Genomic DNA, 115343 nt, shown 5'->3' on the forward strand with positions numbered 1-115343 from the left:
GCGCCGCCGCCCAGGCGACCCTCGCCACCGTGCTGGTCACCCTCGCCCAACAAGCGATCGACCCGGTCGGCTGGCTCGCCAACGCCCGACGCACCGTCACCCCGCTAACGCTCGTGGGATGACGGGCGGTAAACAAGTACAGCGTGCGAAGCGCTGTCAAACCGCGTGCCAACTCCGCGAGCGCATTTGCAGCTGAGACGACTGAAGGGCGGCCCTGGCACCACGACCCTATCCTTCCATTCAGCCGAAGGTGCTTAAGCTTCCGCAACTTCGATAAATGTCTCAAGTCGTCGTAGCACGCTTCGCCCCCCTCAACCCACAGCTCTTCGAGCTTGCTGAGGTTTCCGATGGTGCTTAGCCCGTCCTCGGTTACCGCGGGACCGATGCTCAGCGTCCGCAGATCAGGAAACTCGAGTAAGCCATGACCCTCAACGCCCGACTCTCTCACGTCGAGGACGCGGATACCTCTGCGGCTTACGAAGGCGCGCAGCGCAGCATCGTCGAGCGGCTCCTCTTCTGGGAGCAACCGGCAACCAATGAGACCTAATTCGCGGATCTCTGACAGTCCTCCCAGGGTGTGCACCGCCTCCGGGGCGATACGAACGTCTAACAGCTGCAGTACTCGCAGCGACGGGAGCAACGGGGCGATACGCGCCGCGGTTCGATTGTCCAGCTCGCCACCCTCTATGTTGAGATAGGTTGGCGCTCGGCCCCTTGCCAAGACGCGTTCTAGCAACAAGGAACTGCTACGCGTCGGATCACGAAAAGCTACGACCCTATCGCCTCCTGGAACGATAAGATCCGTTCCATTGGCGCTTTGTAGCGCGGCGTCTGCCCTATGCCTTGGAAGCTGCTCGGCGAACGGCTCTAACGCTTGTGAAGCCGCCGTAGTGGCCAAGAGGATCGCTAGTGCCTGCTCGCCTACAACGCGGACCCGCAACAGCGTCCGCTTGACTTGTGGGACGATCATCTAAATCCCTCGCTCCCAAACACTTCCTGGATCGACGTAGTTCAGTAGATCAGGCTGTGACTGACTCTCTACGTACCGAACGCCGTGCCCGTGCCCGCCGGAAGGTCGTCAGGCAGAGCCTGACCTACCTCGCTGCCCCGGCGTATCCTAACCGCCCCCTAGTCCCACGGCTGCACCGCGCTCCCCCACACCTTGCCCGGTGTGCGGTGGTAGCGGATCGGGCGGGCCGCGGCGCGGCGCACGGCGGCGGGGATCGCTTGCGCGGGGCGGTACTGGCCGCCGTGGACCGACGCGATCGTCTGCAGGATCGCCAGGTGCTCGGCCGTCCGCGCGCCCATCCCCAGCGTGTGGATCTTGAAGGGCCACTGGCCCGGCGTGGTCAGCCGCTCGACGACCCACTTGCTGCGGATGTCGCCGTCGGTCAGCAGGTACACGACCTCCGGCTCGGTCTTCGCGGCCAGCTCCATCGCGTCGACGATCCGCCCGCCGAGGCACATCTCGACCGACTCCAGCCAACGCGACAGCCGGCGCTTGTTCTCGAGCGAAGCGGGGATCGGCGCCTCGACCCCCTGCGGGAAGAACATCGGGTACGCCTGGTCGCTGTAGAAGACCACGTAGAACTCTTGGCTGCTGGAGAGGCCCTGCACCGCGCGGTCGAGCTCGATGAGCGTCGTCTCGAGGCGGCCCCCCTTCATGCTGCCGGAGTTGTCGACGACGAACGCCACCCGCCGCGCGGCGGACTCGGCGCCGAAGAAGCTGACCTTGCCCGCCTTGTCGGCCGGCTCGGCCTCGCCGCCGCCGGCGCTGTCCCCCTCACCACTCCCCTGCCCCGCGGCGGCGGCCGGCACGGTGGCGGCCAGGGCCGAGGGGTCGAGCGCGAGCGAGTCGGCCAGCGCGTCGGTCGCGGCGAGCTCGACCGGCTCGAGCAGCGAGGCCACGTCGACCTCCGCCAAGAGCGGCGCGGCCTCCGTCAGCGGCGCGTCGAGCGCCGCGTCGAGCAGCTCGACCGGCGAAGGGGTCTCGCTGAACGGTTGGTCGTCGTGCGCAAGCGCGGTCAGCTCGAAGACCGGCTCGCCCAGCGCCGAGAACGAAAGCAGCCCGAGCACGGTGAGCAGCACCGCGTGCGCGCCGAGGCTCATCAGCCAAGGAGGCCGCGCGCGGAGCCAGCCGACCCATCCCGCGCGGCGGGCCGCGCGGCGGCGGCGCGCCCGCGTGCGTACGCGGTGCTTCAGGCCCACGCTGGCGGGTTGCTTCCTGGCAGGCTTGCGGGCGGCAGGCTTGCGGGCGGCAGGCTGTTTGCCTTGCTCTGGTTTGCCGCTGGGCTCTCGCTCGGGGTGCGGCTTCGGTTCGGCGTGCGGCTTGTTCACCTCGCCGGCACGAGCGGCGGCGCGGACGGCGGCGGCCGGCTCTCCAGCGGAGACGGATCGCGCTGCGGCGTCGCTGCGGCGCGACAGTCTCGCGCGGACCGGCGGCAGGTCGGCCTCGTCGACGCCCGCATCGCGGAGCAGCTTGGCGGCGGCCGCTTCTTCGCCGGCGGCCATCAAGCGGGCGAGTTCCGCGCGGCGTCGGCGCCACTGCGCCTGAGACAGCTTCTCCCGGCGGCGCGCCTCGTCGAGCGCGGCGGCGAAGGCGCCGATAGTCGGTTCTTCGGGCATGGGGGCGGCGGTCGCGCGGCGCGGAGTCGTACCGGACGCAGGCCGCTACCCTAGTCGGTTCGCGCGGGGCTCGCCAACCAAATCCGCGCCGATCAGCCCGCCCGCAACCGCTCCAGAGCCCGGTCGATACGCGCCAAACGCCGCTCGTGGCCGAGCAATTCGAGGGTTTCGAACATCCCGAAGCCGACCGCCTTGCCGGTGGTCGCGACACGCAGCGCGTGGATGATTTGACCTATCTTGATCCCCTCTTCTTCGCAGAACGCCTTGAGGTCGGCCTCGAGCCGCGCGGCGTCGGCCTCCGGCGTGGCGGCCAGCTTCTCTCGGTACTTCGCGAGCAACGGCGCGGCGTCGTCCGGCTGGGCGAGCCGCTTCTGCCAGGCCTTCTCGTCGTAGGTCAGGCGGTCGTCGGCGACGAAGAAGTCGTCGTAGTCGAGGATGTCGCCGTAAACCTTGATCCGGTCGCCGGCCGCCGCGACGATCCCCGTGACGAGCGGACCCGCATCGCACGGCGGCGGGTCGGGCACGAGGCCCGCTTGCTGTAGGAAGTCCAGGCACCGCGCCGCCTTGGTCTTCAGCGGGACCGCCTGCATCGCGCGGTCCTCGAAGGCGAGCAGCTTGGCCGGGTCGAAGCTGGCCGGCGCTTTGTTCACGCGCTCGAGCGAGAAGTGCTCGATCATCTCTTCGCGGGTGAACTCCTCGCGCGAGTCGTCGAGCGACCAGCCGAGCAGCAGCAGGTAGTTGAGCACCGCGTCGGGCAAGAAGCCGACCTGCTCGTAGAAGTCGACGATCACCGGGTTGAACGTATCGGCGGAAGTGGCGATCCCCAGCCGCTCGGCGACCGCCTGGCCCTTGGCGGCCAGCGCGGCGAAGTCGCGGTTCTTCAGGTACTTGTCGAGCTTCCGCTTGCTCAGCTTGTTCTTGCTCCCCGGCTCCGCCACAAACGGCAGGTGCGCGAACCGCGGCGGCTCGTACCCGAGCGACCGCGCGATGAACACCTGGCGCGGCGTGTTGGACAGGTGCTCCTCGGCGCGGATCACGTGCGTGATCCGCATCAGCTCGTCGTCGACGACGCTCGCCAAGTGGTACAGCGGCGAGCCGTCGGCCCGCGCGACCACGTGGTCCTGCTCGCGCGCCCAGTCGAACCGCACGCCGCCGCGGACCAGGTCGTCCAGCTCGAGCGTGCCCTCGCGCGGCATCGCCAACCGGACCACGGCCTGGCGGCCTTCGCCCTCGTAGCGCGTGCGCTGGGCGTCGGTGTCCGCGCGCCAGGTCCGCTCGTACACGAACGGCTTGCCCGCCTTCTCGGCCTCCTCGCGCAGCGCCTGCAGCTCCTCGGGCTTCGCGTAGTCGTGGTAGGCGGCGCCGGTCTGTAGGAGCCGCTCGACGGCGGCCGCGTAGAGCTCGCCGCGTTGCGACTGGAAGTAGGGGCCGTGGTCGCCCTTGGAGGCCTTCTCGGCGCCGGGGAGTGGGCCCTCGTCCCAGTCTAGGCCGAGCCACTCGAAGCCGTGCAAGATCGGCGCCAGGGCGGCCTCGACGTTGCGCTCTCGGTCCGTGTCGTCGACCCGCAGCACGAACTGGCCCCCGTGCCGCCGCGCGAACAGCCAGTTGAACAGCGCCGTGCGGACCCCGCCGATGTGCAGGTAGCCGGTGGGACTCGGGGCGAAGCGGGTTCGGACAGACATCGGCACAGCAGGCGGAGCGAGGGCGGGGGGCGGAGCACGCGGGGCGAAGCCGATAGGCTACCCCCTCCGCGCCGGCGAGTCGTCCCGCCCCCTGGGCCGCGGCGGCTCACGCCGCGCGGCGGGCCTTCTCCCGGCGGAGGCGCTTCCGCTCGGCCTTGCTCGGGCGGCGCCGCTCGGGGCCGTCCTCGTACTCTTCTTGGTAGCCGTCGGCGCCGTCGACCCACTGGGTCGCTTGGTCGCTTTCGGCGGCGGCGGCGCGTTGCTTCTTCTTGGTGTCGGCCTTGCGGCTCGGTCGGGTGGTGCGCTCGGCGAGTCGCGGCGCGGTGGGCTCGGCGTCGGCGTCGTGGTCGGCGTCGTGATCAGCGTCGTCGTCGTCGGTTTCTCGGGACGCGGCTGCGGCCCCGCCCGGCTCGGCTTTGGCGGCGGGACTCTCGGCCGCATCGCCCCGCTTGGCCTTCGGCTCGCGGCGCGGCTTCGCCGGCGGGGCGATCCGGCCGCTCGCCTCCATGAGGATCCGGCGCGAGTACGCCAGCAGCGACGCCAGCGCCAAAACCGGGACCAGCATCGACACCAACGGCCCCACCAGCCGCCCAGCGGCCGGCGTCGCGCCGACCAGCGGCAAGACCGACGCGGCCGCCAGCCCGGCCGCCACGGCGGCCACCCCCGCCGCGGCCGCCAGCGCCGCCGACACGCGGCTCTCCTTCACCTCGGCGAAGGACCGGACCGCCAGCAAGAGCGTCGTCAGCAGGGCCGGCGCCAACCACCACACGGCGGCGCCCCGGAGGGCCGAAGCGCCGGTCAGCTCGGCCAGTTGCTGGGCCGCGGCGGCGTGCGCGTGGGTCGCCGCGCTGAGGCTCATGCCCGCGGCGATGACCGCCACGACCAGCCACCAGCGGTACGCGCCGCCGACGTCGTCCGTGCGGTGGCGCCGCAGGCCGAACAGCAGCACGGCTTGCCCGGCCACCGCCAGCCACATCAGGCTCTCCCACCACGCCCCGATCGTGCCCGGCTCGCCGAGCCGCACGACCGACGCGAGCGACGCGCCGGCGTCGGCCGCGAAGAGCGAGTCGAGCCACCCGAGGGCGGCCGCCACCGCGGCGCCGCCGGCTAGCAACGCCGCCACTGAGGCCAGCGACCGCGGCATCACACCCCGCGCGACAGCAAAGCTGACGCTCTCGTCGCCCGGCGTGTAGCGGACCTTCTCGCCGCTCGGCTCGGCGGGGGCCGGCGGGGCGCCCGGTTGGGGGGCCGTCGAGCCTTCGTGGAGCAGTCGCCGGCGGCGTGTGCCGCGGGCGGAAGCGGTAGTCGTCATGCGGCGGTCCCTCGCCCGCGGTCGGCCGCTGGGGAAGCGGCGGTCCGCGTGTCCGGCCAAGAAAGAAGAAGGAGGCGGCGCCGGGGCGTCCCTACCCGGCCGTGGATGGTTATTCGGCGTGGCCGTCGGCGTGTCGTGAGTCGATCCGCCGTGTCGGGCGCAGCGCCGGATCACCGCGACTTTAGCGGTTGTGCGGGCTTTCCCGGATCAGGGGCGGCGGCGGCGCCGGCGGGAAGGGCCCGCGGGCCGCGGGCCGCCCGGGGAGTGACCTAGTCTTGCTACGCCGTCCCGATCCGCCAGCCGCCCGCCCGATGTCAGCGTACACCACCTCGGAACCGACCGCCGACGAAGCGGCCGAAGCCACGACGCCGACCGCCGCCTCGGAAGTGGCGAGGTTGCTGGCCGACGTGGACATCGCCGCCCGGTCGACCGGCCAGGCCAGCCCCGAGCGGTTGGCGGCCGACGCCGCCAAGCAGCAGCCGCTCATCGAGGGGCGCTTGGGGATGGCCTCGGCGCTGTTCGCCGCGTTGCGGCTGAAGCACGCGGCGACCGCGGACCACTGCCTGCGGGTGGCGTTGGGGTGCAGCCGCTGGGCCGCCGCGCTGGGCATGCCGGACAAGCTCCGCACGCAGCTCGAAGCCGCCGCGCTGCTGCACGACATCGGGAAGATCGGCGTGCCCGACGGCATCCTCCTGAAGCCGGGCCGCTTGAGCGAAGAAGAGCTGGCCGTCATCGACTCCAGCCGCGAGGCCTCGCGGCAGATCCTGCGGTCGGCCGGCGCGCCGGACGAGGTGGTCGACGGCGTCGCGGCGGCCTCCGCTTGGTACGACGGCACGCACCGCTCGGTGCCGCTGTGCGGCGACCAGACGCCGTTCCTCTCGAGGATGATCGCCATCGTCGACGCGTTCGACGCGATGACCACCGACCAGGTCTACCGCCGCGCCCGGTCGCGCGAGCGGGCGGTCGCCGACCTGTACGCGGCGGCCGGCACGCAGTTCGATCCGGAGCTCATCAACAGCTTCGGCGAGCTCTTCCAACAAGACCAGAGCAAGCTCGAGGACGACGTCGCGCGCCGGTGGCTGACCACGATGGCCAACGGCGGCCCCGCCGCGTGGGCGAACTCGCCCGCCGGCCCCGCCCCGGCCGCCGCGCGCGACCCGCTCGCCCCCTTCCCCAATCGCCTGGTCGAGCACACGCACGACGCGGTCGTGTACCTCGACCGGCGCTGCGTGGTCAGCGGCTGGAACACCGGCGCGGAGCGGATCACGGGGGTCGGCGCGTCGGCCGCGGTCGGCAAGGTGCTCACGCCGTCGCTGCTCGACATGGCGACCGCCGCTGGCGACCTGATCGAGGACTCCGACAGCCCCTTCGAACGCGCGTTGCAAGACGGCATGCAGGTGGTCGACCGGGTGAGCATCCTCGGCCGCAGCGGCCAACGGCTCGCCGTCGACATGCACGTGATCCCGGTCAACCCCGACGACTCGCCCGGCGCGCCGGTCGGCCTCGTGGTGCTGCTCCGCGACGTGTCCAGCGAGGCCACCCTGGAAGAGCGTTGCCAGACGCTCAAGGCGCAGATCACCAAGGACCCGATGACCCAGGTCGCCAACCGGGCCGAGTTCGACCGCATGCTGGGGGCGTTCGTCGAGGCGCACTTCCAGACCGGCATGCGCTGCAGCCTGATCATGGCCGACATCGACCACTTCAAGAGCGTCAACGACAATTACGGCCACCAGGCCGGCGACGAGGCGATCAGGGCGTTCGCCGCGGTGATGAAGAGCCTCTGCCGCTCGGGCGACCTGGTCGCGCGCTACGGCGGCGAGGAGTTCGCCGTGCTGTGCGCGGACTGCTCGAACGCCACCGCCGCCGGCCGCGCGGAGGTGATCCGCCGCAAGCTGGCCGAGACCACGCTGGAGTTCCTCGGCGGCAAGAACATCACCGCCAGCTTCGGCGTGACCGAGCTGCAGCCCGGCGACACCCCCCACACGCTGCTCCGCCGCGCCGACAGGGCGCTGCTCCAGGCCAAGGACCAGGGCCGCAACCAAGTCGTGCAACTGGGAGACGGCATGCAACCGACCGACACGCCGAAGGCCGTTCTGGGGGGGCTGGGACGCTGGGTGCTGGGCCCGATCGCCGGCGGCGGCAAGCTCATCGAGACGCGCCTTGTGACGAACGTGCCGGTCGCCCTGGCGGTCGACAAGCTCCGCGGCTTCATCGCCGACCGCGACGCGAAGATCCTCAAGACCGACGAGAACTTCCTCCGCCTGACCACGACCGAATGCGAGACCACCGCCGGCCGCAAGGCGGGCGAGGACCCGATCGAGTTCGTCGTCGAGATCAAGCTGTCCGAAGAGCGCGTCGAGAGGCGCAACGCGGCCGGCCTCGCCGCCGGCCAGTACGCGCACACGTTCGTCGACGTGGAGATCCAGCCCCGCCGCGACCGCGACCGCCGCAAGTCCAAGGCCATCGACCGCGCCCGCCAGCTGCTGTGCAGCCTGCAGTCGTACCTGATGGCGCGGCAGGTCGTCGACGAGCCGCAGGGCTGACCCGCCGCCGCCCCGCGGGGCGGCGACACGGCATTGGCCCGCCGCGGCGCGAGCCGATAGACTCCGCCGCATGAAGCCCAACCCAACGCCACGGCCCGCCGACCCGAAGCTCGGCCCGGGCCCCGCCCCGTGGCAACGCGCGTGGTACGTGGTCATCTTCGAGGCCGACACGCGCGCCGGGCGCGCGTTCGACGTGGTGCTGCTGGCGACGATCCTGCTGAGCATCGCCGCGGTGATGCTCGAGAGCGTCACCTCGATCCGCTTGGCGTGGGGCCGCGCGCTGACGGTTGTCGAGTGGGGCATCACCGTGCTGTTCACGCTCGAGCTGGCCGCGCGGCTCGCGTGCGTGGACCGGCCGCTGCGCTACGTGCTCAGCTTCTACGGCATCGTCGACATCGTGTCGATCTTGCCCAGCTACCTGGCGCTCTTCGTCACCGGGGCGCACACGCTCGCCACCGTGCGCACGCTGCGGCTGCTCCGCGTGTTCCGCGTGCTGAAGATGACGCGCCACTTGTCCGAGGCCAACACGCTGCTCGTCGCGCTGCGGCAGACCTGGCCCAAGATCACGGTGTTCCTCACGGTCATCTTCTGTTCGATCATCATCCTCGGCACGGTGATGCACCTGATCGAACGCGACCAGGGCAGCGGCTTCGACGACATCCCGACGAGCGTCTACTGGGCGATCGTCACGATGACGACCGTCGGCTACGGCGACATCGCGCCGGTAACCCCCTTGGGCAAGTTCGTCGCCGCGCTGACCATGCTCTTCGGCTACGCGATCATCATCGTGCCGACCGGCATCTTCTCGGCCGAGGTGATCACCAAGTCCCGCGCCGGCGGCGTGGTCTGTGGGCGGTGCGGCCGCCGCGCGCCCGACCCCGACGCGAACTACTGCTCCGGCTGCGGCTCGCCGCTGCGCGAATAGGGTCGAAGCGGTACGCGTACGGAAAAAATCGCCATGGCCAGGGACAAACCGGAGCCGAGGGCATCAGCCCTCGGAGCGCCGACGCGTCCCGGCCGTTCCCTCCGAGGGCTAATGCCCTCGACTCCGGTCGAAAGCGAAGCGGCCAGCGATTCGTCGCTTCGACACGCTACGCCCGGGCCCACTCTCGGAGCGTGAAGCGATCGTGCTCCTCGCACAGGGCCTCGCGCCACCGCGAGCGGTCCCATTCGGGGAAGTACACATCCCCCTCGTAGCGGCCCTTGATGGTGCTCAGCCGCATGCGGCTGGCGAGCGGGATCGCTTGCTCGTAGAGGCTCGCGCCGCCCGCGACCCAGACCTCCCCGGGGTCGAGCTCCGCCATCGCCAGCGCGGTCTCGAGGCTGTCGGCCGCGACGGCCCCTTCGACCTCTGGCTGGCTGGTGACCACGATCAGGCGCGAGTCGCTCAGGTCCTCGCCGAAGATCTCGTACGACCTGCGGCCGAAGATCACGGTCGCGCCGCGCACCGTGTCGCGGTACTGCTGGTACTCCTCGGGCACGTCCCAGGGCAGGCCGTCGCCGGCGCCGATGACGCCGTTCTCGCTCACCGCGGCGATGATCTTCATGTCCGGACCTCTCTGGGCGACTTCGTCCTTTGGCGCCGGCAGCGGTCGGAGCAGTACCGCACCGCGGCCCAACACCGCTGCCACTTCTTCCGCCATGCAAACGGCCTGCCACACGTGGGGCAGGTCTTTGTCGGCAGGTCGGCCTTGGAGGGCATCGGGCGAGGTTCGCGAGGGGCGGCGGCCCACGGTCGGCGGCCCGCCGACTCTAGCGCGCCCTGGCCGGTCCGGGAACCGCCACGGCGGCGCCCCGCCGCGCGTGGCAAACTGTGACGCGCCGCGCGGTTTTGCCGTTCCGCTTGCGCCGATCCTGCCGATGGCGGGGGGCATGCGCCCCCGATTTCCGATCCGCCGGACCCGCCTGGCCGCCGCGCTGATGCTGCTAGCGGCTGCGCCGGCGGCGGGCCAGCCGTCCGACGCGGAGCTGATCCGCCTGCCGCCGCCCGGCGACGAGGCGATCCAGATCGACACGCCGATCGGCCTCACCCTGGCCGCCGCAGAGAGCCGCGCGCTGGCCGTCAGCCCGTCGGTCTCTGCCCTGGCGGCCGAGGCCCGCGCGGCCCGCTGGCAAGCCGTGCAAGCAGGGCTCAATCCCAACCCGACTGTCGGCTACACGGCCAATGAGATCGGCGCCGACGGCGCCGCGGGGCAGCAGGGCGCGTACGTCAGCCAACGCTTCGTCCGCGGCGGCAAGCTCGGCTACGCGTCGGCGGTCGAATCCCGCGAAGCCCGCCGGCTCGAGCAAGAGATCGCCGCCGAGCGACGCCGTGTGTTGACCGACACACGCACCGCGTTCTACGAGGCCTTCCTCTCCCAAGAGCAGGTCGACCTCGCCCGCCAGCTCACCCAGCTCAGCCAGAGCGCCGCTGAGACCTCCGGCCAACTCTTCGAAGCGGGCGAAGGGCCACGCACCAACTCGCTCCAGGGGCAGATCGAAGCGGGGCGCGCCGACGCCGCCCGACGGCGGGCGGAGCAGCGCCTGCTGGCCGACTGGCGGCGGCTCGCCGCGTTGACAGCGACCCCGTCCGACCCGGTCCAGCAGCTCGCCGCCAAGCGCGACGACCTGCTGCGGCTGGCCGACGACTGGGACACGCTCCTCGCTGAAACGCTCGCCGCCAGCCCCGAGGTCGCCGAACGGCTCGCCGCGATCAGCCGCGCCCGCTGCCAGATCGCCTACCAACGCTCGCTGGCCGTGCCCGACGTGACGGCGCAGCTGACCGTCCAGTACGACGACGCGAACCAAACCACGATCACCAGCGTGCAGATCGGCGCGCCGCTGTTGCTGTACGACCGCAATCAGGGGGGGATCGGCGCGGCCCAGGCCGAGCTCACGGCCGCCACCCGGCGGCTCGACGCGACCCAGCAGGCCCTCGAGCGTCGTTTGGCGGAGGCCCTCGGCCGCTACCAGACGGCCCGCACCACCGTCGAGGCGCTGCGAACCGAGGTGCTCCCCCGAGCGCAAGAGAACCTAGAGCTAGCGACCGAGGGGTACCAGGCGGGGGAAATCGGCTTCCTCGACCTACTGACCGCGCAGCGGACGTACTTCGAGGTCAGCCTCGAGCTGCTCGACGCGTTCCGCGAAGTAAACGCTTCGGGCCAGCTCATCCAGGGCCGCCTGCTGGCCGGCGCCGGCGGTGTGCAGCCCTGAAGCGGCCCGCGCCGGGGCCGACGGGGGCCGACGGGGGCCGACGGGGGACGGCCGGCCGCGTCGAACCGCCGCAGCGGCGCCCGCCGCAACCGAGCTAGCCCTCGCGGCGGCGCTGCTCAATACTGGGCCCAGGAGAACCCCCTATGCCCCGCCCGCTCTGGATTGGCCTGGTAGTGCTCGCGCTGGTAGCGGGCTTCCTCGTGCGCGGCTGGGTCCCGCTGGGCGGCGACCACCACGACGGGGTCGCCCACGAGGAGCACGACGATGATCACGACGACCACGACGACGAAGGGCCGCACGTGGCCCTCAGCGAAGAGGCCGTGGCGACGATCGGCCTCGAGCTGGGCCAGGCACAGGTGGCCGACTTCACACGGACCACCGCGATCCCCGCCGAGGTGGTCGAGTTCCCCGGCGTCAGCGCCCACAAGCTGGCCGCCCCGGTGCGCGGCGTGGTCAGCGCGGTGGCGGCCGAGCCCGGGGCGTCGGTCGACCCGGGCGACGCGCTGTTCACGATCCAGATCACCGACGAGCAAGTCGTCGAGGCCCAGCTCCGCCTGATCGAGGCCCTCACCCGCTTGGCCATCGTCGACGAGGAGCTCGAGCGGCTCCGCCCGCTCGCCGCCAGCGGGGCGGTCTCCGGCCGGCAACGGCGCGACCTGGAGTACGAGCGGCGCGAGCTGCAGACCACCATCCGCCTGCGGCGCGACGAGCTCATCGTGCGCGGGCTTCCGGAGTCGCGGGTCGAAGCGCTGGTGAACAGCGGGCGGCTGCTCGAGTCGATCTCCGTGCGCGTGCCGCTCCGCGAGCAAGAGATCGCCCGGTCCGCCGAACCCGGCGCGGGCGCCAACGTGCAGCCGGTCGCGTGGCGCGAGGCCGTGCCGACCGAGGACTTCAGCGTCGAGACCCTGCTGGTCGAGCCCGGCCAGACCGTCGACCGCGGTCAGGCGCTCTGCGACCTGGCCTCCCACGCGCAGCTCTACCTCCGCGTGCAAGCGTTCGAACGCGACGTGCCCCTGCTCGCCCGCCTGGCCGAGTCAGGAGAGACCATCTCGGCCGAGTTCGGGCACAGCCTCAAGACCCACGGGGCGACCTCCAGCATCGTCGACGGCCTGCAAGTGCGGTACGTGGCCAACCACGTCGACCCCGAGTCGCAGGCGTACGCGTGCTACATCCCGCTCGTGAACGAGGTGCTGACCGAGTCGACCGGCCCGGCCGGCCGCAGGTACCGCACGTGGCGCTTCTCGGTTGGCCAGCGGGCCCATTTGCTGCTGCCGACCACGCAGATCGAAGGGGGCATCCCGCTGCCGGCCGACGCGGTCGCGATCAGCGGTCCGACGGCCTGGGTGTTCCGTCCTCACGAACACGATGACCACGAGGAGGACCAAGACCACCACGAAGGCGAAGCACACGAGGAAGAGGCGGACCACCTCGACGACGACGACCACGACGACGACCACGACGACCACGAGGAGCCGTTCCTCGAGCTGGAGCCTGTCGAGGTCGTCGTCCTCCACCAAGACCCCCGGTCGGTCGTCGTCGCGGCCGACGGCAACCTCTCGCCGGGGGACACGATCGCGATGAACAACGCGTACCAACTGCGTATCGCGATCGACGCGGCGGCCTCCGGCGGCGGCGGGCACGATCACCACCACGACCACTGACCGCAGCCGGCTGAGCCCCGGCAGCCTGTGGGCGTCGGGCCGTGCGAGCCGTGGCCCGCCGCTGAGCCTCGGGCGTCAGCCCGGGGAGGGAATCACCAAACCAAGCCGCCAGCGCAGCGAATCGTCAGGCGCTCCCCGGGCTGATGCCCGGGGCTCCGGCGTCGAGCGTTTCGGTTGATTTCGGCACTTCGTACAGCACAGCCATGCTCAACGCGGTCATCCGTTTCTCGCTCGACAACCGGCCGGTGATCCTCGGTTTGTCACTGGCCGTGCTGGTGTTGGGGGCGATGGCCGCGGAGTCGCTGCCGATCGACGTGCTGCCCGACCTCACCCGGCCGCGTGTCACGGTGCTGGTCGAGTCGCCCGGCCTCGCTCCCGAGGAGGTCGAGCAGCTGGTCACGTTCCCGATCGAGACGGCCGTCAACGGCGCTTCGGGCGTGATCGCGGTCCGCAGCCAGAGCGACATCGGCCTGGCGGTGATCGACGTAGAGTTCGACTGGGGCGCCGACATCTACACGGCCCGCCAGATCGTCCAGGAGCGGCTCGACCTGGCCCGGGAGCGGCTGCCGCCGGAGGTCCAAGCGCAGCTCGGGCCGGTGACGTCGCTCTTGGGGCAGATCCAGGTGCTCGGCATGTGGAGCGAGACCGGCGAGACCTCGCCGATCGAGGTCCGCACGCTGGCCGACTGGGTCGTGCGCCGCCGGCTGCTGACGATCCCCGGGGTGTCGCAGGTGATCACGATGGGCGGGGGCCGCAAGCAGTACCAGGTGCTGGCCGACTACCACCGCCTGCACCAGTACGACGTGACGCTCGAGCAGCTCGAGTCCGCGCTGGAGGGGAGCAACCTCAACGTGACCGGCGGCTACGTGGACCGCGCGGGCAAGGAGCTGCTGGTGCGTGGCTTGGGCCGGCTGCACTCGACCGACGACATCGACCAGATCGTCGTCGACGCCGAGGGCGAGCGCCCTGTGCTGGTGCGCGACGTGGCGCGGGTCGTGGTCGGCGCGCAGGTGAAGCGCGGCGACTCGAGCGTGAACGGCCGCGAGGCGGTCGTGCTGACGATCCAGAAACAGCCCGGCGCCGACACCCGCTGGCTCACCGACCAGGTCGACCGGGCCGTCGAGGAGCTCCGCCCCTCGCTGCCGGCCGACGTGCGCCTCGACGCGACGCTCTACCGCCAACGCGAATTCATCGACTACGGCGTGGCCAACGTGCTGGAGGCCCTCCGCGACGGCTCCGCGTTGGTGGTGATCGTGCTGCTGCTGTTCCTGCTGAACTTCCGCACCACCTTCATCACGCTCACCGCGATCCCGCTGTCGATCCTCGTCACGGCGCTGGTGTTCCGCTGGATGGGGCTGTCGATCAACGTGATGACGCTCGGCGGCGTCGCCGTGGCGCTCGGCGAGCTGGTCGACGACGCCATCGTCGACGTCGAGAACATCTTCCGCCGCCTCAAAGAGAACCGCCGCCTCGAGAAGCCCCGGCCCGCGCTGGCCGTGATCTTCGACGCCAGCAGCGAGGTCCGCGGCGCGATCATCACCAGCACGGTGCTCGTGCTGCTGGTGTTCGCGCCGCTGTTCGCCCTGTCCGGCATGGAGGGGCGGCTGTTCACGCCGCTGGGGATCGCCTACGCGGTGTCGATCCTCGCGTCGACCGTGGTGTCGCTCACGGTCACGCCGGTGCTCTCCTACTACCTGCTGCCCGAGTCGAAGGCCATCGCCGCCGAGCGCGACGGCTGGCTCCTCCGCCGCGTGAAGGACGCCGCCACGCCGCTGCTGCGCTTCAGCCTGCACCCGGTGGGCCTCGCGACCGGATCGGTCGCCGCGGGCGTGGCCGTGCTGCTCGCGGTCGGGGCGCTGCTGTCGATGGGGCGAGACTTCTTGCCCGAGTTCAACGAGGGCGCAGCCCAGCTCAACCTGTTCGCGCCGCCGGGCACGTCGCTCGCCACGTCGCGCAAGATCAGCCAGATGGCCGACCGCCGCTTGGCCGAACTGCTCGCCACCCCCGAGCGGCCCGACGCGCCGCTGCTGAGCTACACCTGCCGCACCGGCCGCGCCGAGCAAGACCAGCACGTGATGGGCGTGAACGTCAGCGAGTACCTCATCGCGCTGAACCCCGCCTCGGGCCTCTCCCGCGCGGAGGTGATCGAAGAACTCACCCACGCGGTCGAGGACCTGCCCGGCGTGGCCCACGAGGTCGAGCAACCGATCGCCCACCTGATCAGCCACATGCTGTCGGGCGTCACGGCGCAGATCGCGATCAAGCTCTACGGCGAGGACCTGCCGACCCTCCGCTCCAAGGCGGCCGAGATCCGCGACGCGATCGCCGACATCGAGGGGATCGCCGAGCCGGTCGTCGAGCAACAGACCCAGGTGCCGCAGCTCCGCGTGGAGGTCCGCCGCGACCGGCTGGCCCTGTACGGCGCGTCGGCCGAGGGGGTCCACCGGTTCGTCGAAACCGCGATGAACGGCCGCGTGGTCAGCCAGCTGCTCGAGGGGGACAAGACCTTCGACCTCTTGCTCCGGCTGGACGACCCCTACCGCGAGGCGCTGGACGAGATCGACCGCTTGGTCGTCGAGCTGCCCGGCGGCGGCGAGGCGCCGCTGGGCGCGCTGGCGCGTGTCTACGAGTCGGCCGGCCCGAACGCGATCTCGCGCGAGAACGCGCAGCGCAGGATCGTCGTGCGGGTGAACACCGCGGGCCGCGACCTGGGGGGCGCCGTCGAAGAGATCCAGCGGCGGATCGGCGCCGAGGTCCAGCTGCCCGAGGGCTACTTCATCACGCTCGGGGGCCAGTTCGAAGCCCAACGCACCGCCACCCAGCGGATCGTGTGGCTGAGCCTCGTCGCGCTGGTGGCCGTGTTCTTCGTGCTCTACGCGGTCTACCCCTCGGCCAGCATCGTCGCCCAGATCCTCCTGGCGCTGCCCGCCGCCTTGGTGGGCGGGGTGGCCGCGCTGCTGCTGACCGGGCAGGACCTTTCGGTGGCCGGCATGGTCGGCTTCATCTCGCTGGGGGGGATCGCGGCGCGCAACGGCTTGCTGCTGGTCTCGACCTACCTCGACCGCGCTCGGGAGCAAGGCGGCCTCACACCCGAGGTGATCCTCCAGGGCAGCCTCGACCGCTTGGCGCCGGTCCTGATGACCGCGCTGACGACCGGCCTTGCGCTCGTGCCGCTTGTTGTGGGGGGCGACCAACCCGGCAAAGAGATCCTGATGCCGGTCGCCACGGTGATCGTCGGCGGCCTGGTCACCAGCACCATCGCCGAACTGCTGCTACGCCCCGGCCTCTTCTGGGCGCTGCGGGCCGACGCCCAGCGGCTCGTCGAAGCCACACAACTCGCCCGGCGCTAGGCAGACAAGCTAGGGAAGCGGGGTCGGCAGGATTACACTTAGGCAGGCAGCCGCCCGTCGCTGATCACCTCAACGCCGCTGACTTCGGAGGCCTCCCCGCCGACATGGACACCGACCCCTCCCCGATCGCTCCAGCTCTGAAGGCGCTGGTTGACGCCGGCAACGGCTTAGCGGAAATCGTCGACCAGGAAACAGGCCGAGTCTTCGTCATCGGCGAGAAAACCGATCCGACCGTGACCGACCAGTACGTGAGCGAGCGTCTGGCTGAGGCCCGCGCCGACCTGGACGAGGGGCGTTGCGTTGCCGACCTTCCGACCGAGTCCCTTCTGGCTGAGGCTCGGCGGCGTCGGCAGGAGCGGTTTTCGGGCGAGCAGCCGTGCTGAAGGTCGTTCGCTCGAACGCGTCGATCGAAGACCTCCTCCGGATTTGGGACTACCACGCCCGTGAGTCGGTCGCAGCCGCGGACCGGATTGTCACAGCGCTCAACCACAGGATCGCCGTGCTCGGGAGCTTCCCAGACATGGGAGAGCGGCAACCGCGGCATGGCCGGCACTGCCGTCGGATAATCGAAGGCCTCTACGTGGTCTACTACGACCGCCTGGACGATCGCGTTTTGGTGCTCCGCGTGCTCCACTCGGCGAGGCGGATCGAAAGTCTCTGGGTCCGATAAATCCCGGTCCTCGGCATGCCGCCCAGCCAGACCGGGCCAGCCAGTCCGGCGCCGCAGAGAAGAGCTTAATCCGGCGCAATAAAAAACCGCCGCAGGGTCTTTGCGACCCGGCGGCGGTTCGTCGTTTGTCTGCCGTTAGTCAGCGCGGGTCAGGCGAGTCGGACGTGCTCCGCCCGAGGGCCCTTCGGGCCGTCGCCGGCCTCGTAGGTGACCTGCTGACCCTCGCGGAGGTCGTCGTAAGCAACGCCCTCAACGCTCGAGTGATGGAAGAACATGTCCTTGCCAGTTCCGGTGTCGATGAACCCGAAACCTTTGTCCGTGAGTCGCTTAATCGTGCCTTCAGCCATGGAAACCGTCTCAAACCGAAAAACCGAAGCGACGCCTGCCGAGCCAACTGAGCCCGGCCATCGCCTCGTGAGAAGGCGAAATCGTACCCGCTAGGATGGGGAAAACCTCGCAAGAACTTGCGAAATTTTCGGAATTGCTCGAAAAACGCCGGCGCGCGATGTGCTGCGACGGCGGCGGACAGGCCGGGTTTACCAGTACTTCTCGTAGTGGATATTCCCCGGTGATTTGGGCTCGTCGGCCCGGAATCCGAGGCCCTCGAGCACCTCGACCGCGCCGCGGGGCGTGGGGTAGCGGCCGTCGGGGTGGTCGGGCTTGTTGGGGATGCCGATCATCGCCGGGTTGCCGCAGAGGAACACGTGCGTCGAGTCGGGGTTCAGCTCGAACCCCAGCCGCGCCGCGCAGTGCGTGCTAGCTAGCAGGTCCTGCACGTAGAGGGCGCCGACGTAGCCCGGGTCGGCCTTGTCGCGGTTCTCCCTCTCGCGGGTGGTGAGCGGCACGTAGCGGTAGTTCGGGAAATCGGCCATCAGCCGATCGTGCTCCCGCGTGTAGCCCAGGTCCGCCTTGTAACGCACGCAGCACACGTTCGCGATCCGCCCCCGGTGGCCCTCGGCGAGCAGCTTGGAAAGCATCGCGTTGTGCGGCGCTTCGCCGGTGCCGGTGCCGGCGAACAGGACGTCGTCGGTCGGCTGGATATCGCCCAGCGTGAAGTGCCCCTTCGGGCGCGGGCTCATCTCCAGGCGGTCGCCCACCTCGCAGAGGAACAGCCGCGGCGTGAGCGCCGGGGGGGCTTTTTCCGCCTCGGTCACCAGCGCGATATAGAACTCCGGCTCGTCCTCGGGACCCGCCGCCTGGACCTTGCCGCTCTCGTCGAGCAAGCGGCAACTGACCGAATAGGCCCGCTTCGCCACGCGGCGCACGGTCTTCTCGTCGAGCTGCTCGGGGTCGGCCTCCGGGTGGCGCGGCTCCCAGTAGCCCAGGCCGAGCGTCGTGTACTGCCCCGGCTCGTAGCCCAGCGCGACCCCCTCGGGCTGCACGCCGTCGTCCAGACGCACCCGCATCCGCATCAGCCGCGGGTTGGGCTTCTCCAGGTGCGTGATCGTCGCGTTGTATTTCTCGGCGCGGAGGGATTCGACCTCTTCGTCCGATAGCAAGTCGCTGTGCGTCCCCATCGTCGAGTCCTGGTCCGGGCGCCTCTCGAAATTCCGGGCGCAGGCGGCGGCGTGTCGTCGGGGCGGCGGCGCCCCGTCTGGCGCCACAGGATAGCGGAGCCGACCGGGCGGGGCCATGCGGCGGTCGCGCAGGGGACTGTCCGGCTTCCGCTTAGTTGCCGGGGCGCGCACCGGCCGGCTAAGGTGGGATCACACCGCCGCAGCTTCCCCATCCCGAGCCGCCGACGCCGATGAACCGCCCCGCCCCGCCGCTGCTTCGCACGGGCGTGCTCTGCACACGCCTGCTGTGCGCCGGCCTCTGCGCCGGCCTGCTGGCCGCCGCCCCGGCCGCTCTGGGCCAGTCGTCGGTCACTTGGACGATCGACCAGACGATCACCAGCGACCAGTCGTCGGCGTTCTGGACCTCGCCCACGGCGATCGACCTGAACCTCGACGCCTACTTCTACGACTACGAGATCACCACCATCGAGGCCGACGCACGCTTCCTCTTCACGACCATCACGGTCGACGTGACCGACCCTGTCGGCGACTCGTTCCCGCTGGCCGGCGGCGGCGAGGCGCCCTCGCTCCCGGCGGTGCTGCTCAACGAGCGGCTCGACGACCCGACCAGCGGCACGTCGGCCGACGTGCTGATCGAGGTCGATTCGTCGGGCTTCGGCCAAGCGTCGTTCACGAACATCATGCTGGGCCAGGTCGACACGGCCTTCGGCACGCTCGACATCGAGGCGATCCGCGTCGAGGCCGTGATCGTCCTGGAAGGGATCGCCTTCGACGCGGCCGACTACACCGCCGACGGCGCGGTGGACCAGCTAGACTACCAGCGGTGGGTGCAGGAGTACGGCGACTCGGGCCCCCAGGTCACGGCCGACGGCAACGGCGACTTGCTCGTCGACGCGGCCGACTACACCGTCTGGCGCGACCGCTCCGAATCGCCGCTCGCCGCCGCCGCCGCGCCCGAGCCGGCCGCCGCGGCTCTGGTGGCCGTCGCGCTGTTGGGGGCCGCTACTGGTCGACGCTGACCGACGCCTCCTTCGCGGGCACGAGGTCCGAGTCGAACACCCGCACGCCCGAGAAGAGCGACTTGGCCGTGGCGATGAACTTCAGGTGCCGCGGGTGCGTCTGGTACTTGTCGTGCGATTCGGGGCTGTCGAACACCATGTGCAGCGCGACGTGGAACGCCTGGTCGTTCACGTCCCGGTCCCGGCCGGCGGCGATCTCGCCGACCGAGAAATAGATCGTCCCCTCGTGCCCCGACAGGTGCTCGTGGCAAGCGGCCACCAGCATGTCGCGGTTCTCCTCGCTCGGATCGGCCAGCGTGAAGAACACCATATGCGCCTGCGGCGCCGCGGCGGCGACCGAAGCGAACAGGACAACGGCGAGCGTGCGAAGCAGAGTCATCGGCGGGTCTCCGGTGAGAGATCGATCGAGAGAGCGGCCCTGGGCCGACGCCACTTTCCCCTCCGGCGGCTCGTTTTTCAATCGAACGACCCGTGGAGAATGACCAATGGCCAAGCCCCACTGACCAATGAACGAGCGCGCCAGTCGCCCAATTGGTCAGTGGTCAGTGGTCAGTGGGCAGTGGGCAGTGGGTCTTCGCGCCCTCCCGCGGCTCTACCGCACGTGCACGGTCTCGATCGGGATGAACGAGGTCACCCGGTAGAGGTCGTTGCGCTTGTCTTGCAGCGGCCTGACGGTGCCGATGCTCCGCTGCACGGCGAGGTCGTTGAGGTCCAGCTCGGCGATGACGACCATCTCGTTGTTCGGCTCCGCCTCGGCCATGATGCCGTCCTTCGGGAACGCGAAGTCGCACGGCGTGCAGACCGCCGCCTGGCCGTAGTTGATCAAGAAGCTGTGCACCTGCGGCAGGTTGCCCACGCACCCGGCCATCACCACGTAGATCATGTTCTCCACGGCCCGCGCCTGAGCGCAGTACCGCACGCGGTGGTAGCCCTTGCGTTCGGTGGTCGCGAAGGGGACGAACAGCACCTCGACGCCGTGCTGGGTGAGCAGCCGGGCCAGCTCGGGGAACTCGATGTCGTAGCAGATCAAGATGCCGATCCGCCCGAACGGCGTGTCGAACACCCGCAGCGTGTCGCCGGGCTGCATGTCGTAGTAGTCGCGCTCGCACGGCGTGATGTGCAGCTTCGGCTGCGTGTACACGTTGCCCGCCGGCGTGAACAGGTGCGCGACGTTCAGCAGGTCGCCCGCCTCGTCGACGACCGGGTGCGACCCGCCCACCAGGTACAGGCCGTGCTTCTCGGCCATCCTCAGGCAGAGGTTCTTGTACCCCTCGTGCATGGCGGCCACCTCGCGCACGGCCTCCATCGACGAGAGGTCGGGCGAGATCAGGCTGAAGAGCTGCGCGGTGAACATCTCCGGGAAGAGCAGGAAGTGGCAGTGGTACTCGTTCGCCGTGTCGGCGAAGAACTCGACCTGCCGCTCGAACTGATCCCAGCTCTCCAGCGGCCGCACCTGGTACTGGGCCGCGCACACACGCACCTTGCGCACGGTCCGGCGGATCGGCGCGCCGGCGATCATCCGCCGCGCGGGGTCGAACGACTTGTTCGGCATCTCGAGCAGCGTCGCGTAGTTCATGCTGTCGGTGTCGCTCAGGTACCCGTAGTGCACGCCGAGCACCTCGTACCCCGCCGACAGGTGGGCCGAGAGGGCCGGGTCGTTCAGCGCGCCCTGACGCACCGCCTCGACGTACTGCATCGGCGACAGCCGCTTGGCGTGCTCCGCGTAGCCCGGCAGCCGCCCGCCGGCGACCATCCGCCGCAGGTTGAGCCGCTTCATCAGGGTCTTCCGCCGTCGGTACAGACGCGAGGCCACCCCCTGGCTCTGCCACTCGGGCGTGACGGCGATGTCCGACCCGTAGAGCGTGTCGCCGGCCGGGTCGTGCGTGCCGAACGTCCCCGAGGCGGTGATCTCGTCGTACGAGTGCCACGGCGACTCGTCGTCGAGGATGACGATCAGGCTCGTCGAGTAGCCGATCACCTCGCCGCCGGCCTCGGCCAAGAATTGCCCCTCGGGGAACGCGGCCAGCTGCATGCCGAGCTTCCGCTCGTCCTGCAGGCTCTCGTTCGGCAGGTTCGGATATGCGGCCCGCTGGCAAGCGACGATCGCCGGCAGGTCCGACTTCTTCCACCGGCGGATCGTGACCCCGTCGTCCCCGGCCGCGGCGCGCTTCTTAGCCATCGATTCCTCTTCGGCGAATGTTCCAGTCAACGCGCGTGACTATCCGCCCGCCCTTCCTGCTTCGCAAGATGGGTTCGTCTCGCGCAGAGTCGTAGAGGTAGAGACAGAAGAGAAACGCGCCAGCGATTCCTTTGCGCCTTCGCGCCTTTGCGTGACATCAATCCGATGAGAATTCTTGACGCGCGCAAAGTCGCGAAGGCGGAAAGGAGATCGGGCCCCGCGTCTGGGGGTCTCGGCGCGAGGGTCGATCCGTTGACGAAACCATAGAAATGCCGGTTACTGAGCGGACCGCCACAGCACGCGACCCGCACGGAGCGAGCACGGATGCCCGAGGGAGACACCCTGTACCGCGTCGCGGCGAACCTCCGGCCGGTGCTCGAAGGCCGGCGGGTCGTCGCCGCGACGAGCTCCGACCGCACGACCGTCGAGCCGATCGACGCGGCGTCGCTCGTCGGCCGCACGATCGTTCGTGTCGAGGCCCGCGGCAAGCACCTCGTCGTCTCGCTCGACGACCAGCGGGTCGTCCACTCCCACCTGGGGATGACCGGCAGCTGGCACGTGTACCCGCTCGGCGAGCCGTGGCGCAAGCGGCCCACCAGCGCCGCGCTCGCCGTGTCGACCGGCGTGCACGCGGTCGTCTGCTTCAGCCCCAAGCTGCTCGAGCTCGTCAGCGAGACCCGCCACCGCCGCAACGGCTACCTGGCGCGGCTCGGGCCCGACCTGATGCTCCACGACAGCGACCTCCGCGCGGCGCTCGCCCGGATGCGTGTGCACAACGCCGCGCCGATCGGCGAGGCCGTCATGAACCAGACGATCGCCGCCGGGATCGGCAACGTCTACAAGAGCGAGACCCTCTTCCTCGCGCGGATCAACCCGTGGACGCGGGTCGGCGACCTCGCCGACGAGCGGCTGCTGAACTACCTGGCCGAGACACGCCGGCTGATGCGCCTGAACCGCGGCGCCGGCCCCCGGGTGACGCGCTTCCGGGCCGACGGCCGGCGCCACTGGGTGTACGGCCGCCGCGGCGAGCCCTGCTTCGAGTGCGGCGCGGTGATCCTCCTCCGCCGCCAAGGGGACGCGGGCCGCACCACGTTCTGGTGCCCCGCGTGCCAGCCGGCCGCCGGCCGCCCGGCGCCGCTTGCCGACGCCGAGCGCCAGCGTCGCCAGCCGCCAATCAAGGGTTGCGGCTAGGCCGACGCGCCGGGCGAGCTGGCAGCGGATCGCCGGGCGATCGACTCGATCCGCTTTGGACCACGGCCGCGGGGGCTATCGACTCGCGCGCGTCCAGCTACGCGGTCCTCCTACCCCTTTCCGGGGAGGCGGCGCCGTTTGGTCCGGCATTCGCCTAGGTGGTAGGCGTCCCGATCGCCGCCCAGCGGCGCCACCCATACCAAGGAACCTACGATGAAGTACTCCACTTTTTTCGGCGTCGCGCTCGCGCTGGGCCTCACGCCCGCGGCCCTCTGGGCCCAGGCGCCCGGCCAAGCCACGCCGGCTTACGAAGCTCAGAAGCCGGTCGCTGAGCAGAATCAACGCGACCGCCTCAGCGATCAGCGGCAGAACCAGCGGCAGTACGACCGGAGCCAGAGCGACAGCAGCAACCAGAAGCTGCCGCAGGGCCTCGTCCGCGCGAGCCAGATGATGGACAAGGCCGTTTACAACGGCCAAGACGAGCAGATCGGCTCGATCGACGACGTCGTGCTCGACGCGCAGTCCGGCGAGATCAAGTACGTCGCGCTCTCCACCGGCGGCTTCCTCGGCCTCGGCGACGCGCTGCACGCGGTCCCCTTCAGCGCGTTCAAGCACCAGCAGAAAGACGGCGAGCAACGCTGCATCCTCAATGTGTCGAAGGAGCAGCTCGAGAACGCCAAGGGCTTCAACCAGGACAATTGGCCGCAGCAAGCGGACAAGAACTGGGAGCAGCAAAACAACCGCCAGCAATACGACTCGCAGCAGTCGTCGACCCGTCAGCCGGGCCAGCAAAACGCCCGCTGACGCTCGCGGACGACCAACCCTCACGGGCCAGCGGCCCGATTCAAATAGAGCGGCCCCCTCTTCCGTTCGCGGAGGAGGGGGCTGCTTGCGTTTCGCAGCCGTCACTATGCAGCCCGTGCCGAGCCGGGCTATCAGCGATCGGTGGCTATTTCAATCGCCCGCCCACCGCGGCGCCGCGAAAATGCTGCGACCCAGGCTCGGACCAGGCGGCCGAAAGGGGCGGAATCCGGCGGCGAGGTGTAACGCTTCCCTAAGTCCTTGCGCGGGAACGCCTAAAGGCCCGTTTTGGCCGCGAATAACGACACACGCAAAAAAACGCGCGCCGCGTTTGTCACGTCTGTCGCGTTCCGATCAAAGACCGATGCGGGGTGCGTAAAGCTAAGCACAGAGCCCTTGCCGCTAGGCGACTTCCGAAGGGGCGAATTCCGAAGGCCCGCTCAGAGGTCGGGCTGCTGCCCCGCGGCGATCTTCTTGCCGTACCGCCGCTTCAGCACGGTGCGGGTCACCAGCCGGTTGACCCAATCGCGCGCCGGCGGCATCGGCCGGAACAGGTCGACGATCAGCACCACGCGGACCTGGTCGGAGTGGTTCTCGACCTCGTGTTCCCAGTAGTCGCAGAAGAGGAGCCCCTGGCCTTCCTTCCACGTGTGCCAGTAGTCCTTGACCCGCATGCGGGGCGGGTTGTCGGTCGGTACGATGAGCGGCAGGTGGTACCGCAGGTAGCCCGCGTAGGGGCTCTCGTGGGGCGGGACCGACTTGTGGGGCTCGAGGATGCTGAAGAACGCCTGGAACAGGTCGGGGATCTCGTCGAGCAGCCGGCAGGTCTCGGGGCAGCGGCGGCGGTTCTGCTCGGGCTTGGCGCCCATCGCGTAGAGCATGAAGACCCGCCAGCTGGCCTCGCCGTCGGCGTCGGAGCTGATGTGGGAGCGGCCCGGGTCGAGCTCGTGGTAGCGGGGGATGTCGTCGCGGTCGGGCAGGATGCCGGCCAGCTCGCCGCGGATCGCGGCCAGCGCGTCGGGCGCCTCGAGGCGGCGCAGGGCCGGGTACGTGGCGTCGATGTCGTAGACGACCGGCCGCGAGTCGCCGCCCACGCCCTTCCAGAACCAGCGGTTAGCGAGTTGCTGCAGTGCCCCCACGGGGTCGACCTCCTGGCGAGTCGGCTTATCGATCGGCGCCTAACCGAAGATAGGCTCGGCCGCCCGCGCGGTCCAAACGAGATTTCTCGCCGCGGCCCGGACGACCCGCACAGCCGCCGCTCGGCGCCGGACCGGGGCGCTCGACAGCCGGTGGGGCCCCCCTAGAATGGCGGCTCGCTAACCCAAGTCCTTCCGGCCTCCAGCCTGCAGCCTCGCCATGAGCACGATCGTCGACATCCATGCCCGCCAGATCCTCGACAGCCGCGGCAACCCGACGGTCGAGGTCGACGTGACGCTGGCCGACGGCTCGGTCGGCACCGCGGCCGTGCCCTCGGGGGCGAGCACCGGCGCACACGAGGCCAACGAGCTGCGGGACGGCGACAAGTCGGTCTTCCTGGGCAAGGGCGTGCTGAAGGCCGTCGAGAACGTGAACGAGGTGATCGCCGACGAGCTGATCGGCATGGACGGCTTCGACCAGATCGGCGTCGACCAGCGGATGCTCGACCTCGACGGTACGCCCAACAAGAAGAAGCTCGGCGCCAACGCGATCCTCGGCGTGTCGCTGGCCACCGCGCACGCGGCGGCCCGCTGCTGCGAGCTGCCGCTGTACCGCTACCTGGGCGGCTCGAACGCGCGGCTCTTGCCCGCGCCGATGATGAACATCCTCAACGGCGGCGAGCACGCGGACAACTCGGTCGACATCCAAGAGTTCATGGTCATGCCGCTGGGCTTCGACACGTTCAGCGAGGCCCTCCGCTGCGGATGCGAGATCTTCCACCACCTGAAGAAGGTGCTCAGCGACAAGGGCCTCTCGACCTCCGTCGGCGACGAGGGCGGCTTCGCCCCGAACCTCGGCGCGAACGCCGAGGCGTTCGACGTGATCCTCACCGCCATCGAGAACGCCGGCTACAAGCCGGGCGAGCAGGTCTGGTTCGCGATGGACTGCGCGGCCACGGAGTTCTACGACTCGAGCAAGAACGTCTACACGATCGACGGCCAGGAGCTCGACCCGATGGGCATGGTCGAGCTGCTCTCCTCGTGGGTCGACAAGCACCCGATCTGCAGCATCGAAGACGGCTGCAGCGAGGACGACTGGGAGGGCTGGAAGCTGCTCACCCAGAAGATCGGCGACAAGTGCCAGCTGGTCGGCGACGACCTGTTCGTCACCAACGTCGAGCGGCTCCAGCGCGGCATCGACGAGCGCGTCGGCAACAGCATCCTGATCAAGGTCAACCAGATCGGCACGCTCACCGAAACGATCGACGCGATCCACCTGGCCCACGACAACGGCTACACGTCGGTCACGTCGCACCGCTCCGGCGAGACCGAGGACAGCACGATCGCCGACCTGGCCGTGGCCCTCAGCACCGGCCAGATCAAGACCGGATCGGCCAGCCGCTCGGACCGCATGGCCAAGTACAACCAGCTCCTGCGGATCGAGGAGCAACTCGGCGACGGCGCCCTGTACGGCGGGCCGAAGTTCGCCAAGCGGCTGGGGTAAAGCGAAACCGCGGCGCCGCCAAGAGCGCTACAATCGCCAAGCGACGATGAATCAGAGCGGGTCAGACCCTGTCCGCCCGCTCGCTTTTGCGCTCGGCGATAGCGCCCAGGTTTGACTACGCTGCGGGCATGGAATTCGAGTGGGATCGCCAAAAAGCCTCGCTGAATCTCCGTAAGCACGGGGTATCATTCAGGGAGGCTTCGACCGTCTTTGGTGATCCGCTGGGCGAATTCTTCGACGACGTCGACCATTCGGATTACGAGGAAAGAGCGATTGTCTTGGGGCAAAGCGATCGCGGTCGGTTGCTCGTCGTTAGTTTTACCGATCGCGACGGCGTGGCGCGGCTGATCAGCGCTCGCCGTGCATCAAGAACTGAACGCGAACGCTACGAAAATGGCTGACAACCAACTCGACAATGAACTGGACGACGACCTCCGCCCCGAATACGACTTTTCCAAGATGAAGTCACGGGGGCGAGGACTCTACGTCGATCGCTTCCGCGAGGGCACGAACGTCGTGCTGCTCGACCCCGATGTGAAGAAGGCCTTTCCCACCAGCGAGGCGGTTAACACGGCGCTGCGTAGCCTGATCGAGCGATCGAAATCGGCCGAGGCGTCATGAAGGAAGGGCGAGCCGCTCGACGAGCGGCCCGCCCCCGAAAGGCTTAGCGATCACGTTGCGGCGGAGGCTTAGCCACCCGCTGAAAAACGCCGTCCCGGCGTTTTCCAACCTGGGCAAGTTCGCAGCAAGCTGCTCACGCCTCGCAAAATGTCGGCTTCGGGTTTCCTAGTCCTCCCCCTCCATCTTCTTCGTCTCTTCGATCGTCCGCTGGGCGAACTCGTGGATCTTCTCGACCGTGGCGTCATCGTCGGCCGTGACGAGTGTCAGGTTGCCGAAGTCGGTGTCGACCTCTTGGACCTTGGCGCCCTCGCGCATCAGCTTGCCGAACGCCTGGCAGAAGCCGCACAGCTTGTCCCCGGGCTGCGGCTGCTTGCTGTGCATCTTCTGGCAGACCGCGTCGAACTCGTCTTGCATGCCCTTGGGCGCGACGGCGGTCATCACGGCGCCGTTGTCGAGCTTGTGGGTCTCCCACTTGATCGCGTGCATCAGCTCGGGCTTGTCGGCCATCGGCTTGCACATCACGCAGTTGGCCGGGTCGAACCACTTTCCGCTCTGGGAGTGATCCTCGTGGTGCTCGGCCACGGCGAGGGCGCCGGCCAGGACCGCCGCCAGGCAAGCGGCGGCTGCGGAAACGGGGCGGGATCGGACCATCGGTAGAGACTCCTTTGCGGGGCACGACGTGAAAAGGCGGCGGCTCTCGCTCGCCGCTATCCGCTCGAGGGCCGATTCTCTTGCTGCCGGCGCACGCCGGCAAACCGATTTCGCGTTAAACTCCAGAGCAGCGGAAAACGAACCACCGACCCGGCGCGGCGAACAACTTGACTCTCTCGGCAGAACTGATCCCGGTCGACCCCGACGCGCCGCCGGCCGACCGGGTCAACGTGTTCATCCACGGCTACCGCTCGATGGGCGCCACCCGCGCGGTCGAGGCGGCGCGGGCGCGGGTGCGGCGGACCGGGGTCGCTGGCGAGAACTACCTGCTCCGCTGGATGTCCGGCGCGTGGGCCGACTCGGCCCGCTTCGCCAGCCTGCGGGCGGCCTACCGCGCGGCCCGCGTGCCGCGGATGCTGTCGCCGTGGACGATCCTCGCCGACGCGGGCGTGGTCGGCGTGCACGAGGCGATGCAGTACAAGCTGATGGAACGCCGCGCCGACCGCGTCGGCCGGTCGCTGGCTGCCCGCATCGCACGGGTAGCCGGCGGTCGACCGGTGAACCTGGTCGGTCACTCGCTGGGCGCGCGGGTCGTGCACGCTTGCCTGGGCAGCCCCGACGCCGACACGCTGTGGCTGCACGACGCGGTGCTGCTGGCCGGCGCGGCCGACCTCGACGCGGCCGACTGGCCGCAGTGTGTCGCGCGGCTCGACGGCCGGGTCTACAACGCGTACTCGCCACGCGACCGGATCCTCTGGATGACGCCCGACCTGCGCCGGCGGGTCGGCAACCGGCCGCTGCCGCAGATCGAGGTGCTCGGCCACGCGCGGGTCATCAACCACGAGACCCACGGCGTAAACCACGTGCAGCACTGGACGCACCTGTCGTCGGTCCTGCCCGCCGTTTGGCCCGAAGCGAGCGGCCCCCCGCTGCCGGGCGTGCCGCGGCACGCCGGTTCGCTGCCCGGGTCGGTCTGACCGGTTTGGTTGACGTTGCCGGTTTTGCGGGTCAAGCCGGCGGCCCCCGCTGGTCGATCGACTCCAGAGACGGTCCGGCCCCGCCGCGCCGTCGTTGTGGGTCGCCGGAAGGGGGGCGGCCCGGTGTTCCTCGAGAACCCCGGGGCAGGCGTTGCGAGCTCTGTTGCCAAGTCTGCTGGTCGTCGCCGCGGTGCTGGCGCCGCTCGCCGGGTGCAGCCGCACCCGCGCGCGGGTCACCGCCGACCGCGACGCGTACTGCCTGATCGACCAGAAGTCGACCGCCGTGGGGGGCGACTTGGGCGAGTACCGCTTGGCGATCGAGCCGCGTTCTCGCATGTACGACGAGAACGACCCCGACCACCCGCCGATGCCGCCGGACGACCCGGTCTCGCACCGCTACCTGCACCGCATCGACGGCAAGAAAGGGACCTACTACTACCGCGACGCGCCGCGCACGCCGTTCGTCGAAAACCCGTCGTGGCGGGCGATGCTGCCGGTCGACGAGCGGGGCCGGCTGGTCCTCGACACGACCGGCGCGGTGCGGGTGGGCCTGGTCCACGACCCGGATTACCAACAAGAGCTCGAAGAGCTGTACCTGTCGGCCCTCGACGTCGCGTTCGAGCGGTTCCAGTTCGACGTGCAGCTGTTCGGCGGGGCGGCTATCGACTACGTGTCGCTCGGCCGCGTGCGTGGCGGGGGCGCGTCGAGCAGCCAGCTCTTTGTCTCGCCCAGCAGCGCGGCGGCCGGCCCGTCGGCGTTCAACCCGTGGCGGCTGGAGCGGACCACCGCGCTGGGCGGAGAGATCGTGGCGAGCTTCGCGAACACGCTCGTCTGGCAGTTCTCGGGGCAGAACAACTACACCGGCTTCTCGCTGCTCGACTTCACGATGGTCCAGCCGCTGCTCCGCGGCGGCGGCCGGGTCCGCGTGCTCGAGGTGCTGACCGTGGCCGAGCGCGCGCTGCTGGCCAACGTGCGCTCGATGGAACGCTTCCAGCGCGAGTACTACGTGAACGTCGTGACCGGCCGGGGCACCGGCTCCGGCCCCGTCCGCCGCGGCGGCCTGCTCGGCGGAGCGGGCATCGCCAACTTCGCCGGCGTGGGGCTGGGGATCGGCGGCTTCGGTGGGTTCGGCGGCGGCGGCATCGGCGGCGGCGGCGAGGCCGGCGCGCAAGCGGCCGGCGGCTACCTCGGCTTGCTACAAACCCGCCAGGTCCTCGCCAACCAGCGGGCCAACGTGGCCGCGCTCCGCGACAGCACGCTGCAGCTCGAGGCCTCCTACGACGCGGGGCGGATCGACCGCTTCCAGGTCGACCTGGCGCGGCAGGCGTTGTTCAACGCACAGAGCCAGCTGCTGAACGCCGAGGCCGGCTACCAGACGCGCCTGGACGGCTTCAAGATTGACCTCGGACTGCCGCCCGACCTCGAACTGGTCGTCGACGACCCGCTGCTCGAGTCGTTCGAGCTGCTCAGCCCCGACATCACCGAGGTGCAAGACGCCGTCGCCGCGACGCTCGTCGAGCCGGTCGAGCCGATCGCCGCGCCCGAGGGCGAGATGATCGAAACGGCGCCGCCGCTGAGCATCCCTCCGCCGGGCGGCCCTTCGCTGGGCGAACCTTCGCCGAGCGTGGCCGACGCGGACACGCCGGCCGCCCTCCCCGCGGACGGCGCGCCGGAAGCCGTGCCCGCCGAGCCGGTCGCGCCGTCGCGCGGCGAGGAGCTGCGGCGGCTCGTGGCCCAGGCGGCCGAGCAGCTCGCCGTGGTCGAGGAAGACTACATGCGGCTGCAAGACGCGCTGCCCGAGCGGCGCGAGCACCTGATCGAGATCGGCGCGCGGCCCGAGGTGGCCGACGCACAGATCGACGCATCGTTCTTCTCGACCGAGCGGCTCGACGAGCGCGCCTCGGCGATCGAGCTGGACCTCGGCCTCTGGCGCGAGGCCTTCGCCGAGCTGCAAGCCGAGCTCGACGGGCCGACCACCGAGCAAGAAACCCGCCTACTGCGCCGGCTCTCGAGCCTGCTGCTGGAGCTGTCGATCCTCCAGGCGCGCACGCGGCTCGACTCGCTCGACCTGGCGCCCACCCGCCTGACGCCCGAGGACGCGCTGGAGATCGCCAGCGTGAACCGCCGCGACTGGGCGAACGCGCGGGCGTCGCTCGTGGATCAGTGGCGGCTGATCAACTTCAACGCGAACGACCTGCGGTCGGCGCTAGACATCGTTTTCTCCGGCGACATCGGGAACGTCGGGCAGAACCCGTTCGACCTGAACCACGAGAACGGCTCGCTGCGGGTCGGGCTGCAGTTCGACTCGCCCACGTCGCGGCTCGGGGAACGCAACGTGTACCGCCAGTCGCTGATCGAGTACCAGCAGGCGCGGCGGAGCTACTACCAGTTTGTCGACCGGGTGAGCCAGAGCCTGCGGGCGACGCTCCGGCAGATCCGGCTGAACGAGGTGAACTTCGAGCTCCGGCGCGAGGCGGTGCTGGTGGCGATCGCGCAGGTCGACCTCACCCAACTGCGCCTGGTCGAGCCGCCCCGCCCCGGCGAGGAGGAGCAGTTCGGCGACACGACCGCGCGCGACCTGGTGCAGGCCCTCGGCGACCTGCTCAGCGCGCAGAACGACCTGCTTTCGGTGTGGGTGAACAACCGTGTGCAGCGGTTCAATCTTGAGCTCGACCTGGGGATCATGATGATCGATTCCACCGGGATGTGGGTCCCGATCGAGGGCCCCTACGAGGCGTTCTTGCCGCTGGGCCCGTGCCCGGGCGGCGGCGATATCACGGCGATCCATTGCCCGCCTGTCGGCGTAGAACCCAAGAGGCTCCCCCCGGCGCTGCTGCGCCAGCCGGAGCTGATCCAGCCGGGACCGAGTCCGCCCGAGTTGACCCATCCCGAGTTGACCCAGCCGGCGGCGGGGGCCGTGGACCCCGAAGAGTCGGCGCCCGAGCCGCTGAGGTACCCCGACGTCGCCGCCGCGTACCGATCCAGCCGAGTGACCGCCGAAGCGCCGCCAGCGGCGCCGCCCGCCGGGAGAAACCGCGGCCCAGAATTGGTCGATGCGGCTGGGCGGGGGGCGGCGGGGCGGCAATAATGGACTCCCGGGCAAGCGCGTGCCGGCGGGTTCGCCACGTCGACCGCCGCGGCGCCGGGCCCGACGGCTTATCCCCCTGACAGTCCGATGCCGATGGCTCCCCGCGACAAAGCCGATCCCCGCCGTGGCGCTGTGGCGCTCTGGTTGCTCGTCGTCCTAGCGGCGGGCGCGGGGGCGGGCTGGTGGTGGTGGCGCAACGCCGCGGCGGCTCGCGCCGCCTCGGAGGGGGACACCGCGCTGCTGCACACGGTCGGCCGGCAAGACTTCTCGCTGGAGATCACCGAGCGCGGCGAGATCCAGTCCGCCGGCGGCGTGGACGTCAAGTCGGAGGTCAAGTCGTCCGGCGGGACCGGCAACGCGATCCTGCGGATCGTGCCGGAGGGGACCCAGGTCAAGGAGGGCGACTTCTTGGTCGAGCTCGACTCGTCGGCGCTCGAAGCGGACCGGCTGCTGCAGAAGATCAACGTGAACACGGCCGAGGCCGCCGTCATCGAGGCGCAGAACCTGTACGAGACGGCCGTCATCGCGCGGCGCGAGTACCTCGAGGGGCTGTTCGTTCAAGAGCGGCAGACGATCGAGTCGGAAGTGTTCGTCGCCGAAGAGAACCTGAGCCGCGCGGAGGAGTACGTCGACTACAGCAAGCGACTAGCCGCGAAGGGCTACGTGAGCGAGCTGCAGCTCGAGGCGGATCGCTTCGCCGTAGAGAAGTCGAAGAAAGAGCTCGACGCGGCCAAGACCAAGCTGCGTGTCCTGGAGGACTTCACCAAAGAGAAGACGCTCAAGCAGCTCGAGTCGGACGCGGCGATCGCCCAGGCGAAGTGGGAGTCGCTCAAGAACAGCTACCAGCTCGAGGTCGACAAGCTCCAAGAGATCGAGGACCAGATCGCCAAGTGCCTGATCACCGCGCCGGCCGAAGGCACCGTCATCTACGCGCACGGCGAAGAGCAACGCGGCGGCGACGAGTTCGTCGTCGAGGAGGGCGCCGTGATCCGCGAGCGGCAGACGATCATCCGCTTGCCCGACGTGTCGAGCATGGAGGTCGCGGTCGAGATCAACGAGTCGCTGATCCAGTACGTGCGCGAGGGCATGCCCGCCGCGGTCCGACTGGTCGGCGGCGGCGACGTCGTGCTCCGCGGCCGCGTGAAGCGTGTGAACCAGTACGCGGAGCCCACCAGCTGGCGCCGGGCGAACGTGAAGGACTACAAGGCCTTCGTCGGCATCGAGAGCGACTCGTCGCTGGTCAAGACCGGCATGACCGCCTCGGTGACGATCAGCGCGATGTTCGAGCCCGACACGCTCGTCGCCCCGGTGCAGTCGGTTTACGCGCACGGCGACGAGGTCTACTGCTTTGTGCAACGCGGCGACGAACTGGCCGCCCGGCCCGTCGAACTCGGCCCGACGAACGACCGCTTCTTCGTGATCAAGGAGGGCCTCTCGGAAAACGACCAGATCGCGATGAACCCGCGGCAGCTGGTTGGCCGCGTCGACCTGCCCGAACTGGCGCCCACCCAGGCGCAGCAGGCGGTCGAGAACGGCCGTGACTGGCGCGAGTTGCAGCAACAGCAGCCAGAGCAACAACAGCCGGCCGAGCCCGCCAAGCCCGCCGCCACGGGCGAGGTCGCCGCCGAGGGCTCCTCCACGCCGGCGGCCTCCGCCGGTTGAGCACAGAGCCAGCCGTCCCCCGCGCCGGGACCGCCCGATCGACCCGCCGGAGCCCGATGAGCATCGCCGCACCGAAGGCCGCCGTGACCGATCGCCGAGGTTCGCCCGAGCCGGGCGTGGCGGCGAGCATCCGCGGCTTGGAGAAGGCTTACCCGCTGGCCGGCGGCACGGTTCACGCGCTACGCGGCGTGTCTTTCGACGTGCCCGATGGCGACTTCGTGTCGATCATGGGGCCCAGCGGCAGCGGCAAGAGCACCCTGCTCAACCTGCTGGGCTGCCTCGACCGACCCACTGCCGGCGAGTTCTACCTGGGGCCGGACAACGTCGCGCGGATGTCCGACGACGAGCTCGCCGACGTGCGCGCGAGCCGCCTGGGCTTCGTGTTCCAGTCGTTCAACCTGCTGCCGGCGCTGACGGTCGTCGAGAACATCGAGCTGCCGCTGCACTACAGCGGCCGGCTGGGGCGCGACAGCCGCCGACGCTGCGAGGAGTTGGCCGCGAGCGTGGGCCTTGGCGACCGCCTGGACCACCGGCCGATGCAGCTCTCCGGCGGCCAGCAGCAACGCGTGGCGATCGCGCGGAGCCTGGTCAACGACCCGCAATTCCTCTTGGCGGACGAGCCCACCGGCAACCTCGACACGTCGACCACGCGGGAGATCCTCGGCCTGCTCACGCAGCTCAACGAAGAGGGCCGCACCATCCTGCTGGTGACCCACGAACCCGAGGTGGCCGACCTCACGAAGCGGACCGTCGTCTTGCGCGACGGGCTGGTTGTGTACGACGGCCACCCCGACGGCGCGCGGGGGGCGCTGGAGTCGAGCCGGCGGGCGAATTAGCCAAGGAGGCAGAGGCAATGACCAATGGCCAAGCCCCAATGACCAATAAGGATTAGAGCCCACGCCACTTGTCATTGGTCATTGGGATTTGCTCTTTGCTCATTAGCGATCACCTCCGCGGTTAACCCCATGAATCCCTCTCTGCTAAGCAAGCTCGCCCGCTGGCGCCGCACGGTTGCGCTGAGCGTGAAGAGCCTGCTGCTGCACCCGATGCGTTCGGGGCTGACGGTGCTGGGCATCCTGATCGGGGTGACGAGCGTCGTTTGGCTGCTGGCGATCGGCGAGGGGATCAGCCGCGCGTCGCAGGAGCAGATCGCCGCGCTAGGGGCGCGGAACATCATCCTCCGCACCATCAAGCCGGGCAGCGACGACTTCGACGGCGGCGGCTACGGCGTGACCCGCGCGGACTACCTGAAGCTGTCTTCGACGCTCGCGTCGCTCCCCGTGCCGGGCGAGGCGATCCCGATCCGCGAGATGAAGTGCGAGTTCCGCGTCGGCCGCCGCGCGCTAGAAGGGCGCCTGGTCGGCTGCACGCCGGAGTACCAAGAGATCGCCCGGTTGGGAGTCGCCGAGGGGCGCTTCCTCTCGGACATGGACGGCCGGTCGGAGCGGAACCATTGCGCGCTGTCGGCCAACGTGGCCGAGCGGCTGTTCCCGCTGGGCGACGCCATCGGCGAGCTGGTGCAGGTCGACCACGAGTTCTACAAGGTCGTCGGCGTGTGCGACCCGCGCGCGGCGTCGGCCGGCGTGGGCGGGTCGCTCGCCGCGGAGGACTACTCGAAGGACGTGTACATCCCGATCCGCACCATGTGGCGGCGCCTGGGCGACCAGATCATCCAGATCCAGCCCGGCCAGTTCCGCCGCGACCTGATCCAGCTCTCGCAGGTGACGCTCCGCGTGGCGGACGAGGAGGCCGTGCTGCCGACGGCCGACCTCGTGCGCGCGACGATCGCCGCGGACCACCCGCTGGGCGACTACGCGGTCACCGTGCCGATGGAGCTGCTCGAACAAGCCAACACCACGCGGCTGATGTTCATGCTGCTGCTGGGCCTGATCGCGGCGATCTCGCTGGTCGTGGGGGGCATCGGCATCATGAACATCATGCTCGCCACGGTGACCGAGCGCACGCGCGAGATCGGCATCCGCCGCGCGCTGGGCGCGAAGCGCGGCGACATCGTCAGCCAGTTCCTCACCGAGAGCGTCGTGCTGTCGGTCGTCGGCGGGCTGCTCGGAGTGGTCGGCGGGTTGTTCTGCCGGCCGCTAGCGATCGGCCTGCGGACGCAGCTCGAGCGCTGGATCCCCGAGCAGATGGCCGCCGTGCCCGACCTGGTCCGAAACGTCGAGCCCGAGATCGTCCCCTGGTCGATCCCGCTGTCGATGGGCATCTCGGTGGTGGTGGGGGTCGCGTTCGGCGTCTACCCGGCGATCCGCGCCGCGCGGCTCGACCCGATCGAGGCCCTGCGGCACGACTGAGCAATGGCCGGTGGCCTGAGGCCGGTGGCCGGTGGTCAGTGGCCGATTCTTGGGGGGATGCGGGCGTTTGCAACCAGCGGACCGGCGGCCGGGCCTCTTCATGCGGGCTTCACTTCGGGGCACTATGGTGGGGCCCGCTTGGTCCGGCTTCCGTCGTCCCGCGTCTGAGAACCCCGCGATGCGCCGAAATCTCTCGTTGCTGCTCTTGCTGGCCTGTGCGTCGGCGGCCCCGGCGGCCGATTACGACACGCTCGAGGAAGACAACTACGACTCCCTCGCGCCGGGCGGCAAGGAGGTCGATGCGATCCACGGCGACCACGTGCTGCGCAACGACAAGCTGGTCGCCGTGGTGGCGGAGCTCGGCGACGAGCGGGACGCGAACCTCACTGTCCGCAACGTGGGAGGCGCGGTGATCGACCTGACCACGCGCGACGACCAGAACGACCAGCTCAGCGCGTTCTACCCCGGCGGCGGCGCCTACCGCTTCGACGAGCGGATCGACTGGCGCGCCGACTCGTGGGGGGCGCCGCGCGGCGCCACGCTCGCTTTCGCGGGCACGGCCCAAGCTCCGGCGGGCAGCCCGCTGCGGATCGCGGTCGGCTACGAGCTGCGCGACGCCGAGCCCTTCCTCCGCCTGGTCACCACGGTCACCAACAGCGGCGACGAGCCGGTCCGGTTCGCCCCGGCCGACGGCGTGCGGGCCGACGGCGACACGTTCAAGACCGGCGTCGACCACGAGGCCAACCTCTGGTGGGCGTACGACGACTACTGGCGCGGCGCGTACGGCGTGCAGCCCCTCGGCGGGTCCGACCAGGTCGATCGCCAAACCAGCCGCGAGCCCCGCTCGCCGGACCAGGTGATCTACCCGGCCGACCGCGCCGACGCCCAGCCCCTGACCCTGGCTCCGGGCGAGTCGCACACGTGGCGGCGGGCGCTGTTTCCGGCGCGGTCGAACGTCGAGCTGCAGACACTCGCCTACGAGCAACTCGGCGAGTCGCTCTTCGAGGGGGTCCTCGAGGTCACCGCCGGAGAAGAGCCGGTCGAGGGCGCCCAGGTGCGCGTGATCCACACGCCGGCCCACGGCGCCCCGGGCGAGCGGGTCTCGCTGGGAGTCGGCCACACCGGCGGCGACGGGCGCTTCGCCTTCCGCTTGCCTCACGGCCACTACCAGCTCCGCGTCAGCCAGTACGGGCACGAGTCGCAGTCGGTCGAGACCAAGCTGCCCCAGCAAGACGGCCCGGCGCGGGTCGAGCTCTCCGAGGCCGCTTACGCGGAGGCCCGGGTCACCGACGCTTCCGGCGCGGCGATCCCGGCGAAGGTTCAGTTCTTCGGGCTCCGCGGCACACGCAACCCGAACTTCGGCCCCGACGCCGCGGTGCGGGGCGTGCGGAACGTGCAGTACACGCCGGACGGGCGTTTCCGCTGCAAGCTCTCGCCCGGCGAGTACCGCTGGGTCGCGACCTACGGGCCCGAGCACGACGCGGCGACCGGCCAGTTCGAAGTCGCCGCCGGCGAGACAGCCCGCATCGAAGCCGCCCTGCCCCGCACCGTCGACACGCCCGGCTACTTGTCGAGCGAGCTGCACAGCCACAGCACCCCGTCGGGCGACAACACGGCGAGCCAAGAGGGCCGCGTGCTGAACCTGCTGGCCGAGCACCTGGAGTTCTGCCCGTGCACCGAGCACCAGCGGATCGACGTGTACGACGAGCACCTGGCCGCGATGGACGCGCAGCAGCGGATGCTCACCTGCCCGGGCATGGAGCTGACCGGCTCGCCGCTGCCGCTGAACCACCAAAACGCGTTCCCGCTTGAGCACCACCCCAACGAGCAAGACGGCGGCGGCCCCCAGACGTCGGCCAACCCGGTCGAGCAAATCGAGCGCCTGGCCGGGTGGGACGACAACTCGGAGAAGGTCGTGCAGACCAACCACCCCGATATCGCCCAGATGGTCGGCGACAAGGACCAGGATGGCAGCCCCGACGAAGGCTTCGAGGCGATGTTCGGCTTCATGGACGTGATCGAGGTCCACCCGCCGGAGCTGATCTTCCAGCCGTTGAGCCCCGCCGAGGCGAACGACAGCGGCGTCGGCACGGGCGGCTGGGAGGGCCGCGGCAACGCGATCGTCAACTGGCTGCAGCTGCTCAACCTGGGCTACCGGGTCACCGGCGTGGTGAACACCGACGCGCACTACAACTGGCACGGCAGCGGCTGGCTCCGCAACTGGGTGCGTAGCCCGACCGACAACCCGGCCGAGGCGTCGGTCGGCGAGCTGATCCACGAGTTCGAGCACGGCCACGTGGTGATGTCCAACGGCCCCTACCTGCAAGTCGAGGCCTCCGCCGGCGACGCCACGGCGATCCCCGGCGACGACCTTCCGGCCGACGGCGGCAAAGCGACCCTGCGGGTCGTCGTCCGCCGGCCGAATTGGATCGAGGTGAACCGCGTGCAGCTGTTCCTCAACGGCCGACCCGCCGAAGAGCACAACTACACCGCCCGCAGCCACCCCGACTGGTTCGCCGATGGCGCCGAGGCGTTCAACCGTGAGATCGAGCTCCGGGTCGACGAAGACACGCACGTGGTCGTCGCCTGTTGCGGGGAGGGCTCGAGCATCGGCCCGATGTACGGCGGCGCCGAGCTGCAGCAGGACTGGGGCCGCAACCTGCCGGTCGCGGTCGCCAACCCGATCTTCATCGACACCAACGGCGACGCCGACAACGACGGCGCGCCGTTCGAAGCCAACGGCGACGGCCTCGGCCTGCCGCTCCCCACGCCCGGCGACCTCAAGCCGTCGCACAGCCACACCCACCCGAACCACCAGCACTGAGCCGCGCCGCCCGCGACGCTACCGGGCCGCCCACGGACCTACTTGACCGTCGGAGCGGGGTCGGTGGCCCGCTGCAGCGCCGCCGAGGTCCGCCGGCAGGCTTCCAGGTAGCGTGCATCCCGGCGCCAGTCGTCGCCGCGTGGGTAGGGCGCGTCGATCTCGACCTGCTCGACAACCCGCCCCGGGCCCGCCTGCATGACCGCGACTCGGCTCGACAGGTAGGCCGACTCGTACACGCTGTGGGTGACGAACAACACGGTCAGGTCGCTCTGGGCGTAGAGGCCGAGCAGGTCGTCGTTGAGCCGCGAGCGTGTGATCTCGTCCAGGGCGGCGAACGGCTCGTCCATCAGCAGGACCCGTGGCCGGGTCACCAACGCGCGAGCGATCGCCGCACGCATCCGCATGCCGCCGGACAGCTGCCGCGGGTAGGCGTCGCGCCGGTCGGCGAGCCCGACGCGTGCGAGGGCGTCGTCGATGCGGTCGGCCGCTGCGCCCCGCGCGACGCCCTGCAGCCGCAAGGGCAGGTACACGTTGTCCCACACCCGCGCCCACGGCAGCAGCGTCGGGTCTTGGAACACGAAGCCGATGGTGGGGTCCGGCAGCGACCACGCGACGCGGCCGCTGGTTGGCTCGGCCAACCCGGCCACCAACCGCAGCGCGGTGCTCTTGCCACAGCCCGAGGGGCCCACGAGGCTGAGGAACTCCCCCCGAGCCACCCGCAGGTCGAACCCGCTGAGCGCCGCGGCGCCCGACGGGTAGGTTTTCGCCAGTCCCTCGATCGTTAGCAGTGTTTCGACCGGCATAGCGGGCGTCGGAGGAAAACCGTACGGGAGCGGAAAAAGCCTTACGTATCGTGCGGAAGCGGCAAGAGTGACGCGTCCCTTCACGGGGCCTTCACACTGCCTTCATATTCGCCCCCTAGGATGCGCGTCGTTGCGAGGGGGGGGCCGCCCGCTGCTCGCCGCCTGCCCCGCCGCCACCTGCCTCGCCGCCACTGGGCCTTTTGGCCCGAGCCAATCAACCCCGCGACCCACTGGATGACGACGATTTCGAAGGCCCGAGGACTGTATCGGTTCGCCTTGGCTGGCGCCACGGTTCTGTCGCTCGCCGCGGCCGGCTGCACCCGCCCCGGCGAGAGCATCAAGATCGACGGCTCGAGCACGGTCTTGCCGATCAGCACCGCGGCGGCCGAGCAGTTCCGGAAAGAGCACCCGCAGACGCGGTTGTCGGTCACCAGCTCGGGGACCGGCGCCGGCCTGGGCAAGTTCATCAACGGCGAGATCGACATCTGCGACGCGTCGCGGCAGATCAAGCCCTCGGAGGTCGAGCGGCTCGAGGAGGCCGGCATCGGGTTCGTCGAGTTCGTCGTGGCGTTCGACGGAATCGCCGTGGTGGTCAACGCCGACAACGACTGGGTCGACTCGATCTCGGTGGAGCAACTCGCCTCGCTGTGGCGCCCCGAGAACCCGGCCAACACGTGGAGCGAGGTCGACCCCGCGTGGCCCGACGAGGAGGTGAGCCTCTACGGCCCCAACCCCGACAACGGCACGTTCGACTACTTCACCGAGCACGTCGTGGGCGAAGAGAAATCGTGCCGCAGCGATTACTCGATGAGCGAAGACGACAACGTGCTGGTGACCGGCGTGTCGCAAGACAAGAACTCGCTGGGCTACTTCGGCTTCGCCTACTACTCCGAAAACGCCGACAAGCTGAAGGTCGTGCCGATCCGCCGGGGCGACTCCGAACCGGTCGCCCCGTCGCTCCAGACGATCCGCTCGAACGAGTACGCACCGCTCTCGCGCCCGCTCTACATCTACGTTCGCCAGTCGCTGCTGGAGCGGCCCGTCGGCGCCGAGTTCGTCAAGTTCTACATCGACAACGCGGGCGACCTGGCGAAGCGGGCGCAGTACGTGCCTGTGTCGGACGAGGTCGCCGAGGAGAACCAAACCAAACTGCAAGCGGCCCTCGGCGCCTGAGCGCGCCGCGTCCGCTCGGCCTCCCCCTTCCAATCGTTCTTGCCGCGTCGAATGCCCAGCGCCCCCTCCCCCGCCGAGGCCCCTCGGGTCGCCGACGCGCTCCGCCGAGAGAGCGTGCGTATCGGCGAGGGGGCGATCCATGTGTTCTTGTGGTGCTGCGCTGCGGTTTCGGTGCTGACGACGATCGGGATCGTGCTCTTGCTGCTGGCCGAGTCGCTGCGGTTCTTCGAGGAGGTGTCGCTGTGGGAGTTCCTCACGGCGACCCGCTGGACGCCGCAGTTCAGTAACGACCCGCGGTTCGGCATCCTGCCGCTGTTCTGCGGCACGCTGCTGGTGACCGGCGGCGCGATCCTGCTCGCCGCGCCGCTGGGGCTGGGCACGGCGATCTACCTGAGCGAGTACGCGAGCCCCGCGGTGCGTGAGACCGTCAAGCCGCTGCTGGAGGTGCTGGCCGGCATCCCGTCGGTCGTGTACGGCGTGATCGCCGTGACGACGGTCTCGCCCATCGTGCGCGCGACGTTCAACTCCGACAGCATCTTCAACGCGCTCAGCGCGAGCATCGTCGTGGGGTTCATGATCATGCCCACGATCATCTCGCTCAGCGAGGACGTGCTGCGGAGCGTGCCGCGCGACCTGCGGAGCGCCGCCTACGCGCTGGGCGCGACCAAGTACGACGTGACGGCCAAGGTCGTGGTGCCGGCGGCTCTGTCCGGGATCGTCGCGTCGTTCCTGCTGGCGATCTCCCGCGCCGTGGGTGAGACGATGGCCGTCACGCTGGCCGCCGGCACGAGGCCGAACATGACGCTCAACCCGCTCGAGGGGGTGCAGACGATGACGGCCGCCATCGTGAACATCAGCAGCGGCGACGCGCCGGCCGGGTCGCTCGAGTACCGCACCATCTTCGCCGTCGGGCTGGCGTTGTTCGTCTGCACGATGGCGCTCAACCTGCTCGCGCAGTCGGTTCTGGGCCGCATGCGGGAGAAGTACGAATGAGCCGCTCCGCGACCGGCGACTCGCTCAGCTCCGGACGCAGCTACCTGGCGTCGCGGGTGTTCGGCTGGGTCTGCGCGGCGGCCACCGCCGTCTGCGTGCTCGCGCTCGTGGGGCTGATCTCGACGGTCGTCGTCCACGGCGCGCCGTGGGTGAGCTGGACGCTCCTCACGCAGCCGACGTCGCTCGACCCGGAGAAGGCCGGCATCTACCCGGCGCTGGTCGGCAGCGTCTGGCTGATCGCGATCACGGCCCTGTTCTCGATCCCGACGGGAGTCGGCGCGGCGATCTACCTGGAAGAGTACGCCGGCGCGAGCTGGTGGCGCCGCTCGGTGCAGCTGAACATCTCGAACCTGGCCGGCGTGCCTTCGATCGTGTACGGCATCCTCGGCCTGGGGCTCTTTGTGCGGGCCATGGCGCTGGAGCGCAGCGTGCTTGCCGGGGCGCTGACGCTGTCGCTCGTCGTGCTGCCGATCGTGATCCTCGCCACGCAAGAGGCCCTGCGGAGCGTCCCCTCGACGATCCGGCAGGCCTCCTACGCGCTCGGCGCCACCCGGTGGCAAACGATCTCGCGCCAGGTGCTCCCGGCCGCGTTGCCGGGCGTGATGACGGGCGTGATCCTCGCCATCGCCCGCGCTTTGGGCGAGGCGGCGCCGCTCGTGGCGGTCGGCGCGGCGGTCGCCGTGTGGCACACGCCGGTGTCGGTGCTCGACGAGTTCTCGGCCCTCCCGCTGCAGATCTTCACGTGGGCGGCCGACGCGCAAAAAGAGTTCCACGGGCTCGCTTCCGCGGCGATCCTGGTGCTGCTGACGCTGCTGATCGCCTTGAACGCCGGGGCGGTTTTCGTCCGGGCCAAGTGGGGGCGCCGCATCAAGTGGTGAGTGCGCCTGCCGCCCGCCGGCCCCGCGGGGCCATCGCTCCGATCCTATGCTCCCCGATCCGGAACCTATGACTGTCGCCTCCCAATCGCCGCCGACGCTCCGCGCCCCCGAGGTCGGGCTCTCCCGCGCCGGCCGTTCGGCGCAGGAACTCGCCGGCGCGTCGCGGAAGATGGACGTGGCCGGCGTCGATTTCTTCTACGGCGCGAAGCAGGCGCTGTTCGGCATCCAGCTGGCGGTTCCCGAGCACTGCGTGACGGCGCTGATCGGCCCTTCGGGTTGCGGCAAGAGCACGCTGCTGCGGTGCCTGAACCGCATGAACGACATGATCGAGGGGACGCGGATCGAGGGGGTCGTCACGCTCGACGGCCACGACATCTACGCACCGCGGGTCGACGTGGTCGAGCTCCGCAAGCGGGTCGGCATGGTGTTCCAGAAGTCCAACCCGTTCCCGAAGTCGATCTTCGAGAACGTCGCCTACGGGCCGCGTGTGGCGGGCGAGCGGAACAAGTCGCGGCTGTACGAGATCGCCGAGCGTTGCCTGCAGCAGGCCGCGCTCTGGAACGAGGTGAAGGACCGCCTCGACGAATCGGCCCTCGCGCTCTCCGGCGGCCAGCAGCAGCGGCTGTGCATCGCCCGCGCGCTGGCCACCGAGCCGCAGGTGCTGCTGATGGACGAGCCGGCCAGCGCCCTGGACCCGGCGAGCACCTCGCGTATCGAGGACCTGATCTTCGAGCTCAAGGACCGCTACACGATCGTCATCGTCACGCACAACATGCAGCAAGCGGCCCGGGTGTCGGACCAGACGGCCTTCTTCTACGAGGGAGCCCTGATCGAGGCCGGCCGGACCACCGAGCTGTTCACCAAGCCGAAGAAGAAGCAGACCGAAGACTACATCACGGGCCGTTTCGGCTAGCGGGGCGCCTCGCGCGGTTGGTTGCGATGCGAGCGCCGGTCCACGGTCCCCTGTAGCTAAACAAGATGTCGATCCACCTAGAACGCGACCTCGAGTCCCTCGAGCAAGACCTCCTCGCCCAGTCCTCGCTGGTCGAAGAGATGATCCGTATGGCCTGCCGCGGGCTGGTGGAGCGGCGCCGCGGGCTGCTCGAAGAGCTGCTGCGCCACGAGCCAGAGATCAACCGGCGCGAGGTGCTCATCGAGGAGGAATGCCTCAAGATCCTGGCCTTGCACCAGCCGGTCGCGGTCGACCTGCGGCGGGTCACGATGGTCCTCAAGGCGAACGGCGACCTGGAGCGGATCGCCGACCTGGCGGTGAACCTCGGCGAACGCAACGACGCGATCGCCTCGTTCCCCCAGCTGGAGCTGCCAGACTTCTTGGAGCGGATGGCGGAGGTCGCCATCGGCATGGTGCGTGACTCGCTCGACGCGTTCGTCGAGCTCGACGCCGACGCCGCGCGCCGCGTGCGCCGCCAGGACGACGAGGTGGACCACCTCAACCGGCGGCTGATCGAGCTGGTCTACGAGGTGGTCCGCGAGTCGCCCCACCTGATCGAGCCGGCCCTGCACCTGTTCAGCGCGTCGCGGCACATCGAGCGGATGGCCGACCACGCGACCAACATCGCCGAAGACGTCATCTACCTGGTCGAGGGCGAGATCGCCCGGCACCGCCACGACCCCCTGCCCTCGCCCCCGCCGGGGAGCCCCCCCCTGTAAAGCGACCAGGAAGCCATGACCCTCTACGGCACGACGCCCGTCGCTTCCCCGCCAGCCGCCCGCACCGCGATGGCCAAGGCCAAGATCCTGATCGTCGAGGACGACCGGTCGATCGCCGACGTGCTCGACTACAACCTCCGGTCGGAGGGCTACGAGACGGTCGTCTCGTACGACGGCGCCGACGGGCTCAACCAGTCGAAGCTCCGCTCGCCGGACCTGCTGGTGCTCGACCTGATGCTGCCCACCATCGACGGCATGGAGGTCTGCCGACGCGTGCGGGCCGACCCGGTCACCAGGCGGCAGATCATCCTGATGCTCACCGCCAAGGGCGAGGAGACCGACCAGGTCGCCGGCTTCTCCGTCGGGGCGGACGACTACGTGACCAAGCCCTTCAGCGTGAAGGTCTTGCTGGAACGCGTCAAAGCCCTCCTCCGCCGGCGCGAGGGGGGCGCCAGCCGCCGCGACGACGTGCTCGTCAGCCAGGGCGTGATGGTCGACCGGGAGCGCCACCGGGTGACCGTCGACCAGCAGGGGCTCGACCTCACGCCAAGCGAGTTCGGCCTGCTCGAGGCGCTGATCCGCCAGCCGGGGCGGGTGTTCAGCCGCTCGGAGCTGATCGACGCGGCCCTCGGCGGCGACTCGCTGGTCCTCGAACGGACCATCGACGTGCACGTCCGGGCGCTGCGCAAGAAACTCGACTCCCACGCGGACCTGATCGAAACGGTCCGCGGCGTCGGCTACCGCTTCCGCGACCCGGCCGGCGTGCGCTGATCGGCCCCGTGCGGCGGCGCCCCGGGTCGACTCGCCGATCGCCACCGTGGCGCCGCGCGGCGGCGGCTGGCCGGTGAAGCGGGTGCTTTGCATGCTGGCTACGTCGAAGACGTCGGACTTCATGTAGCCGACGTAAGACTTCCCGCTCGCGCGGGCGATCACTTCGCTCAGCAAAGCGTAGCCTTGGTTCCAGTAAACGTGCTTCTCGCCCGGCGGCGTGAGCGGGCCGCCGGCCAAGAACACCGGCAGCACCGCCTGGAGGTCGCTTCCCCTCCCGGAAGAGTTTGTCCCCGGGATGCCGGAGGTGTGCTGCAGCAAGTGCCGTAGGGTGATCGCCCCACACGAGGCGGGAACGCCGGGCAGGTGCGCGGCGATCGGGTCGTCGAGCGAAAGCGCATCCTGTTCCACCAGCCGCATGACCGCGATCGCGGTGAACGGCTTGGTGCAAGAGGCGATCTCGAAGAGCGAGTCGACCGCCAACGGCGTGTCGCCCCCCGGCGCCACCGTGCCGACGGCGGTCGCGGCGACGACTCGGCCGTCTCGTGCGGCAAGGACGGCCCCTCGGAAACCGGTGTCGGAGTGCGCGGAGCGAACGGCGGCAACGATCGCCTCGCCGAGTTTTCCTTCGGAGATTGTCTTAGGCTCAGCCGCGAGCGCCGAGAACGCCGTCCCGGCCATCAGGAGGGCAGGAAGCAACAACCGAAGCGGGCTCTGTATAGGCATCGCGAACACCCTGCGCCATGTAGCCGCTGTGCCACGGACCACGCGGTCGAATTGCGTCGCCTTGTCGTACATCTCGTTGCTCGTGATAGCAACACGGCGGCGTTCATCTTGGCGGCGCGGCGACCGCTTCGATCGGCGCGCGGCGGACGCTTTGTGACCAGCGGCGGAGCAACGCGGCCCGCCGACAGACATTTGGTTCGATGGCGCTCAGCGATCAAGACCGGCGTTTGCCGCTCACGGGGGGCGTCGGCGCCGACAGTCGCCGCGACCGAACAAGGCGAAAGCGCGCCTTAGTGAGAAATTTATCTCCCAGCCGGCGCATTGGCGCGCGTCGTGCATCATGCGGCGGCTACCGATCGGACGATTCGTCTTCTCACACGCGGGGCGAGCGGACGCCTAGTGAGCGTCGCCGCTGGCGCCACTTCGCGATCCCGCTCTGTGGCGAGCGACGACTCGCCATCGGCTCTCACTCGTGTAATTCGATACCGGAGTACCAAAATGAAGTTTCTTGTGCCGGCGGCTGCCGTGGCCTTGTGCGTGGCCCTCGCGGCGCCTTCCCAAGCGGGTTGGGGCTGCCACTCCCGGAACCAGCGTTCCTCCTGCGGCTCCCACGGCGGGTACGCGACGGCGCATTACTCGCAGCGGGTCGCTTCGTCGAGCTGCGGCTCGCACGGCGGGTACGCTCGGCAATCGTCGGCGTGTTCGCCTTGCGGCGGGTCCTACGCGACCACGAGCAACGGCTACGGGCACGGCAGCTACGGCGGCGTCACCTACGCGAGCGCGTCGCAGGGCGACTGCGGTTGCGATGGCTCGACCGGTTCGTACCAGTCGTGGTCCGGCTCCGCGTCAGGGTCGTCGATGACGCCGACGCCCGCCGATGGTGGCTACGAGTCGGCGCCCCAGCCCCCCACCCCGCCGAGCCCCACCCCGCCGAGCCCCGGCCAGTCGGGCCCCGGCCAGTCGGGCGGCGGCCAGCCTGGCGGAAGCCAACAGCAGGGCGACGACGCTCTGAAGCTCTGAGCCCAAAGCCTGAGCGCACGGCCCCTCCGCGCATTGGCAAAGACGGCCCAGCCGCTGCCGCGCCGCCTTCCCCCTGGCCGACAGCGGCGGGCGCCGTCGGCGCCATCCGCCCCCTCTTTCTGCTATCACCTCGAACCCTTGAAGGCGAAAAATGAGAAGATTCCACCTCCGCAGCAGCGCCGTCGCGCTAGCGATGTCGGCCACGTTGGCCGCGCTGCCTTGCTCCGCGCAGGACAACGATTCGGACAACGACGCCCGTCGGCAGTCCAACGACCAGTCGCAGTCCGACGATAGCTCGGACAGCAACCGGGTCCGCAACCGGCAGCAGGACGACAGCGATCGCAACCGCGATCAGCAAGATCGGCAAGACGACCGGCAGCAGCAGGACGAGTCGCAACGGTCCGACGATTACCGGCAATCCGACCAGCAACGGCGTAATCAGCAGAACAACCAAGACCAACGCCGCAACGAAAGGGACGACCGGTACGACCGCCAGTCCAGCAACAACAACGACGATGAGGTCGCCGCGCTCGGCGTCGTCATCGGCACCAGCGACGGCACGCCGCGGGTGATGCGCGTGCTGCAAGACTCGGCGGCTAACCAAGCCGGCCTCCGCCGCGGCGATCAGATCTTGTCGATCGACGGAGAGCGGTTCCGTTCGGCGCGTCAGCTCGCGCAGTCGGTCCGCCGGATGGAGCCGGGCGACCAGATCGAACTGCGGATCCGCCGCGACGGCGAGTCCCGCTCGATCCAGACGCGGCTCGACGCCCGCGACCGCGTTTTCGAGTCGGAGATGCGTCGCCAGCAGCAGCAGTACGCGTCGAACCGCTTCGGCGGGCAGGGCGACTCCTACAGCCGCGGACAGTACGACCGCGGACAGTACGACCGCAACCAGTCGGCGCAGCGCCGCTCGGGCTACCGCAGCCCCGACTACGCCGACAGCGGCTCCTCGGGCGACCTGCAGCAGATCCGCCGACAGCTGCGGATGCTCAACGCGGAGGTCGACCGCTTGGCTCAGCAGCTCGAGCGGATGAGCGGCGACTCGATGACGCGCGGCTCCCGCAACGACGATTCTCGCAATTACAACCGCAGCCCGTACTCGTCGGGCGACAACTACCGCGACCAGCAGGAGTCGTACGACCGTCGCAGCCAGACCGGCGATCGTTACAACCAAAGCGACAGCTGGGACAACCGCGGCGACAACAACCGCGACCGCTACGGCGCGAATCAGTACGATTCGAACCGCCGGAACCAGTACCAGGGCGACTCGCAACGCAACCAGTACCCCGGCGGCAATCGCTACGACAACGACTGATCGGCGACCCGCCGCTCGGCGTTGACCCTCGCCCCGCACCCGCCGGCCCCGCCGGCGGGGCGGGGTTTTTTCGTTGGAGGGAGCGTCAGGCGGCCGGCAGCGTGACCACGAAGCGCGACCCCTCTTTCGGACGGCTGTCCACCGAGACGCTCCCGCCGAACGACTGGGCGAGGTGCTTCACGATCGACAGCCCGAGCCCCGTGCCGCCCATTTCTCGAGAGCGTGCCTCGTCGACCCGATAGAACCGCTCGAACACCCGCGCGATCTTCTCCCCGGGGATGCCGACCCCCGTGTCCGCGACCTGGATACGCACCACCCCCGGGGGGCCGCCCGCCGCGCCGTCCGTTTCCGACCACGAAACCCTCACCGCTCCGCCGGCCGGCGTGTACTTGATCGCGTTGTCGACCAGGTTGTTCAGGATGATCCGCAGCCCTTCGGGGTCGGCCTTCACCCGCACGTCCGGCCGCCCGTCCGGCCCGGCGGCCGCTAGCGCGACCCCTTTGACCTCGGCCTGCTGCTCGTAGTCTTGCAGGCACTCTTGGACGGCCGGCGCGATCGGGACCGCGTGGATAGCGAAGGGCTGCTGCGCCGACTCGATCCTGGCCAGGCTGAGCATGTCCTGGATCAAGACCGACAGGCGGTCGGCTTGCACGTCGATCCCCTGCAGGAAGCGGCCCCGGTTCTCGAGGTCGTCGACCGCGCCGCGGAGGAGCGTCTCGGCGTTCGCCTTGATCGCCGACAGGGGAGTCTTCAGCTCGTGCGAGACATTCGCCACGAAGTCGCGGCGGAGGTTCTCCAGGCGCCGCAGCTCGGTCGTGTCGTGCATCACGACGATCGCGCCGGTGGTCTTGTCCCCCACCAGCGGCGTGACCTGGACCGACATCACCCGCTCTTCCCAGTCGATCTCGAGCCGCTGCGGGGTGCGCGACTCGATCGCCGCGGTGACCGCTTGGTGCAACGCGTGGTTGCGGACCGCTTCGAGCAGCGGCCGAGCCTCGACCTGCGGGGGGAAGAAGCCGAACAACTTGCCGGCCGCCGCGTTGGCGAACAGCACGTGGCGGCGACCGTCGATGGCGATGACTCCTTCGATCATGCCGCCCAGCACGGTCGCCTGGCGGTGGTCGCGCTCCCGCAGCTCGTCGAGCTGCCGGCCGAGGTCCTCGCTCATCCGGTTGAACGACTGGGCGAGCTGGCCGAGCTCGTCGTTGTTGCCGACGAACGCGCGTTGACGGTAGGCGCCCGCCGCCATGGCGCGCGCCGCGCGGTCGAGTTCTTGCACCGGCCCGACCACGTGCGAAACGAGGCCGAAACCCACCAGCAACACGAGCCCCGCCAGCACCGCCGCGTAGCGCGTGTAGCGCTCGCCCAGGGCGGCGAGCGCCTCGGCGCGGGTCTCGCCGGGGCGGGTGACGTCGATCCGGCCGACGACCCGGCCGCCGTCGTCCGTCAGCGGTCGCTGCGCGTGGACGGTGTTCTGCTCAGCCGCTCCCCGGGGAGGCTCGGGCCCCGCCACCAGTTCCTCCCCCCCGCCCGAAACCCGCACCGTCGCGCCGACTTGCTCGGCCAGCTCGCGGACGCGCCGGGCGGCGTCCTCCGAGCGTGTGGCGACCCATTCGGCCGCGGGGGCCTCGATGAGCACCGCCACGCTGGTCAGCTCCCGGCGCGACAGCTCGACCAGCTCCTCCCGCTGCCAGCCGAGCGACGCCGACATCAGCGCCGCCGCGGTCAGCAGGTTGACCAGCGCGAAGGCGAGGAACAGCTTCCAGAACAGCCGGCTTTTGAGCATCGGACCATCATGCCGTGCGCCGAGCCGGTCGGGAAAGGGAGGAGGACGGCCAGGGGGCTGTTGAGAGCTTCTAGGCGAGCCGCGAGGGGCGGGTCAGGCCGAGGCCGCTCGCAACCCGGCGCGTCGCGTCGGGGCCGCTCGGTTCAGATCCTGCGGACCACGCCGGTCACCACGCCGAGCACCTGCACGTTCCGGCAATAGATCGGCTTCATGCTGCTGTTGGCCGGCTGAAGGCGGACGCGGCTAGACTCCGGGTACCAGTACTTGAGCGTGGCGTCCCCCTCGTCGGTCAGCGCGACGACGATGTCCCCCTTGTTGGCGGTCCGCGCCTTGCGGCAGATCACCAGGTCGCCGTCGGCGATCGCCGCTTCGATCATCGAGTCGCCTTTTACCCGCAGGGCGAAGTGCCCCTTCTTGGCCGGGAACCAGTCCTCGAACTCGAACCGTTCGGCCTCCTCGATCGCTTCGGTCAGGTTGCCCGCGGCGATCGATCCCACCAGGGGCAGGCCGGTTTCGCTCTGAGCTTCGGGCGACAATTGGATCGCGCGCGAGCGGTTCGCCTCGCGGGTGATCAGCCCTTTCTTCTCGAGCGCCTTGAGGTGGCACATGACGCCGTTAGGCGAAGCGATCTCGAAATTCTCGCCGATTTCGCGGACGGTGGGGCCGTAGCCCCGTCCCTCGATTTTCGAACGGATAAAGTCGAGCACTTCCCGCTGACGGGCCGTAAGAGAGTCGAGCGAAGGCACGGCGAAGGCCGGGGGCTGAGGATCGAACGCTCCGGCGGCGGGACCGAGCCGGCCGATGGGGCGCTGCTGGGGGAGTGGTGGGGCGTTGCTGGGGAAGTTGTGGAGCGTTGCTGGGGGGTGGCGCCATGGTTCGGCCGCGGCCCGTTAGCTGCGCCGGGCTTGGTCCTTTAGCCGCGCCGAGTTCCGTACGGTCTATCCACTGCGATCGAAGGGGCGTGTGGTCGAAGGGGGCGTGCAGTCGACGGGGCGCCAGCCGCCGCGACGGTATAATCGAGCGATCGTCTGGCTGGCGGTCCCTCCGGTAGCGATTCTGCTAGACAATTGTTTACTGTCAACCCATATGTACAGTATGTCGCACTCGGCCCCAAGACCCCGACCGCCGCACAGGCGGACCGTTATCTTGGGCCGATGGCTATTGCTTGCGGTGCTGGCGGCCTCGGCGGCAGCCGCTCGGGCCACCCCCCCGCTGGACGTGCCGCCCGCCCTTGCGGAGGTGCTCAAGGCCGAGCAGCCCGATTCGGTAGACGATTTGCGGTTGCTGCAAGACCAAGTGCGGCGCGTCGTTGAGCTCGCCCGCCCGATCACCGTTTCGGTCGAACTGGGCGGATCGGTCGGCTCCGGGGTGCTGATCTCGCCGGAGGGCCTGGTCCTCACCGCGGGGCACGTCTGCGGAGAGCCCAACCAAAAGGTCTGGGTTCGGTTTCCCGACAACGTGCGGGTCCGGGGCGTTTCGCTCGGGGTGAACCACGAGGTCGACAGCGGCCTCGTGCGGATCACCGATCCGCCCAGCAAGCTGCTCGAGCAGCGTGCGGCTGGCGCGGCGGCGATCGAGCCCGCAGGCAGCGCATCGGACGCCGTCGGCCCTGCGATCACCGAGGCCGACGCCGACGAGTGGCCCTTTGTGCCGCTCGCAGAGAAGGACGCCGAGCCCGGCGACTGGGTGGTTGGCCTGGGCCAGCCCAACGGCTACGTGGCGGGCCGCGCCCCGCCGGTCCGGCTAGGCCGCGTGCTCACCCGACGCGGCGACGCCGTGACGACCGACACGACGCTCGTCGGCGGCGACTCGGGCGGGCCGCTGCTCAACCTCCGCGGCGAGGTCGTCGGCATCCACAGCAAGATCGGCCAGCGGATCACCAGCAACTACCACGTCACCGCGACGGCCTTCCGCCGGGAGTGGGACCGGCTGGTCGACGGCCGGATGACCGGCGCCCCCGAGGGCGAAGACCCCGACGAGTGGCGGCCGCTGGTCGGCTTGGCGGTCCGGAACCAAGAGGACCGTGTGCTGGTCACCCAAGTCTTCCCCGGCGGGGCGGCCGAACAGGCCGGTGTGCGGGTCGGCGACGAGCTGCTTCGGCTGGGGGAGCAGCAGGTGAGCTCGCTGTCGGATTTATCTAGCGCCCTAGCGGCCCTCGCGCCCTACGATCGGACGCAGTTAGAATTGCGTCGTGACGGCGAAGCGGTTGAGCTTGAAGTCTGGCTCGGCCGGGCGCCGAACGACTTCCCGGGGGCGTGGCCACAGGCGGGAACAGCCGAGGAGGACCGCGACTGATGCGTAACTTGACGTTCCCCCCCGGCCCGCGGTGCGCCGCTTGGCTCGCCGCCGCGGCCGCTTTGCTCGCGCCAGCCGTCGGTGCAGCCCAGTCGGCGCCCCCCGCCCAGACGCTCGAGGCGCTCGACTCGCTGCAAGAGACCCTCTCGGGTGTGTTCGACCAGATCGCCACGCCGCGGTCTCGGTTCAAGGACAGCCCGCACCTGCGCGAGGCCTTCCGCCCGGTGGTCGCCGGCGTGCGCGAGGCGACCGTCGAGGTTCGCTCCGGCGGCCAGCGGGTCGCGCTGGGCGGGGTCGTTGGGCCCGACGGGTGGGTCGTCACGAAGGCGAGCGTCATCCGCGGCGCGATCACTTGTCGGTTCTCGGACGGGCGTGAGCTCGCCGCGGAGCTCGTCGGCGTCGACGCCGAGACCGACGTCGCGATGCTGAAAGTCGCCGCTCGGGGGCTCCCGACGCTCGACATCTCGGCGCCCGAGCTGACGCCAGAGAAGCCGCCGTTGTTCGTCGCGCTGAAGCCGGAGATCGCCGAAGCCAGCGAGCCAGGGCGGTCCGACGACCGGGCGAGCGCCGGCGGCCCGCCGGCTGCCTCCGCCGAGTTCGAGGAACCCACGCCCGATTTGGCGCCGGGCGACTGGCTGGCGACCGTCGGCGTGGGGCGCGACCCTATCGCCGTGGGCGTGTTGAGCGTGCTGCCTCGCGCCATCGAAAAGCGGCCCGGCTTCCTCGGCGTGCGGCTCGACCTGGAGTGGTCCGCGGGCGCCGCCGCGCCGCAGGGCGTGCGGATCGAGAGCGTCACCCAAGGCGGCGCGGCCCACGAGGCGGGCGTCCAGGACGGCGACGTCATCCTCGCGGTCGACGGCGAGCCGACCGCTACCCCAGAAGCCCTCAAGGAAGCGATCGGCGAGCACAACCCGGGCGACCGCGTCGAGTTGCTGCTGCGGAGGAACGACGCGTCGGTGCGACGCGTGGCGATGCTCCGCGGCTGGGCGCCCAACCCCGCGCAGCGCCGGGCGTACTACCAGAACCGGCTGGGCGGAAAGCTGAGCGAGCGGCGGTTCGGCTTCCCGGCGGCTCTGCAGCACGACACCGTGCTGTCGCCCGACGAGTGCGGCGGGCCAATCGTCGACCTCGACGGCCAAGTCGTCGGTTTCAACATCGCCCGCGCAGGCCGGACCGAGAGCTACGCACTGCCCGCTTCGGAGGTGCGTTCGCGGCTACTCGACCTGATGTCGGGGCGGATGGCGCCGGCCTCCGCCGACGACGGGTCCTGACCCCGCGCGGCCCACTCTCGCCCGGCCGTGGGGGCCGCGTCTGGCGTGCGCCGGCGCGGGCGGGGATACTGTTGGAGCATGTCCCCGCGGAGAGACCGGCCCTACGGCCGCCGCCTGTGGGGGCGCGCTCGCGTGCCGCTCGTCCACTTACTGCGTCCTGAGGTTTTTATGATCCACGTTGTCGCTACGTTGCGTGTCGACCCGCAGCGACGTGCGGAATTCCTCGCGGTGTTTACCGACCTCACGCCCAAGGTGCAGGCCGAAAAGGGCTGCCTCGAGTACGGCGCGGCGATCGACAAGCGGACCGCCATCGAGGCCCAAGAACTGGCCGGCGACGACGCGGTCGTGGTCATCGAGAAATGGGAGAGCGTCGAGGCGCTCGAGGCCCACCTGGCCGCACCCCACATGGCGGAGTTCCGCGAACACACCGCCGACATGCTGCGGGGCGTGTCGCTGCGGGTGCTGCGGCCTGCGTAGGCGATAGTCGGCCGGCGGCAGGCGCCCCGTCGCGCCGCCGCCGAAGAGGCTCGTTCCCCTGCTCCGTGCAACCTCTCCCTTGCCCTAATGCCCGACCTGACTCGGCAACAGATCGCCGCGGACGCCGACCCGCTGGTCGTGAAGGTCGGCACGCGTTGCCTCGCCCGCCCCGACGGCTCGCTCGACGAGGCCCAGGTCGAGGCGATCGCCGAGCAACTCGTGCGGATCGGCGCCGGGCGTTTCCGACGCGTCGTGCTGGTGTCGAGCGGCGCGGTCGGCGCGGGGATCGGCCGGCTCGGCCTGGCGCAGCGGCCCACCGACCTCGCGAGCCTGCAAGCGGCCGCCGCGGTCGGGCAGAGCTGCCTGATCGAGGCTTACAACCGCGCGTTCGAGCGGCACGGCCTCTCGGCCGCGCAACTGCTGCTCACCGCCGACGACATCAACGACCGACGGCGCTACCTCAACGTGCGCAACGCGTTGTCGGCGTTGTTCGAGTTCGGCGCGATCCCGATCGTCAACGAGAACGACACGGTCCGCACCGAGGAGCTCGCCCGCAACGTCGGCGACAACGACCGCCTGGCGGCGATGGTCACCAACCTCGTCAGGGCGCCGCTGCTGGTCATCTTGACCGACGTGGAGGGCCTCTACGACGGCGACCCCGCCCACGCCCAATCGAAGCTGATCGGCATGGTCGCGGCCGTCGACGGGTCGACCGAGTCGGTGGTCGCTACGGGGACCCACGCGGCGGGTCCGGCCCTGTCGAAGGGGGGGATGGGTTCGAAACTGCAAGCCGTGCAGATCGCAACGGCCGCCGGCGAGAGCGTCATCCTCGCCAACGGCAGGCGGCCGGGCGTGCTGGTCGACCTGTTGGCCGGCGAGCCAATCGGCACCCTCTTCCCCGGCGTGGGGCAGCGTGTTGGCGAGCGGAAACGGTGGATCGGCTTCGCCGCGCGGCCCCTTGGCCGGCTGACCCTCGACGGCGGCGCCGTGCGAGCGGTCACCGCCCACGGCCGCAGCCTCTTGCCGATCGGCGTGACGGGTGTGACCGGCGTGTTTGACAAAGGCGACTTGGTCTCCCTTCTGGACGGGTCGGGCGTTGAAGTCGCCCGCGGTTTGACGAATTACTCGTCAGCCGACCTACAGCAGATCCTCGGGCAGCCGACAGAGGCGATCCCGGAGATCTTGGGCAGATTGCCGTACTCGGTCGCCGTTCACCGCAACGATATGACGCTGGTTCGCGGCCCCTCGGAGAGCTAAACTCGGAAGAGTTAGCGGTTTCGAGAGGCTGGGGATCTTCGGTAGCTTCTGCGGCTGGCGGTGGCCCCAGCGCCCCCGAACCGCGTTATGCTTGCCGACACGAGCCCTTCATCGTTGATGAGCCTCCCGCTGCGCGACGCGGCTGTTCACCAGGCCCCCGCGGTCCCGCGGTCGCCCTGCGCCGGCCCCCCCATCACCGAGGGGTCGTTGGTCGATTTCAGCCGCGACCTGCTGGGCGGGTTGTTCCGGTTGCACCGGGAGCACGGCCCGATCGCCGCGATACGCGACCCCTCTGCGGGCGGGCAGATGGTCGTGTGCTTGTTCGACCCGCACTACAACAAGCTCGTTCTCAGCCGCCACGACGCGTTCCTCGCGCGGTTCTTCGGCATCCGGGGCCCGAAGCGATCCAGCCAACGGCGCGTCACGTGTGGCCTGCTGGCGATGAACGGGGAGCAGCACAAGCGCAACCGACGGATCGTCAAAGAGCCATTCGGCCCCCGAGCGATCGCCGCGTACCGCCCCACCATCCGCGCGCTGGCCGAGGAAGAGAGCGCGGCGTGGGAGGACGGGCAACGGTTCGACTTCAACGACGCGATGATCCGCTACATGCTGCGGGTCACCAGCCGGCTGCTCTTCGGACTCGACGAGCCGACCCTCGCGTACCAGCTCGGGGAGCAGATCGCCCAGTGGGTCGCTCTCAACAACGAGCTGGGGATCGGCGCACTGGTTTCAACGCCCGAGTTCCACGCGGGCTACGAGGGGCTGCTGGAGTTCGCCGAGGGCCTCGAGAAGAACGTGCTGGAGCTGATCCGCCGCCGCCGTGACGACCCCGATCCCAACGCGGTCGACGTGCTGTCGATCCTCGTGCGTATGCACGACGCCCAGGGCGGGCTCTCCGACGAGGAACTCGTCGGCCAGTGCTGCGTGCTGTTCGCCGCGGCGCACATGACGACCGCTCACTCCTTCAGCTGGACGACTTTCCTCGCCGCGCAGCACCCGGAGGTGATGCAGCGGCTGTACGAGCAAACGCTCGACGGCACGGTCGACGAGCCGCCGCCCGGCGGCGGCGCGTCGCTGCTGGAGCGGGTCATCAAAGAGGCGATGCGCGTGCTGCCCGCGTCGGCCTACTCGATCCGGGTCAACGCCGAGGCCACGCGGCTGGGCCCGCTCGATTTGCCGCGCGGCACGCCGATCGTTTTCACGCCGCTGATCGTGCACCGCTTGCCACAGACCTTCGCGGACCCGACGCGGTTCGACCCCGACCGCTGGCTCACGGCCCGCCCCAGCGCGTACGCTTACCACCCGTTCGGCGCCGGGCCCCGGCGCTGCATCGGTGGGCCGCTCGCGATGGAGGTCCTGCGGACCACGCTCCCCGTGCTGTGGCGAGACTGGCGGCTCTCGGTGCAGCCCGGCGCGCGGGTCGACGCGGAGGTCAAGTCGACGATGCTCAACCCCGTGCACGGGGTGCCGATGATCGCCCGGCGCCACACCGACGGCGAGGAGTTCGTCGCCTCGCCGGTGTCCGGCAATGTCGCGGACCTGGTCGACCTCCCGGGCCCCGGCCCCGCGACGAGAAGGCCGCGTTGACGGGCGCTGAGGCAGTAGGCAGAGAGCGGCGGGCGGTGACGGCGACGAGTCGCTGCGTCCGCCTGCTGCCTACTTTGCACGGTTGCGACGCGCGTGGTCCAATCGGGGCCGTGCCTGCCTCGAGCATCACCGCCGACACGAGCGCCGCCCACGCCGCCGCCGCGGCGGCACTCGCGCGGCCCTTCTTCGACCCGATCGACCGCCTCGGCGCCCTCACGCCCGTCGGCTACGGCGACCTGCCAGCCGACTACCAAAACCTGCTGGCCCACACCGGCCACATGACGATCACCCTCGAAGCGTGGCACGAGTCGCTCGTCGCGGTGAGGGTCGTCGGCGAGGACCGCCAGCCCGATAGCTACGCCCGCCACAGCTTGCTGGCGCGAGAAACCGACGGGCGAATCGTGCAATCGGGCGTGATGCGGATCGACCTGACGGGGCTGCCGATGGCGGTTCGCGCGGCGGTCGAACTTGGCGAAACGCCGCTGGGGCGTATCCTCATACGGGCCAACCTGTTGCGCGAAGTCGAGCCGCTCGCGCTTTGGCGCATCGGGGCCGGGAAAACCCTCGCCGCCGAGTTGGGTTGCCGCCCGGGCGAGGTGATCTTCGGCCGCTCGGCACGGATACTGGTAGAGGGAGAGCCGGCGGTCGAGTTGCTCGAGATCGTCCGGCCTTAATCCAACAATCGAATCAGAGGAACCACCAAGGACACGAAGAGCACGACGGCCAACCCGGGGGGCCAGCTTGAATGGCTCGGAAGTGGTTGTTGGCCGTCGTGTCCCTTGTGCCCGTCGTGGTTCAACTTCGTATGACGCCAACTAAAGAAAACTACGACTGCATCGTCCTCGGCGCCGGGCCCGCCGGGTGCACGGCCGCCGCGTTGGTGGCCCGGGAGGGTTTCTCGACGCTGCTCGTCGAGCGCGAGGCCACGCCGCGCGAGCACGTGGGCGAGTCGCTGATGCCCGAGTCGTACTGGACCTTCGAGAAGCTGGGCGTGCTCGAGAAGCTCGAAGAGAGCCGCTTCGCTAAGAAGGTCGGCGTGCAGTTCGTCGACGCCAGCGGGCGCGAGTCGAAGCCGTTCTTCTTCCGCAGCCACTTCGACCACCCCTCGAGCGAGACCTGGCACGTGGAGCGGGCCGACTTCGACCGCATGCTGCTGGACAACGCGGCCAAGCACGGCGCGGAAACGATCGACCGCACGCGCGTCAGCGAGGTCCTCTTCGACGGCGACCGGGCGACCGGCGTGCGTCTGAAGAGCGCCGACGGCGAGTGTGAGGTGGCCAGCCGCGTCGTCGTCGACGCCACGGGCCAATCGTCGCTGATCGCCAGCCGGCTCGGCCTCAAGGAGATGAACCCCGCGCTCCGCAAGGCGGCTATCTGGCGGCACTACCGGGGCGGCGAGCGCGACACTTCCGGCGGCGGCGTGAAGACCGTCATCTCCCACACGCGCGACAAGCGCGCCTGGTTCTGGTACATCCCCCAGTCGGCCGACATCGTCAGCGTGGGCTGCGTGGGGGACAACGATCACCTCCTCAAGGGACGCGGCAAGCCGGCCGACGTGTTCGAGGAAGAGCTCGCCAATTGCCCCGGCGTGTCGAAGTGGCTCGAAGGGGCCGAGCCGCTCGACGACCTGGCGGTCGCCAAGGAGTTCTCTTACACCACCAAGCAAGCGGCCGGCCCCGGCTGGACCCTCGTCGGCGACGCCTGGGGCTTCATCGACCCGGTCTACTCGTCGGGCGTGTACTTCGCGGTGAAGTCGGCCGACATGGCGAGCGAGTGCGTGGTCGACGCGCTGCGGCACGACGACCCGTCGGCCCAGCGCTTGGGCGCGTGGAGCGAAGAGTTCCGCGCCGGCACCAAGTGGGTCCGCAAGCTGGTCCACGCGTTCTACTCGGGCGAGTTCCGCGTCGGCCAGTTCGTCAAGGAATACCCCCAGCACGCCGGCCCGCTGACCGACCTGCTCGTCGGCAAGATGTTCAGCCCCGACATGCCGGCCCTCTTCGCGGACCTCGACCCGTGGCTCGAGCGAGCCATCGCCGAAGGCGCCGGTGATGACGGGGCCGACGAGCCGATCGCGGCGATTGCTTGAGCATCCCTGCGACCGTTGCGGCCCCGAAGAACCCGGCCAGGGGCTTGCGCTCCTGGCTATGCGCTGTCGCCCCTGCCGGGGCTACTCGATTGTTGCGCCTGCCGCACCCCGCCCTGCGGTGACCCCACCGCCCTGCTAAGCTGCTAGGCCTACGGCGGACCCGTTCTCTCCTTTCCGGGGCGAGGCTAGCGATGCAAAGGGTGGTTTGGGGCTTGGTGCTCCTGCTGATCGTGCTGCACCAGGACGTTTGGTTCTGGACCGACGAGCGCCTGGTGTTCGGCTTCCTGCCGATCGGGCTGGCGTGGCACATGGGGATCAGCGTCGGCGCGGCGGTCACCTGGTGGCTAGCGACCAAGTTCGCCTGGCCGATCGACCGGCTCGAAAGGCCACAGGCCGCCGAAGGCCCCGCCACCGAGGGAGGCGCCGCGTGATACAGCTCTGGATCATCATCGGCTACCTGGCCCTCTTGCTCACGCTCGGCTATTTCGCGAGCCGCTTGGGGCGCGGCACGTCGCAGGACTACATGCTGGCGAGCCACTCGATCGGGCCGATCTTGCTGCTGCTGTCGCTGTTCGGCACCACGATGACCGCGTTCGCGCTGGTCGGCTCGACCGGCGAGGCGTTCAAGCGGGGCGTCGGCGTGTACGGCATGCTGGCTTCCTCGAGCGGCATCATCCACTCGCTCTGCTTCTTCGTGCTCGGCGTGCCGCTCTGGCGGCTGGGCAGGCGGCACGGCTACCGCACGCAGTGCCAGTTCTTCCGCGACCGCCTGGCGAGCGACCGCATCGGCATCGTGCTGTTCCCGGTGCTCGTGGCGCTGGTGATCCCGTACTTGCTGATCGGCGTGATGTCGGCCGGGCTGTTCATCAACGTGGTGACCCAGGGCCGCCTGGTCCCCGGCGCCGACGGCGCGCCGGCAACGATCCAGAACCCCACGTTCGAGCAGGGAACGTTCCCCGACCTCCTCGAAGCGGGCTTCGTCGGCGAGGAAGGCAGCAAGGGTGGCGTGCCGCGGCACCTGGCGTCGCTGGTGATCTGTGGCGTGGTGCTCGCCTACGTTTTCTTCGGCGGCATGCGCGGCACGGCCTGGGCCAACGGCTTCCAGACGCTCGTGTTCATGGTCCTCGGCCTGGTGATGTTCTACCTGCTGACGCAGCGTCTCGGCGGGGAGGGCTCGTTCTTCGCGAACCTGCAGAAGCTCTCCGCGAGCATCCCGCCGGAGAAGCTCACCCGCAGCGAGATCTCGACCACCAAGTTCCTCACCTACATGTTCGTGCCGCTGTCGGTCGGCATGTTCCCCCACCTGTTCCAGCACTGGCTCACCGCGAAGAGCGCCGAGAGCTTCAAGCTGGCGGTCGTGCTGCACCCGGTGTTCATCATGATCGTGTGGGTCCCCTGCATCCTGCTCGGGATCTGGGCCGCGGGCGAGCTGGTGAGCGTCCCCCCGCCGGTCGCGGCCGAGCCGAACAAGGTGCTCGCGTTCATGGTCAAGTCGACCGGCCAGCCTATCCTCGCCGGGTTGCTCACGGCCGGCGTGCTGGCGGCGATCATGTCGAGCCTCGACAGCCAGTTCCTCTGCATGGGCACGATGTTCACCGAGGACGTGATGCTCCACTACGGCGGGCGCGAGCGGTTCTCCGAGCGCCAGCACATCTGGACCGCCCGCGCGTTCATCGTGGCGATCGTTGCGCTGACGTACTTCTTCAGCCTGTTCGACCCGCGCGGCGTGTTCACGCTCGGCGTGTGGTGCTTCAGCGGCTTCGCGAGCCTGTTCCCGCTGGCGCTCGCCGCGCTGTACTGGCGGGGCCTCACCAAGTGGGGCGCGTACGCGTGCGTGCTGACGGCCATCGCGATCTGGTTCTACCTGTTCCAGGCGTCCGGCTACGCGGCCGACGAGACCTACGGCATCCCGATCACGCTCGGCGGGGCCTCGTTCGAGGTCATGCCCGTGGCGGCGATGATCCTGGCCTCGACCGTGGCGATGATCGTGGTCTCCCTCGCCACGCCGAAGCCGCCCGCGGAGACCCTCGCCAAGTTCTTCCCGGAGAAGGTTTAACCGCGGAGGCGCGGAGGACGCGAAGAGTGATCGATCCGTTTCCAGAAGACTGGTAGCTTCTGTCGGCATTCGAATGCGAGCCCGAGGTCGCCGAGGCAGGCTATCATCGATTCAACTCGCACCGAGGACGCGATCGGATTCTCTGCGAAATCTGGTCCTACGAAGGATCGATGAAGTTCGAGTGGTGGAGCCAAGGAGTCCTTCGGTTGCAATTTGTTTTGGCCTGGGTCAAGAGCATGACGGTTGAGACCCTCACGGGCCGTGATCTAATCGGCCTCGAGTTCGACCATGACTTCTTGACCCCCATGCGCATTCAACTCAAGCCAGTTGTCTCGGCGAGCTGGGCCACGAGCTGGATTTAGCACTTTCCTCTCCGCGTCCCCCGCGATCTCCGCGGTGAATCCCCCATGAGGATCGCCTACCTAGCCGCCGGCGCCGCGGGGATGTACTGCGGCAGCTGCCTGCACGACAACACGCTCGCCGCCGCGCTGCTCGCGCGCGGCGAGGACGTGCTGCTCGTGCCGACCTACACGCCGCTGCGGACCGACGAGCCGAGCGTCGCCTACAGGCGGGTCTTCTTCGGTGGCGTGAACGCCTACCTGAAGCACGCCTCGCCGCTGTTCCGCCACACGCCGCGGTGGCTGGACCGGCTGCTCGACCAGTCGTGGCTGCTCAAGCTGGCCACGGCCAACGCCGGCAGCGTCGACCCGGGAAAGCTCGGCGGGCTCACCGTGTCGATGCTCCGCGGCGAGGAGGGCCATCAGGCGCGGCAGCTCGATGAACTCGTCGACTGGCTCGTCGACGAGGCCCGGCCCGACGTGGTCCACCTGTCCAACTCGATGCTCCTGGGCATGGCCCGGCGTATCGCCCAGCGGTGCGGCCCGCCGGTGGTGTGCGCGTTGTCGGGCGAGGACCTCTTCCTCGAGGCGCTCCGCCCCCCGCACTACGAGGAGGCCAGGGAGCTGCTGCGCGAGCGGGCGGCCGAGGTCGCCGGCTTCACCTCGTTGAACGGCTACTACGCGGGCTTCATGGCGGACTACCTCGGCGTCGACCGGACGAAGATCCACGTCGTGCCGCACGGGCTCGACCTGTCGGGCGTGCCTCCCGGCACGGAACGAGAATCGCCGGTCACCCACCAACGGCTACGGGTCGGTTTCTTCGCTCGTGTCGCCCCGGAGAAGGGGTTGCACGTGTTGGTCGACGCTTGCGAGCGGCTCGCAAAACGCCGCCCCGACCTGCCGTTCGAGCTAGCGGCCGCTGGTTACCTGGGGCTGGGCGAGAGGGATTACCTCATCGACTTGCGGAAACGCGCGGCGAAGGGCCCGCTGGCCGGGCGGTTCGTTTACCACGGCGAGTTGGACCGCGCGGCCAAGTTCGCCTATTTGGCGTCGCTCGACCTGTTCGCGACGCCGACCGTCTGGGCCGAGGCCAAGGGCCTCCCCGCGATGGAGGCGCTCGCCGTCGGCGTGCCGGTCGTTTTGCCAGCCCACGGCGCCTTTCCGGAGCTGCTCGACGCCACCGGCGGGGGGGTGCTCCACGAGCCGGGCGACCCGGAATCGCTCTGCCGCGCGATCGAGGGCCTCCTCGGCGACCCGGAGGCCCGGCGCCGGCACGGCGAGTCCGGCAGCCTAGCGATCCGCGAGCGGTTCCACTCCGACGGCATGGCCGAGGCCACGCTCGACGTGTACCGAAGCCTGATCGACGGGGCCGCTCCGAGGGCCAATGCCCTCGGCTCTGGGGCGACCGGTGCGGTCAGCGAGCCGTGAGCGGTCGGCGCCCGGGGTTTCCCGGCCGGCACGGCCCTTGCGGCCCGTCGGGGCTTCGCTAGGATATGGGGCTCGAATCAAGCTCCCAGCGTTCCCTGTACTCCCCGCGTTTTCGCATGGCTTTCGGCAAGAAACGACCCCGCCGCGCTCCCTCGAAGCGCCGCAGCAAGATCAAGCAGGTCAAGAAGGACCCGCTGTACATCGACGGCGTAAAGCCCACGCCGATGTACGTCGATTACAAGGACGTCGAGCTGCTCGGCAAGATGGTCAACCGCCACGGCCGGATCGTCAGCCGCCGCAAGAGCGGCTGCCACGCGGCGAGCCAGCACGCCGTGGCGACGGCCATCAAGCGCGCCCGCTTCATGGCCCTGATGCCGTACATCGCCGACTGAAAGCGGCGACCGCTCGGGTACAACAACACGGCCGGTTCCGGGCGCCCCGGGGCCGGCCGCTGTCGTTGGTTCGGCGGGCGTCCTCGATGCCTGCCCCCCCCCCCCCCCGCAAGCCTCTAGCCCGCTGTCCATGCCCGCCCCGTTCGCCTACCGCCGGCTCGTCCAGTTCGCCGACACCGACATGGCAGGCATCGTCCATTTCTCGGTCTTCTTCCGGTACATGGAGGAAGCCGAGCACGCGCTGCGGCGGCACATCGGCATGAGCATCCACGACCGGTTCGACCCCGCCGACGACCGATCGCGGATCGCGTTCCCCCGGGTCAGCGCGCGGTGCGACTACCACTCCCCCGCTCGCTGCGAGGACGAGCTGCGGATCGAGGTCACCGTGCAGAAGCTCGGCAAGTCGAGCGTGACCTACGGCTTCCACATCTTCCGCGACGAGGCCGAACTGGCCGTCGGCGAGATGACCAGCGTGTGCTGCTGCTTCCGCGACGGCGTGAAGCCGCGGCCCACGCCGCTGCCCGACGCCGTGCTGGCCGGCCTGAAGCAATTCGCCGCCTGAGGCGCGCCTTGCCCGGAGCCGGGCGCCCGCGTCAGAATCGGACGCATGGCCGAAGTCGAAGTCACCGACCTGTCCAAGGGCTACCCCACGCCGGCCGCGCCGCTGGAGGTGCTCAAGGGCGTTGACCTTTCGCTGTCCCGCGGCGAGAGCCTCGCCGTGGTCGGCCCGAGCGGATCGGGCAAGAGCACGCTGCTCTCGATCCTCGGCGCCCTGGACGAGCCCACCTCGGGCGCGGTCCGCATCGACGGCGTCGACCCGTTCACGCTCGACGAGCGCGCCCTCGCCCGGTTCCGCGCTGAGAAGATCGGCTTCGTCTTCCAAGAGCACTACCTGCTGCCGCAGTGCTCGGTGCTGGAGAACGTGCTCGTTCCGCTGCTCGCCGATGGCCAGGCCACGGGCGCCGACGCCGACCGCGCCCGCGAGCTGCTCGGGCGGGTCGGCCTGGGCGAGCGGCTCACGCACCGCCCGGCGGAGCTCTCGGGCGGCGAGCGGCAGCGGGCGGCCGTCGCCAGGGCGCTGATCCGTGGGCCGCTGCTGGTGCTGGCCGACGAGCCGACCGGCAACCTGGACGCGTCGACCGCCGACGCGATCGCCGACCTGCTGCTCGAGCTGCAACGCGAAGCCAACACCATCCTGGTCGCGGTCACCCACAGCGCCGAGTTCGCCGCCAGGATGGGCCGGCAGACGCGGCTCGTCGAGGGCCGTCTCGTGGAGTCGTCGGCGGCGGCTACGCCTTGACGAATTCGGACCGGTAGACCGGCCGCCCTTCCAGGCGCGTGCGGCGCTCGAAGTGGGTTCGGAAGTCGAGGTGGTTCTCGCTGGGCGGCTCGGGCACGTCGTACGGCCCCTCCAGCGGCAGCGGCCGCCGAGCCGGCCCGGCCTGTGGGACACGCATCCCGTCGATCAGCTCCAGCGTGCTTTGGAAGTACTCCTCGACGTCGGTCCAGAAGTGGAGCTTGCCTCCTGCGCGGAGCGTGCGGGCCGCGTCGGTGAGGAAGGCCTCGTTGAGGACGCGACGCTTGCGGTGCCGCGCCTTCCACCAGGGGTCCGGGAAATAGACGTGGACCGCCTCGAGCGACGCGTCGGGGATCAGCTCGCGGAACACGCGCAACGCGTCGCAACTGGCCATCACCGCGTTGTCGCGGCCGTCCCGCGCGAGGTTCGCCGCGGCGAATCGGGCGTACTTGTACGCGACCTCGATCCCCAAAAAATTATGCTCCGGCCTGGCGGCCGCGGTGCGGCGGAGAAAAAGCCCCTTCCCGCTGCCGACCTCCACTTCCAGCGGCCGCCGCGCGTCGAACAGCTCGGCCGCCCCGTCCCACGGCCGCGGCAGCTCCTCCAGCGTGAGCAGCTTGCCCGCCAGGTCCAGCCCTGCGTGGATGTTGCGAACGGCTCGGCGACCCATGGGAAAGCGTATCGAGTTGCGAGTTATGAGGCGCGACAGAGAGCGAGGGCTCGTGGGCCGAGAAAGCGTCGGTAGGCGGAGCGACTCGCGCCCCGCGATCGGCGACTCAAAACTCGAACATCTCGCGGCTCTCGGTCCGCCAGTCGTGGTCGGTGGGCTGCGCGCCGATGGTGAGCAGCGGCATCAGGATCACGCCCGACAAGAAGCCGCCGATGTGCGCCCAATAGGCCACTTGCACGTTGGGGACCTCCATCGGGTCGATGGCCTGGATGACCCCGACGAGGTTCACCACGAGCCACACGCCGAGCACCAACACGCTCGGCAGGTCGAGCAGCAGCGGGAAGCCGATGAAGATCAGCGTCTTGACCTTGGCGGTGGGGAACGTGACCGCGTACGCGCCCAGCACCGCGGCCACGGCGCCGCTGGCGCCGATCACCGGCTGGGTGCTGCTCGGGTCGGCGGCCCATTGCGCGAGCACGGCGATCAGCCCTCCTACCAGGTAGAAGAACACGAAGAGCCCTCGCCCCAGCCGGTCCTCGATGTTGTCGCCGAAGACCCACAGCATCCACATGTTGGAGATCAGGTGCAGCCAGCCGCCGTGGAGGAACATCATCGACAGCAGTGTCGGGTACACGTCGGCCGCGGCGGTCGACAGTTGCTTGACGCGGGGGGGCTGGCCGGGCGCTTCGATCGTCACGGCGATCGGTTGCGGCTGGTCCAGCTCGGTCAGCCGCTGCGGCACGAAGCCGTGCTCGTAAATCGTGTCGATGAAATCGTCGATCCCCGCATCCAGCGACCGCCAGAAGCAGACGACGTTCAGCACGATGACGACGGTCGTCAGCAGCGGCCACCGCTTGTGCGGGTTGCGGTCGAACAGCGGGAACAGCATCGACTCGGCTCGCGGGAGGCTCGATCCAGTGGGGGCGCGGTCCCCCCAATCCTAACCGCAAAGACCTGGCCACGGTCCGATCCAGCGGCGGCCAGCCGCGACAAGGCAGCCGCGACGCGGCAGCCGCCCGCGAAAACGCCTAAGCGCCCCGGAGCGCCTCGACAGGCAGCGGCACGCCGAGCAGCTGCCCCTCGCAGACGATGGTCTCCCCGACAAAGCACTGGAAACGGGCGCGGATCAGTCGCCCGCGGCGGACCTGCGTCATTTGGGCGGCGACCACCAAGCGGTCGCCCGGCGTGACGGCGCCGCGGAAGCGGACCTCGTCGAGTCCGCCGAAACCGACCACCTCGCACCCGAGCAGGTCGTTACGCTGCACGAAGAACGAGCAGATCTGCGCGGCCGCCTCGCACATCAGCACGCCGGGCATCAGCGGCATGCCGGGCATGTGCCCGGACACCCAGAACTCGTCGTCCCGCACGTCTTTGTAGCCGGCGACGGTGTGGGTCTCGATGTTCTCGTAGACGATCGCCGTGAGCTGCTCGATCGCGTCGCGCTGCGGGATCAACCGCCGGATCTCGTCGATCCCGGCCAATGGCGGGTCGAACGACAACTCGGCGGGATTGAGAATCAGGTCCTTCGCGAGCACGAGTGACCTCCGGCACACATTTGGATGGGGCATCACTAGCCCCCGGTCAATGAACGGAGGCTAAAGAACGGACCGGGGGGCTAAAGCAGCGACCCGGCTCGGCAGAAAAGCAGCCGGGCGCCGGCGCGCAGCCGGCTCGCCGCTTCACCTCAGGTCTTGACCTTCTGGCGGCGCTGCTTGCGGGGGCGGCTGCACGCGGGGCGTGCGCCGTGGTTGGCTTTCTTCACTCGGCGACCTGGCTTGGCCATGGCGGCGTTTACCTTGTTGAGAGGGGATCTTCGGGCTGCTCGACACGAGCCCCGTATCTTACTCTCACATCGACGCCAGGGCGAGATGGGTACCGCCCGCTAGCGCCCCCTCCGACGGGCCCGCCCTATTCCCCCAGGTCCCACGCGGTGAGCCACTCCTTGGACATCTGCCGCAGGCCGAACCGCTCGCGCAGGCGCTCGTCCATGTCGGCGAGGTGCCCGGCGCCGTAGAAAACGCCGATCGACCGCTTCCCCGCGGCGATTTGCCGGGCCAGCACGTCCATCGCGCGGCGGTTTCGCTCGTGGATGATCGTGGTGCCCTTCTCGCCGCCGAAGTTGGTCAGCAGGCCCTCGAGCTGGGTCATCTGGCCCGCCATGGCGATCTTCATCTGCCGTGCACGGTCTTGCGCGAAGAACGACTTGAGCAGGTCCATCTCCGCCGACTCGCCCTTGGCGGCCGCCTTGGACTGTTCGGCGATGCCCTGCCCCAGCATGCGGAAGTACAGCTTCAAGAGCCCCTCGTCGCGGTCCTTCATCGTCTGGAAGAACTCGTCGGGCGACATGTCCGCGTGCACGAAGTTCGGGCGGGTGTAGTCGACGATCTCGAGCTGGTGCTCCAGTTCGAGGAGCGTCTTCATCCCGTTCTGGGCCGCCCCAAGGGGGTTGTCGCTGCGGGTCCGCCCCCCGCGGGGCACCACGGTCCCCTCCGGCGCGACCAGCTCGAACAGGAGCGCGTCGTACTCTGCGAAGCGCTCGTTCAGGTCCTCGTAATAGGCCCGGTCGCCCACGTGGATCGCCCCGACCAGGTCAACCCGCACCCTCCCCTCGGCGCCGGGGGGTGTGCCCTCGTAACGGGCGACGGCGGTCTGGAGCCCCAGGGGCTTGCCCGTGTTGTCTTTGCTCAGGCGGACCCACTCCTGGTCGCCCTCGGCGGCGCCGCGTCGGGCGGCATTGTCGCGGGCGGCGTCGTCCCGGGCGGGGGGCGCCGCGGGAGCGGCGCGCTGGGCCGCTGCAAGTCCGGCCGCTTGCCCCGCTAGCAGCAGGGCGAGCAACCGCAGGATCGAAGAGGGCGTGGGCACAGCAGGCCTCGTATTGGCGGGGAGGACGCAGGGAGGGGCCCGGCCGCGGCGCCGGCGCCTAGGTATTTCTACCGTGTGCGGGGCGGCGGACCAGCGTTTGCGCCGCTGGAGCGGCGGGCTTCGGACCTCGGGCCTCGGGCCTCAGGGCTTTAGGAGGGCCGAAGCCCAAAGCCCGTCCGAACCCCGTCGCCGCCGGCGGCGCGCTCGGAAAATCCGGCAAGGTTTGCCACTGCTGCTCAACTGTTGCGATCGGCGCTCCCGATACGAGTAGCACAGACCGAACCGGCTGGGGCTGGGCGCGCCGCGAGAGTTGGCGTGGCGCCCCGAACCGACTGGCCGGTGAGAAAAGCCGGTTTGAACCCCCTGGGCTTGGCGAGCGCGGAGCGCACGCCGGTCCTTCCGCGAATAGTCCCGTGCTGAGGAAGCCGATGTCCGCCTCGCGAATCTGCCTGCTGGCGCCCGCCGCTCTGGCGCTCGTGATGACGCCCTCCGCGCGCTGTCTGGCGCAAGCCTACGGCGCCCACAGCGTGGTCGAGCACAACGACCTGCGGTGGTTTGAGCCCACGATGATCGACCTGGACGGGCAGGCCAACCACCGCCAGAAGGGCTGGACGGCCAGTATCGAGAAGCTCGGCTGGAGCATCACCGGCGAGCGGATCACGATCGGCAACCCCGGCGTGGTCAACGAGAGCGAAGAGATCTACCCCGACAACCCCGACGCGGCCGTGCAGGCGTACGTGACCGAGTTGGCGGTCGCGCTGCAATTCGATCCGGCCCGCCCCGACGCCGACGACATCCTGTCGCAGATATCCGAACTCACCGGCGCCGAGCTCACCACCGAGACGTTCGAGGTCATCGTCGGCGAAGACGACGAGGCGTTCGCCGTCACGGTCCCGATCATCGTTCCCGGCACGGGCTTCCAAGTCCCGCCCACCTACCTGGTCCAAAACGGCATCCAAGACGCCGCGCCCGACGCGGACTTCGGCTTCGGCGAGCGGTACGAGATCGGGTACACCGACGGCGAGCGGGGCTGGCGGATCGGCATCCTCGACGGGCCGGAGCTCAGCCAGCGGCTGGTCTACGGCGCCGGCCTCGGGAACGAGTACACTTCGCAGTCACTCGACGACTTCGCGAACACGCACCCCTTCTACGGCAGCGCGCCGTTCGACCTCGACCAAGACGGCCAACTCGACGCGATCGGGCCGCTCGGCGAACTCTACGCCCTGGGCTTCGGCAGCGTGGCGATCAACTTCCAGGCGCCCGAGCGGTACTTCGAGGGCTTCCGCGACTACGTGATCAACGGCTTCCCGGTCGGCACCGTTTACGGCCCGATCAATTCGGTGAACAACGCCGGCGGGCCCGTCGACGAGCCCCTGGAGGGTGGCGAAGCGGTCGAGGTCGAACAGGCCCCCGACGACTTCAACGGCAACGGCCGGCAGTTCACCATCTATGTGGCCGACCTCGATGGCGACGGCGAAATCGACGACGACGAGATCGTGTTCACCTACATCGACTACGGCGACCTCTACGAGTTCGACCTGTTCTTCGAGGAGGTCGTGGTCCGCAACGTGACGAGGGTCGATGGCATTGAGCTGATGCTGACCCACCAGATCGACACCGGGCACAAGCTCGAACGGGGCCGCCGCGACCAGCTCGAGCTGAGCTACGGCCTCCGCTACCTGGAGCTGCGGGACTCGTTCCAGGTCACCGGCTTCGGCAGCGTGATCCGCGGCTTCGACGTGTTCGCCGAGATGGACAACCAGCTCATCGGTCCCCAGATCGGGCTCAACTGGACCCGCGACCACGGCGCTTGGGAGTGGTCGGTCAGCGGTCGGGCGATGCTGGCTTACAACCGGACCGACCGCGGCCTGAACGGCATCTTCGCCCAGGGCGCTGTCCCCGGCAGTCTCAACACCCCGGTGCACGCCCGGGCGACGACCACCGTGCTGGGCGAGGCGCTGGACGAGTTCTCGCCGCTGGCCGAGCTGCGGGTCGAGGCCCGTTACAACCTGACCTCGGCGATCTCGCTCAACCTGGGTTACACCGGCACGTTCATCGACAACATCCAGCGGGCCTCGCAGTCGGTGGTCTGGACCGCGCCGAACTTCGCCATGCAAGACGGCCGCTCGCACATCCTGATGAACGGCGTCAACGGCGGCGTCGAGTTCCGCTACTAAACGCGGCGCCCCGCTGCGACAACCCGAACGCCCACCCAAGGGCGAGCCGATCCCGGCTCGCCCTTTTTCTTTTTTTCGCCGATCCGGCGCCGGCGCGCCCCCGCCCGAGCGGCGCGGGAATCGCCGGCGCGGGCCGGCTCCAACGGATGTGCAGCCCGGGCCGCTTGGTGCGGTTAGGACCGCTCAGGGCGGCATTCTGCGACTCACGGGCGCGGATCCCCGAAGTACGAGGTTGGGCGGGTGTCGATTGCCCCGCGAGCCGCGGAGCAGATACGGTCAGCCGCACGCCCGCCTAGAATTCGCCCAAAGCCTCCAGTTTAATTTGGTTCTCCCGCCGCGCCCGCCTCATCGCGGAGCGTCCGCTCCTTTTACCGAGTTAGCTGTGCCCCCATCCGACAACTACGGCCTCACGCCCGACATCGTCGATTTGGTAGGTCTGCTCCGGCAGCGGGCCGACGTGTTCGGCGTGCAGCGGGCTTACACGTTCCTGATCGATGGCGAGTCGCAGCGGGAGCACGTCGGCTACGAGCAACTCGACATCCGCGCCAGGGCGATCGCCGCGTACCTGCAAGACCGTGGCCTCGCCGGGCAGCGGGCGCTGCTGCTCTATCCCTCGGGGCAGCAATTCATCGCGGCGTTCTTCGGCTGCCTTTACGCGGGCGTGGTGGCCGTGCCCGCGTACCCGCCGCGGCGCAACCGGAACCTCCAGCGGATCCAGTCGATCATCGCCGACGCGCAGCCGGGAGTCGTGCTGACGACCCGCGACGTGCTCGACCGCGTCGAGCCGGTCATGGCCGACATGCCCGACCTGGCCGCCCTGGACTGGAAGTGCACCCGCGAGATCGAAGATGCCGCGGCCGACGCGTGGCGCGACCCGGGCGTGACGCCCGACACGCTGGCCTTTCTGCAGTACACGTCGGGAAGCACGGGCACGCCCAAGGGCGTGATGGTCAGCCACGGGAACTTGCTGCACAACACGAAGGTCATCAGCGACGCCTACCGCGCGCCGCACGACGCGGCCGGCGTCACTTGGCTGCCGCTGTACCACGACATGGGCCTGATCGGCGGCATCCTGCAGCCGATCTATTTCGGCCGGCCGACCACGGTCATGACGCCCACCCACTTCCTCCAGAAGCCGCTGCGGTGGCTGCACGCGCTGTCCGACAGCGGCGCGGCGATCAGCGGCGGCCCGAACTTCGCCTACGACCTGTGCGTCGAGCGGATCTCGGACGAGGAGAAGCGGGGGCTGGACCTCAGCCAGTGGGAGATCGCCTTCAACGGGGCCGAGCCGGTCCGCGCCGACACGATCGAGCGATTCAGCCAGGCGTTCGCCCCGTGCGGGTTCCGCCGCGAGGCGTTCTACCCCTGCTACGGGCTGGCCGAGGCCACGCTGCTGGTCGCCGGCGGGGACAAGTGGACCGCGCCGCCGATCCGGTCGTTCGACGGCGCCCGCCTGCAAGAGGGGGTCGCCGAAGAGTCCGATGGGCCCGGCTCGGTGCGGCTGGTCGGCGCGGGCCACAGCGCCGAAGACCAAGAGATCGTGATCGCGGATCCCGAGACCTTCTCCGAACAACCGCTCGGCCACGTGGGGGAGATCTGGGTCCGTGGCCCGAGCGTGGCCCAGGGCTACTGGCGCCAGGAAGAGGCCACCCGAGAGATCTTCCGCGCCCACCTGACCGACGGCCGCGGCCCCTTCCTCCGCACAGGAGACCTCGGCTGCTACCACAGCGGCGCCGACGGCCGCCCCGAGCTCTTCATCAACGGCCGCCTGAAAGACCTCATCATCTTGCGGGGGGTCAATTACTACCCGCAGGACCTCGAGGTGACCGTCGAGCAGGCGCACGAGGACGTCGCGCCCGGCGCGGGCGCGGCGTTCGCCCATGGCGACCAGGGCGCCGAGCGCTTGGTGATCGTGTACGAGGTCGAGCGCAAGCGCGACATCGACTTCGAGGCCGTGTGCGCGGCGATCCGGAGCGAGCTCGGCAAGGTCCACGAGGTCAGCCCGCGCGACGTGGTGCTGATCAAGCCGAACTCGATCCCCAAGACCTCCAGCGGCAAGGTCCAGCGGCACGCGTGCCGGGCCGCTTACGCCGCGGGCGAGCTGGCGCTGGTGGCGGTCGGCCGGGCCGACGGCTCGGTCGAGGTGCTCCGGCAGCGCCGCCGCCGCGACGCGTCGCGGGCGCCCTCCGGCCCGCCGCAACCGGCCGCCGACGCGCCGGCGCCCCGCGAGCACAGCGAGGTCGTCGAGCGGGTGATGGCCATCGTGCGCGACGTCGCGCAGGAGCGTGCGGCGGGGCTGACGCTCGAGACCGACATCGCCGGCATGGGGCTCGATTCGCTCGAGCGGATGCAGATCGTCGCGGAGCTGGAGCAGGAGTTCGGGGGCCGCTTCAGCGAAGAGGCGATCCTCGCCATGGAGACCTGCGGCGACGTCGTCGAGCAGGTCGAGCGGTGTCCGCCGGGGGAGCCCAAGCGGGGCCAGGGCCACCGGCCGCCCCCGTCGACGGGCCGCACCGGCGGCGAGAGCAGCCATCCGGCCCCCGACGACGGGGCGCCGACGCCGCGCGAGATTGACCCGAGCGACTACGTGTTCGCCGAGTCGCCCGAGTACCGCCGGCTCCGCGAAACGATGCGGATGGCGGAAGAGAACGGGCTGGCGAACCCGTACTTCACGCAGCACGAGGGGATCACCAGCGACACCGCGCGGATCGCCGGCCGGGAGTACGTGAACTTCTGCAGCTACAACTACCTCGGCATGAGCGGCGAGCCGGCCGTGCTCGACGCGGCCCAACAGGCGATCGAACAGTTCGGCACGAGCACCTCGGCCAGCCGCGTGGTGTCGGGCGAGAAGACGATCCACCGCGAGCTCGAACGGGCGATAGCCGACTTCATCGGCGTCGACGATTGCGTGGTGATGAACAGCGGCCACGCCACGAACGAATCGGTCATCGGCCACCTGTTCGGACCCGGCGACCTGATCCTCCACGACGCGCTCGCCCACAACAGCATCCTGCAAGGGTGCAAGCTCTCCGGCGCCCTCCGCCGAGCGTTCCCCCACAACGATCCGGCGGCCTGCGCGAAGCTGCTGGAGCAACACCGCGGCGACTACCGCCGCGTGTTGATCGTGATCGAGGGCGTGTACAGCATGGACGGCGACTACGCCGACATCCGCCCGTTCGTCGAGATCAAGGAGCGTCACAACGCGTACCTGATGATCGACGAGGCCCACAGCATCGGCACGATGGGCCCCACCGGCCGCGGCATGAGCGAGTTCTGCGGCGTCGACCCGCGGCGCGTCGACCTCTGGATGGGCACGATCAGCAAGGCCCTCGGCAGCGTCGGGGGCTACATCGCGGCCAGCCGCGAGATCGTCGAGTACCTCAAGTACACCGCGCCGACCTTCGTGTTCTCGGCCGGAGCGTCGCCGGCCAACGTGGCGGCGGCGCTCGCCGCGCTGCGGCTGCTGGACGCCGAGCCCGAACGCATCGAGAAGCTGCACGCCAACGCCGAGCTGTTCCTGTCGCTCGCCAAAGCCGCCGGCTTCGACACCGGCCCCTCGAGCGGCTCGCCGGTCATTCCGATCATCACGGGCGACTCGCGGGTCGCGCTCGCTCTGTCGATGGCCATGAAGCGGCGCGGCGTCAACGTGCAGCCGATCCTGCACCCGGCCGTCGACGAGTCGGCGGCCCGTCTGCGCTTCTTCATCACCAGCGCCCACAGCGAGACCCAGATCCGCGACGCGGTCGCGAAGCTCGTCGACTCGCGCGAGGAGGTCGCCCGCCGGTTCTCCGACTCGGTGCGAGCGGGAATAGCCCGCACCGGCTCCGGCGAAGCGATGATGGCCGCGTCGGCCGCGAGCGCCAGCGCGGGCTGACCCGCGCCGGCCGTCGGGCGGGTGTGCTAGGCTAACGTAGGCTAACGGCGCCCCCGCGCACGCGCCCCGGCCCCAAGAGAGAGAGCCCGCCCGATGTCCCAGGCCATCGTCGACCCGGCCGAGTTGCGGCGGTTTGCGAACAACCTCCGCCGGTTCAACACCGAGCTGGAAGAACGCATGACCGCCCTGGCCGCCCAGCTGCACGCGCTCGGCGCCACCTGGCGCGACCAGGAGCACAAGAAGTTCGTCGAGGACTTCGAGCAGCAACAGAAGGCGATCGCCCGCTACGTCGAAGCCACCAACGAGCACGCGCCCTTCTTGATCCGCAAAGCGGAGCGGATCGAGGAGTACCTGCAACAGAGGTAGGCTCGAGCCTCGAGGCCACCGGCTCGAGCACGCGCACGGCGGCTGGCGGGCCTGGCGGGCGGGTCCGACCGCTTCGCACGGTCCATCCCCACCACGCTCGCTCGGGTCCCACTACTTAACCCTCACGCCGCGAGCCTCAAGCCTCAAGCCTCTTCCCCCCATGCCCGCCCAGGTCCGCTCGTTCGACGCGATCGTTTCGGTGCGGGACGAGTTGTCGCGGTTCTCGCAGCGAGCCGGCGACGGCCTCGACGAGATCGCGGGCGAGATCCGGCGGGTGATCGACTGGGTCGAGCACGACCGCCCCGCTTATTGGAAGAGGCGCGTCGCCCGCGCGTACGACGAGGTCTCCGAGGCCCGCAACGAGCTCAACCGGCGGCTCATGTACCGCGTGGCCGACGAGCCGCCCGCTTGCGCCGAGGAGAAGGCCGCCCTGGCGCGCGCCCAAGCGCACCTCGCCTATTGCCAAGACAAGCAGAGCCGCGTGCGCGAGTGGGTCAGCGAGCTGCGTCACGAGCTGCACGAGTACCAAGGCCGGGTCGCGCACCTGAAGACCATGGCCGAGACCGAGGCGCCCAAGGCCGTCGCGATGCTCGACCGCGCGCTCGCGTCGCTCGAACGGTACGCCAGCGCCGGCCCGCCGCCGTCACCCGGCCGGCCCGGCGCCACTCCCGAGCCTAGCAATCCGGCGGCCGACCAACCGGAGCAACCGAAGTGAACCCTTGCGACCTGGATTCGGGCGCGTCGCGGATCGTTCGCGGCCTGAAGGACCTCAACGCCGTTTGGGAAGAAGCGAGCGAGCAGTGGAACGACTCGGTCTCCGAGGCGGTCCACAAGCGGTACGTCGAGCCGATCGGCCCGGTCGTGAAATCGACGCTCGACGCGGTCGGACGCATGCGCCAGCTGCTGCAGCAGGCGCAGCGTGATTTGGAGGACTGAAGCGCCCCGCGCGGGGGGCGCGTGTCGTTACACTGGCGGGGTTGGGCCGCTGGGAGCCGGCCGCCGCTCATCGGATCCGACCCTGTTCAACCGCCCGCGGAGCGTGTCGTTGCCGCCGCTATCGACCCAGCGTCTGATCGAGCTCGAAGCCGAGCTGGCCCGAGCCGCGGCCGATCGCCACGCCGAGGCGTCACGCATCGAGGCCCGGCGCCGGCAGGCCCTGCAAGAGGCCGACGAGCGGCGTGACCGCCGCCGGCGCGAGGTCGAGCAAGCGCACCTGCAGCGGCGGGATTCCTTCGACGGCCAGACCGAAGGGCGCCGCGCGATGCTCACCGCGTCGCACGACGCGGAGCGGGTCCGCACTCAGGAGGAGTACCAAGCCCGCCGCACCAAAGCCGAGGCCGAAGCCTCCGACGCGATCCGCCGCGCGGCCGAAGAGCAGAAGAGCGTCGCGTGGGAGATCCACACCGTCTACGAGGTCGAGCGGAAGAAGCCGCCCCAGAAGCGGGCCGCCGCGCGGCGCCGGCTGGCCGAGCTGCGCAGCGGCCTCGCCGTGGTCGCCGCCGAGGCGAACGCCATCGCGCGCGAGCGCGGCCACCGGGGCGCGGACTTCGAGCTCGGACCCGAGCCCCCCGCCCCCCCGCCCGACCAGCGGCCGGCGACCGACTCCGCCTGCCAAGCCGCCGAGCAATCGGCCGCGCTGGCCGTCGAGGCCGCCCGCGAGGCGGCCCAGGCGCTGTACGACCAGCCCCTGCCGCGGTCGATGGCGGGGGTCTTGCCCGCGGGCGTGTTCGCCGCGGCCTTGGTGGTGCTCGCGCCGCTGCTGGGCGTGCTGCTCGGCTGGGCCGACTGGCGCGCGTACGCCGGGGCCGTGGGCGGGGCCGTCGTCACGGCGGCGGCCGTCTACCTGTCGCTGCGACCCAAAGCCCTTGCCCAGACGCGCGAGTCTTACGAAGCCGCGCGCGAGCGCCTGAGCGCCGCCGAGGGGACGATCGCCGAAGCGGTGGCGCTCGCCGAGTCGCGGTGCGACCGCGAGCTCCGCGAGCTGCGTGAGCGCCGCGACGCGGACCGCCGCGCCCTGGAGGCGCGCGTGGCGGAGCTCGTCGAGGAGGCCGGCGCGAAGCGTCAGCGTGTGCTGCACGAGATCCGTGAGTACTACCCGACGAAGCTCTCACAGATGCGGACCGACCACCAGGCCGCTCTCGACGAGATCGCCCGCGAGGAGTCGCGGCAGTCGGCCGAGGCGACGCGCCAGCGCGACCAGACCCTGGCTCAGATCGAAGCCGAGCACACCGCCCAGCGCGAGTCGGCCGACGCCCAGCACGACGCGGCCTGGCAAGCGATGTTCCGGCGTTGGCTCACCCGCTACGACGACCTCCGTGCCGAGCTGCGCGACCTGCGATCCGAGTGCAGCCGGCTGTTTCCTGACTTCGCCACCGTCGCCTACGGCGCCGGCCCCGCGGCCGACGGCGACCCCTCGACCTGGACGCCCCCCACGGCGCCGCCGGGGGCGATCGAGTTCGGCACGAGCTGCTTCGACCTCGAGCGGATCGAGCACGGCCTGTCGGCCGACGAGCGGCTCCACCCGCCCGAGCCGCGCCTCCGGGTCCCGGCCCTGTGGACCCTCGCGGAACAGCCGAACTTCTTGATCACCGCCAGCGGCGAGGGCCGCGCGCACGCCGTGGCGCTGCTCCGCGCCGTGATGCTGCGGGTGCTGACCGCGATGCCGCCGGGCAGGGTCCGGTTCACGCTGATCGACCCGGTCGGGCTGGGCGACAACTTCCAGTCGTTCATGCACTTGGCCGACGCCGACGAGCAGCTCATCGGGGGCCGAATCTGGAGCCAGTCGCGCGACATCGACGAGCAGCTGAGCCGCCTCACCACGCACATGGAAACCGTGCTGCAGAAGTACCTCCGCAGCGAGTACGAGACGATCCACGACTACAACGCCGAGGCGGGCGAGGTGGCCGAGCCGCTGCAGGTGCTGGTGATCGCCGGCTTCCCCACCAACTTTACCGAGGCGGCGGCCAAGCGGCTGGTGAGCCTCGCCACCGGCGGCCCGCGCTGCGGGGTGCACACGCTGCTGTCGGTCGACTCCGCCGCCCGGCTGCCGAGCGACTTCCGGCTAGACGACATCAAAGAACACTCGCTCTGGCTCGAGTGGCGGCCCGACAGCGACGGCCCCGCCTTCGAGTGGCGCCAACCCCCGCTGCCGCACTGGCCCCTCACGGTCGCCCAAGAGCCCCCGCCCGACCGCATGATCGACGCGATCCGCCGCGCGGGCCAGGCGGCCAAGGCGGCGATCCGGGTCGAGGTCCCGTTCTCCGCGGTCGAGCCGCCGGCCGAGGAGCTCTGGGGCGGCGACTGCGCGGTCGAGCTGTGCGTGCCCATCGGCCGCGCCGGGGCAAGGAAGCTGCAGCACGTCCGGCTCGGCCGGGGCACGTCGCAGCACCTGCTGGTCGCCGGCAAGACGGGCTCCGGCAAGTCGACCTTCTTGCACGCGCTGGTGACCAGCGCGGCGATGCGCTTCGCGCCGGACCAGGTCGAGTTCTACCTGATCGATTTCAAGAAGGGCGTCGAGTTCAAGTCCTACGCGACCCACCGCCTGCCCCACGCGCGCGTCATCGCGATCGAGAGCGAGCGCGAGTTCGGTCTCAGCGTGCTGGAGCGGCTCGACGAGGAACTCAGCGCCCGCGGCGAGAAGTTCCGCTCGGCCGGTGTGCAGAACCTGGCCGACTACCGCGACGCGCGGCCCGACGACCCGGCGCCGCGCGTGCTGCTGGTGATCGACGAGTTCCAAGAGCTGTTCGTCGCCGACGACCGCCTGGCCCAAGAGGCCTCGCTGCTGCTCGACCGGCTCGTGCGACAAGGCCGCGCGTTCGGCATGCACGTGGTGCTGGGCACCCAGACGCTCGCCGGCGCGTACTCGATCGCGCGCAGCACGCTCGGCCAGATAGCCGTGCGGGTGGCGCTCGAGTGCGGCGAGGCCGACGCGCACCTGATCCTCTCCGACGAGCGGAACAACGCGGCCCGCTTCCTCAGCCGCCCGGGCGAAGCGATCTACAACGCGCAGAATGGCATGCTGTCGGCGAACGAGCCGTTCCAGGTCGTGTGGCTCCCCGACGCGCAGCGCGCGGCGAAGCTCGACAAGGTCGACGAGCAGCGTCACCGCACGGGGCGGCCCCGCCCCGAAACGATCGTCTTCGAGGGCTCGGCGCCGGCCGACCCGCGAGAGAACGCCCCCCTCGCCGCCGCCCTGGCCGGCGACCCCCCGCCGCGACCCGCCGGCAGCCCCCCGCCCGCGTGGCTCGGCGCGTCGGTGGCGATCAAGCCCCCCGCGGCGGTCCATTTCGGCCGGCACCCCGGCGCGAACTTGCTCTGCGTGGGCGCCGACGAGTCCGCCGCGCTCGGCATGCTCTCGACCGCGGCGATCTCCCTGGCGGCCGCCGAGCCGGCGGCCCGCTTTCTGGTGCTCGACGCCACACGCCCAGGCGAAGAAGCGGCCGGCGTGTGGGCCGCGGTCCTCGGGTCCCTGCCCTGCGAGGGGCGGCTCGTCGACCTGGCGGGCGTCGGCGCCGCGATGACCGAGTTGGCTGGGCTCGTCGCCGAGCGCGAGAAGGCGGCCGAGGACCCGAGCAGCCCCGTGCCGCCGAGGGTCTATGTGGTCCTGCACAACGCCGGGCGGTTCCGCGAGTTGCGGAAGCGCGACGACGACTTCGGCTTCGGCATGTCGAGCGACGAACCAAAGAAGCCGGACGCCATCCTCGCCGACGTGCTCCGCAACGGCCCGCCGTTGGGGATCCACGTCTTGGTCTGGTGCGACTCGTACAACAGCGCGACGCGCGTGTTCGATCGCCAGGCGATGCGCGAGTTCGCGCTGCGTGTCGCCATGCAGATGTCGGCTGCCGATTCGTCGCACCTGATCGACAGCCCGGCCGCAAGCGATCTGAATCTCCACCGCGCGTTGCTCTACAACGACGAAACCGGGCAGACCGAGAAGTTCCGCCCCTACGCGGCGCCGACAGCCGCGTGGCTCGCCGAGGTCGGCCAGTCCACGCGTCAACACGCCGGGTGAACCGCGCCTGCAACGCAGCGTGCTTGTTGGGCGTCCAGGCCGGTCGGCTTCCGCCCTCGGTGGCCGTTCCGCCCGCGCAAGCGACCGCGGGGGCCCCCCTAGCGGGCTGGTCGTTCCGCCGACTAGCTGACTGAGCTCCGGGCAGCTTCTCGCCAAACGCTTGCGTCCGGCGGCTCGCGGCTCCTAGGCGTCGGTCGCCGCCGTAGCCTCGGCACAGCGGTTGCGGCCTCTTGTAGCAGCTCCGCTGTGCTGCTGCTCCTTGTTCGTTGCCCGTGCGGCGGCCGCGTGGCTCAAGACCACCCATCGCCAACCCAACGGAGGTAAGCCTCTCATGCGCAAGACCAGATTTTTCTTAGCCGCCCCTCTGGCGGCGCTGTTCGCCGTCCCGGCCGCCGCCGACTCTCGCTACGGCGCGACTCCTTACTACGAGGAGGAGCCTTGGTACGACATCACCGAGTGGTTCGACGGCGACGAGTACCGGAAGACCGAGCTCGGCGAAGAGGTCCTCGACGACAGCGGCGAGTTCACGACCGACGTCGGCTACGAGCTCGACTACGACTACGGCTACCACTACGGGACCGATGGCGACCTCGAGTACGGCCCGCACTACGACTACATCACCGAGTACGGCGCCCAGGCCGACGGGATCGACTACGGCTACGACGACCGCTACGAGTCCGACAACTGGTTCTACGACTACTGGGACGACGGCTACGCGTACTACCGCGACTGGGACGACGACGGCCTCTACGAGTACTCCACGTCGTATTACGACTTCGACTCCGACGGCTACTACGACGCCTACACCAGCTACTACGACTGGGACGGCGACGGCCTCTACGAAGACATCGACTACTTCACCTTCAACCAGGCCGGCGCCCAGAATCAGGGCCAGGCGGCGCAGCAGCAACAGCAGGGCACTGAGTCGAAGCGGTCGCAGAAGTCCACCCTCAGCGGCAAGATCGCCAAAACGAAGAAGGTCTCGGTCCGCGACACGAAGCACGTCGTGGCCCAGCTGAAGAGCGCCGACGGCCAGGTGAAGCTGGTCGACCTCGGCCCCGCAACGAACCTCAGCGACTTCGACCTGCAGCAGGGAACCCAGATCAACGCGAGCGGCCCCGTTGCGACGGCCGGCGACAAGAAGGTGCTGGTCGCCCAGTCTGCGAAGATCGGCGGCAAGCAACTGCAACCGGACCGCAGCCGGCAGAGCCTCAAGGGGCAAGTCACCAGCACCCGCAAGGTCGACATCCGCGGCGCGAAGCACCTGCTGGTGTCGCTCGACACGCAGTCGGGCGGGAAAGTGATGGTCGACCTCGGCGAGGCGGGCCAGCTCGACACGGACCTCTCCGAAGGCGACGAGGTCTCGGTCGAGGGGGCGCCCGTCAAAGCGAACGACAAGCGGATCTTGATCGGCCGGAAGCTCACGCACGACGGCCAAACCGTGTCGCTGAATCGCGCGAAGCCGACCCGCGGCAGCCAGAGCGACGCCGCGTCGGGCGACTCGCAGCAGCGACAGCGCCAGCAACGCGGCGCCGACGCGATGGCGCAGGAGCGCACCGTGCGCGGGTCGGTCACCGAGCTCACCACCGCGAAGGTCCGCGACACGAAGCGCCAGATCGCCGTCATCGAGAACCCGCAGGGCGACCGGCTGAAGGTCGACCTCGGCGCCGCCAACGACTTCCAGGGCGAAGTCGAGCAGGGCGACGACATCCGCGTGCGGGGCGTGATGGTCAAGACCCGCGACGGCGAACCCATCGTCCTCGCCCGGCGCGTGATGAAGCCGCAGGGCGACCCGATGCAGGTGCGCTCGGGTCAGGACTCGATGCGTAGCGTGTCCGGCGCGGTGCAGTCGACCCGCACGGTCACCGTGCGGGGGACCGATCGCCGGCTGGCCCAGATCAAGACCGACGACGGCGACCAGCTCCTCGTCGACCTCGGCGAGCCGAACGAGTTGCCCTTCGACGTGAAGAAAGGCAAGCAGCTCAAGGCGACCGGCCGCCTGGTGAAGGCCAAGAACAGCTTGGTCCTGGTCGCCTTCGAGGCGGGCGCCGACGACGGCGAGTCGAAGCAGATCCGCCGCGCCGGCGGCCGGCAATCGAGCGACAACGACTCGAACGACTGAGCGGGTACGCTATCCGCTAGGTGCTAACGATGAGGCCGCGTCGCTCTCCCTGAAGCCGGGGGGACGACGCGGCCTCTCTGGTGCGCGCCGCCCGCGCCTCGACGGCGTCGCGGCGAATGGACTTCAGCGGTCGGCGATCGCGTACAGCGCGTCGAACGTCCGCAGGTAGAGCACGCCGTCCACCACGACGGGGCTCGCGGAGATCGCCTCGCCCAGGTCGTTCTTGGCGAGCACCTCGAACCGCCGCCCCGCGCGGACCACAGTCACCACACCGCCGCGCGACGCCAGGTACAACCGCTCACCGACCAGCAGCGGCGAAGCCCGGTGCCGGTCGTTCTCGGTGCGCCGGTCGTAGAGCCGCTCGCCGGTCGCCGCGTCGAGGCAGGTGAGCGCTCCGTCTTCGCCGAGCAGGTACACCAGCCCGTCGGCCACCAGCGGGGAGGGCACGTCGGGCGTGCCGCGGTCGATGCGCCAGGCTTGGTGCTCGCCGCCGGCCAGGTCGCCGCGGCCGCCGAGTGTCACCGCGGTGACCGGCCCCTTCTTGGCCGTGGGGGCGACCACGAGGCCGTCGTTGGCGGCCGGCGAAGCGACGAACCGGAGCGTCGGGTGGTAGTTGCCCGGCGGGTTGACGTTCCCCACGCGCCAGAGCTCTTGCCCGTTGTGCGGGTCGTACGCGATCGTCGTGTCGGCCCCGTGGGTGACGAGCACCGCGTCGTCGCCGTGGCCGGCCACTATCGGCGACGCGTACGAGTGCTCGCACTCCTTCATCGCGTCGGTGTCGCGCGGCACGTCCCACAGGGTCTCACCGGTCGACAGGTCGAAAGCGGCGACCCGCGCCTCCTCGGTCGAGGGGTCGCCGTCGCCGTGCTGCCACTGCACCAAGACCTTGCCCCCGTGCAGCACCGGCGACGACGCGTAGCCGAACTGGATGTCGAGCGGCGTGAGCCGGTCGCCGAGTTGCAAGCGCCACACGGGTTCGCCGTCGACCGTGTAGCAGGCCATCATGCCGTCGCCCATGACGGCGACCACGTGGCGGCCGTCGGTCGTCGGCGACGCCGACGCCAGGTTGCCCTCGTCGCCGCGGAAGTGGGCGTCGCCGGTGGTGACCGTCCGCCGCCAAAGCGGCTCGCCGGACTGTGCGTCGAGCGCCATGAGCAACAGCTCGGCGCCGTCGGGCGTCGTCAAGAAGATCCGCCCCCCGGCGACCACCGGCGTCGAGCCGGCCGGGCCCGGCAGGGGCTGCCGCCAGAGGATGTTTTCGCTTTCGGACCAGGTTGTCGGCGCCGCGGCGTCGGCGGGCGCGACGCCGTTCATCTCCGGCCCGCGCCAGTGCGGCCACTCGGCCCCGTGGGCCCCGGCGACAAGGATCGTGACGGCTGTAGCAGTAATCAGACGAGTCATCCGGGTCGTTCCCTCCACGAGGCGCGCCGCCGGCGGCCGAGGGCCGCCGACGCTCAGCGGGCAACGCGTTCGCCCGCTACGATGGAACAGAGGTTACCCCCGCGCGGCCCGCGTTTCACTATGAAGCTGACTTCGATCCCGCAGGTTTACCGCAACGCCAACCGGTGGCGCGAGATCTTCGCCGTGCTGAGCAAGCACGGCGTGGCCGACGTGCTCGATCGGTTCGAGCCCCCCTTCGCGGGCCGGTTCGCCCGCAAAGCGACCGACGAAACCCACCGGCACCGCCGCGAGGCGCGGATCCGCCGCGCGCTGGAAGAACTCGGCCCCGCGTTCATCAAGTTCGGCCAGGTCCTCGCCACCCGGCCGGACCTGGTCGGCGTCGAGCTCGCGGACGAGCTGGCCAAGCTCCAGACCGACGCCCCCGCCGACCCGGCCGAGTCGATCCGCGCGACGATCGAGCACGAGATGGGCAAGCCGGTCGAGGCGTGCTTCGCCGCGTTCGACGACCGCCCGGTCGCGTCCGCTTCCATCGGGCAGGTGCACCGCGCGGTGCTGCCCGACGGCCGGCAGGTGGCGGTCAAGGTGCGCCGCGCCGGGGTCGATCGCTCGCTCCGGACCGACACCGACATCCTCGTGGGCTTGGCCGACCTAGCCGAGCGGCTGCCCGACTTTGCGCCCTACCGCCCCCGCGCGACGGCCCAAGAGTTCCAGCGCAGCGTGCGCCGCGAGCTGGACTACCGCGACGAACACAACCGGATCGAGCAGTTCCGTGCAGCGTTCCGCGGCGACGAGCGGATCCGCATCCCCGAGCCGTACCCCGAGCTCTGCAGCGAGCGGGTGCTCACGCTGGAGTGGCTCGACGGCTGGAAGCTCAACGACCCCGACTTCGCCGCCCACGCGCAAGAGGACCTCCCGCTGGTCGCGCGCCACGGCGCCGAGCTGTTCCTCGAGATGATCTTCGACCACGGCCTCTACCACGCCGACCCGCACCCGGGGAACCTCCTGGTCCTGCCCGGCGGGGTCATCGGCCTGCTCGACTTCGGCATGGTCGGCCGCATCAGCGACACCCTCCGCGAAGACCTCGAGGACGTGCTCATCGCGATCGCGGCCGACGACCCCCCCGAGCTGACCGCCGCGCTGCTGCGGATCGGCTCGCCCCCGCCCCACCTCGACGAGGACGCGTTCACCGTCGAGGTGGTCGACTTCGTCGACCGCTACGGCCGGCAATCGCTCGGGCGGTTCGACCTGGCCGGGGCGCTGACCGAGCTGTTCCGCCTGGTGCGGCGCCACGGCATCGCGCTCACGCCGCAGTTGGCGATGCTGCTGAAGCTGATGGTGATGCTCGAAGGCACGGCCAGGCTGCTCTCGCCCGACTTCAACCTCATCGAGCTGCTCGCCCCGATGCAGCGGAGGATGATGCTCCGCCGCTTGAACCCGCGGCGCCAAGCGAAGAAGGCGCGGCGGATGCTCGGCGAGGTCGAGCAGCTGGCCGAGGAGATGCCCCGGCGCGTGCGCGAGCTGCTCAACCAGTTCCAGTCCGGCAGCTTCGAGGTGCACCTCGAGCACCGCGGCCTGGAGCCGGCCGCCAACCGCCTGGTGCTCGGCCTGCTCACCAGCGCGTTGATCGTGGGCGGGTCGCTGATGGTCAGCCGCGAGGTGCTGCCCCTGTGGGGCGTGTCGGCGCCCGGGGTGATCGCGTTCGTGTTCAGCGGCCTGTTGGGGCTCCGTTTGCTCCGCGCGATCGCGAAGTCGGGATGGCTCGACACCCACTAGGGCGCCCGCCGCGCCGCCCGGCTGCCCCCCGCCGAGCGGGGGAAGACCGGCTCAGCCGCTCGCCCGCGCGGGGCGAGAGCACGCCACGAGGGCCGCTTCGATGCGGCTGTTGAGCCGGTCGAGCTCGGCCAGCAGCCGTTCCTGTCGCTGGTCGATAGCGGCGATCCGCTCGGCCGGCGTCGGCCGGTCGCTCGATCCGCTTTCTCGGTTGGCCATCGAAAACGCCCCGTTCCCTTGGCGCCAATCCCTGGGAGGTGGGTCGCCGCGCTGCGCGGCGGTCACTCGCCCTAAGAGGATCGACCCCCGGCCGCCCCGGCGTTGTGGCGGTTCCCGCAACAGGCGGGCCTGCTAGCGGGATCGGGCGCCGCTTGTAGCGACCGTGGAAACCGGCGAAGGGGGCGAGGTTTTGACGGTCGCGGACCCGGTTGCGGCCCGCGTGTGGCCGGCGGACGGCGCCGTCGCGGGGCCCATCCACACGCCAGGCCCGACCAGCCACCCGAGGGGGCTCCAAAGAGCGCGGCGCCGGAGCAGAGGGATGGCGTCGGCTCGGCGGGGGTGTTATACTTCCGGGTCTGCGGCATTCCGCTAGGCGGCCCCCGGTGGCCGGTCGACCCCACCCAACGCGCAGGAGCTGACGAACAACGTGGTTAAGCTGACCCTTCGAGAGAAAGAAACGGCCCAAGAGGCGGTGCGGCGGTTCCGCAAGCTCGTGGAGCGTAGCGGCATCAAGAAGGAAATGCGGATCCGCGAGTTCTACGAGAAGCCCAGCGCCACGAAGCGCCGCGCGAAGCTCCGCGCGCAGCGGCGTGCCCGCCGCGAACGCACCGCGCCGCGCTGATCGCGGCGTTCTCCGGTCGCTCGGCTGGACCCCGCAGCAAAACGAAAAACAGCAAGGCCCGCGTCGGAATCCCGACGCGGGCCTTGGTCGTTTGTGATCTTCCGGCGGCTCGCGGCCGACTAGAAGGCCGCTTCGGCGCGGATGAAGAAGCCGTCCAGCGTGAGCAGGTTGGCGTCGTCGGCCGAAACGATCTGCGTCGGCGTGCCGGCGGTGAAGTCGTACTCCAGGCGGTGGCCCAGGTCGTGCCAAGCCGAGAGCATGTAGCCCACCGACATGGTGATGTTCTGGGTCAGGTAGCCCGTCAGGCCGGCCTCGATGTCGGTGACCGGCACGATCTGCGTGGTGGTCATCGTCACGTCGGTGAACAGCGGGTCACGCGACGCGGTGTTCGTCACGTCGCCCAGCAGCAGCGAGATGTCGCCCCGAACGTACGCGCTCACCAGGCCGCTGCGGCCGAAGTACCGCCGGCCGAGCATGCCGAACCGGAGGCCGACGCCGTCGAACTCGACGGTGTTCGTTCCCGGGTTGGCGGAGAGGGCCGAGTTGGCCGGGTCGCGGTCGACGCCGTAGAGCAGCGAGCTCTCCACGTCGGCCACGCGGATGCCGCCGATCCAGGTGATGTCCCAGGCCGGGCAGAACGGGCCGCAGCCACACGGGTCGGCGCACACGCCGCAGTCACCACAGTCGCCGCACGAGAGCGGGCAGCCGAGCGGGATCGTCTTGCGGAACTCGATGTCGTAGATGTCCATCGACACGGACGACCTGCCGAACAGCGTGTCGCCCTCGCCCGGCACGATCTCTAGCGGCGCCGTGTACGAGATGCCCGTCGCGGTCGAGTCGCCCTGCGTGGGGGCGTTGAAGCCGCCGTCGGTGTCGAAGCTCGAGTAGGTGAACCGCACCTCGGCCGCGCACTCCGCCATGCGGACGCCGCCGAACACGCGGTACGAGCCGCTGTACTCGGAGTCGAACTGGTGGAGCGTCTCGAGGTCCTCGTTGAGGTCGAGCTCGCGGTAGGCGGTCGCCTCGCTCAGGTTGGACCTCAGCGAGATCCACTCGCCGCCGCCGAACACCTGGTACCGCCCCAGCATCGACCCCCCGACGACGCCCAGGTCGCAAGTCGGCCCGCAGGGGGCGCCCTCGCCGTAGCAGCCGTAGCCGCTGTCGCAGTTGACCTGCTTCACGCCGGCCTTGCTGTCCGCGTCCGCCGTAAACAGCGCCTGGCCGGCGCCGCTGGCGGCGGTTTGGCCCACCGCCGGGCCTGTCAGAGCGGTCACCGCGACGAGCGCGCACGCTCTCCGCCAATTAAGAGACATCCTGATTCCCCCCCCATGTGTGGTCACTCGGCGATCGCCGTCGGCGCTGCGGCCGACCGATCGTTCAGGCTCACCGGTCCCGCCGCCGACGCCGCGCGGTGCGCAACCCCGGCGCCAGAGCCTCGGCTCGGTTGATCGCCAATTCCTTCCCAAACATCGGACGCCGTGCGACCCGTCTTGCAGGGATTCCAGGAATTACCGGACCGTTCCCTACCACCCCTTTATCCGCTGCGACCGGGCCCGGCCGCATCGCGGGCGCCAGCACGCGCGCAACAAAAAAGGGCCATTCGGGGTCTCTGTGGGTGGCTTCGGAAGATTGGCGGTTGGCGACCTCAGCTCGGACAACAACAACGGGGGGTCGGGGCTTGAGCGGGCTCTAGATTCGAGAAGCACCCCAACCAAACGCAGCTTGGCGAGCCCGAGCCTAGGGAATCCTACCCACGGAAAACCCGGATGGACAAAAAAAAGCCCCCGCCGTTCGGCGGGGGCTTTTGTGCCCTTGGTTCACCAGCGCCGGCCCCCGGCCGGCCGATCGCTCCGGTTCAGCGTCGCCGCTTGGAACGGGCGCCGATCGTCGCGACGCCCAGCGCCGCCAGCAGCCCCGCGGCGGGCTCGGGGACGATCGGGATCGGGCCGACCATCACCCCCTGCTGCGGCACCGAGTAGGGGCGGGCCCGCTGGAAGAACTGCGTGATCGAGCCGTCGATGTCTTGGTTGGGGAGGGTCCCTCTCCATTCATCACCGCCCTCGAACGTGATGACGATCTCCGAGTTCTCGGACGTGTCGTCGCTGCCGTCGGACTTGAAGAAGACCGACGTGTAGTCGGCGAACAGCTTCTCGTTGGGCTCGTCCGGATCGCGGTTGATGTCGACCTGGAACCGCACGGTCTCGCCCGGCATCAGGCCGCCGTCGGTGAAGTCGATCACCAGCAAGTCGCCGTCCTCGTCGACCGACGTGTCGAACTCGATGTCCGGCGTCGAGTAGCCGGTGAACGCGTAGTCGGTCCCGTTCGCGGGGAACGCGCCGGCGTTCGTGTCTTCCTTGCGGAGGAACTGGTTCGAGAACTGGAAGGCCGTGTCGCCGATCGACATCTCGAAGCTCGTGATCGCGGACGGCGCGTCCGACGGGTTCGTGATCTCGATGAACGGCATGTTGTACTCGTACTGCTGCGTGGCCCAGCCGGCCCACAGGGCGAGCTTGTGCAGGTCCATCCGGTCGGGCTCGGCCAAGAGCACTTCGAGGCTGCTGAAGTTGACGGTCGGGTTCTGCGCGGCTGCGCGGGTCGTGAAGCCGCAAGCCATCGCGGCGGCGACAAGCAGTAGGGTCGTGCGTTGCATAGTCATGAGGGGGCGCCGTGTGGAGCCGGTCGGGATCGGGCGAACCGAGCGGCGTGGGGTCTCGGACAAACGGGTGACAACAGCTGGTGAACGGTCGAGGGAATCGTTGGGCGTCCGCGCAAACCCCGAGCCCAACGCCAACGGGGGCGTGTCGCGGGGGGGCCGCCAGCGGCGTCGAGCCGCCTGGCAGTCGGGGAGGCGTCCGGCTAGAGAATCCGGCGGAGGAGGCGGCTTTCGCCGAGCTAACCGCCCGCGGCCCGTGAGGGGCCGCCGCTGGGCGAGCGCGTAGCGAGAGCCGTTGTGTTAGCGGGGCTTCGCGTCGTCGGCTCGGGGAGGCCGAGTCACGATCAACAAGCGCCTAGCGAGTTCGCCTCGCCGGGGGCCGGGCGGGAGCGGTCGGCTGTGCGACCACCACCGGATTGACCGAATAACCAGGGCCTCGTCCGGGCCTTGCGGTCCGACTTGCTTCAGCCTCGGGACCCGCACAAGCGGGCAAGAGACCAATCGGGTCGAACCGTGAAGGCCAGGGCCGAACGACGGAATGGCTCCGCCGTCGCCGGATTGACACTCACGAGAACGACTCCCAGATGGTTTGAGGCGAGCAACTTGGCCGGACCGGACATCGGACTCGGCCAATCTCTTAGGCGGGCTTTCCCGGGCCGCGTCACGGCCGGCGCCGGCGTTTTTCGCCAGAACCGACCGCCACAACCGCCGCGGAAAGCCGCTGCAACTGTCCTCAGAGTAAACAACGCCGCGACGCTGTCAACGACTTTCCGCGGGCGATCGAAGTTTTCACAACGCCAAACGCATGTCGCTGCCGATGGATCGCCCCCTCGCCGGCTGGGGCTACGGGCTTGCCGCCCAGTCGAGCCCGAGGTCCAGAGCGACCGCCGAGTGCGTCAACGCGCCGACGCTGATCCGATCGACGCCGGTCGCAGCGATCGCGGCGATTGTGTCGAGCCGCACGCCGCCGGACGCCTCGAGGACGACCTGCGGCGCCTTCTTCTCTCTCAGCAGCACGGCCTCGCAGAGCTCCTCCGGCGGCATGTTGTCCAGCAGCACGATGTCCGGCCCCTCCGGGAGCACACCGCGCAACTGGTCGAGCGAGTCGACTTCGACCTCGATCACCCGGTCCGGCGCGGCCTTCCGCGCGCGGCGGACGGCGGCGGCCGGGGTGAGGCCCGCCTCGGCGGCTTGCGCGAGGTGGTTGTCTTTGATGAGCACCGCCTCGTCTAGGCCGCTCCGGTGGGTGTGGCCCCCGCCGCAGCGAACGGCGTACTTCTCCAGCCGGCGCCAGCCCGGCGTGGTCTTCCGCGTGTCGTACACCCGAGCGCCGGTCCCGGCCACGGCGTCGGCGTACCGGCGCGTGAGCGTCGCCACGCCGCACAAGCGGCTGAGCAGATTCAGCACCAGCCGCTCGCAGCGGAGCAAGTCCAGCGCGTTCCCCTCCAGCCGGCCGACGCGCTCGCCCGGCGCCAACGCGGCGGCGTCGTCCGATCGCGGCGCCCAAACGGCGTCGGCCCGGGCGACCTCGAGAACAACCCCGACGGCCCGCACGCCGGCCAGCACCCCCGCGCCGCGCGAGACCACGTCGGCAGCGCCGCGTCGGTCCGCCGCGACGATCGCTTGGCTGGTGATGTCGCCCGCCACGCCGAGGTCCTCGCGCAGCGCCAGGCGCACCAGCTCTCGGAGGTCGGCCTCCAGCGCGGCGTTCCACTCGGCGGGTGCGAAGTCGTTTGGCATCTTTTTGATTCCGTGAGGCTTCGACGGTGGAGGAGATCGTTGTCAGTTGTTGGTGGTCCGTGGCCAGTGGTCCGTGGTCCGTGGTCAGCTCCGGATAACCAGCCACCAGCCACCAGCCACTGACAACTGACAACTGACAACTGACAACTGACAACTGACAACTGACAACTGACAACTGACAACTGACAACCCTCTCATCCGCCGTTTGAAGTGAGAAGCGCGACGAAGTCGGCCTCGGACAGCACCGGCACGCCGAGCTTCTCGGCCTTGGCGAGCTTGCTGCCTGCTTTTTCGCCGGCGACCAGGTAGTCGGTCGACTTGCTCACGCTGAGGGTCGCTTTGCCGCCGGCGGCGGCGATCGCCGCGTGGGCCTCTTCGCGGGTGAAGCCCTCCAGGGTCCCGGTAACGACCAGCGTCTTGTCGCGCAGCGGCCCGTCGGCTGCCGCGGCGGGTTGCGCTTCCTCCGAAAGCTTGACCCCCTCCCGCGCGAGGTCGTCGAGGATCGCTCGGCCCCGCTCGCTGTGCAGGTACTCGTAGAGCGACCGCGCGATCTCGGGGCCGATGCCCGACTCTTGGCCGTCGACCTTGAAGCTCTCAAGCTCGTCGACCGTGGCGGCGCGGAGCGCGTCGAGCGAGGCGTACTGCTCCGCCAGGATGCGCGAGGCGGTCGAGCCCACGTGGCGGATCCCCAGCGCCGCGAGCACGCGCGTCAGCCCCCGGTCCTTGGCCGCCTGGATCGCGGCGAGCAAGTTGTCCGCCTTCTTCTCGCCCATCCGCTCGAGCGAGAGCAGCTCGTCGCGCTTCGTGTGCAAGCGGAACAGGTCGCCGTAGGAGGCCACCAGCCCCGCTTCGAGAAGCTGCTCGATGACCTTCTCGCCGAGCCCGTCGATGTCCATCTGGCCGCGGCTGGCGAAGTGCCACAGCCGCTCCTTGAGCTGCGCGGGGCATTCCGGGTTTGCGCAGTACCGGCCCGACTCTTGCAGCTCGTCGATCTGCTCTTCGCTCAGGGCGTCGTCGAACCGGACGCCCTCTTTCTCGGCGAGCTGGCGCGCGGCCTCGCGTCGGTCGCCGGTGCGCTCCAGCAGGCTCAAGAACCGTTTGTCGAGCTCCGTGACCACCCCGGTCCCGCACCAAGGGCAACGCTCGGGCAACCCGACCGGCCCGGGCCGGCCCGGCCGGTCGGCGTCGAGCACCCGCACCACCTGCGGGATGATCTCGCCCGCCTTCTCGATGAGCACCGTGTCGCCCAGGCGCACGTCCTTCCGCCGCAGCTCGCCCACGTTGTGCAGCGTGGCGTGCTGCACCGTGGTGCCGGCGACGAAGACCGGCGTCATCTTCGCGCGGGGCGTGAGCTTGCCGGTCTTGCCCATCTGCCACTCGATCTCCAGCAGCTCGGTCGGCGCCTGCTCGGTCGCGTACTTGTAGGCCATCCGCCACCGCGGGAAGCGGCTGGTGAAGCCGAGCCGCTCTTGCAGGTCGAACCGGTTGACGGTGACCACCACCCCGTCGACGCCGTACGGCAGGTCCTGTTTCTTGGTCTCGAAGTCGTTGATGTAGCGGTGGATGTCGTCGATCGTGTCGCCGTGGAAAGACAGCGGGCTGACCGGCAGGCCGAACCGCCGCGCCGCGTCCACCAGCTCGGCATGCGAACCGATCGGCGCGTCGCCGGAGAGCTCGCCGCAGCCGTGCACCAAGAGGCGCAGGCCGTGCCGCGCGGTGATCGCCGGATCGAGCCGCTTCAGCGCGCCGGCCGTGCCGTTGCGTGGGTTCACCAGCGGCTCCTCGCCACGCTCGACCAGCTCGCGGTTGACCCGCTCGAACTCTTCCTGCGGCATGTAGACCTCGCCGCGGAACTCGATGACCGAGGGGGCGTCGCCGGCCAGGGTGAGCGGGATGCTGCGGAGCGTGCGGAGGTTTTGGGTGACGTCGTCGCCGCGGCGGCCGTCGCCCCGTGTGAGGCCCTGCACGAAGCGGCCTCGCTCGTACCGCAGGCTTGCCGCGACGCCGTCCACCTTCGGCTCGGCGATGTAGCCGCCCGGGATCGGGTAGCCCTCGGCGGCCGCCTCTTCGAGCCGCGCCGCGCGGACCAGCCGCAAGCGGTCGCGCTCGGCGGCGGCCTCCTCCCGGCCCTTCTTCGACTCGGCGTCGCGCTTGCCCTTGAGCTCGCGCTCGCGGTCGTCCAGCCCGGTGAGCTCGGCGTCGATCTCCGCCAGGCGCGGGTCGACCGCCTCGAACGTGCGCTGCGCCCAGCGGGTGAGCTCCTCCTCGTCGTAGGAGTTGTCGATCGAGTACATCGGCCGCGCGTGCTCGACCGCGTTGAACGCGTCGAGCGGCGTGCCGCCGACACGCTGCGTGGGGCTGTCGGGAGAGGAGTGCTCGGGGTGCTCGGCCTCGAGCTCCTTGAGGCGCTGGAGCTTCTCGTCGTAGTCCCGGTCGCTGATCGTCGGCGCCGCGTCGACGTAGTACCGCCGGTCGTGGTCGCGGATCTCGCGGCGGAGCTTCTCGATCTCGTCTGCGACACTCATGCGGCTAGGCTGCTTTCGACCACGGATGACACGGATAGCCCGGACGAAGGATCGGTCCGCTTTCTGCCTTTGAGGTGTTCGTCGTGCAAAGCCGACGGCCGAAAGCCGGCAGCCCTTCCCCATCCGTGTGATCCGTGGTCCAGAAACACGGCGGCGTGTATCGTACGGGACTCCCCGCACCCGAGCCACGCCCGCTATGTCCGACCCGCCGGAACCCCACGCCAACGGCAAGGCGCCGATCGCCGTCCGCGGCGCGCGGACACACAACCTGAAGGACGTCGACCTCGACGTGCCGCGCGGCGAGCTGACGGTGTTCTGCGGCGCGTCGGGCAGCGGCAAGACGTCGATGGCGCTCGACACGCTCTACGCCGAGGGCCAGCGCCGCTACATCGAGAGCTTCAGCGCGTACACGCGGCAGTTCCTCGAGCAGCTCGACAAGCCCGATTGCGAGCGGATCGACAACCTGCCGCCGGCCATCGCGGTGACCCGCTCCAGCGGCTCTCGCTCCAACCGCACGACGGTCGCCACCGCCACCGAGGTGGCCGACCACCTGCGGGTGCTGTTCGCTCGGGTCGGCCAGATCGTCTGCCCCGACTGCGACCGCTCGGTCGGGCGCGACACGGTGGACTCGATCGCGGCCGCCCTCGCCGGGCTGCCCGAGGGCCAGCGCGCGATGCTCTGCTTCGAATCGGACGAGCCGGCCACCTCGCTGGTCGAGGCCGGCTACGTCCGCGCTCTGGTGGGCGGCGAAACCGTGTCGCTGGCGGACCTGGCGGCGGGCCAGCGGCCCGTGGAGAGCATCACGGTGGTCGTGGACCGCTTTGTGGGGGGGCGCCTCGATGAGGGGCGGTTGGCCGAGTCGATCGAGACCGCGATCGCCGGCGGCGAGGGGGCCTGTTTGGTGGTTGCTCCGAGGGCTGACCCCCTCGGCTCCGGTCCCGACGCGAGGGCAGAGTTGCAGCGGTTCGACACGCGGCTCCGCTGCAACAACTGCCGCCGCGAGTTCGCCACGCCCGAGCCGCAGCTGTTCAACTTCAACAGCCCGCTGGGCGCGTGCCCGGAGTGCGAGGGGTTCGGCAGCGTGGTCGAGACCGACATGGACCTGGTCGTGCCAGACAAGTCGCTCTCGCTGCGCCAGGGAGCGGTCGCCCCGTGGCGCACGCCGTCGTACGCGCACGAGCTCGAGGAGCTGCTCGCCCTGGCCGAGGACCACGGCGTCGACCCCGACGCGCCGTTCGAGCAGCTCCCCCCCGAAGCGGTGCGTGTGGTCGTCCAGGGGGCGCCCGACCGCGACTTCGGCGGACTCGACGGCTTCTTCCGCTGGCTCGAGCGCCGCAAGTACAAGATGCACCTGCGCGTGTTCCTCAGCCGCTGGCGCTCGTACCGCACCTGCCCGGTCTGCGCAGGCCAGCGCCTGAAGCCCGAGGCGCTCGCGGTGCGGGTCGGCGGCAAGAGCTTCGCCGACCTGATGGCGAAGGAGGTCCGCGGCGCCAGCGCGTGGTTCGAGTCGCTCGAGCTGTCCGGCGCGGGCCGCGAGGTCGCCCGCGCGGTGCTGGCCGACGTGGCGTCGCGGCTGGAGTTCCTCCGCAAGGTCGGCGTCGGCTACCTGACGCTCGACCGCACGCTCCGCACGCTCAGCACCGGCGAGGCCCAGCGGGTGGCGATGACCGCCACGCTCGGATCGAGCCTCGTCGACATGCTCTACGTGCTCGACGAGCCGACCACCGGCCTGCACCCGTCCGACGTGGCGCCGCTGGTCGACTCGCTGCGCCGGCTCCGCGACCGCGGGAACACCGTGGTGGTCGTCGAACACGACGAGCACGTGATCCGCGCGGCCGACCACGCCGTGGAGTTCGGCCCGCTGGCGGGCGTCGAGGGGGGCGAGGTCGTGTTCGCCGGCACGCCGAGCGAGCTCACGGCCGACAAGGCGAGCCGCACCGGCGACTGGCTCGCCGGCCGCCGCCTGGTTCGCAAGTCGGCCGACGACCGCCGGCCGCGCGACCACGGCAAGCTCACCCTGCTGGGAGCGACCGGCGCGAACCTCGGCGCCGGCGCGGCCGGGGGGCTCGACGTCGACATCCCGCTCGGCGTGCTCACGGTCGTGACCGGCGTGAGCGGCGCCGGCAAGAGCAGCCTCGTGCGGCGGACCCTCTTCCCCGCGCTCCACGAGCGGCTGCACGACAACGCCGGCGCCGGCGAAGCGCGGCACGGCGACGACCGCCCCCTGCCCTACAAGGACCTGCTCGGCTGGCGGCAGCTGGAGGACGTGCTGCTGGTCGACCAGTCGCCGATCAGCCGCTCGCCGCGCTCCAACCCGGTCACCTACGTCAAGGCGATGGACCCGGTCCGCGCGCTGTTCGCCGAGCTGCCCGACGCCAAAGCCCGCGGTTACACCGCCAGCCACTTCAGCTTCAACGTCGACGGCGGCCGCTGCGACGCGTGCCAGGGCGCCGGTTGGGTGAGCGTCGACATGCAGTTCCTCGCCGACATCACGATGCGGTGCCACGAGTGCGACGGGACCCGCTACAAGAGCGAGGTGCTCGACGTCCGCTACCGAGACCGCGACATCGCCGAGGTCCTCGACATGACCGTCCACGAGGCGATCCGCTTCTTCCGCGGCGAGGCCAAGGTCCAGCAGCGGCTGCGGCCGCTGGTCGACGTGGGCCTCGACTACCTCCAACTCGGCCAGCCCGCCAGCACGCTCTCCGGCGGCGAGGCCCAGCGCTTGAAGCTGGCCGGCCGCCTGACCACCAAATCGGCCGGCCGCACGCTCTTCTTGCTCGACGAGCCGACCACCGGCCTGCACTTCTGCGACGTCGAGCAGCTGATCGACTGCTTCTCGGCGCTGGTCGAGGTGGGCCACTCCCTCGTGGTGATCGAGCACAACGTGCCGATGATGATGGCCGCCGACTGGGTCATCGACCTCGGCCCCGGCGCAGCCGGCGACGGGGGCCGGGTCGTCGCCCAAGGCACGCCGGAGGAGGTCGCCGCGTGCGAAGGATCGGCCACCGGCCGCGTGCTCGCCGAGGCCTTCGCCCGCCGCCACGCCGCGCTGGCGGCCCTCGAGGAAGAAGAAGCCGCCCTCGGGGACGACTAAAGCCTCGCGCCCAGGCGCAGACAGCCGGATCTGGCATGAGGTGAGCCTTCCCATGCGAATTGACAAGACACCATACCGTAGTACTATTCCAAAGGGACCAACCACAAACACCGCTGCGTGGTGACCCATGGACTCAGGATGAGATACCAATCCACTCTGCGGGCGGTCTTCGCCGATCCTGTCCGCGCCAATATCGCTTGGGCAGACATCGAGAAGATGTTCGTCCGGCTGGGTGGTGAGGTCTCTGAGGGGGGTGGCTCTCGTGTTCGTGTCGCCCTGAACGGAGCGCGGGCTGTGTTCCACCGTCCGCACCCAGAGAAAGAAGCGAGCAAGCCAGCGATCCGGTCGGTCCGCCGTTTCTTGACCGAAGCCGGCGTGTCCAATCCGTGAATCAACCGATGCTCCAACACAATGGCTACTGCGGACGCGTTGAGTTCGACGACGAAGCGGGCGTGTTCCACGGGGAAGTGATCGGCCTTCGCGACGTGGTCACGTTCGAAGCGACCAACGTGCGCGACCTCCGGAAGGCTTTCCGCGAATCGGTCGACGATTACCTCGCCTTCTGCGCCGAGCGCGGCGAGGCGCCCGAGAAGCCGTGCTCGGGGAAGTTCGTTCTGCGGGTCAGCCCCGAGCTGCACCGACGCGCGAACCAGTTGGCCGCTGCCAGCGGCAAGAGCCTCAACGCATGGATCGCCGAACAGCTCGAACAGTCGGTCGGCGCGAAGTCACCGGGGTGATACCCGGCAGGGGATCTCCGAAGACCGCAGGCCGTCTGCATTCCTGCGCGCTAGAATCGACCGCATGCCCGACCGCTACGCCAAGCAGACACGCTTCGCCCCGCTCGGGGAGCAAGGCCAGCGGCGCCTCGGCGAGGCCAGCGTGCTGCTCTGCGGGTGCGGCGCGCTAGGGTCGGTCATCGCGCAGACGCTGGTCCGCGCCGGCGTGGGGCGGCTGACGCTCGTCGACCGCGACTTCCTCGAGCTGTCCAACCTGCAGCGGCAGGTCCTTTTCAACGAGGCCGACGTGGCCCAGCGGCTCCCCAAGGCGGTCGCCGCGGCCGCCCACCTGCGCGCGGCGAACTCCGAGGTCGAGGTCGAGCCGGTCGTGGCCGACGTGACCGCCGCGAACCTCGCCGGCCTGGCCGCCGGCCACACGCTGCTGATGGACGGCGCCGACAACTTCGAGACCCGCCTGCTCGTGAACGACTACGCCGTCCGCGAAGGCGTCCCCTGGGTGTACGGCGGCGTCATCGGCGCCGAAGGACGGGTGATGCCGGTCCTCCCCGGCGAGTCGGCCTGCCTGGCGTGCCTCGTCCCCGAGCCCCCCGCCCCCGGCGACACGCCCACCTGCGACTCGGCCGGCGTGCTCGGGCCGGCCGTCGGCGTGGTGGCCTCGCTGCAAGCGATCGAAGCGATGAAGCTCATCGCCGGCGCCGCCGACGCGGTCGCCCACGGCCTGACGGTCGTCGACCTGTGGGCGGGCCAATGGCGCCGCCTGGCCGTTCAACGCGACCCGCAGTGCCGCGCCTGTGGGCGCCGGCGGTTCGACTGGCTCGAGGGCCGCCGCGGCAGCCAAGCGGTGGTGCTGTGCGGCCGCGAGTCGGTGCAGCTCAGCCCGCCCCGCGGCGCGCCGCCGGTCGACCTGGAGGCCATGCGCGCACGGCTAGCTCCCCTGGGCGAGGTCGCCGGCAACGACTACCTGCTCCGCCTGCGCTACGAGGGCCACGACATCACCCTGTTCGAAGACGGCCGCGCCATCATCTCCGGCGTCGACGACGAAGCCGCCGCCCGCAGCGTGTGGGCCCGGTGCCTGGGGGGATGACGGTGAAAGGGGGAGGGAGCGGCGCCCTCTTGTGTCGCTTTGGCGGCCGCTGGTCGTTCGGCTTCCTCTTTCGTTGTTCGCTCTTCAACTCCAGGCCGCCGCGGCGCCGATACCAACATTACGGTCCGCTCCTCTGGTAGGCGTTGGCCGCTTGTCTTGCCTGGATCGGCCGCACGAGAACCTATGGCGATGGCGCCCTCGACCAACGCAGTGGCCGACGCCGCGCCGTCGTCCGTGCTGCTCGGCCGCCCACGGCCGCAACCACGCAAGGTGGTCGGCCGGCTGGGCCCGTGGCAACTGCTCCGCGCGATCGGCGACGGCGCCACCTCGCGGGTCTACCTGGCCCGCCCCGCCGGCGCGGACGACGCCGTCGGCTCCTATGCCGTGAAGTCGCTCCGCCGCGAGTGGTGGTCCGACCGGCGAGCGATCGAGTCGCAGCGGCGCGAGTCGATGGTCGGCGCGCGGGTCAACAGCCCCCACGTGGCGCCGATCTTGGCGGCCGGCGTGTCGGCGCCGCCGTACTACACGGTGAGCCCGTGGCTGGCCGGCCGGACCGCCGCGGCGATGCTAGCCGACGGCGCCCGCCCGCCGCTGCCGGTCGCCCTGTGGATCGCGCGGCAGGCCGCGCAAGGCTTGGAGGCCCTGTGGCGGCAGGCCGGCATGATCCACGGCGACGTGAAGCCCGCCAACCTGATGGTCGGCCCCGACGGGCACACGACCCTCATCGACCTGGGCTTCTGCAGCTCGCCAAGCGACGCGCCGTGCTGGGCCGATCGGCCGGTGATCGGCACGCTGCGTTACCTGGCGCCAGAGCGGGCGACGTCCGCCACGCGGATCGACCCGCGGAGCGACCTCTACAGCCTCGGCGCGACGCTCTACGAACTGATCGCCGGCCGCCCCCCGCACGACGGCGACACCCCCGCCGCGTTGCTCGCCCAGCACCGCTGCGAGCGGCCCGAGTGCCTCCGCTCGGCCGCGCCCGGCACGCCGAAGGCCGTCGCGTCGCTCGTGCACCGCCTGCTGGCCAAGGACCCGTTGCGGCGCCCGGCGAGCCACGCCGAAGTGGTCGACGAACTCGCGCGGCTCGAGATCGCCTGCTTCGCCATGCGGTGAAGCCCCGCGCGGCCGCCCTGCCCCACGGCCGTCCCGACTCGCCGCTTGTTCTACGGAGCGCCGAAGCAGCGATCGGCGATCGCCGCCAGGTGCCGGTGGTCGGTCCCGCAGCAGCCCCCCACGACCGACAGCCCGGCGAGCCGCTGGCGCAGGTCGGCCATGCGGCGGCCGAGGTCTGCCGGGTCCCCCTCGTCGAGCTCGGTCGCTTCTTCGAGCTCCGCGTGGCTCAGCATGCTGGCGTTCGCCCTCAGGCCCTTGAGCCGAGCGGCCCACGGCGCCGACGGGTCGAGCGTGTCGGCGAAGTGCGCCGGGTGCGCGCAGTTGATCATGTAGTAGGCCGGCGCGGCGTCGGTCTCTTCGTCGACCTGTTGGATCGCGTCGCCGAGGGGCTGCCCGGTCGGCAAGCGGCCGTCGGTCTCTACGGTGAACGAGATCGCCGAGGGCACGCCAGCCGACGCGGCGGCCCGCGCGACGCCGATCGCCTCCTCCACGTAGTTGAGCGTGAGCGCGGAGATCAGGTCCGCGTCGGTGGCCGCTAGGGCCTCGATCTGCGTGCGGTGGTACTCGGCCGCCTGGTCGGCCGTCATGCCTGAGTCGGGCACGTAGCCGTCGCCGCGCGGGCCGACGCAGCCGCTGATCGGCATCGGGATGTCGGCGGGCTGCTCATCGCGGTAGCTGCTCAGGAACTCGATCGCCCGCTCGTTGACCGCCGGCGTATCCGAAGCGGCGCCGGTCACCCTGGCGACCCAGTCGGGACTCGCCCGCCAGGTGGTCGACTCGAGCAGCAGCCCGGCGCCGTGCCGGAGTGCGATGGCCGTGTACGCGTCGAGGTACCGGGCGAGCAGCGTGCGGCCCGCCTCGTCGTCGAGCACGACGAACGAAGCGAAGTGCGGCAGGTCGAGCCCCTCTTGGAAAACCAGCACGGTCTCGAGCCCCCCGTCGGTCAGCACGGGGCGTCCGTCGAGCTGCGGCAGCGAGTCGCGATAGCGGGGCATGGCATGCCTCGGGGGGCTAGAGGGCGTGGGCCGAGCCGACCTGGGCCGTCCAGCGAGCGTCCGCGCAACACCGAACTCCTCAACATTCTATCGATGCTACCTGATTCCCGCGCAGCCGATCGCCCCCTGCTCGACCGAGCCGGCGCCCGGTACCCGAGCCAACTGGGCGGACGGTATAAACACGGCAGCGACCCAAGCCGGCCCCTCTTCCCCACTCATCACTTCTAGCAGGTTCATGGCGAGAAACTTCGCGATCGGCGTCGACTACGGCACCAACAGCGTGCGCGCCCTGGTGGTCGACACCGACTCGGGCGAGGAGGTCGGCACGGCCGTGTACGACTACCCGTCGGGCGACGCCGGCATCCTGCTCGACCCGGCCGACCCGAACGTGGCCCGCCAGAACCCGGCCGACTACATCGAGGGGTTCTACGCGGCGGTCGGCGGCGCCGTCGAGGCGGCCGCCGACGCCGACGGCTTCGCGCCGGACCGGGTGGTCGGGATCGGCGTCGACACGACCGGCTCCACGCCGATCCCGGTCGACGCGCAAGGCACGCCGCTCGCGCTCGACCCGAAGTGGCGACACGAGCCGGCGGCCCACGCATGGCTCTGGAAGGACCACACCTCGCACGCCGAGGCGCAGCGGATCACCGAGCTCGCTACCCAGCGCGGCGAGCCCTACTTGGCCAAGTGCGGCGGGGTGTACTCGTCCGAGTGGTACTGGGCCAAGATCGCCCACTGCATGGCCTCGGCGCCGGCCGTGGCCGAAGCGGCCGCCGGCTGGGTCGAGCTGGCCGACTTCGTCCCCGCTTGGGTCACCGGCACGCAGGCGCCGGGCCGCTGCTCGCGCGGCGTGTGCGCCGCCGGCCACAAGGCGATGTGGGCCTCGGACTGGGGCGGGTTGCCGTCGGCCGACTTCCTGGAGGCGGTCCAGCCCGGCTTGTCGCGGTTCCGCTACGAGACCCCGGCCGTGCCGTCCGACCACAAGGCCGGCGACCTCACGGCCGAGGCCGCCGACCGCGTCGGCTTGCCCGCCGGCGTGCCGGTCGCCGTCGGCGCGTTCGACGCGCACATGGGCGCCGTGGGCGCCGGCGCGGGGGATGGCACGCTGGTGAAGATCATGGGCACCAGCACCTGCGACTGCCTGCCCGCGCCGATGGACCGCGAGCTGCCCGACATCCCGGGCCTGTGCGGCGTGGTCCCCGGCTCGATCCTGCCCGGCATGTACGGCCTCGAGGCGGGCCAATCGGCCGTCGGCGACATCTTCAACTGGTTCGTAAAGCACCTGGCGCCGGCCCAGTACGGCCAAGGCGCCGAGGCCCATGCCGGGCTCAGCGAAGCGGCGGCCGAGATCGCCCCCGGCGCGTCGGGCCTGGTCGCGCTGGACTGGAACAACGGCAACCGGACCGTGCTGGTCGACCCGCTGCTCAGCGGCCTGCTCGTCGGCCAGACGCTGCACACCACCGCGCCGGAGGTCTACCGCGCGTTGGTCGAGGCGACCGCCTTCGGCGCGTTGACCATCATCAACCGCTTCGAGGAGTACGGCGTCGCGGTGCGCGAGGTGATCAACTGCGGCGGCATCGCCGAGAAGAACCCGCTGGTCATGCAGATCTACGCCGACGTGTGCAACCGCCCGATGAAGGTCAGCCGGTCGGCCCAGACCTGTGCGTTGGGCGCCGCGATCTTCGGCGCGGTGGCCGGCGCCGCCCACCCCGACGCGCCGGCCGCCCAGCGCGCGATGACCGGCGTGAAGCCGACGGTCTACGAGCCGATCCCCGCCAACGCGGCCGTCTACGCGGAGCTCTACCGGGTCTACAAGACGCTGCACGACGCGTTCGGCTCGGCCGGCTGGAGCGGCTCGCTGGCCGGCGTGATGAAGGACCTGATCGCGATCCGCAACCGCGCACGCAAGGGCTGACCCGCGATGCTCGAACCGCTCAAAGAACAGGTCTGCCAGGCCAACCTCGACCTCGTGTCGGCCGGCCTCGTCACGCTCACCTGGGGCAACGCCAGCGGCCTCTCCGACGACCGCCGGCTGATGGTCATCAAGCCCTCCGGCGTGCCCTACGACCGCATGCGGCCTAGCCACATGGTGGTGGTCGATATCCAGTCCGGCCGGGTCGCCGAGGGCGACCTGAAGCCCAGCTCCGACACCGCCACCCACCGGCTGCTCTACCAACGCTTCGAAGCGGTCGGCGGTGTGACCCACACCCACAGCCCCAAGGCGACCGCCTTCGCCCAGGCGCGCCGCGCGTTGCCGGCCTTCGGCACGACCCACGCGGACCACTTCTACGGCCCCGTGCCGGTCACTCGGCCGCTGACCGCCGCGGAGATCGACCAGGCGTACGAGCACAACACCGGCGAGGTCATCCTCGAAGCCTTCACCGGCGCCGACCCGATGGCCGTGCCCGCGGTGCTCGTGGCGGGCCACGCGCCGTTCGCTTGGGGCGCCGACGCGGCCGAGTCGGTGAAGAACGCCATCGCGCTGGAGGCCTGCGCCGCGATGGCCCTCGACAGCCTGCTCTTGCAGCCGGACCTCGGCCCGGTCGAACCCTACCTGCTCGACAAGCACTACCGCCGCAAGCACGGCCCCGACGCGTACTACGGCCAAAGCTAGAGCCGCTCCACCCCGCGAATCTGCCTCCCGCAATCCCAGACCCGCAATCCAGATGCCCCTCCCCGACCTAGGCGATTACGAGGTTTGGTTCGTCACCGGCAGCCAACACCTGTACGGAAGCGAAGCCCTGGACCGGGTGGCGGCCGACGCACGGGAGGTCGCCGCCGCGCTGGGCGCCAGCCATCACGTACCGGTCCGCGTCGTCTGGAAGCCGACGGTCACCCGCCCCGACGACGTGCTCGCCACGCTCCAGGCGGCCAACTCCGACCCGAAGTGCGTCGGCGTGGCGGCTTGGATGCACACGTTCAGCCCGGCCAAGATGTGGATCGCCGGCCTGCGCGCGCTCCGCAAGCCGCTGCTGCACCTGCACACGCAGCACGGCCGGGAGATCCCGTGGTCGGCGATCGACATGGACTTCATGAACCTGCACCAGTCGGCCCACGGCGGCCGTGAGTTCGGGTTCGCTTGCACACGGCTGGGCGTGGAACGCAAGGTCGTCGTGGGCCACTGGAGCGACGACGCCGTGCACCAACGCGTCGGCGCGTGGGCCCGCGCGGCGGCCGGCCGGCACGAGCTGGCCCGCGCGCGGATCGCCCGGCTGGGCGACAACATGCGTGAGGTGGCCGTCACCGAGGGGGACAAGGTCGCCGCCCAAGAGGTCCTCGGCGTGGCCGTCGACGGGTACGGCGTGGGCGAGCTCGCGGCCCGCGTCGACGCGGCCTCCGACGCCGACGTCGACCGCCTGTGCTCCGACTACGACCACGCTTACCAACTGGCCGAGCCCCTCCGCCCCGGCGGCGACCGCCGCGGCTCGCTCCGCGACGCCGCACGGATCGAGCTCGGCCTGCGGGGCTTCCTCACCGAAGGGGGCTTCGCGGGCTTCACCGACACGTTCGAAGACCTCGTCGGCATCAAGCAGCTGCCGGGGATCGCCGCCCAGCGGCTGATGGCCGACGGCTACGGCTTCGGCGCCGAGGGCGACTGGAAGGCGGCCGCCATGGTCCGTGCGTCGAAGGTCATGGCCGCCGGCCTGCCCGGCGGCGTGTCGTTCATGGAGGACTACACGTACCACCTGCCCGAGTCCGGCGGCGACCTGGTCCTCGGCGCCCACATGCTCGAGGTCTGCCCCACGATCGCGGCCGGCCGGCCGCGCTGCGAGGTCCACCCGCTGGGCATCGGCGGCAAGGAAGACCCCGTGCGGCTGGTGTTCGACGCGGCGCCGGGCCCCGCCGTGAACGCGACCCTCATCGACCTGGGCGACCGCTTCCGGATGATCGTCAACCAGGTCGAGGCGATCGCCCCGCCGCACGAGCTGCCCAAGCTGCCGGTCGCCCGCGCGGTCTGGAAGCCGGCGCCCGACCTGGCGACCGCCGCGGCCGCGTGGATCTACGCCGGCGGGTCGCACCACCCGGTCTACAGCCCCGCGCTCACGGTCGAGCACTACGAGGACCTGGCCGCGATGGTCGGCGTGGAGCTGATCGTGATCGACGAGTCGACCGACCTGCGCACGCTCCGCCAGTCGCTCCGCCGGTCGTCGCTCCGCCGCGTGTAGTCCTCGGCCGGGGCCGCCAAATGAATTGGCCACCGAGCACGGCAAACCGCCGGGTCGAACCGATACAAACACGACACGTCGCGAAAACGTGTGTCACGTTTCAACGTGTCTTTTGAGGGGTTAACCCCCGACGCGGCAACGGCTTAGCGATGCGTTACACCACGCCGAACTGTAAAGCGCCGCGCGACGCGATTCGGCCCCGACACGCCGGGGCAAACCCAACGATTGTCCCCGACCGCGCGCCCGGCCGATGAGAATTAGCCACCCGGCGGCCAAGTAGCTTGAGCACAAGATCACCTCTCGCGCCAGGCGCTAGCGCGCCGCCTCGAGGTTCAGCTCGATGACGCGGTTGTGTGACCGCTCGATCCGGCGGCGGCCGTCGTCGTCGAAGACCTCCTTCGCGGGGGTCCGCGATCCGACCACGGCGACGTGCGAAGCCAGGCGCCGCGGGACCACGTAGGCGAAGCAGTAGTACGCCATGTCCGCGGTGAGGAGTTCGGGGGCCTGTTGGCTCACCTTGACGATCAACAACTCGCCATCGACGCGCGGCGTTTCCACCCAGACCCGGACGCTCCCGGACCCCTCGGTGTGCCGCACGAGGAGCAAGGCCGAGCGATCGAAATCGATCCGGGCGGCGGACAGTGCATCGACGAAGTCGCGATCACGCGCCCCGTCGAGCAGTTTGTTGAGCGCGGTTCGGGAGCCGACGACTTGCGTGTCGAGGTGCTGGTAGCCGCTCGCTCGGTGAGGGATCGGCAGCCGCGTGAGCATCACCCCGTAGCCCGCTTCGAAGCGCTCGCTAGCCGACAGTTCGCCCTCGCCCGGCGGCGCTTGGCACGCCGCGGGGGCGGCGGAGAGGGCGCACCCGGCGGCGGCGAGAGCGATCGCGGCGAAGCGGCTTCTAAAATTCGTCAGAGACATGTCGGCGTGGCTCCGCTAGTGCTGAGGGGATCGGTATAGAGGGGGTTGGTATATCAGAGCCGCTTGCCTCATGCGCGGCCTCTTCGTGTTGTACGCGCTGCTCTTCTTGGCGCTATTCGCGGTCGCGTTCGGCTGATCCGGCGCGCGGTCGCGGCAGAGGCGGCGCCCCGCGCGCTTGGTCTGCCGTCGATCAGACGGGTTTGTCCGACACCAGCCCGGCTGGCTTCTGCCAGCGCACGGCCGCCGCGGCGAGGGATTTCGGCGGCCCGTCGGATTCAACCAACCCGCTTCGCCGACGGTCCGCAATACTCGGGTGACTCCGCCAGGGGCGCCGGTTAGGTTGGCTTGTCGGTAAGCCACCGCTGTATCCACACAGCGCCGTAACCACACAGCACCGCAACCACACAGCGAAGGGGAGCGACAACATGGCTGGCGCCGAAGACCGACGCACCTTCCTCAAAAGGGGCGGCCTCAAAGCGGGCGGCGCGCTCACGGCGGCCGGCCTCGCCGGAAGCGCGGCGGGTCAACAGCGGGGGCCCACCCCCGACTTGCCGAGCGACCCGGACGCACCGCCGCCGGCCGGCGAGCCTTCGGCCGCGCCGGACATCCCCGCGGGGTCCGACGCGGTGGCCGAGATCGACGGCTTCAGCCGCTTTCGGCCGTCGCGCGGCCACTCGCCCGACTCGCCGTACTACCTGGGGAAGATGATGCCCGGGTTCCGCCCCGCGTCGGCCGGCCCCGCGCCGTTCGTCGCGCCCGACCTGGACAAACTGCCCTGGAAGAGGGTCGACGGCGCGAAGGAGTTCCACCTGGTTCCGATGGCGGTCGAGCGCGAGTTCTTGCCCGGCTACCACATGAACGTGTACGGGTTCAACGGCAGCATGCCGGGCCCAACCATCGAGGTGAACCAGGGCGACCGGGTCCGCATTGTTGTGACGAACGAGCTGCCGGAGGACACGTTCGTGCACTGGCACGGGTTCGAGCTGCCCGTGCAGTACGACGGCGCCGCGACGCTCACGCAGAACCCGATCAAGCCCGGCCAGTCGATGGTGTACGAGTTCGACATCCACGAGGAGGGCACGTTCTTCTACCACTCGCACGTGCCCATGCAGGAGGCGTTCGGCCAGGTCGGTTGGTTCATCGTGCACCCGAAGAAAGTCTTCGAGCCGCCGGTCGACCGCGACTTCGGCCTCTTGTTCCAGAACTTCCACATCAAGCCGACACACACGGTCTCCGACTCGTGGGCGATGGACTGGAACTGGCACACGATCAACGGACGCAGCGGCCCCTACACGACGCCGCTGGTCTGCAAGCACGGCGAACGCGTGCGCGTGCGGCTGCTCGACTTCTCGCCGATGCAGCACCACCCCGTCCACCTGCACGGGCACACGTTCTGGGTCACCGGCCACGAGGGCGCACGGGCGCCCTCCACGGCCTGGGTCCCTCGCAACACCGAGCTGATCGCGGTGGCGCAGGCGTCGACCTTCGAGTTCATCGCCAACAACCCGGGCGACTGGATTTTCCATTGCCACATGGTGCACCACATGATGAACCACATGGTGCGGCAGGTGGGGCCGCGCGTGCGTGAGGGGTCGAACGTCGACCGGTACATCGCGGACACGTCGACCCGGCCCCGGGTCGATTTCCACCGCCTTCTGGAAGAGTGGGACACGCCCGGCTACCCCCAGATGATGCAGGGCATGGAGCGGACCACGCCACAAATGAAGGAGATCTGGGACCGCCGCGAGGTGCGCGGCATGCGGGCCAACTACCCGATGGCGGTGAAGGGGCTGATGACCGTGCTGCGTGTGCTGCCGGACGACCTCTACCGCTTGGTGATGGAGAGCGACGAGCCGGTCGAGAAAGGGGCGGTGTTTGCCGAGATCGTGCGGCGCTTCGGCGATCCCGGCCGCTACGAGCCGGCGCCGGACATGATGAACATGAAGTCGTGAACCAGCGGAGGCCCATCGGGCGGACGGCCAATCCCCTCCGGTGGGCGGATACGCTCGGGTGGTATGCGGCTTGCTGATTCGGGGGAGCGGCGGGCTTCGGGCCTGTCTAAACGCGGGCCATCCGGGTTTTCCGTGGGTGAAATTCCCTCGGCTCGGGCTCGACAAGAGGGGGCCACCCCACCCGTTTTCGCCGTCGCGTCGATCCCATCGGAGGGCGAGGACCGACGCGACGGCGAAAACGGGAGGGGCTCACCAAGCTTTACTTTGGGGCGTGATTCTGGATCGATAGGTCTCCGCTCGAGCCCCGTCGTCGTCGCCCTCGCGTCGGCCGTCACCGCTGGGCCGCGGTCGATGCGAGGGCGATGGCGTCGGGGCGACCCCCGCTCGTTGTTGTCCGAGCCAAGGTCCCGAAAACTCGTTTCTCCGGGCCTTACCCACGAAATACCCGGATGGACCCTAAACGCGAACCGAACCAGGAGGACTCGTGGCTACCCAAACCGCCAACTACCAGGCGTGCATCGACGCTTGCAACTCTTGCGCGAGCGAGTGCCTGTCGAACGTCAGCCAGATGCTCGGCAAGGAGTTGAAGAACGACTGCCCCAAGTGCTGCCTCGAGTGCGCGGCGATCTGCCACGCCTGCGTGCAGGCGATGGCGATCGGCGGCGAGCACGCGGCCGAGTTCTGCGGGCTGTGCGCGAAGGTCTGCGACTACTGCGCCGAGCAGTGCGAGGCCCACGACCACGACCACTGCAAGCGTTGCGCGGAATCGTGCCGCAAGTGCGCCGAGAGCTGCCAGGCTGTCGCGGCCTGAGCCACGCGGGGCCGGCGCCAACAAGAGCGGGCGCCAACAAAAGCGGGCGGAGCCGGAAACCCCGGCCCCGCCCGTTTGGGATCGTTCGTGCGGCGCGCGCCGTCAGGGCCGCGTCAGTGACGTTGCCGCTCACACGGCCGGCGCCGTGCGGCCGCGCCGCGAGGGGCGGAGCGCCGCGGCGAGGGCGGCGGCGAGCGTCATCAACGCGGAGGTCGGCTCGGGCAGGTTCACGAGCACGATCTGGGCCGCGTTGCCGAGGCCGAAGTCGCGGCGGAACACGCCGGAGAAGCTCCCGCCGTCGGCCAGCGTGCCGACCAGGTCGCCCGCGACGAACGGCACGGGGCCGAAGTCGAGGAGTTGGCCGAACGCGAAGAACTCCGTGCCGAACAGCGTGATGGTCGACCCGGAGCGGGCCTCGAGGTCGGCGTCGAGGATCTGACCGCCGCGGATCTCGACGGTCGCTCCGAGCTCGGCGAAGACCGCCAGCTCGTCGGCGTCGGCGCCGTCGAGCACCGCGCCGGCGGCGAGAGCGTCGACGGTGAGCTCCTCGAAGTCGCCGCCGAACACGTTGACCGCGCCGCCGCTGCTGGCCTCGGCGTTGAGGACCGTGCCGGGGGTGTCGAACACGTCGACCGTACCGTTGAGGTTGGCCAGCACTTCCGGACCGTCGACCGGCGCAAGCTCGCCGCCGTCGACAACCACCTTGCCGCCCAACAAACCGGCGACCCCTTCGAGGACCGTGCCGCCGTAGAACTCGACGACCGCGCTTTCGGCTGCCTCGATCGCGCCGAACTGGCCGCCGAAGATCGTGGTCCGCGAAGACCCTTCGGCCTCAATGGTGTCGTCAACCGTTAAGTCGTGGATCTCGATGACCGAAGAGCCAGCGGCGACGAGGTCATCGCCGACGTTCCCACCGTTGAAGTAGGCCGTCGTGTTGTCGTAGAACTGCAGCTCGTCGTCGAACTGGCCGCCGGTGGTCTCCAGCCGAGCCGATTCGACGAAGAACGCGTCGTCGTCGATGAGCGCGCCGGGGCCGACGAACACGCGGCTCGAGCCGCCCGCGGTGTCGATGTCGTCGACGCGGCCGCCGCTGAACACGAAGCGGGCCGAGCCGGAGAGCTCGACCGTGTCGGCCGACCCGCCCGACATCGCGACCAGCGCCGAGCCGCCGGCGACCAGGTCGTCCAGGGCGCCGCCGGCGATCGTGACCGACGCGTTGTCGCTGGCGAGGATGTCGTCGCCGATGTCGCCGCTGATGAGGGCGAAGCGCGACTCGTCGCTGACGACGACCGAGTCGGCCGTCTCGCCGCCCTGCATGGCGACGATCGACGTGTCGAACACGGCGATGCTCTGCGCGGTGTTCGAGCTGATCGGCTCGTTGGTCTCCGGGTCGAGCGCGAGGGTGTTGTCCGGGTTGAGCTGGAAGCCGATCTGGGCGCCGTCGGCGATGACGAACGTGGGCGATCCGCCGGCCGAGTCGCGGACCTCGATGTCGTCCGACGGGCCGGTGATCATGCCCAGCGAGCCGCTGTCGTAGATCGTCGTGGCGAGGGCCGCGCCGGGCGTCGCGGCTAGGACCACCAGCAGGATCCGGAGCGCGCCGGGGAGGGACGAAGCGAAGGTGTTACTCATTAGCTCTAACTCGCGCTGGGGTGTGAAGTTCTCTGGTGAGCCACGCGTGGCGATCTCACGCGGACGGTTGCCTCGGGACGCCGCTCCGCAACTGCTCTCTTAACTGTTGGGGTGGGGCCGGCCGGAAATATCAGTAGTCGCCGATGACGTTGCCGTCGTCGCGGGCGCCGAGGTTCTCGTAAACGATCGGGTCGATGTCCTCTTGAAGAAACTGCACCGAGCCGTCGCAGAACGCGAAGAACGCCCCGCCCGAGTGCCAGCTGAACGCGCAGTCGTCGTCCAGCGCGGCGCCCCCGGTCCCGGCGCTGATGTCCACGCCGGGGCGGGTGCCGTAGTAGAACTGGTCCTCGGACTTGGGCGAGATCCCGCAGCCGATCGGCGCCGAGCCGAGGCCGCTGCCGTCGTTGTTGCGGCCGCTGCGGGGGGCGGTCTTGAAGATGGTGTTCTCGTCCGACCACACGCCGCCGATCCACACGGGCCAGTCCTCGGCGCCGGCTTCTTGGCCGTTCTGGGTCCGGATGTAGTAGGCCGATTCGCCGATCATGATCGTGTTGCTTAGGCCGTCGGTGATCTTCGACGGCTTGACGACCGACTGCACGCCCGTCGGGTCGCCGAGCGGGCCGCTGCCACCGGCGAGCCGCCGCAGCCGCGCGACGGCGTTGTCGCAGCGGTGGGTGAAGATGCCGTTGTCGGACACGCCGCCGCTGCCCTTGTAGTCGGCGGTCGCGTAGCCGTTGGTGTTGGCGTGGGGTCCTAGGCCCCCTTCGGCCAGGCGGGGCAGGTCGGACGAGGGGCAACGGAAGGTCGGCACCGTCTGGTCCCCGCCGGGCCAGACCTCGCCGCCGTACATTCCCCGGCCCAGCGCGGGCAACGCGGGCGAAGGGAAGGTGTCGCCCGGGCCGGCCCGCTTCTGCCACTCGGTCTTGTCGTAAACGACCTCGTACAGCGCGCCTTCTTCGAGGAAGGGGAGGATCTCGACGACCCAGCCGAACCCCTTGTCGCACATGCCGGTGGCCGCTTCTTGAACCTCGCCACCTTCGCCGACCACAACCCGCGAGAACTTCGGGTCCCCTCCCTGCACGCCGATCGGGTACTGCTTGTTCGCGTCGACGTAGTTGATCACCGCCAGCGCGTTGTTCTTCAGGTTGCTCTGGCACTGGCTCCGCCGCGCCGCTTCGCGCGCCGCTTGCACGGCTGGCAGCAGCAGCGCGACGAGCACCCCGATGATCGCGATGACGACCAACAACTCCACGAGGGTAAACGCCATTCGGCCGGCGACAGCGACGGGTTCGGGCGATCGGCGGTGGTTCACGTAGCGACCTCTTGTCGGGTTACGGGGGGAGCCGTCCCCGGGGCGGCTCCTTGAGAGAAACCTCACCGCCGGCGCGACGCGCCGGCGGTGAGGGCGAGAGCCAAAAGGCAGACCGCGTGGGGCTCGGGGACCGACGCGGCGGCCGCGCCGCCGGAGGCCGACGAGCCGTAGTTGTCGGCCCACAGCTGGTAGCCCGCGGGCGAGCTGTCGGGCGACGCGCCGTCGCGCCACACGGTGTAGTCGGCCGCGTTGACCTGGCCGTCGCCGTTGTAGTCGCCCGGCAGGTCGACGACCGGCGCCGACGTGAAGAGCACCCCGCCGGCGAGCGTGCCCAACCCGGGCACGCGGAACTCGAGCGACAGGTCGCTCTCGTCCTCCAGCATGTTGAAGTCGATCGGCGAGCCGAGCGACAACGACCCGCCGTCGGCGGCGAGGAAGGTCGACCCGAACAGGTTGCCCTCGGCCAACCGGTTCGACGCGCCGGCCGCGGCGGTCCAGCCGCCGACCGAAGAAGCGAGCGGCGACCAGCCCGCCGTGCTGAGCACGCCGGCCTCGGAGCGGATCAGGTACGAGTCGATGTCGATATCGAACGCCGACTGGTTCTCGAGCGTGGCCGCGCCGGTCGCGGGATTGACCACGAGCACGAGCGTGTTCTGCAGGCTGAACTCGACGTCGCCGTCGAACGAGCCCACGCCCGGCACGTTGTAGCTGAAGTTGAAGGTCGGCTCGGGTTGGCCGATCTCGGTCGGCGTGAAGGGGGCGTAGGGGGCGCCGATCGGCAACGACTGGCCGGGGTCGATCGACAACGACCCGAACAGGTTGGTGTCGCCGAGCCGGTTCGCCGCGGAGGGGCCGTCGACCCAGCCGCTGATGCCTTGCTCTTCGAAGCTGTTCCAGCCGGCCGAGTCGAAGACCGGAGAACCCGCCCGCAGCAGGTAGCCGTCGATCTCGAGCGGGGCTTGGCTGTCGTTGCGGATCGACGCGGTCCCCGTGCGTGGGTTAACCACGATCGAGAGGTCCTCGTCGGCCGCCGCTCGGGGCGGTGAGCAGATCGCGGCGGCGAGCGCCGCGACCGCCAGGGTGTAGCGAATACGCATGGTGTCGGTTCCTGTGGCTTGGCCTTGTATCTGGTGGTTGGTGGCAGGGTCTCTAGAGCGGTGACGTTGGGAAACGGTCCGGTCCGCGTGGGCCGGACCGCGCGGGGCTCAGCGCCGCCGCACCGCTCCAAAGAGGCCGCACACCACGGCCAGCAGGGCCGCCGAGGGCTCGGGAGCCGCCACGGCCGACGCGAGGGCGCCGGCGCCGTTGGCGTCTTCGTAGAAGCCCTTGAACAGGGCGAAGTCGTCCAGGTCGACGTCGCGGTCGAAGTCGAGGTCGCCCGTGGCGCCGGTGGCGATCGGGCCGTTCAGCTCGATCGCCAGGTTGTCGAGCAGCACCTGGTAGTCGTCGAGGTCGACATCGCCGTCGAAGTCGAGGTCGCCGCGGGGCCCTTGCGAGTAGATGATCGTCAGCGAGGGTCGCAGGTTGACCGCCTGGATCTGGAAGCCGCCCTGTTCGACCTCGCCGTTCTCGTCGCCGACCAGGTCAGACGAGACCATGTCCCATCCGTCGCCGGTGTTGTTGTTGATCGACCAGCCGTAGTTGGGGTCGCCGTCGACGAGCCAGTCGCGGACCGCGTCGGTCACGTCGTAGCGGAAGAACGAACGGTCGATGATCTCCGAGAGCTCTTCGGGGGTGGGGTTGTTCGGGTCGGCGGCGAGCTGGCCGGTGAAGATCGAGATCAGGTCCTCGCCGTCGTTGCTCGACGCGTAGATGCCCGTGTCACGCGGCTGCGTGAAGTCGCCCAGCGGGAAGCCGTCCTGGAAGTCGGGCGTGGTGGCCGCTTCGATGCCGTCCTCTAGGATCGGGTCGCCGTCGAGGAAGCCGCCCTGGTCGGGGATCAGGTCGCCGCCGAGCGAGGCCCAGGTGTCGTCCTCCTGCCAGAACTGGCCGGTGCTGGTGTCCGGGCCGACGATCCGGTTGAAGTTGATGATCGCGTCGGACGCGGTCGGGCTGGTCTTCCAGAGGCGGAACTCGGCGAAGAGGATCTGGTCGCGGTTGAGGCCGTCGGGGACCAGGCCGCCATCGCTCACCAGCAGGTTCTCGAAGCGGATCGCGCCTTGCGTCTGGAAGCCGCCGTCGAAGTCGTCGACAGAGATCTCTTGATTCTCGCCTTGTTCGGTGGTGGGGTTCGCGGCGCGGAACTCGGTGTCGATCGTTCCGTCGTAGAGGCCGCCGCCGGGCAGCATCGTGACGCCGTCGCGGAACTCGACGGCGACTTGGGCGTGGGCGAGCGAAGCCGGCGCGACGAGCGCCAATCCAACCAGGGTTCTCTTAAGCACGGCAGACTCCTCGGGGGATGACACGGAGCATTAGCGAAGGTGGGCAATGCAGCGGGGGGAGGGGCGGCGTCGCTCGAGACGGCTCCACGAAGCGAGCCGCGCCGCCGGTGTGTGTTCGCAGCGGTGTTCTACCGACGCCCGGAGTGATTGCTACCCCGATCAACGAACCTTCGCGAACACTTCATCGGCCCTTCACAGAGGCCCATTCGTTCATGAACTTCGTGTGAATCAAATGTGAAGAAGTCGGGCGCCGTGCGCTTTGCGTTACGTCCTGTCGGGGGGCGGGGCGCGGTTGCGCTCCATTGTTAGCTTTGTGTTTAGATCGCTTTACGCGCTACGCGATCGCCGCGACACTCGCGGGCTCGGCCAACTGTCCCCAGCCACCGGAGTTCTCGGATGCGATTGGCTCTCTCGACAGCAGCGATGGCTTGCGTTGCAAGCCTGTGCGCAGCGCCCGTCACCGCAGCGCCCGTCACCGCCGCGGAGGTAACCCGCGGGCCCTACCTGCAGCTCGCCACGCCCGAGTCGGTCACCGTCGTTTGGCGGACCGACGGGCCGATCGACCCGGTCGTCCGCTACGGCGCCGCGCCCGACGAGCTCGACGCGGCCACGCGCTCGGTAACAGTGCGGGTGTCGGCCGACGTGGCTGCCGAGTCGCCCGAGCCGTACTCCCTCGAGAAGGTTCTGTACGACGAGCCTTACGCGCGGAGCGCCGATCGCCGGGTTGGCGACCGCGATCCGTCGACCCCGGCGGGAACCTACCAATACGAGGCCCGGATCGACGGCCTCTCGCCCGGCGAGGTCGGCTACTACGCGGTCTGCGACGGCGACCGGGTGCTGGCCGGGGCCGACGCCGAGCACCGCTTCGCCGCGTCGCCCGCGGCCGGCACGCCGGCGGACCTGCGGCTGTGGGTCGTGGGCGACTCGGGCAACGGCAGCCGCGACCAGCATCGGGTGTTCGAAGCGATGCGGGCGTTCGCCGCGTCGAGCGGCCGCTCGCCCGACGCGTTTATCCACGTGGGCGACATGGCCTACGGCGACGGCGCCGACGTGGAGTTCCAGCGGTTCTTCTTCGACGTGTACCAGCCCACGCTCCGCAACACGGTGTGCTGGCCCACGATGGGCAACCACGAGGGGCACACGTCGCGCGGCGTGTCGCAGTTCGGACCGTACTACGACGCGTACGTGCTGCCCACGGGCGGCGAGGCCGGCGGCGTCGCGTCGGGGACCGAGGCCTACTACTCGTTCGACCTCGGCAAGGTTCACTTCGTGTGCCTCGACTCGCACGACCTCGACCGCTCGGCCAGCGGCGCCATGGCCCGGTGGCTGCAGGCGGACCTCGAGATGACCCACGCCGATTGGCTGATCGCGTTCTGGCACCACCCGCCGTACACGAAGGGGTCGCACGACAGCGACCGCGAGCGCCAGCTGATCGAGATGCGCGAGCACCTGATGCCGCTGCTCGAAGCGGGCGGGGTCGACCTCGTGCTGTCGGGCCACTCGCACATCTACGAGCGGAGCATGCTGATCGACGGCGCGTACGCCACGCCGACGGTCGGCGAGGGGGTCGTGCTCGACGACGGCGACGGCCGCCCCGACGGCGACGGCCCCTACCGCAAGAGCGCCGGCCTCGAGCCGCACAACGGCACGGTCGCCATCGTGGCCGGTCACGGCGGCGCCGGCACGAGCCGCAAGGGGACCATGCCGATCATGCGCGAGATCATCCTCGAGAACGGGTCGGTGATCCTCGACCTGGCCGGCGACACGCTCGACGGCGTGATGATCGACCAGCACGGCGCGCGGCGCGACCACTTCCAACTCGTCAAGCGTGGCAGGGTCGAGCACACGCCGATCGCCGACCCGTGGCTCCCCGAGCACGACCCGTCGCTGATCACCGAGCAACGCATCGCCTTCTCGACGAGCGACCTCGGCCGCGCGCCGGCCGGATGGACCGTGCTGGCCGGCGGCACAGAACGCCTGCTCGTAGAGAAGCGCGACGGCATGCCGACCGTGCGCCAGCTCGTGGTCACCGCGGGCGACCGGCCGACGCTGCTGGTCTACGACGACTTCGAGGGCCCGGTCAGCGAGGTGGAGGGCTTCCTCGAGTTCGACGCCGACGCCGACGCAGTGGCGGGGCTGGCTTTCGCTTGCGAGAGCGAGGACCGGCTGTGGGCCGTGCTGATCGACCCGTCCGCTTCGCAGGCGCTCGTGGTCAACGTCGTCGACGGCGAGGTGCGCGTCGTCTCGCAGCGGGAGATCGACGTCGACTTCGGCCAGCCGATCAAGATCGAGCTCGAGCCGGGCGAGGGGCTGCTCGAGGTGCAGATCAACGACTCGATCGAGTACACCGCCGCGTTGCCCGAGCCGCTGCCGCCGGGCCGGGTGGGGATCGCGATGGCCGAGGGCGCGTCGATCCGCTTCGGCGGCATGGTCGTGGAGCGCGCCAGATGACGCGAGCCGCCTGCCTTTGTTTGGTGGCCGCGGCGGCGCCGCTGTGGGCCTTCGCTCACCACGACCCGGAGACGGTCATCCGGGCGATCGACGAGCGTGTGTCTACGATGCCCGCCACGGCCCGCGACCTCACGCGGCGCGGCGACGAGTTGTCCGCGTTGGCGCGTTACGCGGAGGCGGCCGCCGACTACCGCCGTGCGATCCAGCTAGACCCAGCCGCCACGACGGCCCACCTGGGCTTGTGCCGCGCGTTGCTGGAAGCGGGCGAGCACGCCGGGGCCCTCGCGGCGGCCGACGCGGCGCTCGCTGCGGTTGGCGACGTCCCCGGCGTGGGCGCTGTCTATGCGCTGCGAGCGGCCGCTTGTGAGCGGGTCGGCGACGACGACGCCGCGCTCGCGGCGTGGGAGCGGGCGATCAGCGCCGAGCGTCCCGAAGTCGACTGGCTCCTCGCCCACGCGAGCGCCGCCGGCCGCTTGGCGGGCCCCGCCGCGGAGCTCCGCGCGCTCGGCGCGGCGCTGGAAGAGAACGGCAGCGTAGTGCTCCGACGC

At 70.0% G+C, this 115343-nt stretch carries 93 protein-coding genes and 1 pseudogene (1 of these 94 running past the window's edge); 62 read left to right on the forward strand and 32 right to left on the reverse strand.

Annotated features, from left to right (window positions below; translation table 11 throughout):
• Positions 1-421 precede the first annotated feature (421 nt).
• The gene (locus tag RIC11_RS18155) at positions 422-547 is read left to right on the forward strand and encodes a hypothetical protein (protein WP_350213688.1); all 126 of its coding nucleotides are present in this window, start codon (positions 422-424) and stop codon (positions 545-547) included.
• A 581-nt stretch (positions 548-1128) separates the two neighbouring features.
• Here RIC11_RS18155 and RIC11_RS18160 read toward each other — a convergent pair.
• From RIC11_RS18160 to RIC11_RS18170, 3 genes are all read right to left on the reverse strand, one after another.
• Positions 1129-2625: a vWA domain-containing protein gene (locus RIC11_RS18160; RefSeq protein ID WP_350213689.1), complete on the reverse strand. Its 1497-nt coding sequence runs from the start codon at positions 2623-2625 to the stop codon at positions 1129-1131.
• Positions 2626-2717: 92 nt separating this feature from the next.
• Positions 2718-4307 (reverse strand): glutamate--tRNA ligase, encoded by a 1590-nt coding sequence (gene gltX / locus RIC11_RS18165; protein WP_350213690.1) that lies wholly within the window; start codon positions 4305-4307, stop codon positions 2718-2720.
• 106 nt (positions 4308-4413) lie between these two features.
• Positions 4414-5619: a hypothetical protein gene (locus RIC11_RS18170; RefSeq protein ID WP_350213691.1), complete on the reverse strand. Its 1206-nt coding sequence runs from the start codon at positions 5617-5619 to the stop codon at positions 4414-4416.
• 311 nt (positions 5620-5930) lie between these two features.
• Between RIC11_RS18170 and RIC11_RS18175 the strand changes: the two genes are divergently transcribed.
• Entirely contained in the window at positions 5931-8162 is a 2232-nt protein-coding gene (locus RIC11_RS18175; RefSeq protein ID WP_350213692.1) for a bifunctional diguanylate cyclase/phosphohydrolase, read from the forward strand.
• Positions 8163-8232: 70 nt separating this feature from the next.
• A complete protein-coding gene (locus RIC11_RS18180) occupies positions 8233-9087 on the forward strand; it encodes an ion transporter (RefSeq protein ID WP_350213693.1) in 855 nt (284 codons plus the stop codon).
• A 166-nt stretch (positions 9088-9253) separates the two neighbouring features.
• Here the strand turns inward: RIC11_RS18180 and RIC11_RS18185 are convergent, their stop codons facing one another.
• Positions 9254-9709, reverse strand: coding sequence for a dihydrofolate reductase (locus RIC11_RS18185; RefSeq protein WP_350213694.1), 456 nt, complete (start codon positions 9707-9709; stop codon positions 9254-9256).
• Entirely contained in the window at positions 9706-9864 is a 159-nt protein-coding gene (locus RIC11_RS18190; RefSeq protein ID WP_350213695.1) for a DUF2256 domain-containing protein, read from the reverse strand. Before RIC11_RS18190 ends, RIC11_RS18185 begins: the two co-directional genes overlap by 4 nt.
• A 170-nt stretch (positions 9865-10034) precedes the next feature.
• Between RIC11_RS18190 and RIC11_RS18195 the strand changes: the two genes are divergently transcribed.
• From RIC11_RS18195 to RIC11_RS18215, 5 genes are all read left to right on the forward strand, one after another.
• The gene (locus RIC11_RS18195) at positions 10035-11354 is read left to right on the forward strand and encodes a TolC family protein (protein ID WP_350213696.1); all 1320 of its coding nucleotides are present in this window, start codon (positions 10035-10037) and stop codon (positions 11352-11354) included.
• A gap of 143 nt (positions 11355-11497) precedes the next feature.
• The gene (locus RIC11_RS18200) at positions 11498-13015 is read left to right on the forward strand and encodes an efflux RND transporter periplasmic adaptor subunit (RefSeq protein WP_350213697.1); all 1518 of its coding nucleotides are present in this window, start codon (positions 11498-11500) and stop codon (positions 13013-13015) included.
• 203 nt (positions 13016-13218) lie between these two features.
• Positions 13219-16365, forward strand: coding sequence for an efflux RND transporter permease subunit (locus RIC11_RS18205; protein WP_350213698.1), 3147 nt, complete (start codon positions 13219-13221; stop codon positions 16363-16365).
• Positions 16366-16469: 104 nt separating this feature from the next.
• A complete protein-coding gene (locus tag RIC11_RS18210) occupies positions 16470-16748 on the forward strand; it encodes a hypothetical protein (RefSeq protein ID WP_350213699.1) in 279 nt (92 codons plus the stop codon).
• Complete coding sequence (locus RIC11_RS18215; RefSeq protein WP_350213700.1) at positions 16742-17035, forward strand: type II toxin-antitoxin system RelE/ParE family toxin; 294 nt, start codon at positions 16742-16744, stop codon at positions 17033-17035. Before RIC11_RS18210 ends, RIC11_RS18215 begins: the two co-directional genes overlap by 7 nt.
• Positions 17036-17184: 149 nt before the next feature.
• Here RIC11_RS18215 and RIC11_RS18220 read toward each other — a convergent pair whose 3' ends face one another.
• Positions 17185-17382, reverse strand: a complete 198-nt coding sequence (locus RIC11_RS18220; RefSeq protein WP_350213701.1) for a cold-shock protein — start codon at positions 17380-17382, stop codon at positions 17185-17187.
• A gap of 189 nt (positions 17383-17571) precedes the next feature.
• A complete protein-coding gene (locus tag RIC11_RS18225; protein WP_350213702.1) occupies positions 17572-18552 on the reverse strand; it encodes a ferredoxin--NADP reductase in 981 nt (326 codons plus the stop codon).
• Positions 18553-18782: 230 nt separating this feature from the next.
• On the opposite strand from RIC11_RS18225, the gene RIC11_RS18230 reads away from it, so the two are divergent.
• The gene (locus RIC11_RS18230; RefSeq protein ID WP_350213703.1) at positions 18783-19571 is read left to right on the forward strand and encodes a hypothetical protein; all 789 of its coding nucleotides are present in this window, start codon (positions 18783-18785) and stop codon (positions 19569-19571) included.
• Here the strand turns inward: RIC11_RS18230 and RIC11_RS18235 are convergent.
• Both RIC11_RS18235 and RIC11_RS18240 read right to left on the reverse strand, forming a co-directional pair.
• Positions 19555-19950, reverse strand: a complete 396-nt coding sequence (locus RIC11_RS18235) for a Dabb family protein (protein WP_350213704.1) — start codon at positions 19948-19950, stop codon at positions 19555-19557. The two genes, RIC11_RS18230 and RIC11_RS18235, sit on opposite strands and share 17 nt — an antisense overlap.
• Before the next feature lie 213 nt (positions 19951-20163).
• Positions 20164-21750 carry a GNAT family N-acetyltransferase gene (locus RIC11_RS18240; RefSeq protein WP_350213705.1) on the reverse strand — a complete coding sequence of 529 codons (1587 nt, stop codon included), beginning with the start codon at positions 21748-21750 and terminating at the stop codon, positions 20164-20166.
• A gap of 324 nt (positions 21751-22074) precedes the next feature.
• On the opposite strand from RIC11_RS18240, the gene RIC11_RS18245 reads away from it, so the two are divergent.
• Both RIC11_RS18245 and RIC11_RS18250 read left to right on the forward strand, forming a co-directional pair.
• Entirely contained in the window at positions 22075-22941 is an 867-nt protein-coding gene (locus RIC11_RS18245; protein WP_350213706.1) for an Fpg/Nei family DNA glycosylase, read from the forward strand.
• Between the two features lie 213 nt (positions 22942-23154).
• Positions 23155-23745, forward strand: coding sequence for a PRC-barrel domain-containing protein (locus RIC11_RS18250; protein ID WP_350213707.1), 591 nt, complete (start codon positions 23155-23157; stop codon positions 23743-23745).
• A gap of 437 nt (positions 23746-24182) precedes the next feature.
• Here RIC11_RS18250 and RIC11_RS18255 read toward each other — a convergent pair whose 3' ends face one another.
• Complete coding sequence (locus tag RIC11_RS18255) at positions 24183-24881, reverse strand: aspartyl/asparaginyl beta-hydroxylase domain-containing protein (protein WP_350213708.1); 699 nt, start codon at positions 24879-24881, stop codon at positions 24183-24185.
• Between the two features lie 217 nt (positions 24882-25098).
• Here RIC11_RS18255 and eno point away from each other — a divergent pair, with 217 nt between their 5' ends.
• The 3 genes from eno (at position 25099) to RIC11_RS18270 (ending at position 27003) form a co-directional block, all read left to right on the forward strand.
• Complete coding sequence (gene eno, locus RIC11_RS18260) at positions 25099-26382, forward strand: phosphopyruvate hydratase (RefSeq protein WP_350213709.1); 1284 nt, start codon at positions 25099-25101, stop codon at positions 26380-26382.
• Positions 26383-26510: 128 nt separating this feature from the next.
• Positions 26511-26783 (forward strand): BrnT family toxin, encoded by a 273-nt coding sequence (locus tag RIC11_RS18265; protein WP_350213710.1) that lies wholly within the window; start codon positions 26511-26513, stop codon positions 26781-26783.
• Positions 26776-27003, forward strand: coding sequence for a hypothetical protein (locus tag RIC11_RS18270; RefSeq protein WP_350213711.1), 228 nt, complete (start codon positions 26776-26778; stop codon positions 27001-27003). Before RIC11_RS18265 ends, RIC11_RS18270 begins: the two co-directional genes overlap by 8 nt.
• 165 nt (positions 27004-27168) lie before the next feature.
• Here RIC11_RS18270 and RIC11_RS18275 read toward each other — a convergent pair whose 3' ends face one another.
• Positions 27169-27654, reverse strand: a complete 486-nt coding sequence (locus tag RIC11_RS18275; protein WP_350213712.1) for a hypothetical protein — start codon at positions 27652-27654, stop codon at positions 27169-27171.
• A gap of 167 nt (positions 27655-27821) precedes the next feature.
• Here RIC11_RS18275 and RIC11_RS18280 point away from each other — a divergent pair, with 167 nt between their 5' ends.
• From RIC11_RS18280 to RIC11_RS18305, 6 genes are all read left to right on the forward strand, one after another.
• The gene (locus RIC11_RS18280) at positions 27822-28631 is read left to right on the forward strand and encodes a DUF726 domain-containing protein (RefSeq protein WP_350213713.1); all 810 of its coding nucleotides are present in this window, start codon (positions 27822-27824) and stop codon (positions 28629-28631) included.
• 163 nt (positions 28632-28794) lie between these two features.
• Positions 28795-31719, forward strand: coding sequence for a TolC family protein (locus RIC11_RS18285; RefSeq protein WP_350213714.1), 2925 nt, complete (start codon positions 28795-28797; stop codon positions 31717-31719).
• 87 nt (positions 31720-31806) lie between these two features.
• A complete protein-coding gene (locus RIC11_RS18290; RefSeq protein ID WP_350213715.1) occupies positions 31807-33381 on the forward strand; it encodes an efflux RND transporter periplasmic adaptor subunit in 1575 nt (524 codons plus the stop codon).
• A gap of 56 nt (positions 33382-33437) precedes the next feature.
• Positions 33438-34217 carry an ABC transporter ATP-binding protein gene (locus tag RIC11_RS18295; RefSeq protein WP_350213716.1) on the forward strand — a complete coding sequence of 260 codons (780 nt, stop codon included), beginning with the start codon at positions 33438-33440 and terminating at the stop codon, positions 34215-34217.
• A 129-nt stretch (positions 34218-34346) separates the two neighbouring features.
• Positions 34347-35690 carry an ABC transporter permease gene (locus RIC11_RS18300; RefSeq protein ID WP_350213717.1) on the forward strand — a complete coding sequence of 448 codons (1344 nt, stop codon included), beginning with the start codon at positions 34347-34349 and terminating at the stop codon, positions 35688-35690.
• Positions 35691-35868: 178 nt separating this feature from the next.
• Positions 35869-38514: a CehA/McbA family metallohydrolase gene (locus tag RIC11_RS18305; RefSeq protein ID WP_350213718.1), complete on the forward strand. Its 2646-nt coding sequence runs from the start codon at positions 35869-35871 to the stop codon at positions 38512-38514.
• A 38-nt stretch (positions 38515-38552) separates the two neighbouring features.
• Here RIC11_RS18305 and RIC11_RS18310 read toward each other — a convergent pair whose 3' ends face one another.
• Positions 38553-39317 (reverse strand): ABC transporter ATP-binding protein, encoded by a 765-nt coding sequence (locus RIC11_RS18310; RefSeq protein WP_350213719.1) that lies wholly within the window; start codon positions 39315-39317, stop codon positions 38553-38555.
• A 234-nt stretch (positions 39318-39551) separates the two neighbouring features.
• On the opposite strand from RIC11_RS18310, the gene RIC11_RS18315 reads away from it, so the two are divergent.
• The 6 genes from RIC11_RS18315 (at position 39552) to RIC11_RS18340 (ending at position 44803) form a co-directional block, all read left to right on the forward strand.
• Positions 39552-40490 (forward strand): PstS family phosphate ABC transporter substrate-binding protein, encoded by a 939-nt coding sequence (locus tag RIC11_RS18315; protein ID WP_350213720.1) that lies wholly within the window; start codon positions 39552-39554, stop codon positions 40488-40490.
• Between the two features lie 51 nt (positions 40491-40541).
• Complete coding sequence (pstC, locus tag RIC11_RS18320) at positions 40542-41483, forward strand: phosphate ABC transporter permease subunit PstC (protein WP_350213721.1); 942 nt, start codon at positions 40542-40544, stop codon at positions 41481-41483.
• Entirely contained in the window at positions 41480-42361 is an 882-nt protein-coding gene (gene pstA, locus RIC11_RS18325; RefSeq protein ID WP_350213722.1) for a phosphate ABC transporter permease PstA, read from the forward strand. The genes pstC and pstA overlap by 4 nt, the downstream gene beginning before the upstream one ends.
• Before the next feature lie 67 nt (positions 42362-42428).
• Complete coding sequence (gene pstB, locus RIC11_RS18330; RefSeq protein ID WP_502879405.1) at positions 42429-43274, forward strand: phosphate ABC transporter ATP-binding protein PstB; 846 nt, start codon at positions 42429-42431, stop codon at positions 43272-43274.
• 65 nt (positions 43275-43339) lie between these two features.
• A complete protein-coding gene (gene phoU, locus RIC11_RS18335; protein ID WP_350213723.1) occupies positions 43340-44032 on the forward strand; it encodes a phosphate signaling complex protein PhoU in 693 nt (230 codons plus the stop codon).
• A 15-nt stretch (positions 44033-44047) separates the two neighbouring features.
• Positions 44048-44803 (forward strand): response regulator, encoded by a 756-nt coding sequence (locus RIC11_RS18340; protein WP_350213724.1) that lies wholly within the window; start codon positions 44048-44050, stop codon positions 44801-44803.
• Between the two features lie 48 nt (positions 44804-44851).
• On the opposite strand, the pseudogene RIC11_RS18345 reads toward RIC11_RS18340, so the two are convergent.
• Positions 44852-45718 (reverse strand): annotated as a pseudogene (locus RIC11_RS18345) (serine hydrolase domain-containing protein); the annotation flags it as partial.
• Between the two features lie 306 nt (positions 45719-46024).
• Here RIC11_RS18345 and RIC11_RS18350 point away from each other — a divergent pair.
• Positions 46025-46546: a hypothetical protein gene (locus RIC11_RS18350; protein WP_350213725.1), complete on the forward strand. Its 522-nt coding sequence runs from the start codon at positions 46025-46027 to the stop codon at positions 46544-46546.
• A gap of 151 nt (positions 46547-46697) precedes the next feature.
• On the forward strand, positions 46698-47861 hold the full coding sequence (locus RIC11_RS18355; protein WP_350213726.1) for a PDZ domain-containing protein: 1164 nt from the start codon (positions 46698-46700) through the stop codon (positions 47859-47861).
• Between the two features lie 85 nt (positions 47862-47946).
• Here RIC11_RS18355 and RIC11_RS18360 read toward each other — a convergent pair whose 3' ends face one another.
• Complete coding sequence (locus RIC11_RS18360; protein ID WP_350213727.1) at positions 47947-49647, reverse strand: HAMP domain-containing sensor histidine kinase; 1701 nt, start codon at positions 49645-49647, stop codon at positions 47947-47949.
• A gap of 143 nt (positions 49648-49790) precedes the next feature.
• Positions 49791-50393: a transcriptional repressor LexA gene (gene lexA / locus RIC11_RS18365; protein WP_350213728.1), complete on the reverse strand. Its 603-nt coding sequence runs from the start codon at positions 50391-50393 to the stop codon at positions 49791-49793.
• 472 nt (positions 50394-50865) lie between these two features.
• On the opposite strand from lexA, the gene RIC11_RS18370 reads away from it, so the two are divergent.
• From RIC11_RS18370 to RIC11_RS18430, 13 genes are all read left to right on the forward strand, one after another.
• Entirely contained in the window at positions 50866-51942 is a 1077-nt protein-coding gene (locus RIC11_RS18370; protein ID WP_350213729.1) for a S1C family serine protease, read from the forward strand.
• The gene (locus RIC11_RS18375) at positions 51942-53213 is read left to right on the forward strand and encodes a S1C family serine protease (RefSeq protein ID WP_350213730.1); all 1272 of its coding nucleotides are present in this window, start codon (positions 51942-51944) and stop codon (positions 53211-53213) included. Before RIC11_RS18370 ends, RIC11_RS18375 begins: the two co-directional genes overlap by 1 nt.
• Positions 53214-53381: 168 nt before the next feature.
• Complete coding sequence (locus tag RIC11_RS18380; protein ID WP_350213731.1) at positions 53382-53690, forward strand: putative quinol monooxygenase; 309 nt, start codon at positions 53382-53384, stop codon at positions 53688-53690.
• An 87-nt stretch (positions 53691-53777) separates the two neighbouring features.
• Positions 53778-54947 (forward strand): glutamate 5-kinase, encoded by a 1170-nt coding sequence (proB, locus tag RIC11_RS18385; RefSeq protein WP_350213732.1) that lies wholly within the window; start codon positions 53778-53780, stop codon positions 54945-54947.
• Positions 54948-55064: 117 nt separating this feature from the next.
• Positions 55065-56534 (forward strand): cytochrome P450, encoded by a 1470-nt coding sequence (locus RIC11_RS18390; protein ID WP_350213733.1) that lies wholly within the window; start codon positions 55065-55067, stop codon positions 56532-56534.
• Between the two features lie 110 nt (positions 56535-56644).
• Entirely contained in the window at positions 56645-57208 is a 564-nt protein-coding gene (locus RIC11_RS18395) for a hypothetical protein (RefSeq protein WP_350213734.1), read from the forward strand.
• 131 nt (positions 57209-57339) lie between these two features.
• On the forward strand, positions 57340-58620 hold the full coding sequence (locus RIC11_RS18400) for an NAD(P)/FAD-dependent oxidoreductase (RefSeq protein WP_350213735.1): 1281 nt from the start codon (positions 57340-57342) through the stop codon (positions 58618-58620).
• 191 nt (positions 58621-58811) lie between these two features.
• A complete protein-coding gene (locus tag RIC11_RS18405; RefSeq protein WP_350213736.1) occupies positions 58812-59051 on the forward strand; it encodes a DUF3311 domain-containing protein in 240 nt (79 codons plus the stop codon).
• The gene (locus RIC11_RS18410; protein WP_350213737.1) at positions 59048-60676 is read left to right on the forward strand and encodes a sodium:solute symporter family protein; all 1629 of its coding nucleotides are present in this window, start codon (positions 59048-59050) and stop codon (positions 60674-60676) included. Before RIC11_RS18405 ends, RIC11_RS18410 begins: the two co-directional genes overlap by 4 nt.
• A gap of 407 nt (positions 60677-61083) precedes the next feature.
• Positions 61084-62442 (forward strand): glycosyltransferase family 4 protein, encoded by a 1359-nt coding sequence (locus RIC11_RS18415; RefSeq protein WP_350213738.1) that lies wholly within the window; start codon positions 61084-61086, stop codon positions 62440-62442.
• Between the two features lie 116 nt (positions 62443-62558).
• Positions 62559-62834 carry a 30S ribosomal protein S18 gene (gene rpsR, locus RIC11_RS18420; RefSeq protein WP_350213739.1) on the forward strand — a complete coding sequence of 92 codons (276 nt, stop codon included), beginning with the start codon at positions 62559-62561 and terminating at the stop codon, positions 62832-62834.
• A gap of 130 nt (positions 62835-62964) precedes the next feature.
• Entirely contained in the window at positions 62965-63396 is a 432-nt protein-coding gene (locus RIC11_RS18425) for an acyl-CoA thioesterase (RefSeq protein WP_350213740.1), read from the forward strand.
• A gap of 45 nt (positions 63397-63441) precedes the next feature.
• Positions 63442-64134, forward strand: a complete 693-nt coding sequence (locus RIC11_RS18430) for an ABC transporter ATP-binding protein (protein WP_350213741.1) — start codon at positions 63442-63444, stop codon at positions 64132-64134.
• Here the strand turns inward: RIC11_RS18430 and trmB are convergent.
• The 5 genes from trmB to RIC11_RS18450 all read right to left on the reverse strand — a co-directional run bounded on the left by trmB (position 64124) and on the right by RIC11_RS18450 (position 67663).
• Positions 64124-64801 carry a tRNA (guanosine(46)-N7)-methyltransferase TrmB gene (trmB, locus tag RIC11_RS18435; RefSeq protein ID WP_350213742.1) on the reverse strand — a complete coding sequence of 226 codons (678 nt, stop codon included), beginning with the start codon at positions 64799-64801 and terminating at the stop codon, positions 64124-64126. The two genes, RIC11_RS18430 and trmB, sit on opposite strands and share 11 nt — an antisense overlap.
• A gap of 106 nt (positions 64802-64907) precedes the next feature.
• Positions 64908-65690: a rhomboid family intramembrane serine protease gene (locus RIC11_RS18440; RefSeq protein ID WP_350213743.1), complete on the reverse strand. Its 783-nt coding sequence runs from the start codon at positions 65688-65690 to the stop codon at positions 64908-64910.
• 139 nt (positions 65691-65829) lie between these two features.
• The gene (locus tag RIC11_RS18445; protein WP_350213744.1) at positions 65830-66369 is read right to left on the reverse strand and encodes a 3-hydroxyacyl-ACP dehydratase FabZ family protein; all 540 of its coding nucleotides are present in this window, start codon (positions 66367-66369) and stop codon (positions 65830-65832) included.
• A gap of 116 nt (positions 66370-66485) precedes the next feature.
• The gene (locus RIC11_RS20730; RefSeq protein ID WP_502879406.1) at positions 66486-66584 is read right to left on the reverse strand and encodes a 50S ribosomal protein bL37; all 99 of its coding nucleotides are present in this window, start codon (positions 66582-66584) and stop codon (positions 66486-66488) included.
• A 125-nt stretch (positions 66585-66709) separates the two neighbouring features.
• Positions 66710-67663, reverse strand: a complete 954-nt coding sequence (locus RIC11_RS18450; RefSeq protein WP_350213745.1) for a hypothetical protein — start codon at positions 67661-67663, stop codon at positions 66710-66712.
• 428 nt (positions 67664-68091) lie between these two features.
• Here RIC11_RS18450 and RIC11_RS18455 point away from each other — a divergent pair, with 428 nt between their 5' ends.
• From RIC11_RS18455 to RIC11_RS18485, 7 genes are all read left to right on the forward strand, one after another.
• Positions 68092-69840 (forward strand): BBP7 family outer membrane beta-barrel protein, encoded by a 1749-nt coding sequence (locus tag RIC11_RS18455; RefSeq protein WP_350213746.1) that lies wholly within the window; start codon positions 68092-68094, stop codon positions 69838-69840.
• A 382-nt stretch (positions 69841-70222) separates the two neighbouring features.
• Positions 70223-73714: an aminotransferase class I/II-fold pyridoxal phosphate-dependent enzyme gene (locus RIC11_RS18460; protein ID WP_350213747.1), complete on the forward strand. Its 3492-nt coding sequence runs from the start codon at positions 70223-70225 to the stop codon at positions 73712-73714.
• Positions 73715-73807: 93 nt separating this feature from the next.
• A complete protein-coding gene (locus RIC11_RS18465) occupies positions 73808-74080 on the forward strand; it encodes a WXG100 family type VII secretion target (protein WP_350213748.1) in 273 nt (90 codons plus the stop codon).
• Positions 74081-74240: 160 nt separating this feature from the next.
• Entirely contained in the window at positions 74241-74795 is a 555-nt protein-coding gene (locus tag RIC11_RS18470; RefSeq protein ID WP_350213749.1) for a hypothetical protein, read from the forward strand.
• On the forward strand, positions 74792-75016 hold the full coding sequence (locus tag RIC11_RS18475; protein ID WP_350213750.1) for a hypothetical protein: 225 nt from the start codon (positions 74792-74794) through the stop codon (positions 75014-75016). The genes RIC11_RS18470 and RIC11_RS18475 overlap by 4 nt, the downstream gene beginning before the upstream one ends.
• Before the next feature lie 109 nt (positions 75017-75125).
• The gene (locus tag RIC11_RS18480; RefSeq protein ID WP_350213751.1) at positions 75126-79091 is read left to right on the forward strand and encodes an FtsK/SpoIIIE domain-containing protein; all 3966 of its coding nucleotides are present in this window, start codon (positions 75126-75128) and stop codon (positions 79089-79091) included.
• Between the two features lie 331 nt (positions 79092-79422).
• Positions 79423-81213 (forward strand): hypothetical protein, encoded by a 1791-nt coding sequence (locus tag RIC11_RS18485; RefSeq protein WP_350213752.1) that lies wholly within the window; start codon positions 79423-79425, stop codon positions 81211-81213.
• 123 nt (positions 81214-81336) lie between these two features.
• On the opposite strand, the gene RIC11_RS18490 is transcribed toward RIC11_RS18485, so the two are convergent.
• A complete protein-coding gene (locus RIC11_RS18490; protein WP_350213753.1) occupies positions 81337-82614 on the reverse strand; it encodes an outer membrane protein assembly factor BamB family protein in 1278 nt (425 codons plus the stop codon).
• Positions 82615-82734: 120 nt separating this feature from the next.
• On the opposite strand from RIC11_RS18490, the gene RIC11_RS18495 reads away from it, so the two are divergent.
• Positions 82735-84387 (forward strand): ABC1 kinase family protein, encoded by a 1653-nt coding sequence (locus RIC11_RS18495; RefSeq protein ID WP_350213754.1) that lies wholly within the window; start codon positions 82735-82737, stop codon positions 84385-84387.
• A 51-nt stretch (positions 84388-84438) separates the two neighbouring features.
• On the opposite strand, the gene RIC11_RS18500 is transcribed toward RIC11_RS18495, so the two are convergent.
• Entirely contained in the window at positions 84439-84603 is a 165-nt protein-coding gene (locus tag RIC11_RS18500) for a hypothetical protein (RefSeq protein WP_350213755.1), read from the reverse strand.
• A 427-nt stretch (positions 84604-85030) separates the two neighbouring features.
• Here RIC11_RS18500 and rpsU point away from each other — a divergent pair, with 427 nt between their 5' ends.
• Positions 85031-85225, forward strand: a complete 195-nt coding sequence (gene rpsU, locus RIC11_RS18505) for a 30S ribosomal protein S21 (protein WP_350213756.1) — start codon at positions 85031-85033, stop codon at positions 85223-85225.
• Between the two features lie 119 nt (positions 85226-85344).
• On the opposite strand, the gene RIC11_RS18510 is transcribed toward rpsU, so the two are convergent.
• The 4 genes from RIC11_RS18510 to ligA form a co-directional block, all read right to left on the reverse strand.
• Positions 85345-86499, reverse strand: a complete 1155-nt coding sequence (locus tag RIC11_RS18510; protein WP_350213757.1) for an Lpg1974 family pore-forming outer membrane protein — start codon at positions 86497-86499, stop codon at positions 85345-85347.
• Positions 86500-87080: 581 nt separating this feature from the next.
• Positions 87081-87881 (reverse strand): hypothetical protein, encoded by an 801-nt coding sequence (locus RIC11_RS18515; protein ID WP_350213758.1) that lies wholly within the window; start codon positions 87879-87881, stop codon positions 87081-87083.
• Between the two features lie 840 nt (positions 87882-88721).
• Positions 88722-89618 (reverse strand): carboxylating nicotinate-nucleotide diphosphorylase, encoded by an 897-nt coding sequence (gene nadC, locus RIC11_RS18520; RefSeq protein WP_350213759.1) that lies wholly within the window; start codon positions 89616-89618, stop codon positions 88722-88724.
• Between the two features lie 194 nt (positions 89619-89812).
• Complete coding sequence (ligA, locus tag RIC11_RS18525) at positions 89813-92143, reverse strand: NAD-dependent DNA ligase LigA (protein ID WP_350213760.1); 2331 nt, start codon at positions 92141-92143, stop codon at positions 89813-89815.
• Positions 92144-92339: 196 nt separating this feature from the next.
• Here ligA and uvrA point away from each other — a divergent pair, with 196 nt between their 5' ends.
• From uvrA to RIC11_RS18550, 5 genes are all read left to right on the forward strand, one after another.
• Positions 92340-95240 carry an excinuclease ABC subunit UvrA gene (gene uvrA, locus RIC11_RS18530; protein WP_350213761.1) on the forward strand — a complete coding sequence of 967 codons (2901 nt, stop codon included), beginning with the start codon at positions 92340-92342 and terminating at the stop codon, positions 95238-95240.
• Between the two features lie 138 nt (positions 95241-95378).
• Complete coding sequence (locus tag RIC11_RS18535; protein ID WP_350213762.1) at positions 95379-95630, forward strand: type II toxin-antitoxin system HicA family toxin; 252 nt, start codon at positions 95379-95381, stop codon at positions 95628-95630.
• Between the two features lie 8 nt (positions 95631-95638).
• Entirely contained in the window at positions 95639-95977 is a 339-nt protein-coding gene (locus RIC11_RS18540; RefSeq protein ID WP_350213763.1) for a type II toxin-antitoxin system HicB family antitoxin, read from the forward strand.
• Positions 95978-96041: 64 nt separating this feature from the next.
• A complete protein-coding gene (locus RIC11_RS18545) occupies positions 96042-97061 on the forward strand; it encodes a ThiF family adenylyltransferase (protein ID WP_350213764.1) in 1020 nt (339 codons plus the stop codon).
• Between the two features lie 189 nt (positions 97062-97250).
• Positions 97251-98174 (forward strand): serine/threonine-protein kinase, encoded by a 924-nt coding sequence (locus tag RIC11_RS18550; protein WP_350213765.1) that lies wholly within the window; start codon positions 97251-97253, stop codon positions 98172-98174.
• 50 nt (positions 98175-98224) lie between these two features.
• On the opposite strand, the gene RIC11_RS18555 is transcribed toward RIC11_RS18550, so the two are convergent.
• Positions 98225-99169 carry a homocysteine S-methyltransferase family protein gene (locus tag RIC11_RS18555; RefSeq protein ID WP_350213766.1) on the reverse strand — a complete coding sequence of 315 codons (945 nt, stop codon included), beginning with the start codon at positions 99167-99169 and terminating at the stop codon, positions 98225-98227.
• Between the two features lie 235 nt (positions 99170-99404).
• Between RIC11_RS18555 and RIC11_RS18560 the strand changes: the two genes are divergently transcribed.
• From RIC11_RS18560 to araA, 3 genes are read left to right on the forward strand one after another with little or no spacing between them, the layout of a single operon-like run.
• On the forward strand, positions 99405-101084 hold the full coding sequence (locus tag RIC11_RS18560; RefSeq protein WP_350213767.1) for a ribulokinase: 1680 nt from the start codon (positions 99405-99407) through the stop codon (positions 101082-101084).
• Between the two features lie 6 nt (positions 101085-101090).
• Positions 101091-101783 (forward strand): L-ribulose-5-phosphate 4-epimerase AraD, encoded by a 693-nt coding sequence (gene araD, locus RIC11_RS18565; RefSeq protein WP_350213768.1) that lies wholly within the window; start codon positions 101091-101093, stop codon positions 101781-101783.
• 52 nt (positions 101784-101835) lie between these two features.
• A complete protein-coding gene (araA, locus tag RIC11_RS18570; RefSeq protein WP_350213769.1) occupies positions 101836-103335 on the forward strand; it encodes an L-arabinose isomerase in 1500 nt (499 codons plus the stop codon).
• Positions 103336-103647: 312 nt separating this feature from the next.
• Here the strand turns inward: araA and RIC11_RS18575 are convergent, their stop codons facing one another.
• A complete protein-coding gene (locus tag RIC11_RS18575) occupies positions 103648-104256 on the reverse strand; it encodes a hypothetical protein (protein ID WP_350213770.1) in 609 nt (202 codons plus the stop codon).
• Positions 104257-104681: 425 nt separating this feature from the next.
• On the opposite strand from RIC11_RS18575, the gene RIC11_RS18580 reads away from it, so the two are divergent.
• Together RIC11_RS18580 and RIC11_RS18585 are read left to right on the forward strand one after the other, a co-directional pair.
• Complete coding sequence (locus RIC11_RS18580) at positions 104682-106208, forward strand: multicopper oxidase domain-containing protein (protein ID WP_350213771.1); 1527 nt, start codon at positions 104682-104684, stop codon at positions 106206-106208.
• Positions 106209-106692: 484 nt separating this feature from the next.
• Positions 106693-107019: a four-helix bundle copper-binding protein gene (locus RIC11_RS18585; protein WP_350213772.1), complete on the forward strand. Its 327-nt coding sequence runs from the start codon at positions 106693-106695 to the stop codon at positions 107017-107019.
• 129 nt (positions 107020-107148) lie between these two features.
• Here the strand turns inward: RIC11_RS18585 and RIC11_RS18590 are convergent, their stop codons facing one another.
• The 4 genes from RIC11_RS18590 to RIC11_RS18605 all read right to left on the reverse strand — a co-directional run bounded on the left by RIC11_RS18590 (position 107149) and on the right by RIC11_RS18605 (position 112344).
• The gene (locus tag RIC11_RS18590; protein ID WP_350213774.1) at positions 107149-108651 is read right to left on the reverse strand and encodes a hypothetical protein; all 1503 of its coding nucleotides are present in this window, start codon (positions 108649-108651) and stop codon (positions 107149-107151) included.
• Between the two features lie 130 nt (positions 108652-108781).
• Positions 108782-109918: a DUF1559 family PulG-like putative transporter gene (locus RIC11_RS18595; protein ID WP_350213776.1), complete on the reverse strand. Its 1137-nt coding sequence runs from the start codon at positions 109916-109918 to the stop codon at positions 108782-108784.
• A gap of 107 nt (positions 109919-110025) precedes the next feature.
• Positions 110026-111060 (reverse strand): hypothetical protein, encoded by a 1035-nt coding sequence (locus RIC11_RS18600; RefSeq protein ID WP_350213778.1) that lies wholly within the window; start codon positions 111058-111060, stop codon positions 110026-110028.
• A 108-nt stretch (positions 111061-111168) separates the two neighbouring features.
• Entirely contained in the window at positions 111169-112344 is a 1176-nt protein-coding gene (locus RIC11_RS18605; RefSeq protein ID WP_350213780.1) for a hypothetical protein, read from the reverse strand.
• Between the two features lie 396 nt (positions 112345-112740).
• On the opposite strand from RIC11_RS18605, the gene RIC11_RS18610 reads away from it, so the two are divergent.
• Positions 112741-114795 carry a metallophosphoesterase gene (locus RIC11_RS18610; RefSeq protein WP_350213782.1) on the forward strand — a complete coding sequence of 685 codons (2055 nt, stop codon included), beginning with the start codon at positions 112741-112743 and terminating at the stop codon, positions 114793-114795.
• Positions 114792-115343 carry the 5' portion of a tetratricopeptide repeat protein gene (locus RIC11_RS18615; protein WP_350213784.1) on the forward strand. The gene runs 288 nt beyond the window's last position, so the window shows 552 of its 840 coding nt (coding positions 1-552); the start codon lies at positions 114792-114794; its stop codon lies off the right edge, out of view. Before RIC11_RS18610 ends, RIC11_RS18615 begins: the two co-directional genes overlap by 4 nt.

Source organism: Botrimarina sp. (assembly GCF_040219535.1).
Taxonomy (GTDB): Bacteria; Planctomycetota; Planctomycetia; order Pirellulales; family Lacipirellulaceae; genus Botrimarina.

What these genes read in the sequence shown, in the direction of transcription:
- RIC11_RS18155 (WP_350213688.1), top strand. Translation starts at nt 422, where the DNA reads ATGACCCTCAACGCCCGACTCTCTCACGTCGAGGACGCGGATACCTCT.
- RIC11_RS18160 (WP_350213689.1), bottom strand. Translation starts at nt 2,625, where the DNA reads ATGCCCGAAGAACCGACTATCGGCGCCTTCGCCGCCGCGCTCGACGAG.
- gltX (WP_350213690.1), bottom strand. Translation starts at nt 4,307, where the DNA reads ATGTCTGTCCGAACCCGCTTCGCCCCGAGTCCCACCGGCTACCTGCAC.
- RIC11_RS18170 (WP_350213691.1), bottom strand. Translation starts at nt 5,619, where the DNA reads ATGACGACTACCGCTTCCGCCCGCGGCACACGCCGCCGGCGACTGCTC.
- RIC11_RS18175 (WP_350213692.1), top strand. Translation starts at nt 5,931, where the DNA reads ATGTCAGCGTACACCACCTCGGAACCGACCGCCGACGAAGCGGCCGAA.
- RIC11_RS18180 (WP_350213693.1), top strand. Translation starts at nt 8,233, where the DNA reads ATGAAGCCCAACCCAACGCCACGGCCCGCCGACCCGAAGCTCGGCCCG.
- RIC11_RS18185 (WP_350213694.1), bottom strand. Translation starts at nt 9,709, where the DNA reads ATGAAGATCATCGCCGCGGTGAGCGAGAACGGCGTCATCGGCGCCGGC.
- RIC11_RS18190 (WP_350213695.1), bottom strand. Translation starts at nt 9,864, where the DNA reads ATGCCCTCCAAGGCCGACCTGCCGACAAAGACCTGCCCCACGTGTGGC.
- RIC11_RS18195 (WP_350213696.1), top strand. Translation starts at nt 10,035, where the DNA reads ATGCGCCCCCGATTTCCGATCCGCCGGACCCGCCTGGCCGCCGCGCTG.
- RIC11_RS18200 (WP_350213697.1), top strand. Translation starts at nt 11,498, where the DNA reads ATGCCCCGCCCGCTCTGGATTGGCCTGGTAGTGCTCGCGCTGGTAGCG.
- RIC11_RS18205 (WP_350213698.1), top strand. Translation starts at nt 13,219, where the DNA reads ATGCTCAACGCGGTCATCCGTTTCTCGCTCGACAACCGGCCGGTGATC.
- RIC11_RS18210 (WP_350213699.1), top strand. Translation starts at nt 16,470, where the DNA reads ATGGACACCGACCCCTCCCCGATCGCTCCAGCTCTGAAGGCGCTGGTT.
- RIC11_RS18220 (WP_350213701.1), bottom strand. Translation starts at nt 17,382, where the DNA reads ATGGCTGAAGGCACGATTAAGCGACTCACGGACAAAGGTTTCGGGTTC.
- RIC11_RS18225 (WP_350213702.1), bottom strand. Translation starts at nt 18,552, where the DNA reads ATGGGGACGCACAGCGACTTGCTATCGGACGAAGAGGTCGAATCCCTC.
- RIC11_RS18230 (WP_350213703.1), top strand. Translation starts at nt 18,783, where the DNA reads ATGAACCGCCCCGCCCCGCCGCTGCTTCGCACGGGCGTGCTCTGCACA.
- RIC11_RS18235 (WP_350213704.1), bottom strand. Translation starts at nt 19,950, where the DNA reads ATGACTCTGCTTCGCACGCTCGCCGTTGTCCTGTTCGCTTCGGTCGCC.
- RIC11_RS18240 (WP_350213705.1), bottom strand. Translation starts at nt 21,750, where the DNA reads ATGGCTAAGAAGCGCGCCGCGGCCGGGGACGACGGGGTCACGATCCGC.
- RIC11_RS18245 (WP_350213706.1), top strand. Translation starts at nt 22,075, where the DNA reads ATGCCCGAGGGAGACACCCTGTACCGCGTCGCGGCGAACCTCCGGCCG.
- RIC11_RS18250 (WP_350213707.1), top strand. Translation starts at nt 23,155, where the DNA reads ATGAAGTACTCCACTTTTTTCGGCGTCGCGCTCGCGCTGGGCCTCACG.
- eno (WP_350213709.1), top strand. Translation starts at nt 25,099, where the DNA reads ATGAGCACGATCGTCGACATCCATGCCCGCCAGATCCTCGACAGCCGC.
- RIC11_RS18265 (WP_350213710.1), top strand. Translation starts at nt 26,511, where the DNA reads ATGGAATTCGAGTGGGATCGCCAAAAAGCCTCGCTGAATCTCCGTAAG.
- RIC11_RS18270 (WP_350213711.1), top strand. Translation starts at nt 26,776, where the DNA reads ATGGCTGACAACCAACTCGACAATGAACTGGACGACGACCTCCGCCCC.
- RIC11_RS18275 (WP_350213712.1), bottom strand. Translation starts at nt 27,654, where the DNA reads ATGGTCCGATCCCGCCCCGTTTCCGCAGCCGCCGCTTGCCTGGCGGCG.
- RIC11_RS18290 (WP_350213715.1), top strand. Translation starts at nt 31,807, where the DNA reads ATGCCGATGGCTCCCCGCGACAAAGCCGATCCCCGCCGTGGCGCTGTG.
- RIC11_RS18295 (WP_350213716.1), top strand. Translation starts at nt 33,438, where the DNA reads ATGAGCATCGCCGCACCGAAGGCCGCCGTGACCGATCGCCGAGGTTCG.
- RIC11_RS18300 (WP_350213717.1), top strand. Translation starts at nt 34,347, where the DNA reads ATGAATCCCTCTCTGCTAAGCAAGCTCGCCCGCTGGCGCCGCACGGTT.
- RIC11_RS18305 (WP_350213718.1), top strand. Translation starts at nt 35,869, where the DNA reads ATGCGCCGAAATCTCTCGTTGCTGCTCTTGCTGGCCTGTGCGTCGGCG.
- RIC11_RS18310 (WP_350213719.1), bottom strand. Translation starts at nt 39,317, where the DNA reads ATGCCGGTCGAAACACTGCTAACGATCGAGGGACTGGCGAAAACCTAC.
- RIC11_RS18315 (WP_350213720.1), top strand. Translation starts at nt 39,552, where the DNA reads ATGACGACGATTTCGAAGGCCCGAGGACTGTATCGGTTCGCCTTGGCT.
- pstC (WP_350213721.1), top strand. Translation starts at nt 40,542, where the DNA reads ATGCCCAGCGCCCCCTCCCCCGCCGAGGCCCCTCGGGTCGCCGACGCG.
- pstA (WP_350213722.1), top strand. Translation starts at nt 41,480, where the DNA reads ATGAGCCGCTCCGCGACCGGCGACTCGCTCAGCTCCGGACGCAGCTAC.
- pstB (WP_502879405.1), top strand. Translation starts at nt 42,429, where the DNA reads ATGACTGTCGCCTCCCAATCGCCGCCGACGCTCCGCGCCCCCGAGGTC.
- phoU (WP_350213723.1), top strand. Translation starts at nt 43,340, where the DNA reads ATGTCGATCCACCTAGAACGCGACCTCGAGTCCCTCGAGCAAGACCTC.
- RIC11_RS18340 (WP_350213724.1), top strand. Translation starts at nt 44,048, where the DNA reads ATGACCCTCTACGGCACGACGCCCGTCGCTTCCCCGCCAGCCGCCCGC.
- RIC11_RS18350 (WP_350213725.1), top strand. Translation starts at nt 46,025, where the DNA reads ATGAAGTTTCTTGTGCCGGCGGCTGCCGTGGCCTTGTGCGTGGCCCTC.
- RIC11_RS18355 (WP_350213726.1), top strand. Translation starts at nt 46,698, where the DNA reads ATGAGAAGATTCCACCTCCGCAGCAGCGCCGTCGCGCTAGCGATGTCG.
- RIC11_RS18360 (WP_350213727.1), bottom strand. Translation starts at nt 49,647, where the DNA reads ATGCTCAAAAGCCGGCTGTTCTGGAAGCTGTTCCTCGCCTTCGCGCTG.
- RIC11_RS18375 (WP_350213730.1), top strand. Translation starts at nt 51,942, where the DNA reads ATGCGTAACTTGACGTTCCCCCCCGGCCCGCGGTGCGCCGCTTGGCTC.
- RIC11_RS18380 (WP_350213731.1), top strand. Translation starts at nt 53,382, where the DNA reads ATGATCCACGTTGTCGCTACGTTGCGTGTCGACCCGCAGCGACGTGCG.
- proB (WP_350213732.1), top strand. Translation starts at nt 53,778, where the DNA reads ATGCCCGACCTGACTCGGCAACAGATCGCCGCGGACGCCGACCCGCTG.
- RIC11_RS18390 (WP_350213733.1), top strand. Translation starts at nt 55,065, where the DNA reads ATGAGCCTCCCGCTGCGCGACGCGGCTGTTCACCAGGCCCCCGCGGTC.
- RIC11_RS18400 (WP_350213735.1), top strand. Translation starts at nt 57,340, where the DNA reads ATGACGCCAACTAAAGAAAACTACGACTGCATCGTCCTCGGCGCCGGG.
- RIC11_RS18405 (WP_350213736.1), top strand. Translation starts at nt 58,812, where the DNA reads ATGCAAAGGGTGGTTTGGGGCTTGGTGCTCCTGCTGATCGTGCTGCAC.
- RIC11_RS18415 (WP_350213738.1), top strand. Translation starts at nt 61,084, where the DNA reads ATGAGGATCGCCTACCTAGCCGCCGGCGCCGCGGGGATGTACTGCGGC.
- rpsR (WP_350213739.1), top strand. Translation starts at nt 62,559, where the DNA reads ATGGCTTTCGGCAAGAAACGACCCCGCCGCGCTCCCTCGAAGCGCCGC.
- RIC11_RS18425 (WP_350213740.1), top strand. Translation starts at nt 62,965, where the DNA reads ATGCCCGCCCCGTTCGCCTACCGCCGGCTCGTCCAGTTCGCCGACACC.
- RIC11_RS18430 (WP_350213741.1), top strand. Translation starts at nt 63,442, where the DNA reads ATGGCCGAAGTCGAAGTCACCGACCTGTCCAAGGGCTACCCCACGCCG.
- trmB (WP_350213742.1), bottom strand. Translation starts at nt 64,801, where the DNA reads ATGGGTCGCCGAGCCGTTCGCAACATCCACGCAGGGCTGGACCTGGCG.
- RIC11_RS18440 (WP_350213743.1), bottom strand. Translation starts at nt 65,690, where the DNA reads ATGCTGTTCCCGCTGTTCGACCGCAACCCGCACAAGCGGTGGCCGCTG.
- RIC11_RS18445 (WP_350213744.1), bottom strand. Translation starts at nt 66,369, where the DNA reads ATGCCCCATCCAAATGTGTGCCGGAGGTCACTCGTGCTCGCGAAGGAC.
- RIC11_RS20730 (WP_502879406.1), bottom strand. Translation starts at nt 66,584, where the DNA reads ATGGCCAAGCCAGGTCGCCGAGTGAAGAAAGCCAACCACGGCGCACGC.
- RIC11_RS18455 (WP_350213746.1), top strand. Translation starts at nt 68,092, where the DNA reads ATGTCCGCCTCGCGAATCTGCCTGCTGGCGCCCGCCGCTCTGGCGCTC.
- RIC11_RS18465 (WP_350213748.1), top strand. Translation starts at nt 73,808, where the DNA reads ATGTCCCAGGCCATCGTCGACCCGGCCGAGTTGCGGCGGTTTGCGAAC.
- RIC11_RS18470 (WP_350213749.1), top strand. Translation starts at nt 74,241, where the DNA reads ATGCCCGCCCAGGTCCGCTCGTTCGACGCGATCGTTTCGGTGCGGGAC.
- RIC11_RS18485 (WP_350213752.1), top strand. Translation starts at nt 79,423, where the DNA reads ATGCGCAAGACCAGATTTTTCTTAGCCGCCCCTCTGGCGGCGCTGTTC.
- RIC11_RS18490 (WP_350213753.1), bottom strand. Translation starts at nt 82,614, where the DNA reads ATGACTCGTCTGATTACTGCTACAGCCGTCACGATCCTTGTCGCCGGG.
- RIC11_RS18495 (WP_350213754.1), top strand. Translation starts at nt 82,735, where the DNA reads ATGAAGCTGACTTCGATCCCGCAGGTTTACCGCAACGCCAACCGGTGG.
- RIC11_RS18500 (WP_350213755.1), bottom strand. Translation starts at nt 84,603, where the DNA reads ATGGCCAACCGAGAAAGCGGATCGAGCGACCGGCCGACGCCGGCCGAG.
- RIC11_RS18515 (WP_350213758.1), bottom strand. Translation starts at nt 87,881, where the DNA reads ATGACTATGCAACGCACGACCCTACTGCTTGTCGCCGCCGCGATGGCT.
- nadC (WP_350213759.1), bottom strand. Translation starts at nt 89,618, where the DNA reads ATGCCAAACGACTTCGCACCCGCCGAGTGGAACGCCGCGCTGGAGGCC.
- ligA (WP_350213760.1), bottom strand. Translation starts at nt 92,143, where the DNA reads ATGAGTGTCGCAGACGAGATCGAGAAGCTCCGCCGCGAGATCCGCGAC.
- uvrA (WP_350213761.1), top strand. Translation starts at nt 92,340, where the DNA reads ATGTCCGACCCGCCGGAACCCCACGCCAACGGCAAGGCGCCGATCGCC.
- RIC11_RS18535 (WP_350213762.1), top strand. Translation starts at nt 95,379, where the DNA reads ATGAGATACCAATCCACTCTGCGGGCGGTCTTCGCCGATCCTGTCCGC.
- RIC11_RS18540 (WP_350213763.1), top strand. Translation starts at nt 95,639, where the DNA reads ATGCTCCAACACAATGGCTACTGCGGACGCGTTGAGTTCGACGACGAA.
- RIC11_RS18545 (WP_350213764.1), top strand. Translation starts at nt 96,042, where the DNA reads ATGCCCGACCGCTACGCCAAGCAGACACGCTTCGCCCCGCTCGGGGAG.
- RIC11_RS18550 (WP_350213765.1), top strand. Translation starts at nt 97,251, where the DNA reads ATGGCGCCCTCGACCAACGCAGTGGCCGACGCCGCGCCGTCGTCCGTG.
- RIC11_RS18555 (WP_350213766.1), bottom strand. Translation starts at nt 99,169, where the DNA reads ATGCCCCGCTATCGCGACTCGCTGCCGCAGCTCGACGGACGCCCCGTG.
- RIC11_RS18560 (WP_350213767.1), top strand. Translation starts at nt 99,405, where the DNA reads ATGGCGAGAAACTTCGCGATCGGCGTCGACTACGGCACCAACAGCGTG.
- araD (WP_350213768.1), top strand. Translation starts at nt 101,091, where the DNA reads ATGCTCGAACCGCTCAAAGAACAGGTCTGCCAGGCCAACCTCGACCTC.
- araA (WP_350213769.1), top strand. Translation starts at nt 101,836, where the DNA reads ATGCCCCTCCCCGACCTAGGCGATTACGAGGTTTGGTTCGTCACCGGC.
- RIC11_RS18575 (WP_350213770.1), bottom strand. Translation starts at nt 104,256, where the DNA reads ATGTCTCTGACGAATTTTAGAAGCCGCTTCGCCGCGATCGCTCTCGCC.
- RIC11_RS18580 (WP_350213771.1), top strand. Translation starts at nt 104,682, where the DNA reads ATGGCTGGCGCCGAAGACCGACGCACCTTCCTCAAAAGGGGCGGCCTC.
- RIC11_RS18590 (WP_350213774.1), bottom strand. Translation starts at nt 108,651, where the DNA reads ATGAGTAACACCTTCGCTTCGTCCCTCCCCGGCGCGCTCCGGATCCTG.
- RIC11_RS18595 (WP_350213776.1), bottom strand. Translation starts at nt 109,918, where the DNA reads ATGGCGTTTACCCTCGTGGAGTTGTTGGTCGTCATCGCGATCATCGGG.
- RIC11_RS18600 (WP_350213778.1), bottom strand. Translation starts at nt 111,060, where the DNA reads ATGCGTATTCGCTACACCCTGGCGGTCGCGGCGCTCGCCGCCGCGATC.
- RIC11_RS18610 (WP_350213782.1), top strand. Translation starts at nt 112,741, where the DNA reads ATGCGATTGGCTCTCTCGACAGCAGCGATGGCTTGCGTTGCAAGCCTG.